This window comes from Psychrobacter sp. S1-30-MNA-CIBAN-0213, from assembly GCF_040309845.1.
Taxonomy (GTDB): Bacteria; Pseudomonadota; Gammaproteobacteria; order Pseudomonadales; family Moraxellaceae; genus Psychrobacter.
Window position 1 is genome coordinate 346027 of the sequence record NZ_JBEOPE010000001.1, and the last position, 96475, is coordinate 442501.

At 41.6% G+C, this 96475-nt stretch carries 83 protein-coding genes and 4 tRNA genes (1 of these 87 cut by a window edge); 33 read left to right on the forward strand and 54 right to left on the reverse strand.

The genetic code is table 11. From position 1 onward, the window contains the following. Positions 1-16 carry the 5' end (the start) of a SpoIIAA family protein gene (locus AAEY87_RS01420; protein WP_350655629.1) on the reverse strand. It extends 344 nt beyond the left edge of the window, so the window shows 16 of its 360 coding nt (coding positions 1-16); it begins with the start codon at positions 14-16; its stop codon lies off the left edge, out of view. Between the two features lie 402 nt (positions 17-418). On the opposite strand from AAEY87_RS01420, the gene AAEY87_RS01425 reads away from it, so the two are divergent. From AAEY87_RS01425 to AAEY87_RS01455, 7 genes are all read left to right on the forward strand, one after another. Further along, a tRNA-Gln gene (locus AAEY87_RS01425) sits at positions 419-494 on the forward strand. Between the two features lie 212 nt (positions 495-706). Further along, a tRNA-Gln gene (locus AAEY87_RS01430) sits at positions 707-782 on the forward strand. A 94-nt stretch (positions 783-876) separates the two neighbouring features. Continuing rightward, positions 877-1824 carry a ribose-phosphate pyrophosphokinase gene (locus tag AAEY87_RS01435; protein ID WP_068033957.1) on the forward strand — a complete coding sequence of 316 codons (948 nt, stop codon included), beginning with the start codon at positions 877-879 and terminating at the stop codon, positions 1822-1824. A 420-nt stretch (positions 1825-2244) separates the two neighbouring features. Then, positions 2245-2931 (forward strand): 50S ribosomal protein L25/general stress protein Ctc, encoded by a 687-nt coding sequence (locus tag AAEY87_RS01440; RefSeq protein ID WP_350655630.1) that lies wholly within the window; start codon positions 2245-2247, stop codon positions 2929-2931. A gap of 216 nt (positions 2932-3147) precedes the next feature. Continuing rightward, a complete protein-coding gene (gene pth, locus AAEY87_RS01445; RefSeq protein ID WP_068033953.1) occupies positions 3148-3729 on the forward strand; it encodes an aminoacyl-tRNA hydrolase in 582 nt (193 codons plus the stop codon). A 225-nt stretch (positions 3730-3954) separates the two neighbouring features. Continuing rightward, positions 3955-4335, forward strand: a complete 381-nt coding sequence (gene panD / locus AAEY87_RS01450; protein ID WP_025651868.1) for an aspartate 1-decarboxylase — start codon at positions 3955-3957, stop codon at positions 4333-4335. Positions 4336-4522: 187 nt separating this feature from the next. Continuing rightward, positions 4523-5584: a calcium/sodium antiporter gene (locus AAEY87_RS01455; protein WP_350655631.1), complete on the forward strand. Its 1062-nt coding sequence runs from the start codon at positions 4523-4525 to the stop codon at positions 5582-5584. A 47-nt stretch (positions 5585-5631) separates the two neighbouring features. Here AAEY87_RS01455 and AAEY87_RS01460 read toward each other — a convergent pair whose 3' ends face one another. The 3 genes from AAEY87_RS01460 to AAEY87_RS01470 all read right to left on the reverse strand — a co-directional run bounded on the left by AAEY87_RS01460 (position 5632) and on the right by AAEY87_RS01470 (position 6874). Beyond that, positions 5632-6285, reverse strand: a complete 654-nt coding sequence (locus tag AAEY87_RS01460) for an RDD family protein (protein WP_068033949.1) — start codon at positions 6283-6285, stop codon at positions 5632-5634. 237 nt (positions 6286-6522) lie between these two features. Beyond that, a tRNA-Arg gene (locus AAEY87_RS01465) sits at positions 6523-6599 on the reverse strand. A gap of 185 nt (positions 6600-6784) precedes the next feature. Then, positions 6785-6874: transfer RNA gene (locus AAEY87_RS01470), tRNA-Ser, on the reverse strand. 486 nt (positions 6875-7360) lie between these two features. Here AAEY87_RS01470 and AAEY87_RS01475 point away from each other — a divergent pair. Then, positions 7361-8161, forward strand: a complete 801-nt coding sequence (locus tag AAEY87_RS01475; RefSeq protein ID WP_350655633.1) for a hydroxymethylpyrimidine/phosphomethylpyrimidine kinase — start codon at positions 7361-7363, stop codon at positions 8159-8161. A gap of 98 nt (positions 8162-8259) precedes the next feature. On the opposite strand, the gene AAEY87_RS01480 is transcribed toward AAEY87_RS01475, so the two are convergent. Both AAEY87_RS01480 and proC read right to left on the reverse strand, forming a co-directional pair. Continuing rightward, complete coding sequence (locus tag AAEY87_RS01480) at positions 8260-8829, reverse strand: YggT family protein (protein WP_068033945.1); 570 nt, start codon at positions 8827-8829, stop codon at positions 8260-8262. A 93-nt stretch (positions 8830-8922) separates the two neighbouring features. After that, positions 8923-9753 (reverse strand): pyrroline-5-carboxylate reductase, encoded by an 831-nt coding sequence (gene proC / locus AAEY87_RS01485; protein WP_350655635.1) that lies wholly within the window; start codon positions 9751-9753, stop codon positions 8923-8925. Between the two features lie 243 nt (positions 9754-9996). On the opposite strand from proC, the gene AAEY87_RS01490 reads away from it, so the two are divergent. Next, complete coding sequence (locus tag AAEY87_RS01490; protein ID WP_350655636.1) at positions 9997-10509, forward strand: GNAT family N-acetyltransferase; 513 nt, start codon at positions 9997-9999, stop codon at positions 10507-10509. Between the two features lie 17 nt (positions 10510-10526). Here the strand turns inward: AAEY87_RS01490 and tilS are convergent, their stop codons facing one another. From tilS to ppx, 3 genes are all read right to left on the reverse strand, one after another. Then, positions 10527-12110 carry a tRNA lysidine(34) synthetase TilS gene (tilS, locus tag AAEY87_RS01495; protein ID WP_350655637.1) on the reverse strand — a complete coding sequence of 528 codons (1584 nt, stop codon included), beginning with the start codon at positions 12108-12110 and terminating at the stop codon, positions 10527-10529. A gap of 109 nt (positions 12111-12219) precedes the next feature. Next, positions 12220-13023, reverse strand: coding sequence for an acetyl-CoA carboxylase carboxyltransferase subunit alpha (locus AAEY87_RS01500; RefSeq protein ID WP_068033939.1), 804 nt, complete (start codon positions 13021-13023; stop codon positions 12220-12222). 251 nt (positions 13024-13274) lie between these two features. Beyond that, positions 13275-14813 carry an exopolyphosphatase gene (gene ppx, locus AAEY87_RS01505; protein ID WP_068325536.1) on the reverse strand — a complete coding sequence of 513 codons (1539 nt, stop codon included), beginning with the start codon at positions 14811-14813 and terminating at the stop codon, positions 13275-13277. Between the two features lie 399 nt (positions 14814-15212). On the opposite strand from ppx, the gene AAEY87_RS01510 reads away from it, so the two are divergent. Continuing rightward, the gene (locus tag AAEY87_RS01510; RefSeq protein ID WP_350655638.1) at positions 15213-15620 is read left to right on the forward strand and encodes an Mpo1-like protein; all 408 of its coding nucleotides are present in this window, start codon (positions 15213-15215) and stop codon (positions 15618-15620) included. Between the two features lie 115 nt (positions 15621-15735). Here AAEY87_RS01510 and AAEY87_RS01515 read toward each other — a convergent pair whose 3' ends face one another. Then, on the reverse strand, positions 15736-17496 hold the full coding sequence (locus AAEY87_RS01515; RefSeq protein ID WP_350655639.1) for an AMP-binding protein: 1761 nt from the start codon (positions 17494-17496) through the stop codon (positions 15736-15738). Between the two features lie 277 nt (positions 17497-17773). Here AAEY87_RS01515 and AAEY87_RS01520 point away from each other — a divergent pair, with 277 nt between their 5' ends. Then, positions 17774-18172: a lysozyme inhibitor LprI family protein gene (locus AAEY87_RS01520; RefSeq protein ID WP_350655640.1), complete on the forward strand. Its 399-nt coding sequence runs from the start codon at positions 17774-17776 to the stop codon at positions 18170-18172. Between the two features lie 107 nt (positions 18173-18279). Here AAEY87_RS01520 and hemL read toward each other — a convergent pair whose 3' ends face one another. Beyond that, the gene (hemL, locus tag AAEY87_RS01525) at positions 18280-19581 is read right to left on the reverse strand and encodes a glutamate-1-semialdehyde 2,1-aminomutase (protein WP_350655641.1); all 1302 of its coding nucleotides are present in this window, start codon (positions 19579-19581) and stop codon (positions 18280-18282) included. A gap of 147 nt (positions 19582-19728) precedes the next feature. Next, positions 19729-20082 carry a zinc ribbon domain-containing protein YjdM gene (locus AAEY87_RS01530; protein WP_350655642.1) on the reverse strand — a complete coding sequence of 118 codons (354 nt, stop codon included), beginning with the start codon at positions 20080-20082 and terminating at the stop codon, positions 19729-19731. Positions 20083-20331: 249 nt separating this feature from the next. Between AAEY87_RS01530 and ygfZ the strand changes: the two genes are divergently transcribed. Together ygfZ and AAEY87_RS01540 are read left to right on the forward strand one after the other, a co-directional pair. After that, a complete protein-coding gene (gene ygfZ / locus AAEY87_RS01535) occupies positions 20332-21084 on the forward strand; it encodes a CAF17-like 4Fe-4S cluster assembly/insertion protein YgfZ (RefSeq protein WP_068033923.1) in 753 nt (250 codons plus the stop codon). Positions 21085-21149: 65 nt separating this feature from the next. Continuing rightward, on the forward strand, positions 21150-22481 hold the full coding sequence (locus AAEY87_RS01540; RefSeq protein ID WP_350655643.1) for a D-amino acid dehydrogenase: 1332 nt from the start codon (positions 21150-21152) through the stop codon (positions 22479-22481). A 210-nt stretch (positions 22482-22691) separates the two neighbouring features. Here AAEY87_RS01540 and AAEY87_RS01545 read toward each other — a convergent pair whose 3' ends face one another. Beyond that, on the reverse strand, positions 22692-24935 hold the full coding sequence (locus tag AAEY87_RS01545; protein WP_350655644.1) for a molybdopterin oxidoreductase family protein: 2244 nt from the start codon (positions 24933-24935) through the stop codon (positions 22692-22694). Positions 24936-25033: 98 nt separating this feature from the next. Continuing rightward, positions 25034-25723 carry a TetR/AcrR family transcriptional regulator gene (locus AAEY87_RS01550; protein WP_350655645.1) on the reverse strand — a complete coding sequence of 230 codons (690 nt, stop codon included), beginning with the start codon at positions 25721-25723 and terminating at the stop codon, positions 25034-25036. A gap of 435 nt (positions 25724-26158) precedes the next feature. Here AAEY87_RS01550 and AAEY87_RS01555 point away from each other — a divergent pair, with 435 nt between their 5' ends. Both AAEY87_RS01555 and AAEY87_RS01560 read left to right on the forward strand, forming a co-directional pair. Then, positions 26159-26362 carry a CsbD family protein gene (locus AAEY87_RS01555; RefSeq protein WP_350655646.1) on the forward strand — a complete coding sequence of 68 codons (204 nt, stop codon included), beginning with the start codon at positions 26159-26161 and terminating at the stop codon, positions 26360-26362. Between the two features lie 1067 nt (positions 26363-27429). Continuing rightward, positions 27430-28077: a hypothetical protein gene (locus AAEY87_RS01560; RefSeq protein WP_350655647.1), complete on the forward strand. Its 648-nt coding sequence runs from the start codon at positions 27430-27432 to the stop codon at positions 28075-28077. A gap of 153 nt (positions 28078-28230) precedes the next feature. Here the strand turns inward: AAEY87_RS01560 and AAEY87_RS01565 are convergent, their stop codons facing one another. The 7 genes from AAEY87_RS01565 to AAEY87_RS01595 all read right to left on the reverse strand — a co-directional run bounded on the left by AAEY87_RS01565 (position 28231) and on the right by AAEY87_RS01595 (position 34608). Continuing rightward, the gene (locus tag AAEY87_RS01565) at positions 28231-28542 is read right to left on the reverse strand and encodes a YqfO family protein (protein ID WP_350655648.1); all 312 of its coding nucleotides are present in this window, start codon (positions 28540-28542) and stop codon (positions 28231-28233) included. 71 nt (positions 28543-28613) lie between these two features. Then, positions 28614-29249: a DNA-3-methyladenine glycosylase gene (locus AAEY87_RS01570; protein WP_350655649.1), complete on the reverse strand. Its 636-nt coding sequence runs from the start codon at positions 29247-29249 to the stop codon at positions 28614-28616. A 171-nt stretch (positions 29250-29420) separates the two neighbouring features. Further along, a complete protein-coding gene (purC, locus tag AAEY87_RS01575; RefSeq protein WP_068033906.1) occupies positions 29421-30134 on the reverse strand; it encodes a phosphoribosylaminoimidazolesuccinocarboxamide synthase in 714 nt (237 codons plus the stop codon). Between the two features lie 88 nt (positions 30135-30222). Next, positions 30223-30546: a hypothetical protein gene (locus tag AAEY87_RS01580; protein ID WP_227514092.1), complete on the reverse strand. Its 324-nt coding sequence runs from the start codon at positions 30544-30546 to the stop codon at positions 30223-30225. A gap of 90 nt (positions 30547-30636) precedes the next feature. Further along, entirely contained in the window at positions 30637-31542 is a 906-nt protein-coding gene (dapA, locus tag AAEY87_RS01585) for a 4-hydroxy-tetrahydrodipicolinate synthase (RefSeq protein ID WP_350655650.1), read from the reverse strand. A 267-nt stretch (positions 31543-31809) separates the two neighbouring features. Then, positions 31810-33087 carry a hypothetical protein gene (locus AAEY87_RS01590; RefSeq protein ID WP_350655651.1) on the reverse strand — a complete coding sequence of 426 codons (1278 nt, stop codon included), beginning with the start codon at positions 33085-33087 and terminating at the stop codon, positions 31810-31812. Positions 33088-33231: 144 nt separating this feature from the next. Next, complete coding sequence (locus AAEY87_RS01595) at positions 33232-34608, reverse strand: Do family serine endopeptidase (RefSeq protein ID WP_502945438.1); 1377 nt, start codon at positions 34606-34608, stop codon at positions 33232-33234. A 901-nt stretch (positions 34609-35509) separates the two neighbouring features. Between AAEY87_RS01595 and AAEY87_RS01600 the strand changes: the two genes are divergently transcribed. Next, positions 35510-37888 (forward strand): cation:proton antiporter, encoded by a 2379-nt coding sequence (locus AAEY87_RS01600; RefSeq protein ID WP_068033898.1) that lies wholly within the window; start codon positions 35510-35512, stop codon positions 37886-37888. A gap of 192 nt (positions 37889-38080) precedes the next feature. Here the strand turns inward: AAEY87_RS01600 and tmk are convergent, their stop codons facing one another. Together tmk and mltG are read right to left on the reverse strand one after the other, a co-directional pair. Then, positions 38081-38788, reverse strand: a complete 708-nt coding sequence (gene tmk, locus AAEY87_RS01605; RefSeq protein WP_350655653.1) for a dTMP kinase — start codon at positions 38786-38788, stop codon at positions 38081-38083. Positions 38789-38876: 88 nt separating this feature from the next. Continuing rightward, entirely contained in the window at positions 38877-40142 is a 1266-nt protein-coding gene (gene mltG / locus AAEY87_RS01610) for an endolytic transglycosylase MltG (RefSeq protein WP_350655654.1), read from the reverse strand. A gap of 170 nt (positions 40143-40312) precedes the next feature. Between mltG and AAEY87_RS01615 the strand changes: the two genes are divergently transcribed. Further along, complete coding sequence (locus tag AAEY87_RS01615; protein ID WP_350655655.1) at positions 40313-41077, forward strand: DpnI domain-containing protein; 765 nt, start codon at positions 40313-40315, stop codon at positions 41075-41077. Here AAEY87_RS01615 and AAEY87_RS01620 read toward each other — a convergent pair. Then, positions 41069-41635: a hypothetical protein gene (locus tag AAEY87_RS01620; RefSeq protein WP_350655656.1), complete on the reverse strand. Its 567-nt coding sequence runs from the start codon at positions 41633-41635 to the stop codon at positions 41069-41071. The two genes, AAEY87_RS01615 and AAEY87_RS01620, sit on opposite strands and share 9 nt — an antisense overlap. Positions 41636-41796: 161 nt before the next feature. On the opposite strand from AAEY87_RS01620, the gene AAEY87_RS01625 reads away from it, so the two are divergent. Then, a complete protein-coding gene (locus tag AAEY87_RS01625) occupies positions 41797-41994 on the forward strand; it encodes a DpnD/PcfM family protein (RefSeq protein WP_350655657.1) in 198 nt (65 codons plus the stop codon). A gap of 10 nt (positions 41995-42004) precedes the next feature. Here AAEY87_RS01625 and AAEY87_RS01630 read toward each other — a convergent pair whose 3' ends face one another. Continuing rightward, positions 42005-43096: an aminotransferase class IV gene (locus tag AAEY87_RS01630; RefSeq protein WP_350655658.1), complete on the reverse strand. Its 1092-nt coding sequence runs from the start codon at positions 43094-43096 to the stop codon at positions 42005-42007. 2 nt (positions 43097-43098) lie between these two features. Continuing rightward, positions 43099-43764, reverse strand: coding sequence for a hypothetical protein (locus AAEY87_RS01635; protein ID WP_350655659.1), 666 nt, complete (start codon positions 43762-43764; stop codon positions 43099-43101). 592 nt (positions 43765-44356) lie between these two features. Between AAEY87_RS01635 and aroE the strand changes: the two genes are divergently transcribed. Then, positions 44357-45226: a shikimate dehydrogenase gene (gene aroE, locus AAEY87_RS01640; protein WP_350655660.1), complete on the forward strand. Its 870-nt coding sequence runs from the start codon at positions 44357-44359 to the stop codon at positions 45224-45226. Between the two features lie 166 nt (positions 45227-45392). Here aroE and AAEY87_RS01645 read toward each other — a convergent pair whose 3' ends face one another. Continuing rightward, the gene (locus AAEY87_RS01645; protein ID WP_350655661.1) at positions 45393-46472 is read right to left on the reverse strand and encodes an FUSC family protein; all 1080 of its coding nucleotides are present in this window, start codon (positions 46470-46472) and stop codon (positions 45393-45395) included. A gap of 407 nt (positions 46473-46879) precedes the next feature. On the opposite strand from AAEY87_RS01645, the gene AAEY87_RS01650 reads away from it, so the two are divergent. Then, positions 46880-48700 carry an acyl-CoA dehydrogenase C-terminal domain-containing protein gene (locus AAEY87_RS01650; RefSeq protein WP_350655662.1) on the forward strand — a complete coding sequence of 607 codons (1821 nt, stop codon included), beginning with the start codon at positions 46880-46882 and terminating at the stop codon, positions 48698-48700. A gap of 165 nt (positions 48701-48865) precedes the next feature. Here AAEY87_RS01650 and AAEY87_RS01655 read toward each other — a convergent pair whose 3' ends face one another. Continuing rightward, entirely contained in the window at positions 48866-49240 is a 375-nt protein-coding gene (locus tag AAEY87_RS01655) for a 5-carboxymethyl-2-hydroxymuconate Delta-isomerase (protein ID WP_068033853.1), read from the reverse strand. Positions 49241-49352: 112 nt separating this feature from the next. Then, positions 49353-49841: a Cys-tRNA(Pro) deacylase gene (ybaK, locus tag AAEY87_RS01660; protein ID WP_350655664.1), complete on the reverse strand. Its 489-nt coding sequence runs from the start codon at positions 49839-49841 to the stop codon at positions 49353-49355. Positions 49842-50070: 229 nt separating this feature from the next. On the opposite strand from ybaK, the gene plsB reads away from it, so the two are divergent. Further along, positions 50071-52776 (forward strand): glycerol-3-phosphate 1-O-acyltransferase PlsB, encoded by a 2706-nt coding sequence (plsB, locus tag AAEY87_RS01665; RefSeq protein ID WP_350655707.1) that lies wholly within the window; start codon positions 50071-50073, stop codon positions 52774-52776. A gap of 97 nt (positions 52777-52873) precedes the next feature. Here the strand turns inward: plsB and ettA are convergent, their stop codons facing one another. Beyond that, positions 52874-54535, reverse strand: a complete 1662-nt coding sequence (gene ettA / locus AAEY87_RS01670) for an energy-dependent translational throttle protein EttA (RefSeq protein ID WP_350655665.1) — start codon at positions 54533-54535, stop codon at positions 52874-52876. A 475-nt stretch (positions 54536-55010) separates the two neighbouring features. Between ettA and AAEY87_RS01675 the strand changes: the two genes are divergently transcribed. The 4 genes from AAEY87_RS01675 (at position 55011) to AAEY87_RS01690 (ending at position 59070) form a co-directional block, all read left to right on the forward strand. Then, positions 55011-56228 carry a flavin reductase family protein gene (locus tag AAEY87_RS01675; RefSeq protein WP_350655666.1) on the forward strand — a complete coding sequence of 406 codons (1218 nt, stop codon included), beginning with the start codon at positions 55011-55013 and terminating at the stop codon, positions 56226-56228. Positions 56229-56541: 313 nt separating this feature from the next. Then, positions 56542-57972 (forward strand): fatty acid desaturase family protein, encoded by a 1431-nt coding sequence (locus AAEY87_RS01680; protein WP_350655667.1) that lies wholly within the window; start codon positions 56542-56544, stop codon positions 57970-57972. Positions 57973-58194: 222 nt separating this feature from the next. Then, positions 58195-58485 carry a GNAT family N-acetyltransferase gene (locus tag AAEY87_RS01685; RefSeq protein WP_350655668.1) on the forward strand — a complete coding sequence of 97 codons (291 nt, stop codon included), beginning with the start codon at positions 58195-58197 and terminating at the stop codon, positions 58483-58485. A gap of 291 nt (positions 58486-58776) precedes the next feature. Then, positions 58777-59070, forward strand: coding sequence for a 4a-hydroxytetrahydrobiopterin dehydratase (locus tag AAEY87_RS01690; RefSeq protein WP_350655669.1), 294 nt, complete (start codon positions 58777-58779; stop codon positions 59068-59070). 131 nt (positions 59071-59201) lie between these two features. Here AAEY87_RS01690 and AAEY87_RS01695 read toward each other — a convergent pair whose 3' ends face one another. Next, the gene (locus AAEY87_RS01695; RefSeq protein ID WP_021814049.1) at positions 59202-59357 is read right to left on the reverse strand and encodes a DUF1328 domain-containing protein; all 156 of its coding nucleotides are present in this window, start codon (positions 59355-59357) and stop codon (positions 59202-59204) included. Between the two features lie 470 nt (positions 59358-59827). Between AAEY87_RS01695 and AAEY87_RS01700 the strand changes: the two genes are divergently transcribed. The 3 genes from AAEY87_RS01700 to AAEY87_RS01710 all read left to right on the forward strand — a co-directional run bounded on the left by AAEY87_RS01700 (position 59828) and on the right by AAEY87_RS01710 (position 63660). After that, the gene (locus AAEY87_RS01700) at positions 59828-61126 is read left to right on the forward strand and encodes a saccharopine dehydrogenase family protein (protein ID WP_350655670.1); all 1299 of its coding nucleotides are present in this window, start codon (positions 59828-59830) and stop codon (positions 61124-61126) included. A 584-nt stretch (positions 61127-61710) separates the two neighbouring features. Further along, complete coding sequence (locus AAEY87_RS01705; RefSeq protein ID WP_350655671.1) at positions 61711-62496, forward strand: hypothetical protein; 786 nt, start codon at positions 61711-61713, stop codon at positions 62494-62496. A 489-nt stretch (positions 62497-62985) separates the two neighbouring features. Next, complete coding sequence (locus AAEY87_RS01710) at positions 62986-63660, forward strand: hypothetical protein (RefSeq protein ID WP_350655672.1); 675 nt, start codon at positions 62986-62988, stop codon at positions 63658-63660. 110 nt (positions 63661-63770) lie between these two features. On the opposite strand, the gene AAEY87_RS01715 is transcribed toward AAEY87_RS01710, so the two are convergent. Beyond that, the gene (locus AAEY87_RS01715; protein WP_350655673.1) at positions 63771-66290 is read right to left on the reverse strand and encodes a Tex family protein; all 2520 of its coding nucleotides are present in this window, start codon (positions 66288-66290) and stop codon (positions 63771-63773) included. A 579-nt stretch (positions 66291-66869) separates the two neighbouring features. On the opposite strand from AAEY87_RS01715, the gene ompR reads away from it, so the two are divergent. Both ompR and AAEY87_RS01725 read left to right on the forward strand, forming a co-directional pair. Next, positions 66870-67634: an osmolarity response regulator transcription factor OmpR gene (ompR, locus tag AAEY87_RS01720; protein ID WP_068033820.1), complete on the forward strand. Its 765-nt coding sequence runs from the start codon at positions 66870-66872 to the stop codon at positions 67632-67634. A 68-nt stretch (positions 67635-67702) separates the two neighbouring features. After that, the gene (locus AAEY87_RS01725) at positions 67703-68839 is read left to right on the forward strand and encodes a CobW family GTP-binding protein (protein ID WP_350655674.1); all 1137 of its coding nucleotides are present in this window, start codon (positions 67703-67705) and stop codon (positions 68837-68839) included. Between the two features lie 50 nt (positions 68840-68889). Here the strand turns inward: AAEY87_RS01725 and AAEY87_RS01730 are convergent, their stop codons facing one another. The 4 genes from AAEY87_RS01730 to ubiG form a co-directional block, all read right to left on the reverse strand. After that, positions 68890-69156 carry a DksA/TraR family C4-type zinc finger protein gene (locus AAEY87_RS01730; protein WP_350655675.1) on the reverse strand — a complete coding sequence of 89 codons (267 nt, stop codon included), beginning with the start codon at positions 69154-69156 and terminating at the stop codon, positions 68890-68892. Between the two features lie 127 nt (positions 69157-69283). Further along, positions 69284-70132: a YciK family oxidoreductase gene (locus AAEY87_RS01735; RefSeq protein WP_350655676.1), complete on the reverse strand. Its 849-nt coding sequence runs from the start codon at positions 70130-70132 to the stop codon at positions 69284-69286. A gap of 126 nt (positions 70133-70258) precedes the next feature. Continuing rightward, a complete protein-coding gene (locus AAEY87_RS01740) occupies positions 70259-70969 on the reverse strand; it encodes an HAD family hydrolase (protein WP_068033813.1) in 711 nt (236 codons plus the stop codon). Between the two features lie 29 nt (positions 70970-70998). Next, on the reverse strand, positions 70999-71760 hold the full coding sequence (gene ubiG, locus AAEY87_RS01745; RefSeq protein ID WP_350655708.1) for a bifunctional 2-polyprenyl-6-hydroxyphenol methylase/3-demethylubiquinol 3-O-methyltransferase UbiG: 762 nt from the start codon (positions 71758-71760) through the stop codon (positions 70999-71001). Positions 71761-72347: 587 nt separating this feature from the next. Here ubiG and AAEY87_RS01750 point away from each other — a divergent pair. Then, entirely contained in the window at positions 72348-72968 is a 621-nt protein-coding gene (locus tag AAEY87_RS01750) for a thiol:disulfide interchange protein DsbA/DsbL (RefSeq protein ID WP_350655677.1), read from the forward strand. Between the two features lie 125 nt (positions 72969-73093). On the opposite strand, the gene yjgA is transcribed toward AAEY87_RS01750, so the two are convergent. From yjgA to mazG, 8 genes are all read right to left on the reverse strand, one after another. After that, positions 73094-73606: a ribosome biogenesis factor YjgA gene (gene yjgA / locus AAEY87_RS01755; protein WP_068033809.1), complete on the reverse strand. Its 513-nt coding sequence runs from the start codon at positions 73604-73606 to the stop codon at positions 73094-73096. Between the two features lie 114 nt (positions 73607-73720). Further along, positions 73721-74689 (reverse strand): RNase adapter RapZ, encoded by a 969-nt coding sequence (rapZ, locus tag AAEY87_RS01760; RefSeq protein WP_350655678.1) that lies wholly within the window; start codon positions 74687-74689, stop codon positions 73721-73723. Between the two features lie 129 nt (positions 74690-74818). Continuing rightward, the gene (panC, locus tag AAEY87_RS01765) at positions 74819-75694 is read right to left on the reverse strand and encodes a pantoate--beta-alanine ligase (protein WP_350655679.1); all 876 of its coding nucleotides are present in this window, start codon (positions 75692-75694) and stop codon (positions 74819-74821) included. A 112-nt stretch (positions 75695-75806) separates the two neighbouring features. Then, a complete protein-coding gene (panB, locus tag AAEY87_RS01770; protein ID WP_350655680.1) occupies positions 75807-76607 on the reverse strand; it encodes a 3-methyl-2-oxobutanoate hydroxymethyltransferase in 801 nt (266 codons plus the stop codon). Between the two features lie 119 nt (positions 76608-76726). Continuing rightward, the gene (folK, locus tag AAEY87_RS01775; RefSeq protein WP_350655681.1) at positions 76727-77257 is read right to left on the reverse strand and encodes a 2-amino-4-hydroxy-6-hydroxymethyldihydropteridine diphosphokinase; all 531 of its coding nucleotides are present in this window, start codon (positions 77255-77257) and stop codon (positions 76727-76729) included. Then, positions 77250-79598 carry a polynucleotide adenylyltransferase PcnB gene (gene pcnB / locus AAEY87_RS01780; RefSeq protein WP_350655682.1) on the reverse strand — a complete coding sequence of 783 codons (2349 nt, stop codon included), beginning with the start codon at positions 79596-79598 and terminating at the stop codon, positions 77250-77252. Before pcnB ends, folK begins: the two co-directional genes overlap by 8 nt. Before the next feature lie 166 nt (positions 79599-79764). After that, entirely contained in the window at positions 79765-80139 is a 375-nt protein-coding gene (locus AAEY87_RS01785; RefSeq protein WP_350655683.1) for a ComEA family DNA-binding protein, read from the reverse strand. Further along, a complete protein-coding gene (mazG, locus tag AAEY87_RS01790) occupies positions 80136-81017 on the reverse strand; it encodes a nucleoside triphosphate pyrophosphohydrolase (RefSeq protein WP_350655684.1) in 882 nt (293 codons plus the stop codon). Before mazG ends, AAEY87_RS01785 begins: the two co-directional genes overlap by 4 nt. 378 nt (positions 81018-81395) lie before the next feature. Here mazG and AAEY87_RS01795 point away from each other — a divergent pair, with 378 nt between their 5' ends. Continuing rightward, a complete protein-coding gene (locus tag AAEY87_RS01795) occupies positions 81396-82877 on the forward strand; it encodes a phosphohexomutase domain-containing protein (RefSeq protein ID WP_350655685.1) in 1482 nt (493 codons plus the stop codon). Positions 82878-82980: 103 nt separating this feature from the next. On the opposite strand, the gene AAEY87_RS01800 is transcribed toward AAEY87_RS01795, so the two are convergent. The 4 genes from AAEY87_RS01800 to galE form a co-directional block, all read right to left on the reverse strand. Next, positions 82981-84360, reverse strand: coding sequence for a UDP-glucose/GDP-mannose dehydrogenase family protein (locus AAEY87_RS01800; RefSeq protein ID WP_350655686.1), 1380 nt, complete (start codon positions 84358-84360; stop codon positions 82981-82983). Positions 84361-84643: 283 nt separating this feature from the next. Continuing rightward, complete coding sequence (gene pgi, locus AAEY87_RS01805; protein WP_350655687.1) at positions 84644-86311, reverse strand: glucose-6-phosphate isomerase; 1668 nt, start codon at positions 86309-86311, stop codon at positions 84644-84646. 19 nt (positions 86312-86330) lie between these two features. Continuing rightward, the gene (locus AAEY87_RS01810; protein WP_350655689.1) at positions 86331-87215 is read right to left on the reverse strand and encodes a UTP--glucose-1-phosphate uridylyltransferase; all 885 of its coding nucleotides are present in this window, start codon (positions 87213-87215) and stop codon (positions 86331-86333) included. Between the two features lie 99 nt (positions 87216-87314). Continuing rightward, positions 87315-88373 carry a UDP-glucose 4-epimerase GalE gene (gene galE, locus AAEY87_RS01815; RefSeq protein WP_350655690.1) on the reverse strand — a complete coding sequence of 353 codons (1059 nt, stop codon included), beginning with the start codon at positions 88371-88373 and terminating at the stop codon, positions 87315-87317. A gap of 142 nt (positions 88374-88515) precedes the next feature. Here galE and AAEY87_RS01820 point away from each other — a divergent pair, with 142 nt between their 5' ends. Further along, positions 88516-89466 carry a capsular polysaccharide export protein, LipB/KpsS family gene (locus tag AAEY87_RS01820; protein WP_350655692.1) on the forward strand — a complete coding sequence of 317 codons (951 nt, stop codon included), beginning with the start codon at positions 88516-88518 and terminating at the stop codon, positions 89464-89466. Between the two features lie 46 nt (positions 89467-89512). Here AAEY87_RS01820 and AAEY87_RS01825 read toward each other — a convergent pair whose 3' ends face one another. From AAEY87_RS01825 to neuC, 6 genes are read right to left on the reverse strand one after another with little or no spacing between them, the layout of a single operon-like run. Then, complete coding sequence (locus AAEY87_RS01825; RefSeq protein WP_350655693.1) at positions 89513-90799, reverse strand: alpha-2,8-polysialyltransferase family protein; 1287 nt, start codon at positions 90797-90799, stop codon at positions 89513-89515. A gap of 23 nt (positions 90800-90822) precedes the next feature. Continuing rightward, positions 90823-92202 (reverse strand): hypothetical protein, encoded by a 1380-nt coding sequence (locus AAEY87_RS01830; protein WP_350655694.1) that lies wholly within the window; start codon positions 92200-92202, stop codon positions 90823-90825. Beyond that, positions 92192-93313, reverse strand: a complete 1122-nt coding sequence (locus tag AAEY87_RS01835; RefSeq protein ID WP_350655695.1) for a DUF6716 putative glycosyltransferase — start codon at positions 93311-93313, stop codon at positions 92192-92194. The genes AAEY87_RS01830 and AAEY87_RS01835 overlap by 11 nt, the downstream gene beginning before the upstream one ends. 3 nt (positions 93314-93316) lie before the next feature. Then, positions 93317-94357, reverse strand: coding sequence for an N-acetylneuraminate synthase family protein (locus AAEY87_RS01840; RefSeq protein ID WP_350655696.1), 1041 nt, complete (start codon positions 94355-94357; stop codon positions 93317-93319). After that, on the reverse strand, positions 94354-95037 hold the full coding sequence (locus AAEY87_RS01845; RefSeq protein WP_350655697.1) for an acylneuraminate cytidylyltransferase family protein: 684 nt from the start codon (positions 95035-95037) through the stop codon (positions 94354-94356). Before AAEY87_RS01845 ends, AAEY87_RS01840 begins: the two co-directional genes overlap by 4 nt. 18 nt (positions 95038-95055) lie before the next feature. After that, on the reverse strand, positions 95056-96174 hold the full coding sequence (gene neuC / locus AAEY87_RS01850; protein WP_350655698.1) for a UDP-N-acetylglucosamine 2-epimerase: 1119 nt from the start codon (positions 96172-96174) through the stop codon (positions 95056-95058). Positions 96175-96475 lie beyond the last annotated feature (301 nt).

Genomic DNA, 96475 nt, shown 5'->3' on the forward strand with positions numbered 1-96475 from the left:
TGCCATTGATGGTCAATTCAATATGATGCTTACTAGGCTGAGTTAGAATATAAGTTATGTCATTCTCCTCGTTTAATGCGTGTTAGTGACGCTATTCATATTCATCCTACTTGAATTTCTTCACACTAGTGCGCTAAACGTGTGTAGGAATGTAGGTTGCGCTCAATCAATAGCGACCGACCTGCTCGGATGGATAGATACAAGCGAGAGGCGCGATTTTCTCATCCTTTCTAACTACAAAGTAGGCTGCACTTAATTCATTAAACAATTAGAAATAATTACGTCCGATAATTGTTATCAATTTTCACTACTAAGTTGCTGAACTCACTTCATAGTTTGCTCTTTACGAATAAAAGCCAGAAAAAGCCGCAAATGACTTGCAAAATCTGAAAACTTACTTATAATAGGTCGCCACAATAGGGGTATAGCCAAGTTGGTAAGGCATCAGGTTTTGATCCTGACATCCGTTGGTTCGAGTCCAGCTACCCCTGCCATATTTTAAGTGTATTGCTCAATCTATATTGGTAATAAGTACTGTTATTAGTAATTACTTAGCTTATAGTAATTGACAACACCCTCCCAATTTCGGTATAGTTCGCAACGAACACCGTTAGGGAATGCCGTTTTTTTTAGACGGTCTCCTAGGTAATAGCGTTATGCTAATGTTTTATATTAGTAGCTAACGTTCGATAAGCCTAAACATTACAGGGGTATAGCCAAGTTGGTAAGGCATCAGGTTTTGATCCTGACATCCGTTGGTTCGAGTCCAGCTACCCCTGCCATTTTCTGCTGTAACGTTCATCACACTTTTCTTCATTTGAGCAGTTAGACACTGCTTAGCGGTCGCTGCTTGAGTCAATCAATAGGACTTCAGTCATGCCTTATTTGGCGATTTTTACGGGTAATGCCCACCCTGAATTAGCGAAAACCGTAGCCGACCACCTACACATTCCTCTTGGTAAAGCTGATGTTACTCGCTTTTCTGATGGCGAAATCGCTGTAGAAATCAAAGAACACGTACGCGGTAAAGACGTGTTTATCATGCAACCTACCTGTGCACCTACCAATGATAATTTGATGGAAATCATGATGATGGCCGATGCTTTGCGTCGTTCAAGCGCGGGTCGTATTACCGCTGTGATGCCCTACTTTGGTTATGCTCGTCAAGATCGTCGTCCACGTTCAGCTCGTGTACCTATTTCGGCCAAAGTCGTCGCTGATATGCTCAACATCGTTAGTATTGACCGCGTTATGACTGTCGATTTGCATTCAGATCAAATCCAGGGTTTCTTTGATATTCCTGTTGATAACATCTATGCCACCCCTGTTCTATTGAATGATCTCAAAAAACAAGATTACGATAACATCATGGTGGTTTCACCTGACGTTGGTGGTGTTGTTCGTGCACGTGCTATGGCCAAGCAATTAGGCGATACCGACATGGCGATTATCGATAAGCGCCGTGCCCGTGCCAATGAGTCACAAGTGATGCACATTATCGGTGATGTACGTGACCGTGATTGTGTCATCGTCGATGATATGGTTGATACTGCAGGTACTCTATGCAAGGCAGCAGAAGCGCTAAAAGAAAGCGGTGCACGTCGCGTCTTAGCCTATATTACCCATCCTGTACTATCAGGTAATGCGCTCAAAAATATTTCTGAATCAGCATTAGATGAAGTCGTGGTTACCGATACTATTCCTTTATCTGATGCGGCCAAAGCTTGTAGCAAAATCCGTCAGATCTCTATCGCACCAATGCTAGCTGAGAGCTTACGTCGTATTAATAACGAAGAATCTATCAGCGCTATGTTTGATGCTTAGGTTTTTACTGAGTACTTGCCCTACTTTCTTTTGGCAATGCTCGTTATAAAACACTGCTTAAGTTTAAAAAAAAGCGTCAAGTGTCAGCACTTGGCGCTTTTTTTACCTATTAGGATTGCACAGTCATTTCGCGTAGGTCTTTATTATTGCTACAAAACCACGTATAATGCGCGCCTGTGCCGACCATTTGTCTTTTAATCTGGTTGGCATTCTCAAAAGTGCTGATCATGCTTAAAAGTAACGATTAAATTGATAATTAATGTCATAAAAATCATTACGATAAGCAAATGGCTAAATTTACTGGTTACGAATTTTATTCACACCTATAAATCTTAACCATCACCACCTATTAGTGGATTGGTCGCAAATCCACTTTTTTATGACCAGACACTTCCTCATTCTTTTTACAGGATTATATCCATGAGTATTAATCATTTTGAACTAAACGCAATTGATCGTTCTGCTGAGCTACAAGGTAAAGGTGCGAGCCGCCGCCTACGTAAGCAGAATCTTGTTCCTGCTATCATTTATGGTGGTGGTGAAGAGCCAACAGCTATCTCTATCAAAATTAACGAGTTAGTAAAATCACTTGAATTCGAAGCTTTCTTCTCACACATTTTGACTCTAAATGTTGACGGCGAAACGCATCAAGTTGTTATCAAAGACCTACAACGCCATCCAGCTAAAGGCTTCCCAATGCATGCTGATTTCCAGCGCGTTGTAAAAGGTCAGAAAATTAACATGAACGTTCCTGTGCATTTCGCTGGTCGTGAAGAAGCGCCAGGCACTAAAGCTGGTGGTGTCTTATCTACGCTAGTTTCTGATATCGAAATCGTTTGCCTACCATCACAGCTTCCTGAATACCTAGAAGTTGACGTATCTGGTATGGAAATCGGTGATTTGTTCCGTCTATCAGACATCAAACTACCTGAAGGCGTTATTATCTTCGATCTTGATATGGAAGATGCGCATGATCGTACTATCGTTAACATGCAGCCACCAACGGTTGAAGAAGTTGACGAAGACGCTGAAGATGTTGATGCAGCTGACGTACCTGCCACTGAGCAAGGCGCAGAAGCTACTAATGAAGACAAAGACGGCGAATAATAAACAACCTTTACATAGCGACCTAACGTCTGCTATGTAATACAAGGTTCGTTTAATTAAAAAACAGCAGGGGATTGATGTCTCCTGCTGTTTTTGTAAGTGCAGTTTGTGAATATTAGGATTGCAAACTATGTTTTCTCAGAATGTAACAAATGAATGATACAAGTCTCATTTATTCGTGCATGATTATTTATTGAATTGAAGCAGAGTATTCTCATGTCCATAAAGCTTATCGTCGGTCTTGGAAATCCTGGGCAGCAGTATATGTTTACGCGTCATAATGCAGGATTTTGGTTCGTCTATCATTTAGCGCAGCAGTTCAATATTACGCTTTCCCCTGACAAAAAATTTCACGGGGTAACAGGACGTGGGCAGATTCATGGTCATGATGTGCGCCTATTGATGCCATCGACCTTTATGAATAAATCTGGACAGTCTGTGATACCAATGGTCAAGTTTTATGGCATTGATAATGACGAGTTACTGATTGCCCATGACGAGCTAGATATTCCTGCTGGCAGCATTAAGCTCAAAACAGATGGCGGCCATGGCGGACATAATGGCTTGCGTGATATCACTCCGCATATTGGTAATGACTTTCATCGCTTGCGTGTCGGCATTGGTCATCCGGGTCATAAGTCTAAAGTTAGCGGACATGTGCTCTCTAAAGCGTCACCTGATGAGCAAATCGCTATTGATAGTGCGCTAACTGCAGCTTTTGAGGCGCTACCTTTATTATTAGATGGTGATATTGAACGCGCGCGTTCGCAAATTAATGGTTTTAAACTGCCTGACTGAACGGTATTATACCTTCTGTTTAAAACTTACTACTTCTTGCTCAAAATTCGATGCTTACTAGTTAAAAACAGTACCTGTTTTGATGGAGTAGTTAATAGTGTTATTTTACGTTCTATACTTGGGCAGATGGTGCAAAATAAACCAATAAGGTGTTGAATTGACCTTTTATTTATATCTGTTTGTCCCCATTAACTGATTACTTTTGTTACGCTAAGGAAGCAATTCATGCTACTTAATATGCTTAAATGCAAATTGCACCGTGCCCGCGTCACGCATGCTGAGCTTCATTATGAAGGCTCGTGCGGTATTGATGGTGACTTGCTAGATCTTGCTGGTCTACGTGAAAATGAATCAATCGACATCTATAATGTGACCAATGGCAAGCGCTTTCGCACCTATGCTATTCGCGCTGAAGCTGGCTCTGGTATCATCTCATTGAATGGTGCTGCAGCCCATATGGCTGACTTAGGCGATATCGTCATTATCTGCGCCTATGCTCATTTTGATGAAGTAGAAGCCGAGACTTATCAGCCAAAACTAGTCTATTGCAATGAAGATAATACGGTCAAAGACACCGCCAATATTATCCCTGTACAAGTGGCCTAATACTTAATAGTCGTTAAAGTTGGTACTCAAAAGTACTTATCTTTATCAATAGCTAGGGCGTGTTCTAGTATTGGATCTGTCAAAAATATTTATTTCTATATAAAAGCTGAATCCAAATGGTGGTTCGGCTTTTTTTATATCAACTAAAAGCAAATTACTCATTCATTATTCGTAAAGGAAAGTACTCATGTGGTTGGCAGTTATTGCAATACTGGTTGGTTTAGCGATTCTCGTTTGGAGCGCTGATGTCTTTATTGATGGCGCAACTGCATTAGCAAAAAAGCTGGGGCTACCAAGTTTTCTGATTGGGGTTCTGATTTTAGGTTTAGGAACATCAGCACCTGAAATGGTGGTATCGGTATTGGCAGCACTAGACGGTAGTCCTGAGCTTGCCTTGGGTAATGCTTATGGCTCAAATATTATTAATATTGCGCTGGTATTAGGCGCGACAGTCCTCATAAGCCCTATCATCATCCATAAGAGCATCATAGCGCGCGACATGCCCATGCTGCTGCTGATTACTGCTCTAGCAGCATGGCAGTTGCGTGACGGCGTACTAAGCCTAGCTGATGGCATATTGTTATTAGTCTTATTAGTAATCGTCTTAGGCGTTCAAATCGTGCTTAGCTTACGTACGGGCAGCTTAGAATATAATGATAACCCTGAAGAAAACAATCTCGCCAAAGGCAACGTCGTAGTAGAAAGCAAGGATATAAGAAGTACGGAAACAGAAATACAAGGCGCGACAGCAAAAATTACAGACTCAGGCTATATAGAGCCAAGCTTAGCACGCGGGTTAGGGAGCTTGTTCGTAGGTATGCTGATGTTAGTCTTGAGCTCACGTGCGATTGTATGGGGCGCAGTTGAGGTAGCGACATTTTGGGGATTGAGTGAGTTGATTATTGGGCTGACTATCGTTGCTATTGGCACATCCTTGCCAGAGCTGGTCGCAAGTCTTGCCGCAGCTCGTCATGGTGAGCACGATATGGCACTTGGTAATATTATCGGCTCTAATATTTTTAATACGCTAGGGGTAGTAGGACTAGCAGCAATTATTGCACCGATTACAACCAATCCAATGATCTTATCTCGTGATGTACTGGTAATGGGGCTGATTACTTCGCTGCTCTTTGTAATGTGTGTGTTTGCCTTTATCTCCAACCGCAAATTTGGCCGTACATCTGGCATCACAATGATACTATTCTTCGTTGGCTATACTGTATGGCTAATTCAGACGGCAAATATGTAATCAATCGTGTTCTTATCAATTGTTACTCAAACAATGACATTTTTCAGCTACTTATTTTGCTTACGGTTTCTAAAGCCGCGCCACAAACCTTCATGCGCCACTTTTGGCATTTTTAAAGTAATGGTATTTGACAACATATCTTGTACCGCTAAGCCTCGGCGATTAAATAAGCAAAATACGTAGTTAAACACTAGGCCCAAAAATGCGCTGGTTAGTAAAATAGCGCGTGAGCCACCTATCAGACTACCAATAATGCCAAAAATCAACGGCATCAAAGCAGCCGCTAGAATACGTTTGAATGATTGACCCCACGTTAGCAGATGTCCGGCGTTATTGACGGTTTTCAGTCGCCATGTCTGCATGCCTAGTGTCTGACCCCCTCGACGCCAAAATAAACCGTAAAAGGCCACTAGCGTTAGTATAAAGGATGGGGTCATAATAAAGTTCTGATACCATGTCGGCAGCGATTGTGCTTGTTCAGACTGCGTCCCTGTCTCCATAGTGAGCAGCGTCCCAATGACCGTTAGCACTGTCCCTACTAAGAACAATAACGCCAAAATCAACATCCCATCATAGAGAATAGCGACGATACGTGCCATTGGTTTGGCAATCGTAGGCTCTTCAATACGAGGCATCTGTTGTTGAGGAGTATTTTTTTGAGACTTTGACTTAGTGGCAGCTTTCGACGTACTTTTTGACATGATACAAGCTCATAGCAAGCAATGAATAGTGCTGCTATTGTACCGTAATTCAGGTACTTATCGTACATTATGATAAGAGAAGACCGACAAAGAAAGAGAATTTTAGTTGAAAACAAAGATAGTATTTTTATAAAAATAGCAGACATAAAAAAATCGCCAAATTGTCATAAGACAGGCGATTGATTTAGATGTTCTTTAAGCTTAGCAGTTATATTAACAAGTAAGCTAGTATGCAAATGGTGCGCCTGGAGAGATTCGAACTCCCGACCCCTTAGTTCGTAGCCAAGTGCTCTATCCAACTGAGCTACAGGCGCGTATTTTGCACATCATTCACTGCTTTTTAAATAACATTTACAGTAAATTAGGTTGGCTATTATATAGATAATCCAGCTGATGTCAATATGTTTTATTACTTAAAATAGGATATTTTCTATTACAGTTTTTTAAAACTATTTCACATCGATATACTGCATTATAATCTAACAATAAACCGAATAAATGGCGGTGAAGGAGGGATTCGAACCCTCGATACGCTTACACGTATGGTTCCTTAGCAGGGAACTGGTTTCAGCCACTCACCCACTTCACCGAACGATTTAAGACACTTATCAAGATATTTGTAAAAATACTTTTAAACAAATATCCTTTCTAAACATAGTATCGATGCTAATGATACGTCTTATGTCGTGGGCGAGTATTATAACAAAGCCGAAACGAATTGCAAGCGTTACCCGTCATTTTCATGACACTTTCTGATTAATTTTAGATAATAGGCATTTTAAGGGGTCTATAAGCCTTTATTTTAGAACTTTAACTGAGTTTTGAATGGTTTTGAAGTAGCTTATCTATAACTACCTCACTTATAACTAAAGTATCTGCAATTGAAGGATTCGTAATCGAAGAACCCGTAATTGAAGATGTAGCCTACTACTATGGCTTTTTAGGATTAGGCTAGCTATAGTGATTAATAACTAATAATAATTGGTAAATACACATTAACTATTTAGTAGTCGTTTGAGAGTAGTCAAATGACTGTCTTATTTGATAATCATAATAAAATACGAAAAGGAACGTTATGCGACCAGTGGTGTTATGTTTTTCTGGATTAGACCCTTCAGGTGGTGCAGGGCTACAAGCAGATATTGAAGCAATCGGAGCAGCAGGTGGACATGCCGCAGTCGCCTGTACTGCTATTACTGTGCAAAACTCGCAACAGGTATTTGGCTTTGACGCTTGTGCTGCAACACTGGTAAAGGATCAGGCAATAACGGTACTTAATGATTTACCAGTTCGCGCTATTAAATCGGGCATGCTTGGCACCACAGACAACATTGCTATGTTGACGCGCTTATTTGCGCAGCAGACTATCAATGAAGATACGCCTTTTGTCCTTGATCCTGTGTTAGTTGCCAATAGTGGTGGTAGCTTGGGCGATGAGCAAACGTTGGTCACAGCATTCAAAGAGCTGCTCCCCTACGCTACGCTAATCACGCCAAATACTCATGAACTACGCGCATTAAGCGGTGAACAAGATCTACATATTGCTGCGCAAAAATTATGTGCACAAGGGAGTCATGCTGTATTGGTTAAAACCTCTCACGACTTTGATAGTGGCGATATTGAGCAATACTTGTATGTGCACGGTGAAATGGTACATCAAAGTACTTTGCCACGCTTAGAAGGCGAATTTCATGGCTCTGGCTGTTCATTAGCCAGCTTCATCGCTGGACGTTTAGCGATGGGTGACGAGCTGATTGCTGCGGTCAAAGCTGCTGACCGCTGGATTACGCAAACCCTGATTGCAGCAGATAATCCACATCCTGAAGATAGCAGCGCACAATTGATCCCGAACCGCTTTATCACCTTTCAAAAGTAAACTTAAATGAGAACAGGCATAAAAAAAGACGCCCTATTAAGAGAGCGTCCTTTTTATAGTAAATATTTTTAAGAATAGTATTGGATACGAAATATTGCTTAGCCCAACATTGGCATGAAGCTCGCTGCCAAGCCGCCGATAAACATCTCGAGCAGAAGAAAAGCAACAAAGGCAACCATTGGCGATAAATCAAGCATGCCTAAGTTTGGCGTGATGCGGCGAAACGGCGCTAAGATAGGTTCAGCCAAATTAATGATGATACCAATGATAGGATGCTCAGATTTGGTAAACACCACAATCCAGCTCACAATAATAGAACCAATAACTAAATAGCGGCACATGCGTAAAAAGTCTAAAATCAAACTGGTGGTACCAGCGAAAAACAACGGTGCAGGCGCAATACCTTTATGCGTTAACGCGGCTTTACCAGAGATATCAATCAATCGGATTAAAAACATCAGCACAATCGCCGCAATGCTTATACGACCTTGAGCAACCGTCGGAAAAATGCGTCCAAACGTGTCTACGATACGCGTGGCTTTATAAGCAGGGGCAATCATAGGATTGCTTGCATCCATCCCTGCAAACTGCAGCATAAAGCGGATAAACACCAGCATCATGGCGAAAGTGGTGACTAAATCAAAAATTTGCAACAACATGTTGTTCATGAAACGCTACTCAATGTGCCACTATTAAATGCCATTACAGCCGTGGCTTATTTATATTAAAGGATTTTTTTATTAAATTAAATTCTTATTAGACTATTCATTTTCTTTACTTAGTGCTTGGCTACGGTCATAGCAGGCCTGCATTGCTTCAGCAATTAGGCGACCAATCTCATTACTCTGCATGGATTCGATAGCCGCTTGCGTAGTGCCATTCGGCGACATGACTTTACGACGTAGCTCGGCTGGACTGTCATCACTATCAATAGTCATCTGGGCTGCGCCTAATACAGTCTGAATAGCTAACGCGGATGCTTGCTCTTTATCCAGACCTAACGCAACTGCTCCGTCAATCATCGATTCGATAAAATAAAACACATAGGCCGGTGCTGAACCAGAAACAGCGGTCACCGCATGCATATGCTCTTCATCATCTACCCACATGGCCAGACCTGAAGCTTCCATAACTGCTGTTGCCAGCTGCTTCTGTGCTTCGTTGATATCATCAGTCGCGTATAACCCAGTTGCGCCCATTTGTATTTTAGAAGGCGTATTTGGCATCGCGCGTACAATATTACGGTAGCCACCAAGCATGGTAGATAGGATATCAGTCGATAGCCCCGCTGCCACTGATATCACTAGCTGGTTGTCTAGGGCATCAGCAAATTCACTGACGACTTTTTTCATAACTTGGGGCTTTACCGCTAGGACGATGACGTCAGCATCAATGACCGCAGCCTTTGGATTTACACTGGCATCAACTGTATTCATTTTTTGATCAGCGTACTGCTCACGCGTCTCGGCGCTAGGTGCTGATACGGTTATTAGCTCAGGCTTAACACCGCAGGCAATAAGCCCACTGATTAAAGCTTGCGCCATGTTTCCGCCACCGATAAAGCTGATCTTTTTATTATCTAGTACTGACATTATTATTCCCTACTAACAAAACTCAAGTTATTCAAAGGTATAGTTTTCTAAAGTATATCGTGACATCTAAAATGACACTTAGTCTACCATACTGCCACGGGAGCTGTTTGATAAATTGATGACGCTAGCAGTGATGTTAGGACCAGTTCAAACACTTAATGGTTACAGACTCTTGCATAGCTTGCTTGGTAGATTAAGGAGCCTATTATTTAAATAATTTTCGGACTACTTCTGGAGTAAGTGATGTTTTTTATTCGTAAAGCTAATCTTGAAGATTTTGCCGATATAGCTAGCATCCACTTCAAAAGTTGGCAAGCCGCTTACTTAGGTCTGCTACCTGAGTCTTTTATTAAAGATAAAAACAGCTTATTTGAAAAGACGAAAATGTGGCAGCAATTGATATCTCATCCCGATGTCATCGTTTGGATAGCATATGATGCTAGTCATAATAGTTTGGGATTTATTGGATACTTTGATGATAATAACAATTATGAAATCACTACGTTATATGTTTTACCCGACTTTCATGGACTAGGTATAGGCACCAAATTAATGAAAACGTCGTTGCAGGACATATTAGAATCTAATAGCAATGCCCATTTTTGTTTATGGGTATTGGACGCTAATGTGACTGCTATTAATTTCTATAAAAAATTAGGCTTTAAGTATAGTGGAGAAGATAATCAAGAATGCTACGAAGGTACTCAAATAATAGATATCAAAATGATAAGAAAAAATGATGAATTAACTTCTTAAACCATTCTGAGTCAAATTCATTCATTTACGCTTAGCACATTTCTGATAGCACTTTCTAAAGTATTACTATCGTTTCTAGCGTTTGCTAATGATTTATCAGCTCCTAGCACCCAACTTTCAAATGGCGATACTAGCAATAACGGCAACTCTTCATCTTTCTGAGCAGATGCAGCACTAACGACCACTAAGCTATCCCGCAGCCATACAGGCACTCCAAGCGTTTGATAGAGTTTTTTTCCTGCTTGCGGACGCGTGGCGAGAGCAGTTTGAACGCGCTGTTGCCGACCTAATGGCGCAAACTTCAGATCAATCTCATCTTTATTGCTTATAAACTTATCGCTTATAGACTGTATCAAGGTATTGAGCGCAATCTCTAATTGCCAATCAACACCTTTCCCTGTACGCAATGTAACTGTTGCTGACTTATCTTGAGACAAGCTATTTCTGGCAAAAACGTTTTGAGCCAAACTTGAATGAGGTAAAGTTTGCGTTTGTCCAGTAAGTGGTAACGCTAGCCATTCGAGCCAAGTGCTACTAAGACGATATAATTGCTGACGATAACGGCGGATGCTGTATGGTTGGGTACGTCCTTGCCAATCTAATTGGGTTTGATGGTCGTGATCATTACGCTCAGTTAAGCTTAAGACATCATCTACAAGTTGTTTAGGCGGTGGCAGTGGTTCATCTTGCGTTAGCCAAGTGTGCAGTAATTGCCGTTGCCGATAAACAGGCAATGTATGTAGCTCATCAATATTCAGTACACGCTGAAACGGTGGATAACTCGAAACAGTAGCGGGCGGAACAATAGCCGTTTGCTGCAAGTCTTGCTTTGCTTGATCGCTCACAATAGCCTGAGCATCCGCGAGTAATTGCGCACTACGAGCAATATTGGCTATTGCATTAGTGTTGTAAGCTGTGAGCGCTGGAAGCACCTCGCGACGCAAGCCACTACGCACATTATCGCCAGCCTCATTGGTAGGATCATCGATATAAGGCAGCTTTAACTGCTGAGCATAGTGACTGATGGTAGCACGACGTACCGACAACCAAGGTCGCCACAATACATTGCGATGCGCGCCTTGCGATTGTACTCGCCACGCCTGCATACCCGACAAGCCATTGACCCCTGCCCCTTGAATCAAGCGCATTAAAACCGTCTCAGCTTGATCATCAGCATGATGGGCTAAGAGCAGAACATCCTCTTGATTGATATGGGCGCGCATAACTTGATAACGTGCTTGCCGCGCCGCTTGCTCATCATGACCGTCTACCTTGGCGACTAACACCTGACAAGGTACTTGCTGAATGTGCGCCCACTTAGCAACATGCTCCGCCCAATAATGGCTATCTACTTGTAGCCCATGATTGACATGCAATAGTTGCGGCAAAAACGGCAGTTTACCTTGTCGATATAACTGCACACATAGCGCTGCTAATGCCAAAGAATCACGGCCACCACTACATGCCAGCCAGATGCGCCGACCGTGTAGCTGACTTCTATACTCAGCCATACTGGCCAATAAGGCCTTGGCCAAATCATCATCAATTGGCAACGCTGCTACTGGCTCAATAGGATATTGCAAGATGGCACTACTAGTCATAATCAGTCTTATTTATTCACATTTATAAACAAAAAAACGCGCCATAAAATGACACGTTTTTATTTTAGCATTAAGGTTAAGCATCTTATATGAAAAGCTTTATATTAAATCAGCAAGGCAACATGACTTCTGAGTTAAAGGTTTTTAGCTTTTCATAACGCTGCTCACAACGAACGTCTGCGTCCATATCTTTGATTTCATCTAGCTGCTCAAGAAGAAGCGCTTTTAGCGAATTCATCACTGGCTGTGGATGAAGGTGTGCGCCTTCGCCCTCTTCGATGACCGCATCTATCAAACCCATTTGATAAAGATTGATGGCATTTAGCTTCAATGCTTCACTGGCATCTTGCGCTTTCTCAGCAGTCTTCCATAAGATAGACGCGCAGCCTTCAGGAGAAATGACCGAGTAAATACTGTTTTGTAGCATGTTTACTTTATCACCAACCCCAATCGCCAATGCACCACCTGAACCGCCTTCACCGATAATGGTGACGATAATAGGCGCCTTTAGACTTGAAAATACCGCAATACTCTCAGCAATTGCTTGCGCCTGTCCGCGCTCTTCAGCACCAATACCTGGATAAGCACCTTGCGTATCTACAAAAGTCATGACCGGAATGTTAAAACGCTCTGCCATTTTCACCAGACGTATCACTTTACGATAACCTTCAGGATTGGCCATACCAAAGTTATGAGCAATGCGCTCGCGAGTACTACGACCGCGATGTTGTCCGATGACCATTACTGGCATACCATCAAAGCGTGCCAAGCCACCAATAATTGCTTTGTCATCAGCATAAGCACGATCACCGTGCAATGCATCAAACTCTGTAAACAGCTGATTAACATAGTCCATAAATAATGGACGTTTGGCATGCCGTGCAAGCTGAACGCTATCCCAGACGGTACTCATAGACGTTTCCCTTTTGTCGTTTTATCTGATTTATAAGATGCAATATCACATGTAATAATTGATTTGAGGCTAAATTGATGACTCATTAAAATGACCCTAACAAGCTATCAATAAGTAACTGTTACTAGCAATTAGAAATAAGGTACAGTTGTAAACTCAATAAAACTTATAGTAGCACAATTTATATACCGTGGCATTACTGCGAACAACGCTTTTGTAATGTATTTATTTAGCTACCTGAGACATACAGGCTACGCTGGTAACGTGGCTTCAACAACGCTAAGCTTAATACCCCATCTTGCAAATTGTTCAATTTCAACGCAAAGGTCTGAAAACAAAAAAGCATAATGTGTTTTATCGGTGCTGACAGTAATTTGCCAGCAGTTGGGAGCAGTTATTGCTAGCCGTATATCCGGCAGCTCATATTCACTACGGCTATGGTGTGCCAAGACTGCGAGCCTCAAAAATAGACATAAATAGACCAGATTATCACCGCCAATGTTACAGGTCTGCTCAAGCACATCGCTTTTTAGCTTACGTCTGTGGTTGAGCATCAACTGCGCCATACGCTTTTGATCTACTTGTGAAAATCCTGGAATGTCTGAGTATTCAAGTAAGTAGGCGCTGTGCTTATGATAGCTACTGTGACTGATTGCTAGCCCAATCTCGTGCAAATATGCCGCACGTCTCAATACGTCAGCATCATCATTGGTCAATTGCAAATCTTCTTTAACTTGTTTAAAAAGGTGTTTGCTGGTTCTGACCACTTGTCTGGCTTGTTTTTTATCCACCGAATAGCGCTTGATTAGTGCCAACACACTGCGATCACGTACATCTTCGCTAGCCAAGCGCCCAAGCATGTCATACATCACACCTTCGCGTAGCGCCCCATCAGAGTAAGCGATAGTCTCAATGCCAAGCACTTTCATAGTGGCACGTAGTACGGCTACGCCTGCTGGGAATACTGCCTTACGGTGTTCTTTCACACCCTCCAGCTCAATGTCATTTACATCACCAATCTTAATCAGCAATTTCTCTAACTTTTTGACGCCTTGATAAGTGACACGCTCTTGCTCATCTGCCCAGCCCTTCGATACCAGTACATTACGCACCGCCTTAATCGTACCACTAGAGCCCACGACACTACTCCAGCCCGCCCTTTGATACTGACCATTAATAGCCAGCACTTCTTTACGTGCGGCAACGATGGCATTATTAAAGGCTTCTTTGGTAATCTGCCCATCTGCAAAAAACTTCTTAGTAAAGGCCACACAGCCCATCTGCAAGCTTTCAGTCAGTAGCGGATCAAATCCTTGTCCGATAATAAATTCAGTAGAACCACCACCAATATCAATAACCAAGCGCTTATCACTACTAGCATTAGTATGTGAGACACCAAGATAAATCAGTCGCGCTTCTTCGCGTCCAGAAATAATCTCAATGGGCTTCGGTAGTATTTCGTTAGCTCGTTTTATAAAATCATTGGCATTTTTGGCTTGGCGTAACGCGTTCGTTGCTACGATACGAATACGCTCAGGTGATACGGCATCAAGACGAGCGACAAAACGGCTAAGACATTCAAGACCACGCTTCTCAGCAGCAGCGCCTAAAATATTATGCTCATCTAGTCCTGCCGCTAGCTGCACCTTTTCGGACATGGAAACCACTTTTCGAACTTCACCGTGATCAAGACGGGCAATAGCTAAATGAAAACTGTTCGAACCAATATCGATGGCAGCCATCAGTTCATCATCAGCAAGCGGCGAATCTATAATGTCATTATTGAGCATAGGAAAAATAGTTACCCTGTCAGATAAATGAAAGAAGATATTGGTCAAAATGAGACGACTAAGATGTGTGAAAGCCACAAGCACATAAACGCGTGCTTATTACACCAAACTGCTCACGTATTTGACGCAATTTTTGCCATTAAAGCATTTATGCCAAAAAGTGGCAAGTGACGCAAATTATGGTAAAACGTCAAGCACATAATTAATAAAATAACAGACACTCCATCAAGACTTATTACTTGTGTTACTGATATCGGTTTGCTACATTAAAAGTCATCAAGATTGTAATAAATAACAGTCACTTAATGACAGTCTATAAGTTTTATTTAAATAGAAAGCCTTTTAATTATCAGAACTAACACCTGTCTTTGATAAACAGTTAGCAAGGAAGCTAAACAAATGAATCAAACTACCACACAAAACACTACTAAAAATACCGACGCTCAAAGTATCGGCAAAGCCAATAGAGACTTGATAAAGACAGTGAGCCCAACAAAGCAGAAGTTTTATGATTTCTATTTGGATGAGCATCAAAACATGGCTTGCCGTCGTTTGCACTTTGCAGGTAGTAGTTTTGGCTTATTGGGATTGGCAAAGTCAGTCAAAACCCGTTCGCCAAAACCATTACTAAAAGGCATTGCTGCAGGATATGCCTGCGCCTGGGTTGGACATTTTTTCTTTGAAAAAAACAAACCTGCCTCTTTCAAGTTTCCACTAAAGAGCTTTGCTAGCGACTTTCGTATGTATACCGATGTACTGCGTGGTAACTTAAGCTTAAAAGATCGTAAATTTGATAAGGCACGATAAAGCTAAGCCTTTAAGTTGCTATATTAGATATAGATAAAAAACACTGGGCTGCTAAACATTGCAGCCTAGTGTTTTTATATTTTGAGAGCTTAGACTGGCTTAGTAAGATGCTTATTTAACGCAAAGATTTACGCAGTATTTTGCCTACTGCTGTCTTAGGTAATTCATCGATAAATTCGTATGACTGCGGGCGTTTATAACCTGTTAAGCGCTCGCTCGCAAACTGTTGTAACTCTTCGACGCTTAAGCTCAAATCCTTTTTGACTACAAAAGCTTTAGGCACTTCACCGCTGTGCTCATCTTCAATACCAATCACCGCCACTTCAAGCACTTTTGGATGCTCAGTCAACGCAGCTTCCACTTCGTTTGGATAAACGTTAAATCCTGAGACCAGTATCATATCCTTCTTACGATCAACGAGCGTCAAAAAGCCCTCGTCATCCATCACTCCGATATCACCTGATTTAAAATAGCCATCCTCGGTAAAAGTATCAGTGTTGTCTTGGCGCCAATAGCCCCGCATTACTTGTGGGCCTTTGATGCCCACTTCTCCAGGCGTTCCAATAGCACAAGCTGACCCATTTTCGTCAATGATTTTGATATCCATCATTGCTAACGGCAAACCAACACTACCATTAAAACTGCTAATCCCAGGTGGATTAAAAGAGATAACTGGAGAGGTTTCAGACATACCATAACCTTCATTGATAATCATACCGGTGACTTGTTGCCACTGATCAGATACTGCTTTGATGATCGCGGTGCCACCACCGATAGATAACGCCAAGCGACTAAAATCAAGGCTGGCAAATTTTGGATGATGGAGCATACCAATGAATAAAGTATTGACTGAAGGAATAACATGCGGACGATGCTGCTCGATGATCTTGACTAATCCGTCGATATCACGTGGGTTGGTAACCAATATATCTTCCCAACCGCCATAGATACCAAGCAAACCACAAACAGTAAATGAGAAGATGTGATAGAGCGGCAGCGGATTGAGTATTTTAATCTGCTCGCTACGTCCCGCTTCAATCGCACTGCCAAACATCGCATAACACTGACAGACATTTGCCATGACATTGTAATGCGTGAGCATCGCACCTTTAGGCTTACCTGTCGTACCACCGGTATACTGCAACAAGGCCAAATCTTCGCGCTCAATAGTGACGTCTTTCAAGTCTTCTGCGCGCTGCAATTGCATAATGTGTGCAAACTTTATGTTATCAGGTGCTATGTTTTCTTGCGATGATTCAGTAGCAGTTGCTGATACTGGTACGCTATGTGAATCATTGGCTGAGTGGGTTTGATTTGAGCCAATCTGACTTAATAAGGCAATATCATTATCAGAAGGTGCAGCGTTAGAATCTATAGAACATCTAACGACCCATTTTAGTTGCGCCTTAACGTCATTCTCTAACTGCTCATAAGCTGTGCTCATACCATCGAGAACGATAAGACCACAGGCTTGAGCATCAGTCAGCTGATGCGCCAACTCATAGTGGGTATACATTGGATTAACATTGACCAGTACCGCACCCACCCGCAAACAACCAAGTAACACCACGGCATACTGCAATATATTTGGCAGTTGTACAGCGACACGCTCGCCTTTGCTTATCCCTTGTGCTTGCAAAAAAGCAGCGAAGCGGCGACTAGCGATATCTAACTGCGCAAAGGTAAGCTTTGCAGGCCCCATACTAAAAGCCACAGAATCTCTGTACTGATCAATCTTTGGTTGTAGTAAATCTATCAGACTGTGCTTATCTTCCAACACATTTAGATTATTTCTAAGTCCATATTTTTCATACGCTGCTTGCCATAATGGAGGGACGGTGCTGCTAGGCGCATTATTGTCAAAGCTATTATTCATCGGTTAGCGTCCTTGCTTAATTATCATGATTATTCTCAGAATAGCACAATCTAATAATAATTTTTTAAGCGACTGAGTCACTTTATTGGGTTCGTCATTAGCAGTATTTTTTGGTCTATACGTATCGCTTTTGATTAGCAGTATGTAGGGCAAAAACTTGGATCGATTAGCTTAAAAATGTAGGTGCAATCACGTATACACGCTCACCAAACCACTCATAAATTCGAGATATAGCCATGTTATGCTAAATGTCATTTCATACAAGGAAGGAGGTTATATGTTTATTATGAACCATATTAAAAAAGTCGGCGGCCTTGCTTTACTGTCATCAGGACTGTTTGTCAGTGCTCAAGCATTCGCAGCAAACACCTGCGATAACGCCTATACTCAAACCGATATTAACCAGTGTACTGCAGCTGAGTTGGCCGTAGAAGACCAAAAACTGAACCAGTCTTACCGCAACTTTCAGCGCTTGCTTGATAGCTCTGAGAAACAGCAATTAAAAACGGTGCAACTGGCATGGATTGATTTTCGAGACAAAGCTTGCCAGTTTTCTGCCCATTCGGTTCGTGGCGGTAGTGCTTATCAAATGGTACTCAATGGTTGTTTGACCACTTATACACAACAACGACGCATGCAATTAGATGCCGACATTGAAAACATCAAAAGTAATTAGATGAGCATAAAAAGTAGATAATCACAAAAAAACCAGCACCTTTTAAGGTACTGGTTTTTTATTGCTTTTATTAATGGTGCTTATGACTTTGGAACAATCAGAATAGGTTAAGCATTGGCCATTTCTGCAAATATCTCATCAGCCGCTTTAATTGAAGTTTCGATGTCTTCATTGCTATGCTTGATAGACATGAAGCCAGCTTCATAAGCAGACGGTGCCAAATAGATACCGCGATCTAACATGCCGTGAAAGAAAGTATTAAATACCTCCATATCACATTCTGTCACGTCATCAAAGTTCTGCGGTACAGTCGTCTCACTGTCTCGGACAAAGAACATACCAAACATACCGCCCAATTTATTGGTACGCAGCTTAATACCATGCTTGTCAGCCGCCGCTTGAAAACCATCAACCAAATGGTCTACTTTCGCTGATAATTCATCATAGAAACCGTCTGCCGTTAAGTCTTCAAACATAGCGATACCAGCACGCATCGCCAGCGGGTTACCTGATAACGTACCGGCTTGATAGACACCGCCAAGTGGCGCGATGCAAGACATGATGTCTTTCTTACCACCGAAAGCACCAACGGGTAAGCCTGCACCGATGATTTTACCAAAGCAAGTCAAGTCAGGGTCGATACCGAAATGCGCTTGTGCACCGCCAAGGCCAACGCGAAAGCCTGTCATCACTTCATCAAAGATAAGTACTGTACCATTCGCTGTACACTCTGCACGCAAAGTATCATGGAACTCTTGGGTCGGAATGACCATATTCATGTTGCCAGCAATCGGCTCCAAGATAACGCAGGCAATCTCTTCATCCCATTTTTCAAAGCAATCCTTAATCGCTTGCGGATTATTATAAGGAATCGTAATAGTATGCTTAGCAAAATCCGCTGGTACGCCTTGTGACGTTGGTTCACCAATATCAAGCATGCCCGAACCTGCTTTTACTAGCAGACTGTCTGAATGACCATGGTAGCAGCCTTCAAATTTGACAATTTTGTCACGTTGGGTATAGCCACGCGCCAGACGAATCGCACTCATGGTCGCTTCTGTGCCTGAGCTGGTCATACGAATCATCTCAACACTCGGGACGATTTCACAAATTTTATCTGCAACCGTGGTTTCAAACGGTGTTGGTGTACCGAAGCTTAAACCATCATCAGCCGCTTTTTTTACGGCATCAATCACTTTTGGATGCGCATGACCCAAAATCATTGGTCCCCACGAGCCGACATAATCGATATAGGCATTGTCTTCGGTGTCATAGATTTTGCTACCGTTAGCACGGTGCATAAAGATTGGCGTACCACCTACCCCTGCAAAGGCGCGGACTGGCGAGTTGACGCCACCGGGAATATGCTTGCTTGCTTGTGCGAAAAGCTGTTCGTTTTTAGTGCTCATAGTTATTCTCTATTTAGTGGTCTTTTATTTAGTGGCTTTCTATTCACTAATTTACTATTTAGTAACTTCTATTATTTTATGAAAAGTAAATTTTCTGCTTAATTATTATCAGATTTTAGTATCATTTTTTAAACGAAACGTATTAATTTAAGCCTTTTTAACTACCGAAGACTTAAGCTTCATCGGACCATAGCCATCAAGTTTACAGTCAATATCATGGCCGTCAGTAGCATCTGGCAATAGACGAATGCTTTTTGCCTTAGTACCTACTTTAATAATGCTTGACGATCCTTTGACCTTTAAGTCTTTAATGACAGTAACCGCGTCACCATCTTGCAGCTCGTTACCGACCGCATCACGAATGACCGCGTCTTGGTCTTCAGCTTGCGCCGCATCCGTTTCATCCGCCGTCCATTCATGAGCACACATCGGACATACCAGTAACGCACCATCTTCGTACGTATATTCAGCATCACATTTTGGGCAATTTGGTAAGCTCATAATTTCCTCGGCAGCCATCATCATTTAGGTTTATTCTAGACCCAGCCTAGACTCTAGCCTAGTTATAACATTGTACCGTAACTCGTACCCTTTAACCAATTTGTACGGTTGAAAACTGGGCGCTGTGCCCAATTTAAAGCTTAACCACAGCGTTTTTTATGACCTTGTTTTTTGTGGTACTCTTCCTAGCCTTATATAGTTTTAATACCTCTATCTTTAGGACAAACTTCCATCAGAAGGATAATAACAATGACTCAATCTTTAAATGTATCGACTTTGCCGCAGTTTGCACAATTAACCATCCAAGGCGAGGATGCCGAAAAATTCTTACAAGGGCAATTGACTTGTGATGTCACCAAGCTCGGACTTAGCTATCAAGCAGCGGCGCTTAGCAATTTAAAAGGTCGTATTGAATTCGGTATTTGGATTAAAAAACAAGCGGAAAAGCACTTTGATGTAGTGATCAGTGCCGATTGCGCTGAGTCTTTTCAAGCGCATGTAAAAAAGTTCGGGGCATTTTCAAAGTTTGAGACTAGCGCACCGATAGCGATTTACCCTTGTGTGCTCGCTGATGAGCCGACCTTTAGTCATAAGGACGATCATAATACGCCAGCAGATACTCAAGCTTGGATGCAGTGCAGTATCGAAAACGGTAACTATTGGATCGTGGCAGCAACGCAAGGTCAATTTCAGCCGCAAGAGCTGCGCCTCCATCAACGCGGTGGTATGGACTACGATAAAGGCTGTTATTTGGGTCAAGAAGTCATTGCTCGCATTTACTTTAAAGCGGCACCCAAAGCATTTTTACATTATGTGAAAGGCTCAGGTGATGTCCCAGCAGCAGGTGACAAGCTTGATAAAATCCAAGTGGTCAATGCCGTTGCTACTGCCGAAGGCTTTGAAGCATTAGTTGTTGCACGCCCAGCACACCTTGATGATAGTGAACTTACCCTATTAGAATTACCGCCAGCACTCCAAGCCGATGTTGCGCGTCCACAATAGCTTTTGTTTGAACCGCAGCAAACTGTCAAATAAGCAGCTAAAACAGTCACTAAGAGATTTTCCTCATGACACATATTGCGGTACTCGGAGCAGGCGTGGTGGGTGTAAGCACTGCATGGTATCTTCGCCAAGCAGGCTATGATGTGACTGTCATTGAGCGAGAATCGGCAGCGGGAATGCAGACCTCGTTTGCCAATGGTGGGCAGATATCCGTCTCGCACGCGACGCCTTGGGCCAATCCTACTACCCCAATGAAAGCGCTTAAATGGTTGTTTAAAGAGGATGCGCCGCTACTGTATCGCTTACGCGCTGACAAGGCGCAGCTTAAGTGGGCAATGCAGTTCTTGCAAGAGTGCCGCGCAGATAGAGCTGATGCCAATCTGGTACAAATGGTACGTCTAGGATTATATTCACGAGATAGTTTGCAGCAGCTGCGTACTGATATCGGTATTGATTACGAGCAGCAAAAGCGCGGTATCATGCATTTTTATACCGACCAGGCTGAGTTTGATGCCGCCATTGTGCCAACACAGCGTATGCAAGAGCTAGGCTGCGAACGCCATATCATTGATATCAATAATGCCGTCAGTCTGGAGCCAGCGCTCTACCCTGTTGCCCATAAGCTCAAAGGCGCTACTTATACCAGCCGTGATGAATCAGGTAATGCCCATCTATTTACTCAGCGCTTAGCTGAGCGCTGCGCCAAGGCTGGCGTGCAGTTCTTATATGATACGGAGGTTTTGACGTTAAACGCTGACGCCCACTCTACTAGTCCGCATATCCATAGCATCACTATCCGTCCCAAGGGCGAAAATGCGCAAACCTTTAGTGCAGACAGCCATGTACTGGCACTTGGCAGCTATAGCGTTGCATTAATGAAGCCTCTCAATATTCACCTGCCTATCTTCCCTGCCAAAGGCTACTCGGCCACTTATCAAATCAATCCGCGCGCCCCTCACCTAGCACCCTTTGTCAGTCTCATTGATGATGAGTTTAAGCTCGTGACCTCACGCCTTGGCGATAAATTGCGCGTTGCTGGCACGGCAGAATTCAATGGCTACAATTTGGATTTGAATAGCACACGCTGTGAAGCTATCACTCGCCGTGTACAGCAGCTATTCCCGAAAGGCATCATTGCTAACTCTGTGCAATATTGGACAGGACTGAGACCGATGACCCCATCAAACGTACCGTTAATAGGACGCGCGCATAAGGGTCAAGTCCGTCACGGTAGTCACAATACAAACGCTAGTTTTGACAATTTATGGCTCAATACTGGTCATGGTACGCTTGGCTGGACGCATGCTTGTGGCTCGGCAAAAGCTATTAGCTTATTGATACAGGGCGAAACACCGCCAGTCGATTTTGACTTTGTTGGTGTGAGTTCTCATAGATAGTATCTTTAAAGCCAATATATTTTGGCTGGTAGAAATTTTCGCAGCCTCTGTCTGGCATAGCGCACAGCAAGCAAGAAAATTTTTACCAGCCATACGTAATACGTATTCGCCTTGTATAAACCATAAGCGAATAATAGATATAAAAAAGACGCCCTTATAGATGCCTTCTTTGTTCAAATGTTAGACTTTCAATTTAGCGCAATGCTAATTTTATGCAGCATTTCCTGACTCAATATCGGAAGATTCAATGTTGGAAGATTCAGTTTCGGAATCAACGCTTGAATCAGTAGTCTCCAAATCAACCACTTCAGGCTCAACTGCTTCTAACTGCACAGGTACGCCGTTGACCGCCGCATTACCACTTAACTGATCGATTAACGTATCGTCCGTCAAGTCATTCACACTGACGCCTGCATGCGCTTGAGCAATCTTCTGTTTCACACCTTTACGGCCGTGACCCCAACCATGCGGGATGCTCACCACTCTTGGCATCAGCTCATCGGTGACTTCTGCGATGATATTCACACTGCCAACGCGTGAGGTAACTTTTACGTTTTGACCGTCCTCGATACCGTATTCTTTAGCCGTTTCAGGATGCAACATAAGCGTGCAGCGCGGCTTACCTTTTACCAACCGATAGCTGTTATGCAACCACGAATTATTACTACGTACATGGCGACGACCAATCAATAGAATCTGCTGATCATCATAGTCCTGCACCATCTCCTGTACACGCTCTAAATCTGCTTTATAAAAATCAACGTTAAGATGTATTTGCTTGTCCTTATGTTTTAAAGCTTCTGGCAACATCCTTTTGAGAGCCCCTAAATCAATGCCATGCGGATTTTTCTTTAGTTTCTTTAAATTTAGACCTTTATAAGGCCCACGCTTTAGTCCCTGATTGAGCACAAACTTCGGTCCCAAAACCTTTACTAGTAGACGCTCAACTCTGGTTGCCAGTGGTGCTTTTTTATCTAAACGTTTTGCCAATTCTAAGTAGATTTGCCAGTCATGTTTGGCAATTTTTTTCTTACGGAATAGGGCTTTTGAGTATTTAGCTACGTTATGTACGGCAAAATTATTAAAGGTAACGTCATAATGATCGCGCTCTAGCGGCGAGACTGGTGGCAAAATGATATGCGCATGACGACTGGTTTCTGTGACAAAGTAATCAATAGCGACCATAAAGTCCAAGTTGGTAAACGCCTCGTCTAATTTTTCACCATTGGGCGTGCTGAGTACAGGGTTGCCAGCGACAGTCATAAATCCTTTTAACTGTCCCGCGCCTTCTACCAGCATCTCATCCGCCATCGCAACCACTGGATAATCACCATTAAAATCAGGCAAATTACTCACGCGGCTATGGCGCTTACCTAAATAGCCTGGGCCTGAGTTATTGACCACATCGACTGCAGGATTGGGGAACATCAGGCCACCAACTTCATCCAAGCGACCTGTGACAATATTAATGACCATAATGAGATACTGACTTAATAAGCCAAACTCTTGCACTGATACGCCCATGCGCCCATAAAAGACGGAGCTTTCGGCTTCACAAAACTCTTTGACCAGTCGTTTAATCTCATTTGCAGAAATGCCAGTAATATCAGCTACGGATTCGGCGCTATAGTCTTTAGCAAAGTCTGCAATGCGCTCAATCTCTGGTGCTAAGGCCGCCGCCCTATTATTTTTAGCGCGCGCTTTGTCCGCATAACCTTGTAAATAGATTTCATTAAGCATGGCGAGCAAGAGTAAGACATCGGTCGCTGGGCGAATAAAATGATGCTCGCTAGCAATATCTGCTGTTTCTGTTCGTCTTGGATCTATTACCACCACTTTGCCATCACGTGCTTTGATATCTTTTAGCTTTTGGCGCATATTCGGTGCGGTCATAATACTGCCGTTAGACGCTAGTGGATTGCCGCCAATGATGAGCATATATTGGGTACGATTGACGTCAGGCACAGGAATGCGCAGCATATGCCCAAACAGATGCATACTCACGATATGGTGCGGCAGTTGATCGATAGAAGTCGCAGAAAAACGACTACGCGTTTTTATACTGGTGAGTAAATGCTTAATCGTTAACATGCCGCCCAGATTATGGACGTTAGGATTACCTAAATAAATACCAAGAGCGTTTTTACCATGTTTTTTCTGTACCGACTGAATACCAGCCGCCACTTTATCTAGAGCATCTGGCCAGCTAATCTCTTTCCAACCGTTAGCGGTTCTTTCAACCGGATGACGCAGGCGATCATTGTCTTCATGCAAGTCCTGCAAGGCAGTCGCTTTTGGACAAATATAACCTTTGGAGAATGGATCGTCTTTATCGCCTTTAATCGATAACACCTTGTCACCATCGTGCTGGATGACGATGCCACACATGGCTTCGCATAAATTGCAGGTTCTAAAATGGGTTTGCTCATTCGTCTTGATTTGTTCATTAGCCATGGTCGCGCTCCCTGTTATTTCTAATATCTTGTTTCGATATAAATTCCGTTTTATGACTTCAATATCTTTAATAACCTTAATGGCTAGCTACTAAATAATTAGCCATTTACTCTTCGCAATTCTTTTGTAAAAAAACTGCTGAACAGTGAATCAAAGTTCTTACTCGACATCGTAATTGCTTGCTGTCGTGAATAACGTTGTTGATGGCAGCCCAATATCAATTCATGTACTTGGGCAGCAGCGATATCGACACAGAGGTTAACTTCAGATTTCTCAAAAGAGCACTCGGCTGACTGTAATCCTTGCATGAATATATCCGTCCACTCTGTTTGTATCTCGCTAATTAGGCTTCCCAAGCCTTTATCTTCTACTGTTGAACCAAAGCGCAGACTGTCTTCGATTAAGCGTTGAAACAATTCGATATTCTGAAACGCTGCATCAAAAATCATGGTCAAACAGTGCTGACAACGCTGATTGAATTGATCTCTGGTCAGCGTTGCATAGTCTTTTAGCATATTCACCCAAGCCATACGCATGGGCGATAAATAGTTATCTTTAAGCTGTTCGCTCAACTCATGCTGCAACGCATCTAAGCTATCAAAATGATTGTAAAAACTGGGCTGGGCAATACCTGCGCCTTTCGCAATTTTATTCATGCTCATGCCATAAGTACCCTCTAAGCTATACAGCTGCAAGGCACTTTTTAGCAGGGTATGACGCGTTTTCGCTTTTGCCAGCTCACGCTTTGTTTCCGTTTTTGTATAACTTACTACTTTAAGTGTATTCACTGTCAATCTACCGTAGCTTGATCAAGCATATAATGTATTTATTATTTCAACTATAAGGCTATAGTCATTTAGACAATAAGTCTATAATTAAATCTGCAGCAAAGCTTAATTCTTTTAAAAAAATATTTACTGAGCCTTTATATCTTTACTAATTACTTTTAAATTTGCTTACTATTTTTACGTATTTTGCTGGAAACTAGGCTAGTTATTACACAAATATGCGACTCATAACATAGGCATGCTAATTTCTATAAAAGAGCAACACTCTAAACATTGCGTATACAGACAAGGCAATTTTGAACGCCTATATTAGATATCACTAGCTAGCCTATTGATATTTACCGATAGCTACTGAGTAAAGTTACAAATCAAAGAAAGACAGATGGAAGAAACGTCTCAAAATTCAATTTAATAATTAAAAGAAGGAAAATAACAATGAACGAACATACTCTAAAAGGCGAATGGAACCAAATGAAGGGTTCAGCTAAGCAAAAATGGGCTGACCTAACTGATGATGATTTACTACATGTTGAAGGCAGTCGCGACAAACTAGTAGGCAAGGTTCAAGAGCGTTACGGTCACAGTAAAGATGATGCTGAACGTGAAGTAGACGACTGGCGCCGCGAAAATAAATACTAAATTGCTATTAATCTAAACAAAAAACCGCATGAGTTCATGCGGTTTTTTATTGACTAGTGTTTATATAAAGTTTGGTAGGTATTTTTGGAACAACGACTAAAAAATAAAAGAAGTATGAGATGTTTAATCTATTAAGACTTTCTCAATGTCTAGACACGATAAAACCGCATAGCAAATAATTGTTATGCGGTTTTATTGTTAACTATCCATGTTACCTATCACGACTGTTTCTTATACATCCTTGCATAATATTCAGCATATTGTGATACTGGGCATCCTGCCCTTTTTACTACGGTTATCAGCAAAGGTTGTGAATCCTTACTTCATTTACTATTATCATCCTGATGCTAGTAAATGACTCATTATCCTTAATGCGGTTAACTCAATCCTTGAGTCACACTCCCTAATGCCGTGTGACTATAGTGTCAAATTATCACCTTCCTGTTAAGTCGCATAAACGTCATTGCTTGTAAGCATATGCTTACACGAATATTTCAAAATGATATATTCTTAATTTTTATACAGTAAATTTTTAGTCATTTCATTGATCAAACGACAAATTTACATGCAAATCAATTGATAGAATGCCCATACAAATTGACTTGCAGAGGTATATATCACTTCAGTCAAAATTATACCCTATTTACACTCTTTCTCTTCTACTGAAATTTCTAGCAACGAAACCACTGTGAATAATATAATTTTTATTATCTTATTTTCTTTATACACCTTTAATTATAGTGAAAATCGCTAGCTAGTTAGCGATAAACCTACTACTTACTGATTAACATTGATCAAAAGTCATTGAATTCTTACGGGCGCACACATATCGTTTACACTTTATTAACGCTACCGACATTTGTTATCAAGTTTTGTAGACTACTATGCTTATGTAAGAAATTATTTCAAAGAGCAGAATAACAAATGAATACGAGAGTTTAAGAAGCTATTTCCTTAATCACTCTAATATGTCATACCCATTATAAATCTAGAATAATCTAACAAATGGTAATGATAAAAAAATATTTGCATACTGAGCTTTGATTCACTAGAGGAGTAAATAGATTATGACATTCCTATCTCGATTAACCATGAAAACTGCCGTCTCAGCAGGTTTGGCAGTAACGCTATTAGGCGCAACCGTCGGCTGTACTGTGGCATCAGGTTACGATAATCAACCAGTCTACCGTGATGGTAGTTTCAGTCGTGCTAGCCAGCAATTACGCCAAGAGCTACGTCGCAGCGGTTACGATGTAGTAAATATCAGGTCTGATGACTATCGTGGTCGCCAAATACTTGTTGTCCATGCGAAAAAGAAAAATCAGTTTTACGAATTAAAATACACTTATCCTGACCTTCAGCGTATTAGTTCAGTTAAGAAAGACTGGTCAAACGACTGGCAAGATAACGATGATTATCATAAAGATAAGAACAAACACAACAAGCAAAACTATGGTAATGGTCAGTACAAAGACAAGGGTAAAAAGAAAGGTCACAATGTCGAAGATAGGCTCAAAAACGAATCACGTTATCCAGTGATTAGGCAGCGTGCGATCAGAAAGGTCAGTGCGATGGGCTATCGAGTCACAGATATCGAACTCGATGAGAAGAAAAAACGTGGCATCTTTGAGATTGAGGCAACACGTGGCGGACAAGATTATGAGATTGAGCTTAGCTATCCCAACCTCGATGTAATCAAGGTTAAAAAAGACTGATTATTAATGAAATCAGCATTAGCACGAAGTTAAGCTTTTGGCATCGTTAAAGTTTTGGTGCCCTAGGCCAAACAAGCCAGTCTTTGGTTTTGTTTGGCCTTTTTTTCGTCTCTGATATTTAAGCAATTACTGTTGCCTTTGCAAAACTTACCCTCAAAAATCTAAAACCTTGATGACATCATATGCAGGTGTCTCGTAAGGATGAGCATTTTTTAACGCGCTAATAACCTTATGAATAACCTCCTCATTTACCACCATCTCAACTCGCCATTCATCAACTTCTTCAAGTTTGTCATGCATACCAATATGCGGCGTACTGCCTGCCAATGGCCTGAACTGCCCTGTTCCCTGTACTTGCCAACAGCACTGCTCATAATTACCGATAGTCCCAGCACCCGCGCTAAATAGTGCAGATTTGACCTGCTCTAAAGCACTGTCTGGAATAAAAACCGTCAATTTATACATACATTGGCCTCATAGCTTTAACTTGATGAAGAAATCACCCAAAAAGAAATCATGCAAAACAATCATACCCTTTACTTTTTTGATAAAGAAGGATGATTCGTCCATACGTAACGCAGTAGCCAGTCTTTCGCATCACCAGCATAATCAATGCCGATACGTGGACGTAGCGATAACGGCGGCTGACAACCATCATCTTCAATCCAGACATTTGATGCAGGACTAATAGTTTTACTATATAAAGTGCGGTCAATTTGCAGACGTTTAGTCAGTTTACCTGGGCCAGCAAACTGCTTTGAATGCGTTAATTGTTTGTCAGCGCTAAGATGCTGCTCACCTATCAATCGATCACTACAGTCCGTTAAAAACCCAGCTCGTATTAATACCGATTCAGGTGACTCTGCAGGCCCACTGATTAAATTAAGCATGTGATGTACGCCATAAGTAAGATAGACATAAAACACCCCACCTTGCTCATACATAATCTCAGTCCGTGACGTACGGGTGCCTGCATGCGAATGGCAGGCAGGATCATCTTCACCAATATAAGCCTCGGTTTCAGAGATACGCATACGCAATGTTTTGACCTCTCCATCACTATCAGTTAACTGTCTACAAAGCACCTTACCCACCAAGTCAGCGGCAACCACACACGTTGGACGAGTAAACCATATTGGCTTTAGCACAGTGGTTGTAATAGCTTTAGACATAGGTATCAATCAGCCTGTTTTAAAAAATAAAATTTATTATATGAATAATAAGGCCTCTTAGTCGTGTATCTTTCTTGGTGGTTCAGTTATTTTTTGCATAAAAAAACTGAGCGCAGGGCTCAGTTCTTTATAATTATTTTATCCGTATTCAGCACGAGCTTAATAAGGCATTTAGCTTAATGGCACACCAATACGCTTAGCAACTTCTTCATAAGCTTCAATGACATCACCTAATGACTGACGGAAGCGGTCTTTATCAAGTTTCTTCTTAGTGTTTTTGTCCCAAATACGGCAACCATCTGGCGAAAATTCATCACCTAAGACGATGCGATCATGGTACACACCAAACTCTAATTTAAAGTCCACTAGCATCAAGTCGCCAGCTTCAAACAAGGCTTTAAGTACATCGTTAACTTGGTAAGTTAGCTTTTGCATTTGCGCCAATTGCTCTTCATTCGCCCAGCCTAACGTCACCGACAATGATTCGTTGACCATTGGATCACCAAGTGCATCATCTTTATAGAATAGCTCAAAAGTAGGTGGCGTAAGTGCTTGACCTTCTTCCAAACCCAGACGACGTACCAGACTACCTGCAGCGAAGTTACGCACGACGCATTCCACTGGAATCATATCGAGACGCTTAACCAATACTTCATTGTCTGACAGCTGCTTTTCAAAATGAGTTTCGATACCAGCTTCTGCTAACTTTTGCATAATAAAAGCGTTAAAGCGGTTATTTACCTCACCTTTACGTGCCAACTGCTCAACTCGCTTGCCATCAAAGGCAGAGGTATCATCACGAAAGTGTAAGATTAGAAAATCATTGTCGTCAGTCTCATAGACAGATTTTGCTTTGCCTTTATAGAGCAATTGTTGCTTTTGCATGGTGGAGGGTCCTGTTCATTCAAACTTATATGATAAAAACGCGCAACTACCGCCAAAAGACTGGCGGTATAACTGGGGATCTAAATCTTTAATTAGTAGGTGTTGCAGTCACTGGAACTGCACGCTCAGGCTTTGGTAGTTGATACTGTTTGCCTGATTGGTTCTGTAATTTAAGCGTGTTGGCACCAAGATTTGGTGTTGGGTATAACGGTACAAATGGCGCGGCTTCTTGAGCTACAGGCAGCTCTAGTGGGGCAAGTTTTTTGCTGTCTTGATATTCTAAGCTGCCATTGTCGCGCTTGCCAAGTAGCTCTTTAGTAGCTTGACAGCCACTCAATACTAAAGTGCTGCTTAAAACCAAAGTGAGTATAGCGGTAAGTCGTTTTGGGGTAGTTAATGATGCTTTCATCATATTATCTCTCAGAGTTAGCAATCGACACTCATATGGAGGCGGTGCTGGTAATATTTAGCACCGCATCTATAATCAACTTCTAGCCGATATTTATAGTAAGTTGGCCCGTACTAAAGCGGTATCAATAGTGGCATGGTGTTCTTCAGCCAACCATACTAGCGGCAGACGGATACCAGTATCTATCATACCCATTTTATGTAACGCGTATTTTGCTGGAATAGGGCTCGACTCAATAAATAGATCGCGATGCAAGTGCTTAACAATATCGTGTGCCGCATTTGCTGTATCAAAATCACCACGCAGAGCGGCTGTGAAGGTTTCACTCATCAATTTGGGAGCGACGTTGGCGGTCACAGAGATATTACCTTTTGCGCCTACTCTCATTAAATCAAGCGCAGTGCCATCATCACCAGATAAGATGACAATTCTATCGCCGACAGCTTTAATTAATTGCTCACCGCGACCAACAGAACCAGTTGCATCTTTGATAGCTACAATATTGTCGATATCAGCTAAACGCTCTACGGTTTGTTGTGCGATGTCTACGACCGTACGACCCGGCACATTGTAGAGCATTTGCGGTATGTCAACTGCTTCAGCAATAGCCTTGTAATGCTGGTACAAGCCTTCTTGTGGCGGCTTATTATAATAAGGTGCAACTAACAGCGCACAGTCTGCGCCAGCCTCTTTAGCGTCTTGGGTCAGCTTAATAGCTTCAGTCGTATTATTGGCGCCCGTACCAGCTATGACTGGTACGCGGCCGTTAACATGCTTTACAAAATATTGAATGACATCACTGTGCTCTTGCATAGATAAGGTAGCAGACTCACCAGTGGTTCCAACCGCAACGAGGCAATGGGTGCCTTGCTCGATCTGCCAGTCTATGAGGTCTGCCAGACGTTTATAATCGACCTTGCCGTCAGGGTGCATGGGCGTTACCAAAGCTACCATTGAGCCTTGTAGTCGGGTCTTGATGTCGTCGTATGCTGTACTCATAACTGTGCCTTACTGTATTGTCCTAGCTTTGGTTAAAGCTATTACATGATAGGTCGTGTGCAAGGACTGCTGCCCTGCTTCATTAAATATTAACATCAACTACTAATATAAATGCCCGATAGTGTAGCATATTTTGATTTAATCGCTCACTAACAATTGCGCTTCAATTGGCTATTATTTGTAGAGAACTCAAACTTAACTTTTCTTCTTGGCTCACAATTAAGTCTAGCGCAACTTATCAGCATGGGTAAAACCTTTTGCTTACTCTCAACGAATCGTCAATACGTCGATGGTGGGACGGCGCAGACGAAATGGTGACCCACGTGTACCAATACCACTACTCACGAATACCTGTGCGCTAGCATGTTGATATAAACCGCGTCTATTATCAAAACCAGTATAAGAGACAATAGTGGATTTAATACCAGCCTCGCTATTAGAACGTTGCTGCGGCGATGAGTGACTTAAATTGTCACTCGGTTTTACTGATTTTGCAGCAGCTGCAATCAGTAGTGGTCTTGGCTGCAATGCTTTTGGCAAATCTGTAATACTATCAAAGCGTGAGGCAAGAATAATAACTGGTAACACAGCTTCTTCGATTTTAGTACAAAGTTCTGCTTTGTCGGCTACCACAATGACATCACTATTGGCGGTGATATTTTGAGTAGATTTATCTATCTTAGAAGGTTTGGTTACTGGATTTTTACAAGACTGTGCATTGTCAACTTGTAAGCTTGCGCCTTTAAGATAATAAGGCGGCATATCCTGCCAACCGCACAACATCGCAATATGAGGTGCAAGATTTGAGCCTTGCGATCGCACACTTTGAGGATTATTTGTAGCGGAACGGGTAGATATCGGCGGCAGGGAGCGGCATTGCTGACCAATATAGGTAATGTCGAGCACATCAAAAGCGCAAGCTAAAGTATCTTCTAATAATGGCTGCCCCTGTTTGGTGGTATTCATCGACTGATAGCGCAAGTCTGAAACACTCATTACCGTATAAATAGGCTTATTGACTCCTTTAAAGAGCATCAGTTGCCCGACTAAATCGGCACCCGGATAATAAAGCCAATCACCAGTAATCAATACCGCATCCGCTGATAACTCGTTGATTGTCGCAACAAGTTTACGTATATGTCGCGGTTTACCACTATATAACCCAATCCGTAAATCTGCCAATACCGCTACGGTCAAGGGTGCTTTCAAACCAATATCAACCGTTTGGTGGTGCAGGCGCAAACAATTAGGCTGCACGATAACGGTATAAAAATATAACCCCATCGCTACTATCGCAATCACTACTATCGGTAGTGATAACTGCGCCAGCATTGGCGTCACGTTTTGTGCTCGACCGATCACCAATAGCAGCGCCCAAATCGGCATGGTGTAAGCCGCATAATACAATGCCAACTTTGGCCATATGCGCATAAAGCGCTTGCTAGGATTGGCATTAAAAGTTTGTAACCCTGACCACAGTATCACGTACGCTAACAGTGCTGTTGCGGTAAGCATACTTAGCGTATAAACGGCGTGGTCAATCATGAATACCTAGCTATAATATAGACGTACAAAAATAAAAAACCCTAATACTAACTTATGATAAAAAACCAGCCATTATAAGGGGCGATGTCCACGATAAACAAGCCCCATCAGCTATCATTCGTTACTGTCCTTTCACAACTGACCTTACTCAATACGTAGACCGATAATCGCTGGTATACCTTGACGCATAACTTCAATAGTCACAACGCCCTTGGTCGGTAGTGATGAGATAGCACTAGAAAAATCTGCAGCTTTAGCAATAGGCTTTTGATGTAAGTTGGTGATGACGTCCCCTGCCATGATACCTGAACGCGCCGCCAATCCTGTTGGATCAACCGCGGTGACTAGCACGCCAGTCTTACCATCCCTAGCTAGCTCCGCTTGCTCTTCAGGGGTCAAGTTACGTAAGCGCAAGCCTACACGCACCTCATTATCTTGCTGATCGCGACCTTGCGCTTGGACATCACTTGGCGCATGACTAAGCTTACCCGATACGTTCAGCTGTTTACCATCACGTTGTACTTGCGCACGAAACGTCTCATTAGGTTTGCCACGGTTAATGAGATTTAGGAGATCAGATGCTCGCATTATTTTGATATCGTTATATTGTAAGATAATATCGCCTGTTTTAAGTCCTGCCTTTTGAGCTGGCGAGTCTGGCGATACGCGGGTCAAAAGTGCGCCTTGTGGACGTGCCAACTTATAAACCTCTGCCAAATTACGATCTATATCCTGCGGATAAATACCTAAGTAAGCACGCGTTACCTCACCGTTAGATTTGAGCTGCTCATAAATATCCATCGCAGCATCTATGGGGATAGAGAACGATAAGCCCATATAGCCGCCTGTACCACTAAAAATTCGTGAGTTAATGCCGATCACTTCACCGCGCTGGTTAAATAATGGCCCGCCTGAGTTACCAGGATTGAGCGCTACATCAGTTTGAATAAAAGGCACGCTGGTCTCGCGCGAAAAGCTACGAGACTTAGCGCTCACGATTCCAGCAGAGGCTGAATAATCAAAGCCAAATGGAGAACCAATTGCCAATACTGGCTCACCGACTTTTATGATATTAGAATCGCCAATAGGCAAAGCTGGGAATTGACTGCCTGAAACTTTTAGCACAGCTACATCTGAGCGCTCATCACTACCAATCAATGTGGCATCAAGCTCTGTACGATCATTTAGCGTAACGGTAATTTTATCTGCGCCTTCCACTACATGATGATTGGTCAGCATATAACCGTTAGACGTCACAAAAAACGCCGTGCCATAAGCATGTTCAATTGCTGGTGTTGCTGCCTGTTCAGGGATACGTATGCGGTCACCAAAGAACTGACGCAATAAGTCAGCGGTTTGGGCTTTAGCCAGCTCTGCTTCACTGACCGTCTTGGTAACGTTGACTCGCGCCACGCCTGGGGTTACTTGCTGGACAAGATCAGAAAAATCAGCAGTAATGACTGCCGCTTGGGCGCTGGAGATAGTCATTGCACTGATAGCCACTGTACCAGCTGTAATCATAACCGTACTTAACGAAGCTGCTAGCAGGCTAGCCTTTAGTTTACGCTGTATCCTATGAGCAATTGGTTGACTCTTCATATTATTATTCCCCGTTTTTAAAGTTCAATTATTTTGAGTTTCATTTTTTTATGTTTTAGTCATTTATATGATGATGTCAGCTTATTCTCACTAAACTATCAAACACCAATCTGCATTATTATTGAATAAACGTCTACTCACAAAGACTGCTATACATTCACTTAACTCTTATTACTATCTATAAGTCAATACACTTACAGCGTAAGTTCTGTCCCATTCTCAAGATATCCTTATCTTAGAAAAACTTAGTGACTGTTCTATCGTGTTTATATTATGCAGGATAACATTCGTCATGGCTACGTACCTGCTTCCTTGTATACAGATGAGTATATACAAAAAACACCTTATGAAGTGATGCCGCTTATCGTAAATAAACATTGTCATTAATAGCTTAATATCTCCACACGCGCAGTGCGTTTAACACAAGCAAAATTAAATCATGGTATGATAACAAGCCAAATAATTTAAATAACAGACAAAAGTCTACAATAAAAACTACTTATTTCTTTGATAAATTTATCAAGTTATAGGTTTTACTTTTATTGTTTCGCTCTATCTGTTTGTGCATTATCAGATGACTTGTATAGGTCTCTGAACGCTTTTTCCTATTATGTTGATTTCTACGACTGTTCTTGCCAATTACCCTATGGCCTGAATACCCTTTATGATGATTAGCGGTAAATAAAACCGTTATAACCGTTTGCAATAACCATTTGCTATAGCAAAACTTAGGGTCTATTTGACGTTTACAAGTAGCCGCTGTTAGATTGTAAGCACACCCTAATGTATATGCAGTATGACAAGCTTATAAAAGGATTAATTTATGGATACCGCCCTATTGTTATCCGGCGTGGTTGGGATCGGCATCGCCGCCCAATGGTTGGCTTGGTACTTAAAGCAACCGTCCATTTTGTTTTTGTTACTCATCGGCATTATTGTCGGTCCAGTATTGGGTTACTTCGACCCTGATTTGGTTTTAGGCGAGCTTATGTTCCCTATTATCTCTTTGGGTGTAGCAATTATTTTGTTTGAAGGCTCGTTGACCCTAGAGTTCGATGAAATTAAGCAGCACGGTACCGTAGTGCAGATGCTGGTGTCAGTCGGCGTACTAATTACCATTGCTATAGTGGCATTATCGACTTATCTGTTGTTCGATGTCGATCCTCTCATTGCGCTACTATTTGGGGCGCTAGTCTGTGTGACTGGTCCGACGGTAATTATGCCGCTACTGCGTAGTGTGCGTCCGAATAAGACCATCTCTAATATCCTCAAATGGGAAGGTATCATCATCGATCCTATCGGCGCGATTGCGGTAGTATTGGTGTACGAGTACATTATCTCAGGTGGTGAAGCCAGCAGTATCTTGCTATTCGCCAAAATTGTTGTCTTAGCGACAGCACTCGGTATGGCGGGCGCGTGGGTATTAGCGTTCTTAATGCGCCGTCATATGGTGCCTGAGTTCCTGCGTAACGTCTTCACCCTTGCCTTTGTTTTAGTGCTATTTTCGGTATCGAATCACTTAGAGCACGAATCTGGTCTCTTAACTGTTACGGTACTCGGCGTTGCGCTTGCGAACTGGCCAAAATTCCCACGCGATACGATTTTGGAATTTAACGAGTCGCTGACCGTTTTATTAATCTCTGTATTATTTATTATTCTTGCTGCTCGTGTAGAGCTAGCAAGCTTGATGAGTGTAGGTTTTGCAGGACTTGTATTACTTGCCATCGTTATGTTCATAGCGCGTCCACTATCCGTTTGGGCATCTTCCATTGGCTCTAATCTCAAAACCAATGAAAAGCTGATGATTAGTTGGATTGGCCCACGTGGTATCGTTGCCGCCGCCATCTCTTCCCTATTTGCTATACGTCTGCAAGAGTATGATATTCAAGGTGTTGAGCTGTTAGTACCGCTAGTCTTTATGGTCATTATCGGTACGGTCATGATTCAAGGCTTGGGCGCAAAAATGGTCGGTAACTTATTGGGTGTGCGTGAGCCTGCCACCAATGGTATTTTGGTCGTTGGCTCCAATCCAATAGCATTATTGGTCGCGACTTCTCTGCGAGATCAAGGCTTCGATGTAATCGTTGCGCATAATAACTATACCAACATCGCGGGTGCTCGTATGAGCGGTCTGCGTACCTATTTCGGTAATCCAGTCTCAGATCACGCTGACCACCATCTCGACTTAATCGGTATCGGTCATCTATTTGCCATGAGTACAGATAAAGAGCTAAATACGCTATCAGAGATTCATTACCGTCATGAGTTTGGTGAGCAAAAGATATTCCGTCTTAAATTCAGTGACGAAAAAGTCAAAAATGAGCGTGATACTAAACAGGCAAACTTTCATTCCCAGTGGTTATTTGGCAAAGATGTCACTTATACCAAGCTTGCCAGCATGTTATCTAAAAAAGCGCGTATTAAGATTACCAACATTACCGACAGCTATACTTTTGAGCAATACAAAGCGGACAACAAGCAATACGTCCCGCTATATACGCTTGATAAAGAAGGTAAGCTGAGCGTCATTACGGACAAGTTCGATGGTAATGTGCCACGGGATCGTAAGCTGGTCGCTTTGGTCGTCGATGACGATATACAGCCAAAGCCAGTAGATGTCACTCACAAGCAGGTACAAGCACGTGCCGTTGCTGATGCGCATTTTGAAGCCAACTCAAAAGCGCCTGAAAAGCGTAAAGAAAAAGAGTTGATTGAGGGTATAGATAATGAAGCTGAGCAAGACGGCGCAGCTGAAACGCAAACTAAAGCTGAATTAACTGAACAGAATCAAGATCAGAGTGAGAAATCGGATCAGCCAACTGTTGCACCAGCGGTAGAGTCGTTAACGGATTTGGATAAAGTTACTGCCAAAGAAAATCCTGCTAGCCTTGCATCTAATAGCCTAGAGACTGCTAAACTAGAGCCTACTCGTCCAAAGGCTAAAAGCGCTGAAGTTAAAAATTCTGATGCTAAAAATTCTGAAACTAAAAGCACAGAAGTTAAAAATCCTGAGGCTAAAAAGTCAGAGCATAAAGCATCCAGCTCAGTGGCGACGTTAAAAGCCAATGCCAATGGTAGTGGCAGCGCACCCAAAAACAAGAAAGGGTCGTTGGATCCAAACCGTCTACCTGACACGGATAAAAATACTGCTGATACTGACACCGTTAAAATAGAAGCTAATGACAGTTCAGATAAGCAGTAAAAGCCTCTTGCTTAAAGCTCACTTTATTTTAAAGCAATAGAAAAAACCCAGCTATCAAGCTGGGTTTTTTACATCTATTAGTTTGATAATTGCTTGTTAACAGATATTAATTGCCAACTATTAGAGCGTGTCGAACATTTGCCTATCACGTAGAATCATAGCATTGAGTCAGGGCGTTGAATAACAGCATCGTTAAACCATATTAAACTGAGACTCAACCTCTTCCCATATACGCGCACCAACTTCATCAACAGTACCTGAGGCATCAATACGATGAACACGCTCAGGATGTGCGGCAGCAAGCGCGGTAAACCCTGCATGCACTTGGGTAAAAAAATCCATCGCCTGCTGCTCAAAGCGATCAGCCGCACTACGCTTACCTGCACGTGCCATGCCCTCCAACACTGGCAAATCAAGCCATAGCGTCAGCTCAGGCAAGCTTGGGATAAACTGCTCAATGAGCGCATCAATCTTTGCTAATACTGCCCTATCACCCTGCGCACGCCCAAAACCTTGATAAGCAATAGTAGAGTCCGTAAAACGATCGCATATCACCCAAGTACCGCGCTGCAAAGCGGGTAAAATCACTTGCTGCATATGATCGCAGCGAGCCGCAAACAATAGCAACAGCTCAGTGTCATCGTTTATGTTGGTTGCCGGGTCTAGCAAGATAGTACGCAGGCGCTCAGCGAACGGACTACCGCCAGGCTCACGTGTGCGCAGACAATCAATACCGGCCGCATCTAGACGCGTACATAGCTGCTCAATGGCAGTCGTTTTCCCCACGCCTTCAGTACCTTCAAAGCTAATGAAACGCCCTAATTTCTCTACAGTTTCTAAGTCAGACGCTACCTTATCAGTAGTCAGTTGAGACGATTGTGCGTTTATAGATGCTGACATGGTATTGCCTTGTATTTCAAATATCTTTGCTTACTGTGAAATTTCTTCTATGACTATAATTTTACATCAAAGGCTGATTGCTACCAACCTACTCCGGCGGCGTTTGTGATTTCTTTTCACGCATCACATTTAAGTAGTCTCTTACCGCTTGATTATGATCAGCTAAGCTATTGGTGAATTTATGACCACCATTACCCGTTGCTACAAAATATAAGGCTTCGCTATCAGCAGGATGCAATGTGGCTTCGATAGAAGCAGCAGATGGCAGAGCGATAGGCGTTGGTGGCAAGCCATCAATTTGATAAGTGTTGTACGATGTTTTTTCGTCGATATCTTTGCGGCGAATATTACCCTCATAGCGACTCCCCATACCATAAATAATGGTCGGATCCGTCTGCATGCGCATCCCTTGATTCAACCGATTGGTGAACACCGCAGCCACCAGCTCACGCTCTTCAGGCACACTAGTCTCTTTTTCGATAATGGAGGCCATAATCAGTGCTTCATAAGGCGTTTTATATGGCAAATCTGGTGCACGGTTTTCCCAAGCTAGAGTCAGCGCTTGTTGCTGACGCTTATATAAATCAGTCAGCACCTGCTTATCAGTTGCACCCTCACCATAATAATAGGTATCAGGGGTGAACCAACCTTCAAGGTTGTAGCTAACGATAGGGTCACTACTATTAGTCACCGAGTCAGGCAGTATGCCAGCCAAGTCCAATTGCTCTGCGATACTGGCATTGTCGCTATCAGCGGTCAGCACCTCCTTGGTAATACCAGGGTTGTCACGTAAGGTCTGATACAAATCGCCCGCTGTTTTGCCTTCGATGATTTGTACCTTTACCATCGCTACCTTTGCGCCTTGTTGTAAGATTTGCAATGCTTCTGCTATCGTCGGGTTTTCCGGCAATTGATAGATACCTGCATGCAGTGGCGCATCTATTTGCGACTTGATATAAAACTTGGCAATACTGGCAGAAAACAGCGGTATTTGCTGCTGCCATTGTGGTAGCAAGCCGTAATAAGTGTCACCCTGCTCAATCGTAACCATTTGCTCAGGCTGATCGATACGACCGAACAACGTCTGATAGACCATCACCAATAAAAACGCGGCTATCAAGCCTAAGACTAATAAAATCTGATAACCACGCTGCATAAAAAACGATTGATTGTCTTTTTTGTACTTGCGCGGGGAATTTTTACCATTGACAAGCGAAATATCTGTCGCGGGTACTTTATTATCTGGTTCAGAGTCTTGAGGTGTCTTAGCAGGATCGTTGATAGTGCCATCTTGCTTATCTGATGGAGTATCATTAGGACGTTCAGGAGGCGTTTCAGGTGTAGGCTTGCTCATGGCAACTCGCGAGGCAGATGTTTGCTAGAATTTAGCACTGAACCGCGTGCTTTTCAATGTTATTTGCTTAGCTTATCAATTAACTTGATGTTTAGGTTAAATTATATGGCTTAATACTCATGCCTTCTATTACTATTTCTACGCCTTCTTATTAATAACGAAAACTTATTATGAATTTACATTTCAATCAAAGTCTTGCTAAAAATTATAACTCTCAAGCTCAAAAAATTCGTGTACTCAGTGAGGCATGGGTGAAAAACAATGGTTACTGTCCGAACTGTAGCACTCAGCCGTTAGCTGAATTTGCTAATGGCAGACCGGTCGCTGATTTTTATTGTTCAAACTGTAACGAGCAATATGAGCTAAAAAGTAAGAAAGCAAAATTAAGCAACGTTATCAATGATGGCGCTTATAAAACTATGATTGAGCGTATCAATAGTGAGGATAATCCAAGCTTTTTCTTTTTGACTTATTCCAAAGAATGCACCGTTAATAATTTTTTAATCATTCCTAAGCATTTTTTTAAGCCGGATATGATTGTAAAACGTAAACCTTTATCAATAACTGCCAAACGTGCAGGTTGGATTGGCTGCAATATCGACTTGCGTAAAGTGCCAGAGTCAGGAAAAGTATTTCTAGTCAAAAACCAACAAGTGATACTGCGCGAAAAAGTCACCCAACAATTTCAAAAAACCTTATTTTTACGTGAACAAACACAACAGACACGTGGTTGGACGTTAGATGTTTGGCAATGTATCGATAAACTTGATAACAATTTTTCTTTGCAGCAGGTTTATGCTTTTACCAATGAGCTCCAGCTCAAACATCCTGACAACAATTACATTCCAGATAAAATCCGCCAGCAATTACAAGTTCTACGCGATAAAGGCATTATTGAGTTTGTAAGCCGTGGGTACTATCGAAAATTATACTAATCGCGTTTCGTTATATCGTTCAGGTCTAGGCTGTCCTTTTTTATCACGATAAACATCAGCAATCAGTTCATCCCTATCATCCCATAGTGGTAAGCGTGCGGTGGCGACTAGGCGCTCATGAAACTTATGCGCTGGATATTCCCAATCAATCTCATCATTAATTTTAAAAAAATGCTCTTCACGATAATCGATATAAGCATGCATTCTGTTTTTCACATAATAATTCCACTGCCAGAACAGCTGAATCGCATTGCGTGCTGGTTTGGTAAATGGTTTTAAATTAACGGTTAATGCACACATAACTAGCTCATCGTTAGGAATTACGTTGATACGCTGCTCGATGACTTCCTCACGCGTGTGCGCATATTCAAACATACCGCCAAAAGCAATAAGCCTTTTGAAGTCTTGTAAATACATGACACCAAACGCTAATTGAGTATAAGGTGATAAATGCACTATTTCATCAGGTCTGCTTCTTGCTAATTGGCAAATTTCATCAAAAACCATCAAGCGACGAATTTGTAGCGGGATTCTCTTTTCTTCATAAACTGGGCACATCAACGTTTATCCTTTTGACCTTCATTATTTAAAAAGGATCATTGATCGATTTACTTTATTGCATAAGTCCACGTAACAAAAGACGATCACTTCTTTTGAGACCTTTTGATAGTCTAGCTGGCATGAATAATTGAAATCGCTTGATAATACTGAGAATAGCTATGATAAAAAGAGAGATAAAAGCCGCGAAAACATTTCAGATAGAAATTGTCGAGACCATGAGTAATATAGTAGAAGTTGTGGCTGAAAATGAGCAAGACGCACTGTTAAGAGCACAGGAAATGTATCGAAATGAAGAAGTTATTTTGGATTCAGAAGATTATATTGATACTAAATTTAATATTTTTGGACGGGAATAAAAGCCCTTATTTAGAAGCTTAAAACTTCTCCCGACAGCAAAGTCAGACTTGTCACTGGCATCACACCACGCAAGGCATTGCAAAAGAATAAACCACGTAAATTTGGTAAATCATCATCATTTAACGGACGCATGATAACTGGCGTCTCAGTCTTAGCGAAAGCATCAATAATGACTTGGCGCATCACCCCAGCGACACCTGATTGCGTTAATGGCGGTGTAAACCACTGACCGGCTAGCGAGTAGCTTGCATCATTATTTACATCATTATTTACATCATTATTTACATCATTATTTACATCGTTATTTACATCGTTATTTGAATAAGAATTTTCACTAGTGGCAAAATTTTCTAGCGATTGCGCATTGTTTACCAATTGCGAAGCTGACAGTTGATAAAAGACATTACTCATCGTGCCTTCCACCCAGCTACCGCTCATATCGCGTACCAATCCTTCACCAATGGCTAACCCTTTATCAAAGCCTAATTCTATATCAGATTCTAATGATTTGGCTTTGAGACGTTGTAGCTCACCGCTAGCAAGTACACTATCCAGTCGATTAAGGCTTTTGAGACCTGCTAAAGGTGGTGGCAAGCAAGCAAGTTGCGCGGTTAAACATATGGCTGATGTCGTAGGTTGTATTAATATACTGTTCCCATCTGGTAGATAGGTATGCTGAGCGGTATCAATAGACATAGCGGTTGCTTTACACCAGACTTCACAAGGGCTAGCATCCATATTTGCTGCAAAACCATAACCGCGCACAGCTTGTACAGCACGCGTGACAATGACTTTTATCACGCCCTGCTGTAGCTGCTGGGCGTGAGATTGCAAAGTGGCCAGTAGCGAGTCGCTATCGACGTCTAACTGTAATGCATAAGCGTGAGAGACAAGTCTTTGGTAATGATAGTCTTGCCACAATATCAAACCGTCAATGACACCTATGGTAGTAAAAAACCCATCTCCATAAGCCAATCCGCGATTGTCTGGCGTTAGCATAACGCTATCTACAGTAGCTTCCATAGCATCAGACTGCGGATGTAGGCGCTGCCATTTAGGGGCATGGCTATTGAACTGACTGCTATTGGATTCAGCTGTCATATCTAGCTGGCGTCCGCTTGTTGCTCACCCGACTTATTTAGTACCAACATACAGCTATAAAACTCGCACTTACCCAGCTCTATTTTTTGACCGCCCGTGGTTTTATTTTTTATGATTTGACCACTGAGCATATCTGATAGAACCTTGCCGCCCTCATCACCCATAAGCTGGCGCGCGAGTTGATAAGACTTTTTCGCATGCGCTTTACTGAGCTCTTTTTCTTTATCTGAGTCAGTAGGATTGGCGTAATACCAACCAATCTCGAGGTATTTTTCCGAGTCAATCAAATCTAGATAAGGCGCATCCGTATCCATAAAGCGGTATTTGGTGGCGGGATTACTGGCATAGTCCAAACTGTTTTCATCGGTAGAAACGACTTTACCAAACGTTGCTTTGATTTGATCGACTTCTTGTATGCTTACAGGCTGGACTTGTTTGCCGCCCCATGACGAGACGTTATACTTGACTGGACTGCCTTGCTGGGCTGTCGCACCATCTAAGTCCGCTTCTGGCGTAGAGCTTACCTGTGCAGGCTTGGCTTGCTCGGTTGTATTGTCAGAGGCAACCTCAGAGTTGGTGTCTTTCGTTGAGCCATTACATGCGCTCAATGATACGCCAGCTGCCATCATTATACCGACCGCAAAGGTCTGTAGGCTGTTATTCCACATGGGCAATTTACTCACACTTTTTGGGTCTAAATTATATTAACAAGCTGCTAGAAATGCTGCTGCTAATAAAGAATGGTTGTTAACACGGTGCGTTATTAATAAAAAACTCATTATTAATATAATAGGCTATCGATATAATGAATGACGGCGATAAATAACCTGCATAACAAAGCATCATATATCTGCCATAATTCGTACATTAATCATGCAATAAATGCGCCATTTGTAGGCTTGCTTTTCGGTCATCGTCCTGACATCCAATGTCGTAATTTTAGTGCTGTCATGTAAACAGTGTACCCAACTGCCTTGCGCTTGACTAGCCTTTACGTTACGGATAACAATCCTAGAGGGTACAAATTTGTTAAAAATATTGTTATCCCCTATGATGAGTAAGTTTTGATTGTTTTTTCTATCTCTTGCCCTTTATCATTTCTTTGTTATCGTTGATTCAATTTAAAAAGAGCACAGGGCTGCTGGGATGAATTTTACGCAGCCTCTGTCTGGCAAAGCGCACAGCAAGCGAGGAAAATTTATACCAGCAGTAAACGTACTTCTATTATTTTGAATTGACTATATAGCTAGTGGACAACCTATGACCCAGCACTTTATCGTTATTGGCAACCCTATTGCCCACAGTAAATCCCCAGAGATTCATCAAGTATTTGCGGCACAAGCTGGTATTGATATCAGCTACCAGCGCCAATATTGTCCTGATGATAATGCTAGCTTTGGCGCGGTGGTTAAAGCGTTTTTTAATGGTGGCGGTGTGGGCGCCAACGTGACAGTACCCTTTAAACAGGTCGCTTATGCATTATGCGAATCACAGGGCGGGTTATCTGAACATGCGCGTGTCGCAGGCGCAGTCAATACGCTGCTGTTAAAAAGTGACGAATCACAAAAAGATCATTTGCAAAAAATTAATGCGCTATATGGTGATAATACTGATGGTCAAGGCTTGGTCAATCATATCATCAGCTTGGGTTGGCCACTTGCGCAAGCACGTGTCGCTATCATTGGGGCAGGCGGTGCGGCACGCGGCGTGATATTGCCACTTATCCAAGCTGGTATCGGACAGCTGACTATCGCTAATCGTACCTTGAATAAGGCTGAAGTTTTAGTGGAAGAGCTTAGTGCAGCAAGCGATGCGATTAACAAGCATGCGATTGAAACTTGCGCGACGACTGAGCTGACTGGGCAATTTGACCTAATTATTAATGCGACTTCTATCGGGTTATCAGGTGACACTTTGCCTATCGCTGATGATTTAAATTGCCATTATGCCTATGACATGATGTATGGACGCGCACTGCCCTTTTTGCAGCATTTCGCAGCGCGCGGTGCGCAAACTTCAGATGGCTACGGAATGCTAATCGGACAAGCTGCGTTAAGTTTTGAGCGTTGGACCGCTCATACTATTGATGTAGTGAAAGCGACTGAGATATTGAAGCAAGCATCAAAGTAGAAATAATAATAACGTTATTGGTGATGAATATAGTCGATTCACTTTAAAAAAACCTGATACTGCTGGAATGAATTTTTTGAAATCCGTGTTTGTTTAATCGTCTGTCTGCCTGTCCGGGTTACAGCAAGAGCGGAAAATTTATAGCAGCAGAATGCTATTATTGTGCCTAAGCAAAGCGTACTAATAGCCATTTCTCTATACGTCTTAGCGGTGCTCGTAGCTTTGCTGAATGTATTGCCAAACCTCCACTCAAACCAACCACGCAGCCCAACGCAGTATCGAACATCCGTGCACGAATGACTTCTTCAACACTCGCCTGCGCAAGCGAGGTAACACTGCTATACTCGGCGATAAATATCGTCAAGGGAGTGATAAGTATCACTGCCAGCCCATAATGACGATCGACCAGCGACTCAATACAAAGCATCATAAGAAATATTGCCAGCGCCACCTCCCACCTTGATAAGTTCCAAGACAGCATCCAACCAGCGACCGCCATTCCTACTAGCGTACCTAATAAACGATGGAGCTGTTTAATCCATATCGTACGCATCTGTATGCCTTGGATAATAATAAAACAGCTGACCGCTGCCCAATAGGGATAAGGCATATCCAGCACTACTGCTATCAGTAATGCCAAGCTGACAAAGCTTGCAACGATCATGCTGTCGCTAATCGTGTCTGGCTCATAACTATAGACGGGCACAGAAGTAGAGGCACGCGTTGCTAATAAAAATAGCGTATACAAAAGCGCCATAAACATCGAAAAACCACTACCCAACATCACAAGCCCTGTCGCTGACAGTATTTGCTCAGCTGATACAGGGATAAATAAGGCAATAGCACCTGCCATCATGACGAACAAGCCTGCGGGCGGTGGCTGACGATAATAACGCCCAAAGACGACAACCCCAAAAGCTATGAGCGCAAATACTGGTAGCTTGATCACTGGAATTTGCTGCGCAATCAGCCCAAGCGCAAAGCACAACGTCATTGCAAAGCTCCATGCCATCACCGTCACCAAACGATAAGGCAACGAGCCTGCGAAGGGTAAGTTCAAGATAACCATTGCCCCTAACGAGGCCTTAATTCCTGCAGGTAGTACGCCAAAGTAAGCGCCCACAAAGACTGGAAAGCTAATGGAAATAGCGGCGATAATCGGCATGTGCCACGGGCGACGACTCTGATTGACAGACAACAGATGGTCAAGCTCCCCACGGATTAAGTGTTTGATATAAGCGAGCATTTGCTCAATCCTCTGTCTTAGCTATATAAAGACCTGATACGGTCATAGATTATTATTCTAAATCAATTACTTTACTTCAATCTGCTAGTTGTTAATTTACCAAGATGATTTTGATGACAGCAATTCCACGCTTACAATTCTACGCTTACTAGGTATTAACTCATCAATCATAAATTAAATTAATACTTATACCTTTCAGTCATGAATATTAATTATGTATTGTATATTTGTCCTAACAGAACATTTATACTAATAATATTCCCATAGCATGTCGTTTTGCTAAGTAACCTTTGACCATAAATATAATAAGCAAGCAATGCTTAACCCCTTTTACCTTTAGACCTACTAAAAACTTATGAAAATTAGCTACTAGTAATGCTAAAACAAACTAACTAAAGAGACCGACTATGTTAACTTACAAAGCTCCTTTACGTGACATTAAGTTTTTGATTAATGATGTTTTTGACTTTCAAACTCACTATAAAGATTTAGACAACGGCGCAAATGCTGACCCTGAAACGATCGATATGATCTTACAAGGTATGGCTGATTTTTCTGAAAACGTTCTAGCCCCTCTGTATCAGCCTGCTGATGAAGAAGGTTGTCATTTTGAAAACGGCGAAGTAACGACGCCAAAAGGCTTTAAAGAAGCTTATAACCAGTTTATAGAAGGTGGCTGGCAAGGGATTTCTTATCCTGAAGAGTACGGCGGCATGAACTTGCCAATGTCCATCAACCTAATCAAATCTGAAATGATTGGTACGGCCAACTGGCCTTGGGCAATGTACCCTGGTCTATCGACAGGTTGTATCAATACATTGATGCAATACGGTACTGACGAGCAAAAACAGACGTACTTGCATAAGCTGGTTGACGGCTCATGGGCAGGTACTATGTGCCTAACTGAGCCACAGTGTGGTACAGATTTGGGACAAGTTAAGTCGAAAGCAATCCCGCAAGAAGATGGTAGCTATAAGCTTAGCGGTACCAAAATCTTTATCTCAAGCGGTGAGCATGATTTAACCGAAAACATCGTTCACATTGTATTAGCACGCCTACCTAATGCTCCTGAAGGCACGCGCGGTATCTCGCTATTTATCGTACCAAAATTCCTGCCTAATACTGAAGGCGAAGTTGGCGAGCGTAATGGCGTAACTTGTGGCTCTATCGAGCACAAAATGGGTATCAGCTCTTCATCAACGTGTGTATTGAACTTTGATAGTGCTGTTGGTTATCTGATTGGTGAGCCAAATAAAGGCCTTAAAGCGATGTTCACCTTTATGAATACCGCTCGTATTGGTACTGGCATCCAAGGTCTGGCACATACTGAGCTGTCGTTCCAAAATGCTCTACCTTATGCCAAAGAGCGTCGCTCTATGCGCGCCCTATCAGGTACTAAAGATCCTGAAAAAGTTGCAGATGCTATCATTCATCATGCTGACGTACGTCGTATGCTGTTGACCCAAAAAGCCTTTGCTGAAGGCGGTCGTTCGATGATTTATCACTCAGCGCGTTATGCGGATAAGATGGCACAAGGCGTGGCTAATGGCGATGATGAAGAGTTCGAAAAATGGGACGATAAACTAGGCTTTTATACGCCAATCCTAAAAGGCTTCTTGACCGAACTAGGTATCGAAGCGGCCAAACACGGTCAGCAAATCTATGGTGGTCACGGCTACATTAAAGAATGGGGTATGGAGCTAATCGCTCGTGATGCACGTATCGCAACCTTGTATGAAGGCACAACTGGCGTACAGGCGCTTGATCTATTAGGCCGTAAGGTTATCTTGCAGTCAAAAGGTAAAATCATTCGTGACTATACCTCAAGCATCATGAAATGGTGCGGCGAGTATGCACTTGATAAAGATATGCGTAAATTCGTTTGGGCATTAACTAAGTTATGTGCAGAGTGGAATACGCTTACAGTACGCTTGATGCTAATGGCACGTAAAGACCGTGAAATCATCTCAGCAGCGTCAGAAGACTTCTTAATGTATTCAGGCTACGCCATGATGGGCTATCATTGGGCACGTATGGCGGCAGTGGCCTATGACAAGCTAGAAAACGGCGGCGCTGAGTCACCAGAATTCTATAAAGCCAAAATCCAAACCGCAGAGTTTTACTTTGACAAAATCTTGCCACGTACTTCAGGTCATGCCGAAAGTATGGTTGCGCCAAGTGAAAGTATGACAGCGATGGATATTGAGAACTTTGCTTTCTTAGACTAAGATTGAGTAAAGCCTCAGCTTTATTGAACCTAAGCTTAACCAAACTTAAGAAAAGTAAAAAGCGCCCAGCTTATCAATAGCTGGGCGCTTTTTTGTGCTTAACTATTGATAATAAAATCTCAAAGGTTCGCTGATTATAGTCATAATAAGAAGTTGTAGAAAATATTAGCTACCGAGAATTTTCTTTTGATAAATAGGACTAATTTCCTCGACTTCGACGCATATTTGTAGCGCCGCGCGTCCCGATTGCTCCTTGCTTAATACCTCCTCTATCGTGGTTGTTAGTAGTTGTGCCAACTGCTCACGGACACTACTGTCACGTCCTGGCATCAATTTTAAGTGCGCGTAAATAAAACCATGTGCCTGCTCATCATCTTCAACTCCTACCAAAAACGTTTCGATAGGGATTATCCGCGCTTTAATATCAGTCGGTTTACCGAAGTGACCACTATCCCATAGCACTTTATTTAGAGATTTGAGTAACGACTCTTCATGAGGGATACTGACATTAGGCGTTGCTTGAATGGTTAAATGTGGCATGAACCTATCCTTATAATGAGTGAAATTTAATGACTAAAAAGCTTTGTCTATGAATAAAGTCTTAGCATGTTTGGTTATTTGTCGCGGCAATGACTTAATACTTAACTAATTATCAGCCATCAGTTATATCTTCAAAACGAGCGCTAAGCGTTTCGGCTAGTTGCGATGGTGGCAACTCAATCTCAAGCCCACGACGCCCAGCACTGACATAAATGGTTGATTGGTCTTTAGCCGATATATCTATTATTGTTATTAAACGCTTTTTTTGCCCCAGCGGACTGACACCGCCCAACACATAGCCCGTACTACGTGCGACTTTTTTGGGGTCTGCCATTTGTACTTTTTTACAGGGCAGCACTTTATCAACAGATAGCGCTTTGGCCATTTTTTTAAAGTTCAATGTATTATCAACTGGTACAAGAGCAACAGCTAACGTGCCAGCATCCGTTTCTACCACCAACGTTTTGAACACTTGCTCAGCTTTCACACCGAGCTTTTCAGCAGCTTCTAAGCCAAAAGACGCTGCACTACTGTCATGAGTATATTCGTGCAGCTGATAATCAAGGCGACGCTGTTTGGCAATTTTAATAGCAGGAGTCATAAGGTACTCACGTTAAACTCACATTAAAAAATAGGTATTCTCGTTAAACCCGATTCACTTACTCTGCGCCGAAACCCTGCTCCTTGCCCCATTACTCATTGGATGATTAAAACATTGGACAAGTTAAATTTTATAATATATTAGGCAGAGATACTGACACCATATATCGCTTTGACTGCTTTTATGGCATCATAAGCGCATTACATTTTACAAAGTCTGACTTTTGATTATGATACCCAGTTTCCTAAAAAACAAGCTCCTAAAAAACCGAACGTCTAAAGCGCCAGCAGCACCTGATGCTACGAGGTCATCGGTTGCGACGTCTTATACCAATGCGCCTATCAATCAGCTTTACCGAAAAGTATCAGGACAAGCGCTTGATGTCGCCGTTAAGGCAAAACTATTGGGCGAGTTGCCGGAATTTGATACCAATGATCAAACGCTGACTTTCTATGTACTGCAAGATTATTCGCGCTCAAACAGTATTTTGATTGACCTGCAAACTCAGGAATACAAGCTACCGCCTGCATTGATGGGTGTCAAAGATAGCACACATGATGTTAATGAAAATGCAGCTATTATATTTTTGCATCACCCCAAATCTAAAGACCATCAGCTATCGCCGCGCTTATCGCGTTTGGTTGCTGCTAGCTTGCAACATCCAGATTTGCAAATACGACTGGTACCAGTATCTATTCTTTGGGGTCGCGCGCCTGAAAAAGAAGATTCGTTATTTAAATTGTTAATGACAGATAACTGGCAAGATCCGAGTATCACCAAGCAATTATTCAATATCGGCGTCATGGGACGTGATACCTTTGTGCAGTTCCATGCACCGCAAGACTTACGTACTATTATTCATGATAGCTTGCACGATGGACAAGCAGATGAGTTGGAAGTAGCTGATATTGCAGATAGCCAAGACGCGCGCCATGCATTAGTTCCAGCAGCAGACGCTAACCGTGAATTGGTACGCACCTTACAACAACAGCTTAATACTTATCTGGATAAGCAGCGCGCCACTATGCTTGGTCCGGATCTATCAGATCGGCGCAATTTGGTAGATAAGCTCATCTATTCACCTGCTATCCAGCATGCCGCACAGATTGAAGCTGACGAAAAAGGCATTAGTGTGCGCGAAGCTCGCGGGCTTGCTAGAAAATACGCCAATGAGATGGTTAATGACTACTCTCACCCTATTATTCGAGTCTTTGACAGATTTTTGACATGGTTATGGACGCAATTATATGATGGCGTCGAAGTCCATCATTTTGAGCGCGTACGTAAGCTTGCGACCGATCATGAGATTATCTACGTGCCATGCCATCGTAGCCATGTTGACTATTTATTATTGTCTTACGTCATTTATAAGCGCGGTCTGAGTATTCCTTATGTGGCTGCCGGTGACAATTTAGATGTACCAGTACTAGGGCCATTATTACGCGGTGCGGTAGCGTTCTTCATTCGTCGTAGCTTTCGCGGTAATGCCCTTTATACCGCGGTATTACGTGAGTATATGCACACCCTTATTACCCGCAATACGCCCATTGAATACTTTATCGAAGGCGGCCGCTCACGCTCAGGACGCTTGCTACCGCCGAAGATGGGTATGCTGGCGATGACCATCCATAGTCAGCTCCGCAAAACCAATAAGCCTGTAGTCTTTATTCCAACCTATATTGGTTATGAGCGCATTATGGAAGGTGGTACTTATATTGGCGAGCTGAAGGGTAAGCCAAAAGAGTCAGAATCTTTAATTGGGTTACTAAAAGTCGGGCGCAAAATTGAGCGTATCTTTGGTAATGTCCATTTAAGCTTTGGCACGCCATTGCATTTAAGCGACTTCCTGCAAAAATTCGATGTCGCTGCTGATAGCCTACCTGTTGATCGTACCGATACGCCACTCGATGAAAAAGCCAGCGCCATGGTTGACAATATCGGCGTGAAAATCATGCAGCATATTAACAAGGCTGCTGTCGTCAATCCGGTATCGCTATTATCATTGGTACTCTTATCAGCACCAAAGGCTGCGCTTGATGAAGATATCTGCCGCGAGCAGATCGCTTTGTATCAAGGTATTGCACGTAAAATGCCTTATTCTGATGATACGGTCGTTACAGATATGAGCCCGCAGAAAATTATCGATTATGGTATCAAGCTTAAGCTTATCGAACGTATACCACATATCTTAGGTGATATTATTCAAGTCGCTGGTAAGCAAGCAGCGCTATTAAGCTACTTCCGTAATAACATTTTGCACGTGTTTATTTTACTGTCATTCTTAGCAGCACTAGTTGCACGTAATGGCCGCGTTAATCGTAATCGCCTTGATGATATCGTTATCCAGATGTACCCCTTCTTACAAAGTGAGCTGTTTTTATACTATCCAGCGCACGGTCTAATGGATACGCTTAATCAAAAAATCGACAACCTCATCGCCCATGGTCTAATTATCGATTTAGGTGATGGTATGCTTAGTGTGCCAGATGCTAATAGCAGCTGCTATCAACAGCTTGAAGTGCTCGCAGCTCCTGTTGAACAAAGCCTTGAGCGTTACTTTATGACCCTAGCTTTGCTATCACAACAAGGCTCGGGTAATTTGACGACAGAAGAAGTGGTCGACTTGTGCCATCTGTTAGGTCAGCGCTTATCAGTGTTATATGCTGATGATATTCCGGACTTCTTCGATCGCTCGCTATTTTTAAGTTTTGTCACCGCACTTACTCGACTTGATTATCTACAGATAGATGACGAAACGGGTGCATTAAACTTTGATCAGCGTATTGATGATATCGCTCACCATGCCAAATATGTGCTGAGTCCTGATATGATGCAAATTCTGCAACAAGTGGCCAGTCTTGATGATGATGAAATTGCTCATGCTATTACTGAGATTAGTAATAAAAAGCAGCGTAAATTTGGCCGTAAGCGTTAAGTAATACTAACTTCTTTATAGTTTAGCGCAAAAAAAGACCTCTAATTATTAGAGGTCTTTTTTATTACATATTAGCTCAATCTAACAAGCAGCTATTCTAGGTAGAAATTTTCTTGTACTTCATACGCTTAGGACTGGCATCATCGCCCATGGTCTTTTTGCGATACGTTTCAAACTCAGAGTAGTTACCATCGAACCAAACAGGACCTTCATCTTCGAATGCCAAGATATGAGTCGCAATACGGTCAAGGAACCAGCGATCATGCGAGACGACCATTACCGTACCTGGGAAGACTTGAATCGCATCCTCTAATGCACGTAAGGTTTCGATATCCAAATCGTTTGATGGTTCATCAAGGAGCAATACGTTCGCACCCTGCTTTAGTGTCTTCGCTAGTTGCAAGCGGTTACGCTCACCACCAGACAATTGACCAACGTGCTTTTGTTGGTCTGAACCTTTAAAGTTAAAGCGACCAATATAAGCGCGACTTGGCGTCGTATAATCGCCAACGGTAATAATATCTAGACCGTCGGAGATCTCTTCCCAAACAGTTTTGCTATCGTCTAAGTTGTCACGTACCTGACCAACATAGGCAACGCTGACACTCTCACCCAAATCGACGGAACCAGTATCTGGCGTATCACGTTCAGTAATCATGTTAAATAGCGTGGTTTTACCCGCACCATTTGGACCGATAATACCAACGATAGCGCCCGCTGGCACGTTGAAGCTTAGGTTTTCATAAAGCAAACGATCACCAAATGACTTGGAGATGTCATTTACTTCGATGACTTTATTACCTAGACGTGGACCAGGTGGAATATAAATCTCAGAGGTCTCGTTACGCTTTTGGAACTCTTGCGAGTTCAATTCTTCAAAACGCTGTACACGAGATTTAGACTTAGCCTGTTGACCTTTTTGATTTTTACGAATCCAATCAAGCTCTTTTTTCAGCGCTTTAGCAAAGGATTCTTCTTGCTTATTCTGTTGCTCTAGACGTGTGTTCTTTTGCTCTAGCCACTCAGTATAGTTGCCTTCGTACGGATAGCCATGGCCACGATCCAGCTCCAAAATCCATTGAGCGACATTATCCAAGAAATAACGATCATGGGTAATAGCAACGATCGTACCGCTGTAGTTCTGCAAGAACTGCTCTAGCCATGCGACAGATTCAGCGTCCAAATGGTTAGTTGGTTCGTCAAGTAATAGCATATCAGGACGTGACAATAGCAAACGGCATAGTGCCACACGGCGTTTTTCACCACCAGACAGTTTGCTAACATCAGCATCCCATGGCGGCAGACGTAGAGCATCGGCGGCTTTTTCTAGCTGGGTATTTAAGTTATGCGCATCCCATGCTTGAATGATGTCTTCCATCTTGCCTTGTTCTTCAGCAAGCTTATCAAAGTCTGCATCAGGCTCAGCGTATTCGGCATAGATCGCATCTAGACGAGCTAACGCATCTAACGCTTCGCGCATACCGTCTTCGACGTTACCACGTACGTCTTTACTGTCATCAAGCTGTGGTTCCTGCGGCAAATAGCCAATTTTGGTGCCCGTTTGCGCGCGTGCTTCACCACTGAATTCAGTATCCACGCCCGCCATAATGCGTAGCAAGGTTGATTTACCCGAACCGTTGATACCGAGTACACCGATTTTAGCGCCAGGGAAAAACGATAGGTTGATGTTCTTTAGGATTTCACGCTTAGGTGGAACAAGTTTTGACACGTTGTTCATCGTGTAAATATATTGAGCCATTAACACTCCGATAGACTGCATAGACGAGGTCTGCAAATCGCACTCAGCAATCGTGCTCAGTGGACGGCGCCTCAAAATCAGGGTTACAAATTGTCTGCTATTATCGCATTGTGGCGCATACCCTGCAAGCTAACAGAGGGTTTTCCGGCTGGTTTTGTGTCTTCTGCAACAAAGCTTGACACCTTTTACCTAAAAGCTTCTGTTAAAGTCATCATTTGACCTGTTTAATCAGCTTTATACTGATGTAGCTCATAAAAACCACAAAATGATAATAGCTAGAAACTTCACAAAATCAATCAGTAAGGGTTAGTATATTAGAATAATTTACTGAAATTGGTTTTCTTAACCATGCTTTAATGTTCAATTAACATTTATAAATAACACTATAAAGTTGTCCATAGAAGGACTTTAAATCCTTTTATGAAAACATAAAAAACACGAAAAACGTGAGAAATATTAAAAAGGTACTGTACCTATGCCGACTGGCTACCGCCCTGAGTTTATTCAAAGTGCATTTATTGATTTTATCAGTACACGACTGCATCCGTTTTGGTCGTTGACAACACCTAAGCTACGTTTGGTAACCAAACACACGCTTAGCGATGACTTGGTTGCCTTGCAATTCGAAATTAATAACGCCTTTAAACAGCAATCAGATGGATGGCAAGGCGGCGCGCATATTAATCTAAGCATTGCTATTGATGGTATTCTTCATCAGCGTAGTTATTCGCTGGTAGGTCTACCGCATCAGACGCTATGGTGGACTAATGGAAATAGCCGCGACAAAAAACTGCAACGCCAAACGCTTACCATCGCTATCAAGCCACAAGGTTTAGTGTCTAATTATTTAATTAATCAGGCAGCTCTTGGTACTATCTTTGATAGCAGTATACCGAGTGGGAATTTTACTCTAGAGCAGATATCAGCAAACCAGCAGATAAAATCAGCTATTAAAAATATGGAGACTAAAAACTCTGTTATTGAAGAGCTAGCGCCCATACTCTGTATCGCTGGCGGCAGTGGTGTCACCCCAATGCTCGGGCTAGTGACACAGGCGCTACAACACGGTCATAAAGTGACGTTACTACATTATAATCGTACATCGCTGTCAAGCAGCCCTCTACAAGAATATTGGCAGCAACTCGCCACTACGTACCCAAGCTTTACTTATCATTTTATCAATACTGAAGACGCCAGCACTTATTTGGCTGGCACGCGGCATTTAAGTGCAGCAAGTTTATTAGCATTGAATCTACCGTTAGCAGATACACAAATATTTGCTTGTGGTTCGCAAGCCTTGTTAAAAGAACTATACCATGCAGCTAGCGAAATAAACCTACCAAACAATCACTCATTACGTGACAACATTATTATAGAAAATTTTGGCTATGCTGTACCTGATCTGAACTTAAGTGATGCAACTAAAAAAACAGCTAACTTAGAAAAACATACTGTTTATCTGCGCGCACGCCAACGACAGTTTGATAGTAGTGGCACATTATTAGTTGATGCTGAACAAGCTGGTCTTCGGATGAATTACGGCTGCCGTCAAGGTATTTGTCAGATGTGTCGCTGTAATAAAGTCAATGGTGTGGTTCAAAACGTTCAAACAGGAAAGATAAGTGGTGACGGTTTTGAGTCTATCCAAACCTGTATCAATGTAGCGATGACAGACGTAGTACTCGATATATAGTAAAGTGCAAACTGAATAAAACACGCGTATATGAAAAATGAAATAGCGATTAGAGTAATGTACCCGCATAATATGAATACAAATCACTCATTAGCCGTTATTTAACAGTGTTACTGTAGAATTAGAATAACTAACTAAAAAACAGCAGCTGCTACTATAAGTAAATAGACGGTAGATAGTCTGTCTTGTATGCTAGAAGCTATAAAACCCATCAAACCGACCCTGTGAATTCTAGTACATTATCTTAAGAGTAACTTATTCCGTTAAAAGCATTTTGCTTCAAACCAACTGCAGCTTCGGTAAAGGATAACGCATGCGCTTATTACCACCTCTATTCCCTTCACGATCTGCTGTACCTATTTTAAATGCTTTAACCGACGATCAACTGGACGTCCATGGTCGTAGATTACTGCCAGAAAAAAACGCCTATTCAACTGGCTGTAACATTAATAGTGAGAGTACAAAAGATAATAAGGATATATCAGCTCTACCTATACGCTACCCAACGTTAAGCGCTGCGCCATTACCAAAGGTACAGACCGAAGCCCTTGCTGATGAGTTAAATGCAGTCTATCAAAGTGTAATGGACTCATTGAACGGTAAGGATGCACGTTATATCCAGCGTATTTATGCCACGGTAGTGTATAGCGAGATTGTGGCTCGTGGTCTACTGGCTACTGCTGGACGCATGTCATCAAAACGTAGTAAAGGTAGTGTCTGGCTACTGGGTACTGGCCTATTAAGCTTTAGCAAAATATTAAACAATATGGAGCTTGGGCATAATGTCATGCATGGCCAATATGACTGGATGCAACATCCGCACTTAAACAGCCAAACGTTCGATTGGGATATTATGTGCCCTGCACCGCTATGGCAACATTCACATAACTATCTACACCATACCTTTACCAATATCGTTGATCGTGACCATGACGTCGGCTATCATTTAATACGCGTCACTAACGAGCAGTCATGGACACCAAGTGATCGCTATAATCCCCTTAAGACCATGATATTGGCACTAGGATTTGAGTGGGCAATCGCGTTTCATGATATCCAGATAAGCGTAGAAGAGTATGCTGATTCAACAGAGAGACACGCGATACTGCAACAAAAATCACGTGCTGTATTTGCCAAAATCGTACGTCAAGTCGGTAAAGACTATGTTGCCCTCCCAGCAGTTGCAGGACTCACCTTGGGCCTTAATAGTGCTTTATCGACGTTGAGTGGTAGTGTCACTGCCAATATTGCGCGTAATCTATGGACGTGGGCAGTGATATTTTGTGGACATTTTACCGAGCAAGTACATATTTATACCCATCTCGATGATAATGAGAGCAAAGGCGACTGGTATGTACGTCAAATCCTTGGCTCTAGCAATATCCAAGGTAGCAAGTTATTTCATATTTTAACTGGCAACTTATCACATCAGATTGAGCATCATATCTTTCCTGACATGCCAGCACATCGCTACGCCAGCATCTCGCCACAAGTACAAGCGATATGTAGCAAGTATGGCCTAGCTTATAATACTGGTCGTTTTGGTAGCCAGTTTCGACAAGTGCTTGGGCGTATCTATCATTTTAGTAAGCCTAATACTGATGAATTGCGCGCCTATATACAAGAAAAATCAACGGCTGGTGAAGTTAATTTTAAGAAGGAACAGAGACATAGCATACCCGTGCGTGGAATCAAAAAATACATTCCACAAGTAGTACGCCAAGCTTTATTTTATGCCAAATAGTTTCAAGCTTACGCTTGATTCTTTACTTATGGTTAATGCTTTAAAAGACAGCTCAAGAGACAGTTTAAAAGAAAGATAGTAACATTTGCTCTATCCACTTTTACCGTAAGCTACTGGTCAACAGCTTTTTAATCGATGATAATAATCAGCTATAGATTTAGTTGTATCAGTTATAAATGATATCTACATAGATTTATTTTAATAATAAAAATGGAGAATTTGATGAGTACAGCATCTGATCAAGATCTAAATATTACCCATAATGAACAAGCAAATCGTTTTGAGACTACTATTGAAGGCCAAACTGGCTATATTAGTTACCAAGAGCGTGGCGATACTTTGGTTTATGACCATACGATTGTGCCACAAAAACTTGGTGGTCGCGGGATTGGCTCAAAGCTAGTCAAACATGCCTTAGATTATGCACGTGAGCATGATAAAAAAGTCGTACCCCAATGTTCGTTTGTATCGTCATATATCAGTAAGCACCCCGAATATAAAGACTTAGTTTAACAACATAGAGAACAGTTAAGCAGACGACTCACCTACCTATCAACTTGACATACCTAACTATATATTTATCAATTGATATATGGCAGGATGTAAGAGATAGGTAGGTTTTTTATCCTATAGTAAATATAGGATAGCGGAATGTAAGATAGCTGGGAGCAATCGCGTAACAGTAACCATCAAGATAGATTATCAAGTACATTGAATATTTTATTATTGATGTTGATAATGATCCAGCTAATAACAAAAACACTCTAACCTCTTAACCACCACATAATAATAAAGGATATCGATATGAGTAGTTTATCTGACAAACAAGTTGATATGCAGCTAGAAGACCTTGTAGGCTGGCAACGTGATGGCAATAGCATCGTTAAGACATATCACTTTAGCGATTTTATTGAAGCGATGAGCTTTATGAACCAAGCGGCTTTTTATGCTGAAGCGCTTGAACATCATCCTGAATGGAAAAATATCTATAATATCGTTGAAGTACGTTTGACGACTAGTGATACTGGTGGTATTACTAGCCATGATATTCGTTTAGCGAAACGCATGGAATATATTATTCAGCCCAAACGCTTGTAAATCGATAAGCCTTAACAGCTCTCCTTAGCATAAACTCGCTAATTTTTAAAGCAAAAAAACGTCCTCAAATGAGGACGTTTTTCGTGCTGCTTAGGATACATTTAGCGTAAATTCAAAATGCATTCTAACAATTACATCTTACGGCTAACAAACGCCACGATGAATAAGATAACAGCTACTGCTAAGAAGATATATGCTAGGTTAGCAGATAATCCAGCAACACCGCCAAATCCTAACAAACTTGCTAACAGTGCGATAACTGCAAATATAATAGCCCAACGAAACATAATTATTCTCCTAAAATAAAAAGCATTCAATATACGGATAAAGCGTAACACTGTTGATAGTCAATCTTTTAATAATTGGTACTGCAAGGTTCGCTAAATCCAATTACTATCAATGCTTATTGTTGTTAATATTATTAATTCTACTTCATTTCTAATGATTCACTTCCAACAAGTTACTTCCAAGTTGTGATAGTAGATTAGCAACATTTTAAGCAGATAAACGTTCAGTTTGGTAATAATCACGGTAGGTTGTGTAACCTGTGTAGTAGTATTGCCCCGTTTTTAGCAAGTTCAGGTTATCAGATGTTTATTAAGCTAGTATTCAGATGATATGGTGCTGAGATAGTGTTATCTACAGCTGTCTTAGAAGCGCATAATCCAAATGCTATTACTCTAAGGGTCATTGCTAACATAGAAATCTTAGGCATTACCCTACCCTCATTTATGTAAACACATATAAAGGAAAAAATATGAATAATACGGATATTCAAAAACGTTCATATGCTGTCGTTTTATACGGCGCAACCAGCTTTGTCGGTCAGATTACTGCTCATTATCTAGCGCAGTTTTTAGCAGATAAAGACAATCAAAATGGTCCAGACTCAGCACCTGTGACATGGGCAATTGCTGGACGTGATCAAGATAAGTTAGAAAAATTGCAGACTGAGTTATGTGCTGCGCAGAAAGGTGGCAAAGCGAAAGCAAAGGTCGATATCATTGTCGCTAATAGTAATGACGACGCCAGTCTTGATGAGATGACCAAACAGACGCAAGTTATTATCTCGACCGTTGGCCCTTATCTTAAGTATGGTGAGCCACTGATTAAATCTTGTACCAAAAACGGTACTGACTATGTGGATCTTACTGGTGAAGCTATCTTTATCAAAGACATGATGGACAAATATCAAGACGATGCCAAGAAAAGCGGTGCGCGTATTGTCAACTCCTGTGGCTTTGACTCTATCCCTTCAGATTTAGGTGTATATTTTACTCAGCAACAAGCCGAAGAGAAGTTTGATGAGTCTTGTACTGTCATCAATATGAGGGTGAAAGCTGCAAAAGGTGGTTTGTCAGGCGGTACTATCGCTTCAATGGCGACTATATTTGAGGAAGTTGGACAGAATAAATCACGCCGTAAACAAGTGGCAAACCCTTATCTGTTAAATGATGATGAAGATGCGCCTAACGTGCGCCAAGATAATGTGAGCAAGCCTGAATACGATGACGAACACGCTCGTTGGTTAGCACCATTTGTGATGGCAAGTATTAATACTCGCATTGTCCATCGTAGTAACCAACTTCTTGATTATGAATATGGTCGCGATTTTAAATATGATGAAGCAATGTGGATGAAAGATGGCGTCAAAGGAAAGCTAATGAGCTATGGCATGAGTATTGGCCTGTTAGGTTTTGCTACAGCGATGATGATTAAACCGAGCCGTGAGCTACTCTCAAAGCATGTGCTACCCAAATCAGGCTCTGGTCCATCTAAAGAAGAGCAAGAAAACGGTTATTTTGATATTCGTTTCTTTGGCAAGACTACTAAAAACGATACTATCAACACCAAAGTTACTGGTGATAAAGACCCTGGCTATGGCAGTACTTCACGGATGCTAGCACAGTCCGCTTTATGCCTTGCTCAAGATATCGATAAAAATGATGTCGAAGGCGGGTTTTGGACGCCAGCCTCTGCGATGGGTGATAAACTATTAACTCGTTTAGAAACTCACGCCGGTCTCAGCTTTGAGGTTGTCGATAGCAACAGTTAAAGTAAACAGTTAAATAAGTATAAAAATATAGTAGTTAGAAAATAATAGCCGCATCTTAATTACAAGATGCGGCTTTTTATTATCTATATTTTTCAAGTAACGTCTTTAATATAACCTTTAAATCTGCATAGTTTCCTAAACAATAAGTCCTACTTTCGTAGGAAGATTTAGTCTAAATCCTAAAACGACCAATGTTAATAAATAATAATAACGTCACGATTGGGTAAATATTATTGCCAATTTTTAGTTATTTAGCACACAAAGATACACTTCGTTAATTTAATGACACAGTGACAGTCAATTATATCCCTTACCCTTAATAAAGTTATTGGCCTGTGAAGATTGTGTCTATAAAAATGACTTATCTGCAAGTCATAATACTAATTTATATAGTAAAAATAAGCATGATGAATCTTTGTCTTTAATTTTAGAAATCTATATTCGTTTATTTTTACAAAAAGCATTATGCTTTAATTAATTATCACTTAAATAACAGACACTTAGATTCAGGCAGACATCTGAATTTCTAAAGAACTACTCTTAGAGAATAACGATAAAACATCCCTAATTAAAAGGAAGCTATTATGAAATTGAATGTATTGACTACGGCTATACTAACCTCAGGTTTTGCTATGTTTGCCAGTTCTGCTAACGCAGCTGTAGTAACGGATAAGCATGGTAACGTTGGCTATGACAGCTATGATGAATGCGTCACAGCGGTAAAAGACGGCTCTGCTAAGTTCTACACTCCTTACACTTATCAAAAACCAAAACGCCACGCTGGTGAAGCATCAGTCAAAAAAATGTGGCTTTCTGAAGTCATGATTCCTCAGGCTGTGGTTAGCAGCAATAACCTAAATACAGCAAACTATGCAGCGGGGGCTTGTGATTTAGGTGTCGGTCAATCAGATGGTCGTTATGGGGTATCAGGCGCATTGGTCGGTAAATATGTGCCTATCGCTCCTGACATGCCAGTCAATGTCTATATGGACAAAGCAGGCAACCCTGTACGCCTAAGTATGCAGCAGTGTGACAATCATTTCAGTGATAAGTTCCCAACGCCTGTGGTAAGTGAAGTTACAGCTCCGGAAGCGCAAGTTGCTATTGCAGAAGAACGTACCGTAGAGCCGGTTGTTATTGAGACCAAGCGTGTTATTCGCCCAACTATTTATAGCGTAAAACAAGTCATTTATGCGCCAGAAGATCAGATTAAACGTGTCAATACGGCAACAGGGACTGCTATAGCCATCGAAGATGGTAGGGAGCGTGCCGTCATTGTTGGCCAAGAAGCAGATGCTGAAATTATTGATAACATAGAAATCAATCAAACATTTCCAGTTACTCGTGTCCCTAATAACGATACGCAGTAACGCCTTGTGAACCCAAACATTGGTAAATATGTCATTGTAGAATAAGTGGATAACTGCAAAAATGTGGTCATTGTGCTGTACTGTATCTTAGTTTATTGATGTTTTAAAATATCAAAAAGTTGGTTGAATTTTGTACAATTTCACAGACACAGCACTTGCATAACGTCACACGAATACATCAAGCTGTTAGACCTTTAATGAGTTTACTACTGAAATACCAGCCATAGAGCTGGTACTTTGCGTGTAGAGATTATAGATAAGATATCAGCTTTATATAGCGACTTTATAATGCTCTTTACCTATAGCAATCATGACAGCCTTTAAAATAGTTGTCATGATTTTATTTTGTCTACAATTGACATTTTAAATATAGTAAACATATATATTTAAAACGTTAAATAGATACCCTACGGAACAACGCTAAGTAACGATCAAGTTTAAGAACGCTTTAGACTGATCAATAAAACTTGTGACTCAAGGAATCAACTGATGCAAAATCGTACTTTATCACTAATTATAGGCACAGCTTTAGTTATGCCAAGCCTAGCAATGGCCGCTCCTATTGATAACAGCAGTATTACACCAGCGGATATGCGTAACGCTCCTGCTGCTAGTACTTTACAAGCTGAAATCGATGGTCCAAATGGCGAGCTACTTGCCACTCAACCAGGTGAAGTCGAGAGCGATGCAACTGTCGTCGAAACAAACTCTGAAGAGATGAACGATCCTGAAATGATGAGCAATCCTGAAGAAATGAACGATCCTGAAATGATGGGCAATCCTGAAGAAATGAATCATTCTGAAATGATGGGCAATTCCGAAGAAATGAATGATCCTGAAATGATGAGCAATTCCGAAGAAATGAATGATCCTGAAATGATGGGTAATTCTGAAGCAATGAACAACCCTGAAGCAATGAACAACCCTGAAGCAATGAACAGCCGTGGATCTGAACAAGCTGCACCACAAACTTTAAATCAGCAGCATAGCAATACTGAATATCAGCCATTGATTGCAGGCGAAGTGCTTAACGGTGACCCGAGCAGCACAAACGCTCCAGTTACGTTGCAAGAAAAGAAAAAAGACAAACGTGGTGAATTCCTAGCTACTCAGCCAGCTGAAGTTGAATTTAGCGAAAATCGCCGTGTTGCTGTATCTCGCTAAGCTTTATTAATAAAAAGCCCTTAGCTGTTTTCAGCAAACTGTATTTCGTGTAATAAAAAAGGCAGCCATTAGGCTGCCTTTTCTCTCTTTACTATCTATCTCAAAATAAATTACTTCTTAGTTTTGGTCACGCCAGCTTCTTGCAGCAGCGCACCGAGGGTACCCATCTTGCTAGGTGTCTCAGCTTTATCAGCTCTAGGTGCTTTGCTACGGTTATTAGCGCTGTCCTTGTCCTGACGGTTGCTACGCGGTTTTGCTGGACGCTTATCAGCGGCTGGGCGGTTGCTACGTGGACGACTGGCTTTGTCATCATTACCAGTGCTTGCTGCAGTAGGCTTCGCGGCTGGACGCGCAGGTTTTTCAGACTCAGGCTTCATACTAAAACCAATGCGGCCACGTTTTTCATCGATAGAGATGACACGTACCGATATAATATCACCTGGCTTGACGCGATTCATTGGATCAGCGACGAAGTCATTTGCCATCTGTGAGATATGTACCAAACCGTCTTGATGTACACCAACGTCAACGAAACAACCAAAGGCTGTGACATTGGTAACGACGCCTTCAAGCTGCATACCTTCTTCTAAGTCTTTAATGCTATTGACGTCTTCACGGAAATTAGCGGTTTTGAACTCAGGACGTGGGTCACGTGCCGGCTTGGCCAGCTCTTCGATGATAGCTTTGACACTGATATTGTCATCATTTGCTGCAAGCGCAGTCGTATCAATAGTGTTTAGTACCCCATCGTTACCGAGCACTTCTGGCAATGCTTTACCCGTCTGCGCAAGTAAGCTATCGACTAGCGCATAGCTTTCTGGATGCACGCCAGTGGCGTCAAGTGGATTGCTGCCGTCATGGATACGTAAGAAGCCAGCTGCTTGCTCAAAAGTCTTAGCACCTAAGCGCGGTACGTTTTTGAGCGCCTCACGGCTATCAAATGCGCCATGCTCTTTACGATAAGTGACGATTTGCTGGGCGACATTGCGATTCAAACCAGCGATATGAGCCAAGATGGCAGGGCTTGCTGTATTTACATCAACACCAACCGCGTTCACGCTGTCTTGCGTGACTTTATCAAGGCTATCTGCTAACTGGCTTTGGTTCACATCATGCTGATATTGACCAACACCAATCGCCTTTGGATCAACCTTCACCAATTCTGAGAGTGGATCTTGCAAGCGACGAGCGATAGATACCGCGCCACGTACCGATACATCTAGATTGGCAAGCTCATCACTAGCAAGCTCACTCGCAGAATAGACTGATGCGCCAGACTCGTTGACGATAACGGCTTTCGCTTTTAGAGCATCATTAGCAGCCAATATCTCTTTAACCATCGCATCTGTTTCGCGGCTAGCAGTACCATTACCGATAGCCACTAGATCAACGTTATAAGTACTTAACAGCTCATCAATGACTTTTTTGGCCTCAATCATCTTGTTATCAGGCGCAAATGGATAGACGGTCGCTACTACAGGCTTATCTTCGCTATCTAGCATGACATGGCCTTGGGCATCAACAATCGCCATTTTGACGCCATGACGAATACCAGGATCGACACCTAAAATCACTTTACGACCAGCAGGTGCTGACATCAGTAGATGCTGTAAATTATTAGCAAATACATCAATCGCATCGGCCTCAGCAGTCAGGCGCTTTTCAGTCAATAAGCGATGTTCGATATGCGGACGCCATTTGTCTTTCCATAAGCTGCTAGCAGCTTCTGCTAAAAACTCACGGCGCTCAGCTGGAGCTTTAGAATCGATATCGAAATGGCTAATGATTTTTTCGATAAATGGTGCATCTTCGCCTTCAATTTTGAGACCTAAGACGTTTTCTTGGCGACCACGTAGCATCGCTAATAGGCGATGATTGGGCAGACGCGCAAGGCTTTCGCTATGCTCAAAGTAGTCTTTGAATTTCTCGCCCACTTCTCGCTTCTCGTCACTGGCAACGCTCGATACGATACTAGCCGTTTTAGCAAAGCCATTCCGCAGACCATCAAGCAAATCTAATGCTTGTGTCCATTCATCGACGATGATGGCTTGTACGCCAGCCAGTTGTTTTTCAATATCACTGAAATCAACTTCAATCTCATTACCGCTATCATCAGAGATACTAGACGGTGCTTGATAGTCAGCCAGTGCATCTGTTGGGGTAATTTCTTGCGTCAAGACCGCTTGCGCTGCAACATCGAGACCAGCGGCGCGTGCTTTGGCAGCCGGTGAACGGCGACGCGGACGGTACGGCAAGTAGATGTCTTCAAGCTCAAGCTTAGACGTCGCATTATCAATACGGGTCTGTAACTCGTCGGTCAAATTGCCTTGTGTGCTAAGCAGCTCAGTAATTTTGAGGCGACGTGTTGCCATATCGCGCTCATAATTGAGCGACTTCTCTAAAGCACGCAGCTGCGCATCGTCAAGATTTTGAGTCTTCTCTTTGCGATAACGCGCAATAAAAGGGACAGTCGCCCCTTCATCGTAGAGTTTGACAAACGCATTGACTTGAGCAGTCTTAATGCCAAGCGCGCGAGCAAGTTTGTCGTGAATATTCGCGTGTGTGGTTGCATCCAGGCCCTGTGTATTTGTCGAGGGTTGAGACGCCGTTAAGGTATCAGTGCTACTCATATCCGTATCAATCGTTGAGAAATGTAGTTTGGCATTATAGCAAAAGCTGCATGAATAAAAATCCTTTTTATATCTTCGTTACTTATCATAGTCTTTATCGCTCAAATAATAGTCTTTATGGTTTGAATTTTCATATAATCTAGCGCTAATCACTACGTTAAACAAACGCATACAGCATTTATGTCCACGGGTGATGCAATTACCTGTTCAATCTTATACACTAAAGCCATAGGTTTAAAAACGCTAATCTTCCTCAAACCCTTCAATAGAGGTATGAATGGTTATATTTGGCTTAGGATTTCTTTTTTCATTAAGATAGATTGGCTAATTTGCACCGAGGGTTGATTTAAATAATTATAGCTAGGCCTAGAACTTCTGACCGTAAATTTAACGTTTTATGTTATAAATACTTTATATATTTTTGTGCAATGGATAGCATATAAAATAAATTACCTGTTGAGTGGATTTATAACCCCTGATTACAACTCATAGCCTTCTGACAGTGTAGCTACCTGACTAGTAGGTTATTAATAACTACATAATCTTTGACAATAATAATGTTTATTAAAGGATCTCTGCATGACTGATAATAAAAGCACCGATACTATGACTCAGCGAATTTTGGTCGTTGATGACGATGCTCGCTTACGTTCTTTGTTGCAGCGTTTTCTGGAAGATGACGGCTTCGTAGTACGTACTGCTCATGATGCCAGTCAGATGGACAAATTGATGCAGCGTGAACTGTTTTCTTTAGTAGTGCTAGACTTAATGCTACCAGGAGAAGACGGTATCAGTATTTGTAGACGTCTGCGTGAAGACAATGGAGATATTCCGATCATCATGCTTACGGCCAAAGGTGGTGATGCCGATCGCATTGCTGGACTTGAAGCTGGTGCAGATGATTATTTGCCCAAGCCCTTTAATCCAAAAGAGCTACTAGCACGTATCAAAGCGGTACTACGTCGTCAAAACCGTGAGTTACCTGGTGCGCCAAGCTATCAGTTAGAAGTGGTTGAATTTGGGCCATGGACGCTTGATTTGTCTACGCGTACGCTTAAACGCGATGGCAATGTGGTCACTTTGACTACCGGTGAATTTTCTGTACTAAAAGCACTTGTACAGCATCCACGCGAACCTTTAACTCGTGATAAGCTTATGAATCTTGCGCGTGGCCGTGAGTGGGGTGCTATGGAGCGCTCAATCGATGTACAGGTGTCACGTCTACGTCGTCTGATTGAGGATAACCCTTCACAAGCTCGCTATATTCAAACGGTCTGGGGCGTAGGTTATGTTTTCGTTCCTGACGAAGCAGAACCAGAACAAACGACTGCCACGACAGATTAGTTTTAACCCATCGTTTTGTGCTTTAGAGTATTCACTTTAAAGCACAACTAATTAGTAAATTCTTATATATGACTTCTTCGGCAATTATTCAAAATATACCCTGCACACTGGTGACAGGGTTTTTGGGTGCTGGTAAAACTACCGTTATTAATCAACTGCTCGCTACTAAACCAGCTGATGTGCGCTGGGCATTATTGATTAATGAGTTTGGACGTATTGGTATTGATGGCGCCCTCTTAAAAGGTAGACAAAACGACGTCGAAAAGCCAAACACTATTGCTATTCGAGAGGTCAGCGGTGGCTGTATTTGTTGCACCAGCCAATTGCCACTACAAATTGCACTTACTCGCCTTTTAAGTGAGCATCGTCCACAGCGTCTTATTATTGAGCCGACAGGTCTGGCTCATCCGCACGAGCTAGTCAAACAGTTAAGCGCACCGCATTGGCAGACATCTTTAAGTATGCAATCCGTCATTACGGTACTAAGTGGCTTGCAATGGCAACAAGAAAAGTATCGCTCACATGAAGGCTTTCAAGCGCATGTTCAGGCGGCTGACGTAGTGGTCATCAATCGCTATGAGCAATTAGACGCTACTTGCCAGCAGGATCTGCTCACGTGGATTGGAACGCTCAATGCGCAAGCAAGCATCATTTGGGCGGCCCCTAATGATGCGTCCTCAGAATTGACAGTCGCTCAGCTTAGCATGCAACTTAATCAGCCCAGTGCGAGTATCTCTAAGCAACGCACAACACAGTCCAATCAGTCACGCATTAGCTTGACCCTACCTAATCACTTACTGACTAACGTGCCGAATACAGGTAATTCAGCAGCAGTGCCGATGGATGATGAGCTGCCCTATCGCTATCATGACGAGCAGCAAGGTATGTTATTAGCTGGCTGGCGACTACCTTCACATTGGATGTTTGCAGCTGACGAACTGCAGCAATGGCTGTTGCAACTCCCTAACTGGCAACGCATTAAAGGTGTGGTACATACCTCTGATGGCTGGCAACAACTGAATTTTACGCCTGATAGCTTAACCATCACGACTACGAGCGCGCAAATCGATAGCCGAATAGAAGTTATCTTACTTGCTGATACGGATAATAGTCACATTAATAGTAAAGTGTCCAAAAATGAGCGCCAACCGCTTATAGATTGGGATGTCTACGACCATGAGCTTATGGCACTACTCGCCAAATAAAAAAAGCCAACGCTATGATTTAGCATTGGCTTTTTTATCTTTGTAATCTATCAGCGCAATTGACTGTCTTTACTACCACGGCGGTTAAACAGCTCAGCGGCTTTTTCTTCTTGCTCAAGCTCAGTTTGGCAGCCTACACAGTGCTGTACCCCAAGTAAAGCACTACGCCGTGCTTCTGGAATTGGATTGCCACACTCATCACAAAACTCAGCGCTATCACCTTTAGGTATAGCACTTCGTACACGATCTAACGCATCATTGACGGTCGCATCCATTTGCTCATGTTCTGCGCCATCTCTCGACCAGCCACCTGCCATAATCTATCCTTTTTGATATATTTAGTCATTATTATTAATATAAAATTCTTTAAGAACATATAGATGGGGCTAAATTAAACTGTTTTCAATGTACAAAAAACAACTATAGCTGGCCGCTTTAGACGCTCTAGTCTTTTGGTTGCAAAGCCACGACCTGCCCGCGTACACCGATACTATCATCGCTCATTAGACAGACATAGCCTGCCATAATATCTTCAGGTGTTTTTAAGCTCATCGGGTTTTCACCCGGAAAAGCATGGGCGCGCATGTTGGTACGCGTACCGCCTGGATTGATACAATTAAAGCGCAGATTAGTCGTGTTCTGCGTCTCCTGAGTGAAGATATCACTCATGCCCTCCACGGCTTGTTTTGAGAGCGCATATGCACCCCAAAACGCACGAGGATGGGTTCCAACGGTACTAGAAGTAAAGACAATAGAGCCATTAGCAGCGTCTTTAAGTAACGGTAATAATGCTTGAGTAAGCATAAAGGTCGCTGTAAAGTTGACCTGCATCACTTTGGCAAAGATATCGACATCGTACATCTCAAGCGGTGTCAGCTCACCTAATAATCCTGCATTGTGTAGGACGCCATCAAGTTGACCGATTTCTTTGACGATCAATCCTTCTAACTGCTGCATTTCGGCATAAGTGGCTTTTTCTAAATCCATCGGTAGCATCGCTGGCTGCTTACCACCCAAGCTTTCAATCTCATCATAGACAGCTTCGAGCTTGCTGCTATTACGACCTAATAATAATACCGTCGCACCATAGCGAGCATAGGTCAATGCGGCAATACGCCCAATACCGTCTCCCGCACCTGTGACTAAGATTGTCTTGCCCTCTAAGCAGTTATCTTGCGGCACAAAATGACGAATCTCATCATGGCTTAAAGGTTGCGTAGAGTTTTGACTGGCTTTTTGATTAGCTTCTTGGTTGGCAGTTTTATTAGAAGGTTGATTAACATTGTCGCTCATAGGTTTACCTGCTATTTATCGATTTATGATAAAGATTACTATAAAAATTTATTTTTTAGGTCATCTAGTACTAGCTAGAAGTATGATGCACTCAAATTAAATATGTTCAAACTATTAGTATTTGAACTATAAGTATTCAAATTTGCCCGGAGATAATAGCAATTTACTTAACTGTTCAGGGGTATCGATAATATAGTCTGCGCCCCAGCTTTTTAGATTTTGCTGATCTTCGGGTGGAATATAACCATAAGCGGCCAAAATCGTTGGCATACCAGCAGCCTTTCCAGCTTCTATATCACGTACATGATCGCCCACGTAAAGTACGCAACCTGCAGCGCCACGCGGTATTGCAAGCTTCTCTAACGCCATATACATCGGCTCTGGATCAGGCTTAGTACGTGAGACGTCATCAGGGCAAACCAAGACCGAACAGCGCCCATCTAGTTGCATAACTTTAAGCAGTTGCTCAGATAAATAACGCGGCTTATTGGTTACGATACCCCATGGCACGCCTTTATTTTCAAGAGCAGTTAGCACTGCTTCAAGCTCACCAAATACACAGCTATCGACACAGATATCTGCTTCATAGTCATCTAAAAACTGCTGGCGATACTGTGACAACTCCTCATCACTGAGGTCGATCTGGTCGTTGTGACGCAGCATTAACTGCACCATCGCTGACGCACCAGCAGAGACTTGCTCGCGAATATGTGCTTCGGGCGGTGCTTGCCAATTATTTTGCGCACTCATTTTGCCAATGATGCGTACAAAATCAGCGGCGGTATCAATTAGCGTACCATCTAGATCGAACAAAACAGCTTTTACAAATTGCGTCATATTGCATGCTCTTATTATTAAAAATTGTATTAAACCAGTGGTTTTTGGACGGCTAGCATATAGTTGACATCGACATTCTGTGCCAGCCAGTAGCGTTTGGTCAACGGGTTATAATGCAGGCCGATAATATCTTGGCGGCTAAAGCCTGAGTTTAATGCCATTTTATCAAGCTCAGCTGGGGTAATAAATTTTGCATAATCATGCGTACCACGATCTAATAGACGCAATACATACTCCGCTCCGACAATCGCAAACAAGTAAGATTTTGGGCTACGATTGATAGTAGAGAGCACACAGACTCCGCCTGGGGCAAGCAAATCGAAACAAGCTTGTACGATAGAGCTTGGATCCGGCACATGTTCGAGCATTTCCATGCAAGTCACCACATCGAACTGACCGGCATGAGTTTCTGCTAATTTTTCGACCGGTATATGCTGATAGCGTAAAGAGTCATTTAGATTACTCTGCTCTGCATGTAAGCTGGCGGCTTTTAAGTTTTCAGTACCTAAATCAATACCAGTGACATCAGCACCACGACGCGCCATCGATTCGGCTAATATGCCGCCACCACAACCAACATCTAATATCCTTTTACCAGTCAGACCCATCTCAGCCGTTTTGTTAGCATCACCACCTTGATAGCCACGTTTAACGTTTTCTTCTATCCAATTAAGGCGTAGTGGATTGATATGGTGCAAGGTTGCAAACGCACCCGTATTATCCCACCATTCGCTGGCAAGCTTATTAAACTTATCAACTTCACTTGGATCGACGTTTGTGGCTGTGTTCATATTTGCATCGTTAGTTTTTACGATAGTAGTATCTGCAATAGTATCGGAATGAGTGTTAGTAGATGAAGAAGGTATAGCTGAGCTCATAGCATTTTTCCTTTATTGTCATTATCTATATCTATTATGCGCTGACATGGACTTAATGTTAGCATGAGAGTCATCGCTTTGTCGTAAGGACATCGTGACCGATTATGAGTGGTATTGTTAACTGATAACAAGCTATAGTCAGTCCTAAATAAAAGAAATCCAAGAATTATAATGTGCTATTGAGATAATTTTTCCTTGCTTGCTGTGCCTACGCAGACAAAGGCTGCGCAAAATTTATCTCAGTAGCGCTGTATTTATTTTATAGTGGATAGATTGTATAAGTGCCTTTAAATTACCAACTGATAGGCTACAAATAATCGATTGTCTTGGCCATGGGCAAGGTGGCGTAAATAATGTCTAACAGCTTTACAACGGTTAGTTAAGAATCTGGTTCACAAGCAGCGCCATTTTACGTTATTATAAGCGGCTTGCGCTTTACTATTTATTATCATTAAATATCGTCATTAAAACTTCAAACATTTATCCCCAAAGGAAGAAGTATGAAACGTATCATCACACTGACTGGTCTGGCTGTTGCCATTGGACTTGCCAATATGGGCGCACAAGCCGCCGATTATGTTGCAGGAAAGGACTACCGCGTGCTGGATAATCCAGAGAATATCAGCGGTGATGCTATTATTGTACGTGAGTTCTTTTGGTACGGCTGTCCGCACTGTAACATCCTTAACCCGCATATGGAAAAATGGGCTAAGACCAAAGATAAAGACGTGGCTTTCTTTAAAACACCAGCAGCGCTCAACCCAGTTTGGGAAGCCAGCGCGCGCGGTTTTTATGCCGCTCAGCTGTTAGGTTATGAAAATAAAACCCATGACGCCTTGTTTGATGCTATTCACAAAGATGGCAAACAGTTATTTGACCAAGCATCACTAAGTAAATGGTATGCTACAAAGGGCGTTGATCAGAAGAAGTTTAACAGCTTATATAACTCTTTTGCCGTAGGTACCAAAATTGGTCGCTCACAAGCTGGTGCTAAGCGCTATCAACTCTCTGGTGTACCAGCAGTGGTAGTACAAGGCAAATATGTCGTAACAGGTGAAGGTGCTAACGTTCCTAAAGTCGTTGATTATTTAGTCGATAAAGTTCGCGCCGAGAAAAAATAACTGACACTGTATAAGTTTTCAATAAAAAAGCCAATCGTCAATGATTAGCTTTTTTATTGTACTCATTTTGACATTTGACAGCCATTTTATAAAACAGCTGTTCATAGCATAGGTATAAAATATCTTTAATACTTTATCTGAGTCAAAATTGCGACTTCTCGAATATAACTGGCCAAGTCTTCTTCAGACTCCATCATCAGCTCATCATCGTTTGTATGCTTAGCATACTCAATCCAAAGTAATAGCTGATATAAGCTGTTGCGTTCTGAGGCTTTATACTGCTTTACAAATTGCTTTAGCGTACCCTCGTCATTGATATTAAGCCTGCCTCGCCAGCTTTCAATTTTAGCAACCTGCTCTTTTGGAAAAAAAGCATCAAACAACGCTTTTACCAACTCATGGCGGTTTTCTTCACTGATTAGTTTACCAACCCGCTTAGTTTGGCGATTGCGAGCATTAGCGCTGGTGATATCAGCAAGCGCCATCAGTTCTGCCATAAAATAGTCACTGGCAGGTAGGTTTTTGAGCTGCTTTTTCGATAAACCGGCAAGCGGTATCGATAACTCTTGTAAGCGCTCATGAGATTTTTTAAGTTCAGTGCGCGATACGCGCATGTCATGTTCTGACCAGTCAATCATACAAGCTTTCCAAAATAATAAGTAAAAATTAGGGGGTGCTGACAACCATTTGCATCAGCATAGATCTTCAGTAATACGTTATCAATATTGCTTATCTACTAACTACCAACAGCGCTACCAACGGCTTTTTTCACGGTGCTTGGCCACCACTGTTAGGCCTTTAGGCAAGCTCTTAGCAAGATAACTTTGCAACTTGTCAGTAATAAAAACTGAGCGATGTTTACCACCAGTACAACCAATTGCCACCGTCACTGTATGACGATTATTGTGCAAAAAGTCTGGCAACCAACGATCCAAAAATTTAGCGATATCGTTGGTCATCTCAGCCACTTCTGGATAGTCAGCAAAGAATTCACCAACCTTTGCATCAAGACCCGTCGCGGTACGTAACTCAGGGTTCCAATGTGGGTTTGGTAGAATCCTAACATCGAATACAAAGTCGGCATCGATAGGACTGCCATATTTAAAACCAAAAGACAGTAGATTAATCACAATCTTATTGTCCACACCAATATGATCGCGTAAACGATCTTTTAACTGGTGAATGTTCAACTTGCTAGTATCAATTTTTATATCAGCATAACTGGCAATAGGTTCTAGTAACTCTTCTTCTTTTTTGATAGCAGCTGGCAAATTGTACGTAGGATAAGTAGAGCTTTCAGTTTCTTGAGCCATTAACGGATGGACGCGGCGAGTAGCGTTAAAACGTGCAACCAAGATAGTATCTTGCGCCGTCACATAGATAACTTTAATTGTCTGCTTACCATAGGTCTGTCTAAGCGTCTTATAGATAGAGGCAAAGTTGCTCAAATCTGCGCGTGGGGTACGAATATCAACGCCAAGGGCAATACGGCGAATACCACTTTCACCCACTAATTTATCAACTGCGTTCGGTATCAAGGAGAGTGGTAAATTATCAATAGAATAATAACCCAAGTCCTCTAAAATATTTAATACTGAAGTCTTACCCGACCCTGAGCGCCCAGAAATTACTAGGATACTGACACCACTGCCTTTAGCTTCCTTCGTTGCTGACTGCTCTGTCGCTACTTTATTTCCTTGATTCGGGTCTGCTGCTTCCATGATCCACCATCCTAGTTTATTAAATCACTGATGCATAATATCTATCTTACTACTTAGCTTATCTACGAGCATGCTAAAGGGTTTATGTTTTTATTATAACGACTCTTCATTAATCAATTATTAAAATTGCTATTTGAAGGTAACAAGTTGATTATCCAATAAACGCGCACGTCCCAACCAAGCCGCGACTAAAATAACCAAGTCTTGATTTTCTGCATTGAAGATTGCAGCATTATTAGGGACAGAGTCTAGTTGGTCAGTTTTTACTTCTAAATAATCAATAGTAAAACCAGCATCAGTAATACGCTCACGTGTTTCTGCTAATAACGCTGCAAACGCTTGCTGACTGTGTTCAATATTTAACAACTGCTTTGCCAAATATTGCAGCTCTTGATGTAGTGCAGGTGCTATTTGTCGCTCAGTGACACTTAAGTACTGATTGCGCGATGATAGAGCTAAGCCATCAGCAGCACGGACAATAGGCGCCCCTATTATTTCAATCGGATAACTCAGATCGCGTACTAACTGTTTAATAATCGCTAATTGCTGGTAATCTTTTTGGCCAAATACAGCCACATCAGGTTGCACAATGTTAAACAATTTCGAGACCACAATACCAACACCGTCAAAGTGCCCAGGACGCGATCGACCACATAATTGAGTGGTGATTTCACCAGCGAGGACGGCAGTTGGTGGCGGCAATACTGGGTACATCTCGTCAATACTGGGTGCAAAAACATAATCTGCCCCAACCGTCGCTAGTTTAGCGACATCCTCATCTAAGGTACGAGGGTAGCTATCGAAGTCCTCTCCCACTCCAAACTGAGTAGGATTGACAAAGATACTAACGACAACGATATCGGCATGCTGCTTAGCGATTCTTACCAACTCAAGATGACCATCATGCAGATTGCCCATTGTAGGTACTAAGGCAATACGCTGCTCACTGCGGAGTGGTTTTAGCGTGTCTTGTAACGCAGCAATATGATGATGGATATTAGGCATCAAAAGGTCTTCTTATATTGTTATTGGATTGTATATGGTTTTTACGGCTATTGAACGGTGCGTGGAGCACAACCTCACCAATTTTACTGGGTCATTCTTATATCAAGAAAAACTAATCAAATTGGTGCTGTTCAGTTGGAAAACTGCCATCGCGTACCGACTGCTGATAAAGGGCAAACGCCCCTTCGATACTGCGCGTACTGTTACGCTCATCGGTCAAAAAGTCATGGACAAAGCGCGGGACACGACCATGTACCATACCGAGCATGTCATGCATGACTAGGACTTGTCCATCGGTATCTGCGCCAGCACCGATACCAATGACCGGTACAGTAACGGCTTCTGTCACCCTTTTAGCAAGCTTGGCAGGCACGCATTCCAGTACTAATAGAGCAGCACCAGCGGCAACCACTGCTTTGGCATCAGCAAGTAACTTTTCAGCCGCCTCGTCACCGCGACCTTGAATTTTATAGCCGCCAAAAACGTTGACTGACTGCGGGGTTAAGCCTAGATGCACACACGTTGGTGTCCCTGCTTGCGCCAAAGTCGTCACCAATTCACATAGTTCACGACCGCCCTCGATTTTTATGACATGTGCGCCTGCTTGCATCAGCTTGCGGCTATTGTCAATCGCTTCTGGCAGAGTCACATAACTCATAAAGGGCAAGTCAGCTAGAATTAATGCATGCTCATTACTACGGGCAATATTAGCCGTATGATAAGCCATGTCATTGACCGTTACAGGCAAGGTTGAATTATGACCTTGTACAACCATGCCTAGGCTGTCACCAATTAAAATGGCATCGATCTGCGCCTTATCCATCATTCGCGCAAACATGGCGTCATAGCACGTCAGGCAAGTAAACTTAGTGCCTTCTTTTTTAAACTTATTTAAAGTAGATAACGTTGTCATATGACCCTCAATGCTTTTAATTATCAATGAACCATCTGTATCTTCAATTAACTGTCTCTAACTAGGTACTTAGCGATATACTTAACTATGATTTATAAAGGATTTCGTAAATCAATTTATTAATAAACTGATAATAGCTTTAAGCCTGTCCAATCTTTACTTTGTGGATAATCATCTATCGATCTGCCAGCAATGGTTACTTCTGGCGCTAACTCTCGTAGCGGTATTAAAACGAAATTACGCTCAAATAGTCCAGCGTGCGGTATCGTCAGTTGTGGCTCTGTCATCTGTACTTGACCATACAACAAGATATCGACGTCAAGACTGCGCTCACCCCAATGTCGTATACGCGCACGCTTAGCTTGCGCTTCTAGTTGCTGGCAAAATGCGAGCAACTCAAAAGGTGACAACGTCGTCTCAAAACCAGTGACCGCATTGATAAAGTCTGGCTGATCTTGCGGCCCCATAGGCGCTGAGGCGTAAAATGAAGAAACACGAACGTCATGTATTTGCTCATGCTCTCGCATCACTGCAAGTGCTTGCTGCAAATGCTCTGCAGGTGAACCTAACTCATTAGCCAGATTGCTACCCAAGCCTACATAGCAAGTTACCCAATGAGCATTGCCCGTATAGTTATTAATATTAGACATTATCGGTACTAGGCTGACGACGACGGCGTTTCGATGGTACAGGTCCTTTATTGTCACTCACCTTATTGGTACTTGCTTTATTATCAATCACTTTACTAGAATCAACCTTGTCTTTAGCAGCTTGACTGGTTTTAGCAGACTTTACTTCTGTCGGTCTAGCTGGTTTTCTAGCTTTCGCAGGTGTAGTCGCTTTATTAGTTTCTGCCTTGTTCCCTGACGTCTTGGTTCCTGTCGTAGCTTCTGCACGTTCTACCGTTTTCTCGGCTTTGCCGTTACGCTGGGCTATTGCCTTAGGCGCTTTTTTCGCATACTTCGCAGCAGTTTGGTCATTGTTGCCAGCCACCTGCTTCTCAACGTTGCTTGTACTGCTTGCACTGTTGGTAACGTCTACAGTAGGCTCACGGCGGCGACGCTTATGCGGTATCGGCTCGTTATTCATGCTGACTAGCGCCGGTGATCTTGCCACCAAACGAGCAGGATATGTATTAGCAGAAGAAGGTTTATCTTCTGACTGCTTGAAATCTGACTGCTTTGCCTTAGATTGTTGAGCACCACTTGAACGATCAACTTTAGTATCAGATTTTGTATCCTGACTATTTTGCTCTTTCTCAGCCGTTGCATGCTTAGTGGCTGCCTTGTTCTGCACAGGCTTTTGGCTATGCTTAGGCTTATCAGCACCTGATAGCTGCTTTTGTAATGGCGGCACGACTTTTTCGTGCTCGATTACAAACAATGGCGCAGGCTTAGCGTTTTGGCGTTTGTTCGACGCTTGGTCGCTGCTACTGGCAAGAGACAACTGCTGTAGCTGAGCAAGCTCATTACTGTCCTGCTTTACCTGTTGCGTGTTGTAACCCTTGGTTTTACTGCTATCAGATTGCTTGGCAGCTGTTGACTGGCTTGCAGCGCGGCGACGGCGTGATGGAATGTTTGATGAATCGTTCACCACTGCCTGCTCAGTGCTATGCTTTTCGGTAACATGCTTTTCATTACTGCCATTGGCTTTATTTTGCTGAGTGTTTTTTTGATTAGACATCGATTCATCCGCTGTATATGACTCAGGCTTTTGACGATTGCGTCCACGCGCGCGTTGCCCTTTTTTATAAGCACCGCGACGAATATTTTCGTCAAATTCATCAATAGCTTTCTCTTGGTCTTGCTCAGACAATGTCTGATAAGTCTGCCACCAGTCGCCCATGCCATTGGTCGATTCTGACAATGGATGCTCAGCATCACCGCACTGCTCACGTAATAATAAAAAGTCAAACCCTGCACGAAAGCGCGGGTGCTCAGAAAGCTGAACGATTTGCTTGCTACGTGGGGCGGCAAGTTTGGGCTGTAATATCCAGATATCACGGATAAATTGCTCCGCGAATTTAGGGATAGCAGTCTTGATACGCTGACGGTCAACGACTTTGCTAGCCGCATGCATTTGCGCTTCAGCAAAGGGCATATTGCGCTTTTTGGCTTTTTCTAACTGATGCAGGTAATTTTCCCATAACAGAGCTGCATAGAAAAACGCTGGGTTGATGCTTTTACCTGCGGCAATACGTTTATCGGTATTGATAGCAACCTGTTTCACTAAGGCACTTGGCTCAGAAGGTGGATAAATGATTAAGCTATCAATCGCACCCGACTCAAACAATAATGGCAACAGTGGCACTAGATAGCCGCCAGTAAACATCTTTTGCGTTTCATCATAAAGACGATGCGGTGATATTTGCTCAAGCAATGCCCAATTATCATCGTGGAACTGCTGAGACAACTCTTCATCAAACTCAAAACCTAATTTGGCTTTGAAACGTAACGCGCGCAATAATCTTACCGGATCTTCTTCGATACGAACTGGTGCATGACCTAATAGGCGGATGATCTTATTATCAATATCTTCAAGTGCACCGCAAAAATCATGAACCACACCTTTAAGTGGCTGATAATAAAGCGCATTGATAGAGAAATCCCGACGTGAAAAGTCTTGTTTGATATCGCCCCAAACATTATCACGCAAGATCATACCGTCTTGATTGGTATTAGCATCACTCGTTGGCGGGCCACGAAAAGTAGCGACTTCAATTAGCTCTCGTCCTGAATACACATGTGCCAATTGAAAGCGGCGACCGATAATGCGGCAGCGCTTGCCAAAGACGTCTTTGATTTCATGCGGCTTGGCATCAGTCACAGCGTCAAAGTCTTTTGGGCGCAGACCCAATAAGGTATCGCGCACACCACCACCAACGATATAGGCATCAAACCCAGCTCGGGTTAATGTGGCAATCACTTCAGTAATGGAATTGGGTAATTCAGATTTATTCAGTTCTAACTGCTTGGCGGCACGCTCGGCCATGCATCTACTCCTCGCCGGTATTCTTTAACCACCCCTGACCAACACAGCGTTTATCAGGCGGATGTATTGACTAGTTTAACAAATTTTGCGCGCAGTAGGTGCGTTATGACATTTAGTTACGTGCAATTTTGTCAATATTGGGATTAATTAAAGCAAAATAATGCCATTAATGTTGCACACTTAAACGACTTCGATTTTTCTCAATCGTTTTTGCGCCGATACCTTTGACCTTTGCTAACTCATCAACCGTTTTAAAATCGCCAAACATGTCACGATATAAAATAATCGCTTGGGCTTTACTACTACCAATACCGTTTAGTGAAATCAGCTCACCTTCGCTGGCGCGATTGATATTGATGGTAGATTGATCGCGCGCTTCGGTTTTGGCATTCTCTTGTGCCAAAAGGTACTCATACGCACTTTGCGGATTATCAAAACAAGGCGCCGCATTCCCACTACTTGGCATCATAATAAGCAAAGCGAAGCCGAACGCAGCGTTCGTTATTAAGTTGATGAACGAGGCTTTATAATGAGCGCTCATGACGATCTTTCATGTCGTTTCGCCGCTTCCCATAGTGCATCCATCTCTGTTATATCGCTGTCCTCGACACGCTTGCCAGCAGCAGCTAATTGTTCTTCAATATAACCAAAACGTGACTTAAATTTATGCACACAAGTAAGGGTCGCTGTCTCAGCGTCAAGGTTCAATTTGCGCGCGACGTTGACCAGCGCAAACATACAATCGCCCAGCTCTTTTTCAATATCATTAATATTGGCTTTGCTTATGTCATATTTAGCAGCAGTGTTGGACTTCTCTGTCAGCTCAACCTTTAATTCACTAATTTCTTCCTCGAGTTTTTCAAACGCTCCTGTTACGCCTTCCCAATCAAAGCCTAATTTTGATGCCTGCTTTTGTACATCCTGCGCTTGCATCAAAGCACTACCCGCTTTGGTTTTATCTAAACGCCGCTTTGGTTTACCACGTGCCTCGCGTACTTGCTGCTCCTCTGCTTTGATTTCATCCCAGCGTTCCTTAACTGCCATTTCATCTTTCAGGGTTTCAGCCTCAAATACGTGCGGATGACGGCGAATCAGCTTCTCTTGCAAAGTGGTAATGACATCGCTCATATCGAAACGCCCTTGTTCAGCGTACATCTGACAATGAAAAACGACTTGCAACAGCACATCACCAAGTTCACCTTTGATATCTTCGTCATCGTCGCTTTGTACCGCTTCACCCAGCTCATAGGCTTCTTCAATTGCATACGGAATGAGGCTATGATTGCTTTGTTTTTTATCCCACGGACAGTCAACGCGCAATCTTGCCATCAGTGCCAACAGGTCATCAAGTTGCCCACTCGCTTCTGGAGTGCCTTGTACAGGTTCGGGTGCCAATATTTTATTTTCTACAGTACTCATAAAAGTTGCTCTTATACTTTTAGTTGTTATTGAATATAATTGCCTTAACTTAACAACGATTTTGTCGTTACAGTCAGTACGAAATAAAAACGATATGTTCATTGCTACGTGCTACTGAGATAAATTTTCCTTGCTTGCTGTGCCTACGCAGACAGAGGCTACGAAAAACTTATCTCAGTAGCACTGTATTTACTTTATAGTGGATCGACTAGAATTTATAATAAATTTGAGAAAAAACTATTTACACGCCTAAATCTTACTACATGCGTCTACATTATCCATTTAATAGTTAGTGTAGCATTGAACGCTTAATAGCCTATAATTGTGCTATCTACTTCGTTATTTTACCACTGCTTTAGCGCAAGGAATCTTGTCATTATGTCTACTTCTGCTACCACTAGCTACCAGCCAGCAACTGAATTTCATCCTATTACGATTAGCTCATTTAAAGCTTATGATATTCGCGGAGAGCTTGGAGTAAGCCTTGATGAAGATATCGCTTACCGTATAGGGCGTGCCTTTGCGCAGATTTTATATCAGCGTTATAGCGCCGCTAATAGCTCAACTGAACTAAAAAACTTAAAACCTGCCATCGTTATCGGTAGTGATATTCGTCATTCAAGTGAGCAATTAAAACAGGCGACCCTTAAAGGTATTATTGACGCGGGTGTTGATGTCATTGATTTAGGCATGAGCGGTACCGAAGAGGTGTATTTTGCCACCAGTCACTATCAGGCGTTAGGCGGTATCGAAGTCACTGCCAGTCATAATCCTATTAATTATAATGGTCTAAAATTGGTAAAAGAGCATTCAAAACCCATTAGCGCCGATGATGGCTTAGCAGAGATTCAAGTATTGGCAGAATCAGGACAGTTTACCGCTACTAATACTCTAGGAAAATTACAGTTATTAGACGATAAAAGCGCTTATGTTAATCACGTCATCAGCTTTATAGATACCGATAAATTAAAACCGCTTAAACTGATTATTAACTCAGGTAACGGCAGTGCAGGCCCAGTCGTTGATTTATTAATTGACAAGCTGGCACAAGCGGGCGCACCGATTGAAGTGATTAAACTGCATCATACGCCAGACGGTAGCTTCCCTAACGGCATTCCCAATCCTATGATTGAAGCTAATAGAGTGGCTACCCAGCAAGCAGTACTGGCAAACAAAGCCGATTTGGGCATTGCCTTTGACGGAGATTTTGACCGCTGTTTCTTATTCGATGAAAGCGGCGAATTTATTGATGGTAGCTACGTTGTTGGCATGCTCGCGCAAGCCTTTTTAAATAAGTATCCAAATGAATCAATCGTCTATGATCCACGAGTAATTTACAATACCGAAGCAGTCATCAAACAACATAATGGCAAGGCAGTCATCAGTAAGTCTGGGCACTCATTTATCAAGCAAGTCATGCGCGAGTCAGGTGCAGTCTATGGCGGCGAGATGTCTGCTCATCACTACTTCCGTGACTTTTTCTATTGTGATAGCGGTATGATTCCTTGGCTATTAACTATCGAGCTATTATCCATTACTGGTAAGACTCTATCTGAGTTGGTCACTGGCTATATCAAAGCTTATCCTAGCTCAGGTGAGCTAAACTTTCGTCTCACCTCAAATGATGCGCCAACTATCATTAGCGCTATCGAGGATAAGTTTAGCGTCGAGAACCCAAGCAAATCGATGCTTGATGGCTTAAGTCTTGACTTTGGGGAGTGGCGTTTTAATTTGCGTGCATCGAATACCGAGCCGCTGATCAGGCTGAATATCGAAACTCGTGGTGATGAAAAGTTATTAGCCGATAAGATACGAGAAATAAAAGAGTGGCTTGCAGCACAAGGTGCTGTTTTAGCTTAAGGGCTTTTTGCGGAAAAATGTGAACTTATAAAAATAAGCGCCTGTTAACATAGATATTAACAGGCGCTTTTTGTTGTTTAATAAAACTGTTTAATAAAGCAGGTTATTTAGCACGACCAATACCCATATAACCACCTACCAAACGCTCAACTTGCGTGCAGGTTAATGCGTTTTGCGCATCAAAAATAGGTTGCGCTGTCTTATTAATTTGGTTCACATCCAAGTCACTATTTAAAGGCCAGCTCATGATAAATAGCGCTTGTGTATCAACCAATGGCGCATAAGGATCGTTAACCAATTCTAATAAAGGCTGTTGACCATATAGCGTCTCTAATTCAGTCTGCGCTTTGTCACTATAGACCAGCGTCTGAATATTATAAGACCACAGTAGCGCTAATAATGGATGGATAGCAGATCCTACGGTACGCCCTGACCCTGATTTATAACTACCACCCCAAATCATCACGGTCTTGTTATCAATAAAGCCATCAAAATATTGCCAGAATTTACGGAATATCAGCTCTTTTTGATCTTCATTAATATGTATAACTGACTGTAGCAGTGGCATATCCACGCGGCTCGCCTGCCCCGACTGCTGTAATTGCAAGAGTTCAGTAGGCAGGGTATTACCACCAAAGCCCCAGCCCGCTTGCAAGTAACTACTACCAACACGATCATCCAGACCCATGATGTGACTGACTTGCTGAATATCAATATCATGACTATCGGCAAGACGCGACATCTCATTCATAAAGCTAACCCGCGTCGCCAGCATACTCATAATACTGCTACGGGCAAACTCTATCATAGCGATATCCGCACAATGACGAGCACGAGCTTGTTTCATCAAAGGTTGCAGCGCACTTAAATGCTGACTGCTGCTATTCGCAGTCTTTTCACCAAGTAGCCACAAAGAAGGATTCAACATCGAGCTATAAGCATCACCATCTTGTAAGAATACAAACGGTATGTAGTATACCCATGCACGTTGCAAGCGTTGGGCAAGTGCTGAGATATGCCCTAATTGCTCAATGCCACTTATAATCACAGGCAACGTCTGCTGATGGCTGTGATTAAAAGCGGTAATCCAGCTCTCCTCCAGCCATACTGACTTTATACTGTCCAAAAATAACCAATAAAGCGCCACTTCTGAGCTTTGTTCGCGGTCGCTATCATCATTATGATTAGATGCTTCACCTGTTGCTTCATAGGTTTGCAACAGCTTATCAGCACTGCTTGGTAACGCTCGACTGATAATCTGCTCTTGCTGATCATACATCTGCCATAGCGCCTGCAAATGACGCTCAAAGCTATATTGCTGCAACTGCTGCTCTAGCATCTCTACGTCTGCATATAAGTGTACAGTCTGACCTAAGCTTGCCAGCACCACGGCACTGGTAATGGCTTCGATACCATGACCAACGATGACGCAGACTTTTAATTTATTGTTAGTATTATCGGCATGGCTTAGATTAACAGGCATCTTATATCCTTTTTTTATGGCAAAACATTTAGATTATAATTACAAAAACTACCTGACTCTAAACATGTTGGCGTAGGCTGTGGCTTTAGCGAAGCAATGCGTTATATTTTCCAAAATATCTTACAGAAATTTTATTTAAATAATTTCTCTTGCGAAACTAAAATTGCAGTGCAATTTTTTAATGTTTCTCAGGGCTAAAGCCACAGCCTACAAGAAAGTCTACTAAATTGAGATTCGGGCAAAGTTATAAACTTTAAGATGATAGCTTTAAAAATGACAACCGCTAAGACAGCTGTCTAATATGCTGTAAGAGCTGATCGGTAGAGGTATCAAATTGACTACTATCCTCTTGCTGAATCGCATGATGCACCGACTCAGCCATTTGTTTGCCCATCTCTACGCCCCACTGATCAAACGGGTTAATATCCCAAATACTGGCCATGACATAGACCTTGTGCTCATAGAGCGCAACCAACGCCCCTAAGCTATGCGGGGTAAGCTCGTCGATAAGGAGTGTCGTTGAAGGCTGATTGCCACGATAGTATTTATATTTATCCGCCTCAGAAACAGTCTGCGCGTCAGCACCTGCAACAGCGGCATTACCGAAGGCCAGCACCCGACTTTGCGCCAAACAATTCGCTAATGACAGCTCATGCTGCTGTTGCAAAGAGGCATTGTCTACCTTATCACTATAACGACGCACGCAAGCGATAAAGTCGCAAGAGACCTGTTGCGTCCCTTGATGTAGCAACTGATAAAAAGCATGTTGCGCGTTGGAGCCAATCTCGCCCCACAGAATCGGACAGGTATCATAGTCAATATGATCACCGTGCTGGGTGACCGACTTACCATTACTCTCCATCTCAAGCTGAGTTAAATAGCTTGGCAAATAGCTGAGACGGCCATCATAAGGCAGTACCGTATGGGCATTCACCTGTAAAAAGGTACTGTTCCAAACGGCCAGTAAGCCTAATAATACTGGTAAATTCTCGGCAAAATCAGCCTGCGCAAAGTGCTCATCCATACTATGAGCACCAGCCAATAACGCTTTAAACCCCGCCATACCAATACGAATAGCAATCGCCAGTCCAATCGCTGACCATAAAGAAAAACGACCACCGACCCATTCCCAAAGCTGCAGCTGATGCTCAGGATGAATACCCCACGCGCTCATTTTTTCACCATTAGCCGATATGCCAATAAAGTGGCGACGTAACACACTGTCTTTCGTACCAGCACGCAGCTTGGCGGTAGCAAGCAGCCACGATAATGCTGTCTTAGCATTGGATAAGGTATCAATGGTACCAAAGGATTTGGAGGAGATAATAAATAAGGTGGTTTCAGGATTTAAATGCTTAAGCAAATTATCAAGTTGGGTACCATCCATATTCGAGACGAAGTGCACTTCAATATCGGTATCTGCCCACTCATCAAGCGCGGTCGTCGCCATCAGTGGTCCAAGGTCAGAGCCACCAACGCCGATATTGACGACATCGGTGATAGCCTTACCTGAAAATCCGCGCCATGTGCCACTACGGACACGCTCGGATAATCTGGCTACCTGCGCCAGACTACGATGCACATCGGCGACCACATTTTGCTCACCAACTTGTAGCGCTGCGGTCTCTGGCAGTCGTAGCGCCGTATGCAAAGCCGCACGCTCTTCGCTGGTATTGACCATCGCCCCTTGTAAGAGTGCTTTAATACGAGCCGATAAATCACAGCTATCAGCCAGACTTAACAAATTAGATAATACCGTCTCATCGACACACTGCTTACTGTAGTCCATGTATAGTGCACCAGCTTGCGTACTAAAGCGCGTCGCACGCTCATCATCTTGCGCGAACAATGTCGTAAGTGGCCATGGCTGATCCGCTAACGTTTGCAACTGCTGCCAATATTTAGAGCTGCGAGCGTTGTTATATACGCTATCGTCCTTGATACTATTCATTAGTGTTATTACCCATCGGCTATTCATCTTCTGCTAATTGTTGCTGGGCGAAATAGATAAACGCCTGCATATATGAGCGCATATCGCCTGCATCATAGCTATCGCCGCGCATAGTCGTCACATTGACCCCGTATTCGCTAATCAAGGCATCAATGGCATCGGTCAGCTGAATCTCACCGCCGACAGAGGCTTTGGTATTAGCCAAATAGTCAAAGATTTGATTGCTAAACACATAGCGACCAACTACTGCTAACTTTGACGGTGCTTCTGCTAAGCTGGGTTTTTCTACAAAGCCAGCGACTTTAAAACTGGCATTAGTATCTGTTTTATCATCGATATCGCTCACTTCGCTAAATGCTTCATGTAATTGAGCAATACCGTATTTATGTACATCTTCATCAGCGACCTTATCTACCAATATTTGTGAATGACTATCCTTAGTAAAGGCATCAATCATAAAGGCTAAATTATCAGCAGACATATCAGTGGTAAATGGATCAAGTACGACATCGGGCAATAATACGGCAAAATCATGATCACCAATAATGGGACGTGCTGCCAATACCGCATGACCCAACCCTAACGGCTTGCCCTGACGGATCATCGATACCGTCACATCCTCTGGTAGCCAGTTGAGACTATCTGCGAGCTGATCTTTACCTTTCGCTCTAAGCTGATTATCGAGCTCGGCATTGATATCGAAGTAGTTTTCAATCGCGCTTTTTTGTGCATGGCCGACCAGTACAATATGCTTGATACCGGCAGCGATCGCTTCTGCAACGACATAATGAATGGCGGGGCGATTACCTAAAGGCAATAGCTCTTTCGGCACTGATTTAGATAGTGGCAGCATACGAGTGCCAAAGCCTGCGACGGGAATAACGGCGTGGGTGATATTTTTCATATATGTTTGGCTATATTAATAAGAAAAGTGAGTTTAAAGTTAAATCGATAAGTTAAAACAGTAAGCAATCATCCGTAGATGACGATAGCTCAATAAAGCTTAGGCTTCATCATAACCACTCGGATTCATGCTTTGCCAACGCCAAGTATCCTGACACATCTCATTAATTGACAGTTTAGCTTGCCAGCCCAGTAGCGCTTTTGCTTTATCAGCACTGGCATAGCAACTGGCAATATCCCCTGCACGGCGGGCAGCAAATTGATAAGGAATAGGCTGTTTAGAAACTTTGGTAAAAGCTGCAACTAAATCTAAGACAGAGGTGCCTTTACCAGTCCCTAAGTTAATAGGCAAAAATCCTACTGAACTGGTTGTGTCCGAGCTACTTTTAGAGCTGGCTTGTTGCTGTAAATAATTCAGCGCTGCGACATGACCTTGCGCCAAATCAGTGACATGGATAAAGTCACGTACACCAGTACCATCTACAGTAGGATAGTCATTACCGAAAATACTGAGCTTTTCAAGCTTGCCTACCGCTACTTGCGAGATATATGGCATTAAGTTATTCGGAATATCGTTAGGGTCTTCACCGATCTGTCCTGATGGGTGAGATCCTACTGGGTTAAAGTATCTTAAAGAAATCAGATTCCAGCTCTTGTCTGATACTGATAAGTCTTCTAAGATGTGCTCGACAGCAAGTTTGCTTTGCCCATAAGGATTGGTACAAGAGCGCTTTGAGTTCTCATCGATAGGTAAGGTTTCAGGATCGCCATAGACAGTCGCAGAGGACGAAAAAATTAGATTCTTGACATTATACTCTGCCATGACTTCTAGTAAAGTAATGCTGCCACTGACGTTATTATTATAATATAACAAGGGCTTAGCGACAGATTCACCTACTGCTTTTAGCCCTGCAAAATGAATCACAGCAAAGAACTGATGCGCTACAAAGATTTGTTTGAGCATCTCGGCATCTCGCGTATCGCCTTTGATAAACTCAATCGACTGACCAATAAGAGTAGAGACACGGTTGATAGCTTCACGACTACTGTTAGATAGATTGTCATATACTACAATATCATAGCCTGCTTCATGCAGCGCAATACAAGTGTGAGAGCCAATATAGCCTGCACCGCCAGTTACTAATATCTTGTTTTTCATAAAATCAGCCGAGACGTTTTTAAAACATACATTTATTATAATAATAAAGGCAACTATACTGAGAATCGCACTATATTACCAACACAATTAATCTAGTCTCTTAAAGATAAGATATTTCATCCACTAGGGCGCTAACCATACTATGAAATTCAATTCTTATATCCAGCCACTGTTATTAGGCTATTATAAGCACTATCGCCAGCCAAAGCAGCGTCTAGCGTTAGTAGTCGGTATGCTACCTTGGCAAGATATCGTTGGGGACTGGGTATTGGAGCAAGCGCATATTCAAATCCAGCGACATTTTAATAAACGTTACTTTGAGCTATGGTTAAAGCCCTTTATCAAGCGCGTCAATCCCGTTATTTACATCTGGGGTTATAAAGCACCTGAATATTTTATTGACTATATACGTGAACAAGATTTAGATGTGTTTTTTTTAGAAGATGGCTTTATCCGTTCAGGCCCTGACGATGATAGCAGCACTCCGCCATTATCTATCGTCATGGACAGCCAAGCGCCCTACTTCGATACCACTCGCTCGAACGATTTGACAGATTTAATCGTTAATTTTGACTTTGAGCAGGACGGTTATGATGAAGTGTTGGCACAGGAGATGCTCGATTATTACGTATCAAAACGTGTGAGCAAATACAATCATCAGCCCTATGTGGATGTCGCACCAATATATGGGGTTAAGAATAAGAAGCGAGTGTTGGTATTAGGACAGGTACCTCATGATGATTCATTAAAATATGGTGGCGGTATCGGTATTACGCTGCTTGATGTGGTCAATCAAGCTGTTGCAGAAAACCCTGATGCACAGATTATTGTGAAACCACATCCAATGACACTTGATGATCCGTCTATCGTCCATGCGCTCATTGAGCTAGATTGTCTTATCCTCACCCAGTCTATTCATTTGGTCGATGCTTTAGAGACAATTGATCATGTCTATACAATTACATCGTTAGGTGGGTTTGAGGCGTTATTAAGAGGCAAAAAGGTCACCGTATTAGGGCGACCTTTTTATTACAAAGTATGTCTAGATATTCAAATGCTAATATATATAATGTATTTTTATATAAAATTTTGATAAAGAGATCTAATTGTAAAAATATTACTGTTAAAGCTTAGTATAATTATATAAAATCTATATTATCAAATTGTCTTAATATTTCAGTATGTTGTTTGATCATGCTGATGCCTTTAGAGTTTCTTTCATGTTTGATTAACTTGTCAACTAAAGTATCTGAAATAGAGTAAGATTTACATTGTGAAGATAAAAGCGATGTATAAACAAGGGCAGATGAGGTAATACCTATTACCCCTTTAATTTTAGACAACCTAATAACTTCTTCTATCAAAAACCCTGATTCTTTTATAACCTCAATTCTTCCTCCAGTTTCTTTCTCCATTTTTAGAAAACCTTCCAAAACCAGTTCATGTTCTTGCTTTGGATGTAATTTGATAAAAATATTTGAATCAGTTTCTCTCAATAAATTAAGAATTGATTCTTTTACTATAGCTAAATATTCATTCCTGTCAATATTAAACTTTTGGCTCAAATAAAGGTAATCATTTGATGTTATGTTATACTTATCTATAATAGATAAAGCATATTCTCTTTCATCTACGGTAGATTCATCAAAAGAAAAATAATAGTTATTTTTCTTAATATTAAATTTTCTTTTTGTCAGATTAGGAAAACTCGTGTATGACTCGTCAAAGTTTAAGAAAGGTTTATGGAAGTTCTTTAGATTTGAATTAGGATAGAAATTTATAAGCTTATCTTGTACTTCTGAACTTAAATATAATTTTTTTACAAACCTTTTTGACTCAACAGTAAGTTCTTTAGTCATCTTATATTTTTTATATAATCTCTTAAAAAACTCTGTTTTACTTATTGTATCTTTTGATACTCTCTTTATAAGATCGAAGTTCAATAATTGAGAGTTATTATCGTGGTTTTCAAGCCCTAAGCGGTATGTACCCAACCCCTCTTCAATCAAAATCACCTTAAGTCCCGATTTTTTTGCGACATTGGCTAATATTGAGTAGTGGAACTGGAAACTATTCAAATAAAGGTTTTCTGGATTAACAGTATTTATAACTGTTCTATATCCTAACTCCATAGCTTTAATATTTTTGAGATTTGTACCATTCGGGTTTTTAGGTAATTTAAAAAATAATACATGATCAAAAATATAACTATCAAAATTGTCATGTATAGCTTGGGGTACAGTGAAATTAGACTCTGTGTAAACAACCAATAAAAAACAATTGGTTATATTTTTATTCTTAATTATACCTGTTATATGCTTCAACTGTCCTAAGTTTGATATAACAAATAGATTCTGATAGTTACATGTCGAAATTAAATCCTTTACTGTTCTTGTAGTTTTTGACCTAGTTAAATCCAATTGCATTATGAACCTCAAACTTAATGGTTTTAGAGAATGTTGTTAAGACTAATTTCAGGGTCATTGTATAGTTTCCAAATTTGATCAATAATATCTATAGTTTCTCCACCACCTAAAGCTTGGAAATCTTCATCTTGTAAAGACTTCAAATTAGCATATGCTTTTTTCAGATCGCTATACGTTTTACCGGCAGGTATAGTGTAAGGAATGGAAGTGGTATGACCATTGTAATCAAGCTCTATTAAATCTATATCTTGGTTACTCACTATATGTTGCGCCTCTATTTTATCCATTTTAAAGCCAGAACCATATATAATTTTAACCTTATCAAGAGGTCTTTTTTTTATATCACTTATTTTGGGAGTATTAGATAAAATATGATTAGCTATGGGATTTATTTCACATGAACTTATAAATCGCTGATAGCTTGGAATGTTCAAATTTTCATTGAATGGATAAATATGGATTTGTGGCGAAAAAGTGATACAATTAATGGGTATTGATAAAAAACTTTTCAACTCCGTATATACTAATAAACAGCCTGTTCCACCTTTAGAAGAACCTATTAATACAACTTCTTCATATTCGTATTTTTCTACCATTTCGCTTATCAGTTTACTTAAATCTTTGTACAAGAAAATATAATAAGATGCAGTTTTATCTAATACATGTAATAAATCGAATTTCTCATCAAATTTATAACTTTGAAACATATACTTATTATTAGGAGACATTGTAACTACTATTTTTTTGTTTCTTTTAAGTATGTGTTTAAATTGAAATAACTCATCCTTTTCTTCTTTGTTAGAAAAAGATTCTATATTTTTAGTATTACCACCTGAACCTCTTAATGAAAAAGTCAATTGATCAATATAGTTAAGTTTGTAACCAAACTCGACTATTTTTTCTAAACAATAATTTGCCTTTTCAAAATATCTTAGCGTGTAATACAAATATGATAAATCTCTAAGGAAAATTTCTTTCTTATTTTTTAATGCTATAGTTAAACCTTTATCTAGATCTTTTTTTGTTAAATTTAGTCCATTACGAAACTTTAATACTATATATCTATGTCGCGCAGATTTTAAATTAGGATTTAGTAAGATCGCTTTTTCAAAGTATTTAAAAGATTCTTGAAGCTGATTAAATTGATAGTTAGATTCACCAACTATCTCACATAAGAGATAACTATTATTTAAATACGACTCATTTATGATTTTGGATATCTCTACAACCTTTCTAAATTTTTTAACTCTGAAGTGAGAAACCATCAACTTATAATAAAAATCATTTGTATGATTACTATTTATAATAGCATAAGTTGATTCATACGTTGATATGATTTTATCATATAAATGATCATCAAAAAAACTATCAATCTTTTCAATCAAATAATTATCATTTATCATTTGCATATCCTAAATACTCTAAAGCTTTCTGAATAGTAATTAATCGGCTTTTTCTAAATAAAATTTTTAATAAAATAGGTTTTTTTAAACTCAGCTTTGTAACAAAAAATCTTATTTTATAAACGTTTCTCTTCTTTAAATATAGTGGAAAAGCAACTTTCTTAATATTTAACAGGTCTACTTCATGCAAAGGCTTTTTTACTCTGTAAAATAACCATTTTTTATTGACGTTATTAGATTTTTTATCAGTTATATTTCCTGTTAATTTCAAACCACTACAATTAAAAAATTCTTTAGAATCTAAGTCTAAGAACTTACTATCAAGGATATAACAAATTTTGTTAAGTATAAGGCCTTCTACTATAGCTGACGAAGAGACGCTAAAGAAATATGTAGCTTCTTTGATATCTTTGTCTGTTAGTGAATCTATAACATCAACATTCTCAAACTTACTGACTGATAAGCGTAAATCTGTAAAATAAGTATCACTGGTGTTTTTCCTAATCTTATATTTAAAAAAAACATCTCTATTTCTTTCAAAAGTTTCTATTAGTGCGCTTTTTAAGTTACGTTTACTATTTAAATCTGGTGTTACAGCAGTTTGCTCAAAAAAAATAGCTTTTTTAGGTCCCGAATAACTATTCAAATTTCCTTTTGAAACCAGTTTTGAATCAATCCAAGACATGCCATATAATAAACCATTATTTTTAACATTCATCAACTTACATATTCTACTATATAGATCCAAATCAGCCTTGGAGTTCAACCAAACTTGATCTGCATTTAATCGACTTATAAAAGCATCAAGCTGATAGTGGCTAACTATACCTGGAAAGATTGATATTACTTTAGTATCAGTATCTTTCAATGCGGAGACTACTTGATTTAGTAAATATCCTCCTAGGCAAGCTATTACATAATCATATTCAGATAAACAGCTTAAATCATATTTATCTATGTAAGTTATAGAATAAGATTCATTACTAGGTGAATAATCTGAATCTATTCCTATAAAGACAGGCTCACAGTTATATTGTACACATACTCTCAAGGCTGTCGATTTGACAGCCTTAAAATGAGAGTCTCTTTTAAATAGAAAAGCAATTTTCAATGTCTAGCTCACTTGATTTTTTTTGAGCTGCTCACCTTTACCAATATTAGTTTGAGCAGTTTTACCAATTAATGATTCATATTGGTCAACTAAGAAGTCTCCAGTTCCAGGACGACGTACCCATAAATTCTCTTCGGTAAAGGTTTCACCTTCCTCGATATCCTTATAAGCGACTACAGAAGCGAAAGCAAAATCAATTGTTGATTTTTCTTCAGCAACTGCACCCTTAGAACCGCCACGAGCTTTTGCAATAGCCTTGCTACCTTTAATAAGCTCGGCCATCCCATCAGAGTCCATAGAACAATTGATATCTGGACCCGCGCGATCGAAACTATCCGTGAAATGACGCTCTAGTACGCTAGCTCCTAATGCTACTGCGCCTAAGCATGCATAATTATCTACACAGTGGTCAGACAGCCCAATCACAGCATTAGGGAACGCCTCTTCCAATTCGGTCAATGCACCTAAACGTACCAATTCGTATGGAGTCGGATATACGTTCGTGCAATGTAAAAGTGAGTATGGTACTTTTGCAGATTCCAATATTTCGACAGACTTTCGAATACTTTCAATACTATTCATACCAGTGGATAAGATAATAGGCTTACCAAATGAGGCAACAAGTTTGATAAGTGGATAGTTGTTACATTCACCCGACCCTATTTTATAAGCTTCTACACCCATACGTTCGAGACGGTAGGCTGCTTCTCTTGAAAAAGGAGTGCTAATAAATAGCATTCCTTTAGACTCAATGTACTCTTTAAGAGCAGTCTCATCTTCCTCATTCAGCGCACATCTTTCCATAATTTCATAGATAGACACATCTGCATTACCTGGAATTACAGACTTCGCTTCTTCAGACATTTCATCTTCTACTACGTGTGTTTGATGTTTTACCATCTCTGCACCAGCTCTATGAGCTGCGTCTACCATTTCTTTAGCAACGTCTAAAGAGCCTTCGTGATTAATTCCAATTTCCGCAATAACTAACGGTTCAAAATCATAGCCGATATCGCGATTTCCGATTTTAAAGCTTGGTTTCATAATGTTCTACCTTTAATAATTAAGTTGGCTCTATCTAAATCTGCATGACTATCAATATCAATAGACTCCTCTTCATCCATTGCAACAAATCTTACAGGTTGGCAGAAAAAGGATTCATTTTTAATCAAGTTTTTGAAAGAAACGATATAAACAGCTCCATTGATACGTAATGCTTTCGGTAATAACTGTCTTGGAGCCTCTAAATCTGAAATATCCCTTATGGGAACCATTTGACCATCAACATCTTGAACGACAACTTTGTAAGGGTGATGTTCACATTCAGTCACCGATACCACAGAATTTACAGAGATATTGCTTTCATATTCATCTATACAAGCCTCTATATTTTCAACTTCACGTAATGGACTAGTAGGCTGTAAAAGAATACATATTTCATTAGAAAGCTGCATCTCACAATATATATCTTTCAAAACTTCAATAGTTTTTGCACTGTCTGATGATGTAAGTTCTCGTCTTTCATGAATTTCAGCATCATGTAGTAAGGCTTCTTCCATTAAATTTTTGGAATCTGTAGATACGATTACCCTACTAATGCTAGGTATAGATTTAGCCGACTTTATAGCTCTGGCTAATAGAGAAGCACCATCGACTAACTGTAAATTTTTATCTTTTATACCCTTTGAACCACCGCGAGCTGGTATAACCGCTACATATGTCATATATACTTAACCCTAGATTCATAAATCCACAAAAACTTTTTGAACAGGAATATCCCACATCCTTTTACTATCGATATGAGACTCAAATAGCTCAGTACTATTTCCCTTACCAAACCAAGTAGATTTCTCAACATCAAGTGTGTCAATCTTCATAAGAGATTGCCTAATATCTTTTTCTGAATAACCACAATCCAATACTGAAGGCCCTCTAAAGCGAGAGTTTTGGCGGGTACCTATATTTATACTTGGTAAACCATAGAAAGGGGCTTCTCTTACCCCAGCACTTGAATTGCCTATAATAAACTCTGAATTCTTTAGTAGAACCAAGAAGAACTCAAAATTTATAGAAGGAAATATTCTAAAACTTGGATTGTTTTCATAGCTTTCGATAACATCTAATAGCTTCAAACTACCAGGATCATTATTCGGATAAATGACTATATAATTTCTATTTGAGCTATCAAGAATTCTAAATAAATTCTCAGCATACTGTTTGATATCTTTTTCTTCACTGGTCACAGGATGAAACATTACGATACCGTAGTTTTCGAATTCAATCTCATAATGACTTTTGGCTGCGTCTAAACTAGGCAATCTCTCAGAATCCATAATATCTAAGTCAGGAGAGCCTATAATAAAGATAGCGTTCTTATTCTCTCCCATTTGTATCAATCTTTGCTTAGCTTCACCATTAGCAACCATATGAATATGAGAAAGTTTAGTAATTGAGTGTCTTATAGAGTCATCAATAGTTCCTGACAATTCGCCACCTTCTATATGACATACTCGAATATGATTCAGTGCTCCTACTGTAGCTCCAGCTAATGCCTCTATGCGATCTCCATGTACAACAATCATGTCAGGCTCTATAGAGTTCACTAACCGTGATATAATACTGATAGTATTAGACAATATAGAACACATAGGCTCATCAATGTGTTGATTTGAGATAAGATAACTGTTTTTATAGTTCTGTTTCTTTACTTCATTGAAAGTTGAACCATATAGCTTCATCATGTGCATACCTGTTACTAGAACATGCAACTCAAAACCTTCCATACTTTCAATTTTATCCATCAAGCTTTTTATCTTACCGAAATCTGCTCTAGTACCTGTCACAAACAATATCTTCTTCATATACCAATTTCGCCTAAGATTGAATAAAAAACACCCTATTGTATGGTTGTAGCGAAGTTTTTTCAAGTTGTTAATATGGTCAATAGGATGACTTAAATACACGTTAGTTGATGATTCATTTACTTTTATGAGTTTAAGCTTTAAATGACAAGCTCTACGAAATATTCATATTGGTGAATATAAGTATATCTAATACTCAAGTTAAATTTAGAAAAATATCTTATGGGGCTGTCCTAGATAAATAAAATAATCTAGGATAGTCATATGAGAAAGAGTAGATTAAGTTGGTACAAACAAACTA

What these genes read in the sequence shown, in the direction of transcription:
- AAEY87_RS01435 (WP_068033957.1), top strand. Translation starts at nt 877, where the DNA reads ATGCCTTATTTGGCGATTTTTACGGGTAATGCCCACCCTGAATTAGCG.
- AAEY87_RS01440 (WP_350655630.1), top strand. Translation starts at nt 2,245, where the DNA reads ATGAGTATTAATCATTTTGAACTAAACGCAATTGATCGTTCTGCTGAG.
- pth (WP_068033953.1), top strand. Translation starts at nt 3,148, where the DNA reads ATGTCCATAAAGCTTATCGTCGGTCTTGGAAATCCTGGGCAGCAGTAT.
- panD (WP_025651868.1), top strand. Translation starts at nt 3,955, where the DNA reads ATGCTACTTAATATGCTTAAATGCAAATTGCACCGTGCCCGCGTCACG.
- AAEY87_RS01455 (WP_350655631.1), top strand. Translation starts at nt 4,523, where the DNA reads ATGTGGTTGGCAGTTATTGCAATACTGGTTGGTTTAGCGATTCTCGTT.
- AAEY87_RS01460 (WP_068033949.1), bottom strand. Translation starts at nt 6,285, where the DNA reads ATGTCAAAAAGTACGTCGAAAGCTGCCACTAAGTCAAAGTCTCAAAAA.
- AAEY87_RS01475 (WP_350655633.1), top strand. Translation starts at nt 7,361, where the DNA reads ATGCGACCAGTGGTGTTATGTTTTTCTGGATTAGACCCTTCAGGTGGT.
- AAEY87_RS01480 (WP_068033945.1), bottom strand. Translation starts at nt 8,829, where the DNA reads ATGAACAACATGTTGTTGCAAATTTTTGATTTAGTCACCACTTTCGCC.
- proC (WP_350655635.1), bottom strand. Translation starts at nt 9,753, where the DNA reads ATGTCAGTACTAGATAATAAAAAGATCAGCTTTATCGGTGGCGGAAAC.
- AAEY87_RS01490 (WP_350655636.1), top strand. Translation starts at nt 9,997, where the DNA reads ATGTTTTTTATTCGTAAAGCTAATCTTGAAGATTTTGCCGATATAGCT.
- tilS (WP_350655637.1), bottom strand. Translation starts at nt 12,110, where the DNA reads ATGACTAGTAGTGCCATCTTGCAATATCCTATTGAGCCAGTAGCAGCG.
- AAEY87_RS01500 (WP_068033939.1), bottom strand. Translation starts at nt 13,023, where the DNA reads ATGAGTACCGTCTGGGATAGCGTTCAGCTTGCACGGCATGCCAAACGT.
- ppx (WP_068325536.1), bottom strand. Translation starts at nt 14,813, where the DNA reads ATGCTCAATAATGACATTATAGATTCGCCGCTTGCTGATGATGAACTG.
- AAEY87_RS01510 (WP_350655638.1), top strand. Translation starts at nt 15,213, where the DNA reads ATGAATCAAACTACCACACAAAACACTACTAAAAATACCGACGCTCAA.
- AAEY87_RS01515 (WP_350655639.1), bottom strand. Translation starts at nt 17,496, where the DNA reads ATGAATAATAGCTTTGACAATAATGCGCCTAGCAGCACCGTCCCTCCA.
- AAEY87_RS01520 (WP_350655640.1), top strand. Translation starts at nt 17,774, where the DNA reads ATGTTTATTATGAACCATATTAAAAAAGTCGGCGGCCTTGCTTTACTG.
- hemL (WP_350655641.1), bottom strand. Translation starts at nt 19,581, where the DNA reads ATGAGCACTAAAAACGAACAGCTTTTCGCACAAGCAAGCAAGCATATT.
- AAEY87_RS01530 (WP_350655642.1), bottom strand. Translation starts at nt 20,082, where the DNA reads ATGAGCTTACCAAATTGCCCAAAATGTGATGCTGAATATACGTACGAA.
- ygfZ (WP_068033923.1), top strand. Translation starts at nt 20,332, where the DNA reads ATGACTCAATCTTTAAATGTATCGACTTTGCCGCAGTTTGCACAATTA.
- AAEY87_RS01540 (WP_350655643.1), top strand. Translation starts at nt 21,150, where the DNA reads ATGACACATATTGCGGTACTCGGAGCAGGCGTGGTGGGTGTAAGCACT.
- AAEY87_RS01545 (WP_350655644.1), bottom strand. Translation starts at nt 24,935, where the DNA reads ATGGCTAATGAACAAATCAAGACGAATGAGCAAACCCATTTTAGAACC.
- AAEY87_RS01555 (WP_350655646.1), top strand. Translation starts at nt 26,159, where the DNA reads ATGAACGAACATACTCTAAAAGGCGAATGGAACCAAATGAAGGGTTCA.
- AAEY87_RS01560 (WP_350655647.1), top strand. Translation starts at nt 27,430, where the DNA reads ATGACATTCCTATCTCGATTAACCATGAAAACTGCCGTCTCAGCAGGT.
- AAEY87_RS01565 (WP_350655648.1), bottom strand. Translation starts at nt 28,542, where the DNA reads ATGTATAAATTGACGGTTTTTATTCCAGACAGTGCTTTAGAGCAGGTC.
- AAEY87_RS01570 (WP_350655649.1), bottom strand. Translation starts at nt 29,249, where the DNA reads ATGTCTAAAGCTATTACAACCACTGTGCTAAAGCCAATATGGTTTACT.
- purC (WP_068033906.1), bottom strand. Translation starts at nt 30,134, where the DNA reads ATGCAAAAGCAACAATTGCTCTATAAAGGCAAAGCAAAATCTGTCTAT.
- AAEY87_RS01580 (WP_227514092.1), bottom strand. Translation starts at nt 30,546, where the DNA reads ATGATGAAAGCATCATTAACTACCCCAAAACGACTTACCGCTATACTC.
- dapA (WP_350655650.1), bottom strand. Translation starts at nt 31,542, where the DNA reads ATGAGTACAGCATACGACGACATCAAGACCCGACTACAAGGCTCAATG.
- AAEY87_RS01590 (WP_350655651.1), bottom strand. Translation starts at nt 33,087, where the DNA reads ATGATTGACCACGCCGTTTATACGCTAAGTATGCTTACCGCAACAGCA.
- AAEY87_RS01595 (WP_502945438.1), bottom strand. Translation starts at nt 34,608, where the DNA reads ATGATTACAGCTGGTACAGTGGCTATCAGTGCAATGACTATCTCCAGC.
- AAEY87_RS01600 (WP_068033898.1), top strand. Translation starts at nt 35,510, where the DNA reads ATGGATACCGCCCTATTGTTATCCGGCGTGGTTGGGATCGGCATCGCC.
- tmk (WP_350655653.1), bottom strand. Translation starts at nt 38,788, where the DNA reads ATGTCAGCATCTATAAACGCACAATCGTCTCAACTGACTACTGATAAG.
- mltG (WP_350655654.1), bottom strand. Translation starts at nt 40,142, where the DNA reads ATGAGCAAGCCTACACCTGAAACGCCTCCTGAACGTCCTAATGATACT.
- AAEY87_RS01615 (WP_350655655.1), top strand. Translation starts at nt 40,313, where the DNA reads ATGAATTTACATTTCAATCAAAGTCTTGCTAAAAATTATAACTCTCAA.
- AAEY87_RS01620 (WP_350655656.1), bottom strand. Translation starts at nt 41,635, where the DNA reads ATGTGCCCAGTTTATGAAGAAAAGAGAATCCCGCTACAAATTCGTCGC.
- AAEY87_RS01625 (WP_350655657.1), top strand. Translation starts at nt 41,797, where the DNA reads ATGATAAAAAGAGAGATAAAAGCCGCGAAAACATTTCAGATAGAAATT.
- AAEY87_RS01630 (WP_350655658.1), bottom strand. Translation starts at nt 43,096, where the DNA reads ATGACAGCTGAATCCAATAGCAGTCAGTTCAATAGCCATGCCCCTAAA.
- AAEY87_RS01635 (WP_350655659.1), bottom strand. Translation starts at nt 43,764, where the DNA reads ATGTGGAATAACAGCCTACAGACCTTTGCGGTCGGTATAATGATGGCA.
- aroE (WP_350655660.1), top strand. Translation starts at nt 44,357, where the DNA reads ATGACCCAGCACTTTATCGTTATTGGCAACCCTATTGCCCACAGTAAA.
- AAEY87_RS01645 (WP_350655661.1), bottom strand. Translation starts at nt 46,472, where the DNA reads ATGCTCGCTTATATCAAACACTTAATCCGTGGGGAGCTTGACCATCTG.
- AAEY87_RS01650 (WP_350655662.1), top strand. Translation starts at nt 46,880, where the DNA reads ATGTTAACTTACAAAGCTCCTTTACGTGACATTAAGTTTTTGATTAAT.
- AAEY87_RS01655 (WP_068033853.1), bottom strand. Translation starts at nt 49,240, where the DNA reads ATGCCACATTTAACCATTCAAGCAACGCCTAATGTCAGTATCCCTCAT.
- ybaK (WP_350655664.1), bottom strand. Translation starts at nt 49,841, where the DNA reads ATGACTCCTGCTATTAAAATTGCCAAACAGCGTCGCCTTGATTATCAG.
- plsB (WP_350655707.1), top strand. Translation starts at nt 50,071, where the DNA reads ATGATACCCAGTTTCCTAAAAAACAAGCTCCTAAAAAACCGAACGTCT.
- ettA (WP_350655665.1), bottom strand. Translation starts at nt 54,535, where the DNA reads ATGGCTCAATATATTTACACGATGAACAACGTGTCAAAACTTGTTCCA.
- AAEY87_RS01675 (WP_350655666.1), top strand. Translation starts at nt 55,011, where the DNA reads ATGCCGACTGGCTACCGCCCTGAGTTTATTCAAAGTGCATTTATTGAT.
- AAEY87_RS01680 (WP_350655667.1), top strand. Translation starts at nt 56,542, where the DNA reads ATGCGCTTATTACCACCTCTATTCCCTTCACGATCTGCTGTACCTATT.
- AAEY87_RS01685 (WP_350655668.1), top strand. Translation starts at nt 58,195, where the DNA reads ATGAGTACAGCATCTGATCAAGATCTAAATATTACCCATAATGAACAA.
- AAEY87_RS01690 (WP_350655669.1), top strand. Translation starts at nt 58,777, where the DNA reads ATGAGTAGTTTATCTGACAAACAAGTTGATATGCAGCTAGAAGACCTT.
- AAEY87_RS01695 (WP_021814049.1), bottom strand. Translation starts at nt 59,357, where the DNA reads ATGTTTCGTTGGGCTATTATATTTGCAGTTATCGCACTGTTAGCAAGT.
- AAEY87_RS01700 (WP_350655670.1), top strand. Translation starts at nt 59,828, where the DNA reads ATGAATAATACGGATATTCAAAAACGTTCATATGCTGTCGTTTTATAC.
- AAEY87_RS01705 (WP_350655671.1), top strand. Translation starts at nt 61,711, where the DNA reads ATGAAATTGAATGTATTGACTACGGCTATACTAACCTCAGGTTTTGCT.
- AAEY87_RS01710 (WP_350655672.1), top strand. Translation starts at nt 62,986, where the DNA reads ATGCAAAATCGTACTTTATCACTAATTATAGGCACAGCTTTAGTTATG.
- AAEY87_RS01715 (WP_350655673.1), bottom strand. Translation starts at nt 66,290, where the DNA reads ATGAGTAGCACTGATACCTTAACGGCGTCTCAACCCTCGACAAATACA.
- ompR (WP_068033820.1), top strand. Translation starts at nt 66,870, where the DNA reads ATGACTGATAATAAAAGCACCGATACTATGACTCAGCGAATTTTGGTC.
- AAEY87_RS01725 (WP_350655674.1), top strand. Translation starts at nt 67,703, where the DNA reads ATGACTTCTTCGGCAATTATTCAAAATATACCCTGCACACTGGTGACA.
- AAEY87_RS01730 (WP_350655675.1), bottom strand. Translation starts at nt 69,156, where the DNA reads ATGGCAGGTGGCTGGTCGAGAGATGGCGCAGAACATGAGCAAATGGAT.
- AAEY87_RS01735 (WP_350655676.1), bottom strand. Translation starts at nt 70,132, where the DNA reads ATGAGCGACAATGTTAATCAACCTTCTAATAAAACTGCCAACCAAGAA.
- AAEY87_RS01740 (WP_068033813.1), bottom strand. Translation starts at nt 70,969, where the DNA reads ATGACGCAATTTGTAAAAGCTGTTTTGTTCGATCTAGATGGTACGCTA.
- ubiG (WP_350655708.1), bottom strand. Translation starts at nt 71,760, where the DNA reads ATGAACACAGCCACAAACGTCGATCCAAGTGAAGTTGATAAGTTTAAT.
- AAEY87_RS01750 (WP_350655677.1), top strand. Translation starts at nt 72,348, where the DNA reads ATGAAACGTATCATCACACTGACTGGTCTGGCTGTTGCCATTGGACTT.
- yjgA (WP_068033809.1), bottom strand. Translation starts at nt 73,606, where the DNA reads ATGATTGACTGGTCAGAACATGACATGCGCGTATCGCGCACTGAACTT.
- rapZ (WP_350655678.1), bottom strand. Translation starts at nt 74,689, where the DNA reads ATGGAAGCAGCAGACCCGAATCAAGGAAATAAAGTAGCGACAGAGCAG.
- panC (WP_350655679.1), bottom strand. Translation starts at nt 75,694, where the DNA reads ATGCCTAATATCCATCATCATATTGCTGCGTTACAAGACACGCTAAAA.
- panB (WP_350655680.1), bottom strand. Translation starts at nt 76,607, where the DNA reads ATGACAACGTTATCTACTTTAAATAAGTTTAAAAAAGAAGGCACTAAG.
- folK (WP_350655681.1), bottom strand. Translation starts at nt 77,257, where the DNA reads ATGTCTAATATTAATAACTATACGGGCAATGCTCATTGGGTAACTTGC.
- pcnB (WP_350655682.1), bottom strand. Translation starts at nt 79,598, where the DNA reads ATGGCCGAGCGTGCCGCCAAGCAGTTAGAACTGAATAAATCTGAATTA.
- AAEY87_RS01785 (WP_350655683.1), bottom strand. Translation starts at nt 80,139, where the DNA reads ATGAGCGCTCATTATAAAGCCTCGTTCATCAACTTAATAACGAACGCT.
- mazG (WP_350655684.1), bottom strand. Translation starts at nt 81,017, where the DNA reads ATGAGTACTGTAGAAAATAAAATATTGGCACCCGAACCTGTACAAGGC.
- AAEY87_RS01795 (WP_350655685.1), top strand. Translation starts at nt 81,396, where the DNA reads ATGTCTACTTCTGCTACCACTAGCTACCAGCCAGCAACTGAATTTCAT.
- AAEY87_RS01800 (WP_350655686.1), bottom strand. Translation starts at nt 84,360, where the DNA reads ATGCCTGTTAATCTAAGCCATGCCGATAATACTAACAATAAATTAAAA.
- pgi (WP_350655687.1), bottom strand. Translation starts at nt 86,311, where the DNA reads ATGAATAGTATCAAGGACGATAGCGTATATAACAACGCTCGCAGCTCT.
- AAEY87_RS01810 (WP_350655689.1), bottom strand. Translation starts at nt 87,215, where the DNA reads ATGAAAAATATCACCCACGCCGTTATTCCCGTCGCAGGCTTTGGCACT.
- galE (WP_350655690.1), bottom strand. Translation starts at nt 88,373, where the DNA reads ATGAAAAACAAGATATTAGTAACTGGCGGTGCAGGCTATATTGGCTCT.
- AAEY87_RS01820 (WP_350655692.1), top strand. Translation starts at nt 88,516, where the DNA reads ATGAAATTCAATTCTTATATCCAGCCACTGTTATTAGGCTATTATAAG.
- AAEY87_RS01825 (WP_350655693.1), bottom strand. Translation starts at nt 90,799, where the DNA reads ATGCAATTGGATTTAACTAGGTCAAAAACTACAAGAACAGTAAAGGAT.
- AAEY87_RS01830 (WP_350655694.1), bottom strand. Translation starts at nt 92,202, where the DNA reads ATGATAAATGATAATTATTTGATTGAAAAGATTGATAGTTTTTTTGAT.
- AAEY87_RS01840 (WP_350655696.1), bottom strand. Translation starts at nt 94,357, where the DNA reads ATGAAACCAAGCTTTAAAATCGGAAATCGCGATATCGGCTATGATTTT.
- AAEY87_RS01845 (WP_350655697.1), bottom strand. Translation starts at nt 95,037, where the DNA reads ATGACATATGTAGCGGTTATACCAGCTCGCGGTGGTTCAAAGGGTATA.
- neuC (WP_350655698.1), bottom strand. Translation starts at nt 96,174, where the DNA reads ATGAAGAAGATATTGTTTGTGACAGGTACTAGAGCAGATTTCGGTAAG.